We start from the raw sequence: 114,425 nt of genomic DNA on the forward strand, positions 1-114,425 counted from the left end.
GGCTGTCGAACAAAGGGGAAGGGTCCATGTCACCACGTACTTACCTGCTCGCCCTCGGCGCCTTCGCCGTCGGCACCAGCGGGTACATCGTCTCCGGCGTGTTGCCGCAGGTCAGCAGCCAGTTACATGTGTCAACCGCGACCGCGGGCCAGCTCACCACCGCGTTCGCCATCGCCTACGCCATCGCGTCGCCGCTGCTCGCGGGCGCCACCGGCCGGTGGGAACGCCGCCGTCTGCTCGTGGCCGCGCTCCTGGTCAGCACTGTGGGCAACGCCTTGGCCGCGATCGCGCCGAACTACGAACTGCTGCTGGTGTCGCGTGTGGTCAGCGCTCTGGGCGCGGCCGTGTTCACCCCAGCCGCGACCGTCGTCGCCACCGTCCTCAACCCACCCGAGCGCCGCGGCCGCGCCGTGGCCATGGTCTTCGGCGGGCTCACGTTCGCGCTGATCCTGGGCGTGCCCGCGGGCAACCTGCTCGGCGGCCGGATCGGCTACGAAGGCGTGTTCGGCCTGGTCGCGCTCGTGTCCCTGCTCGCCGCCATCAGCGTCTTCATCGGTGTGCCGAGGGTTTCCGCGCCGCCCGCGGTGACACTGCGGGAACGGTTCGCGGCCGCCGCCGACCGTCGCGTCCAGATGGTGCTGGGCATGACCGTGCTCGGCTGCTTGGCTGCGTTCAGTGTGTTCACCTACATCTCGCCGTTGCTGTCGCGGACTGCTGACGTGCACGGCACGACCATCAGCCTGCTGTTGCTCTGCTACGGCGTTGGCGGTGCTGTAGGCAACTCCGTGAGTGGCCGGATCACCGACAGGTACGGCAGCCGAGGCCCGTTGACCGTCGTCTTCATTGTGTTCACCGCCATCCTGGCGACACTGCCGTTGACTGCGACCACTGCTGTGAGTGCGGCTGTCGTGATGTTCGTGTGGGGCCTGTTCACCTGGTCGGTCAACCCGCCGATCCAGAACTGGCTGATCGAGCTGTCGCCGACGAACTCCGGGCTGCTGCTGTCGCTGAACGCGTCCGCGATCTACCTCGGCGCGGGTCTGTCGGGTGTGTTCGGCGGTCTGGTGATCAGTACCGTCGGCGTGCTCGCGCTGGCTCCGGTGGCCGCAATCATCGCTGCGGGCGCGGTGGTCCTGCTGTTGCTCGCCTCCCGTTCGCCCAAGCCGCAGGAGGAGGAACTCGCGCTAGTGTCGGCCGAGTGACGCACACGCCGGAGATGTTCGAGGCCGCCCTCACCACCTGGCGGGAATGGCAGGACAGCCCGTGGGGACGGCTTCGGTTCACGCTGGCGGAAGCCAACCTCGCCAAGCACATCCCGCCGCGCAGCCGGATCCTGGATCTGGCCGGCGCGGACGGCGGCGACGCGATCAGGCTTGCGGCACAAGGCCATGACGTCACCATCGTGGACTTCGCCCCGGCCATGCTCGCCGCCGCGAAGCAGCGAGCCGACGAAGCAGGCGTGCAGATCACGTGCGTGGAGGCAGATGCGACAGACATGCCGGACGCCGACTACGACGTCGTCCTGTGCCACAACCTGTTGCAGTATCAGGCAGATCCATCAGCCGCGTTGAAGTCCGCGGTGAGGTCGTTGCGGCCCAATGGGATTCTCTCGGCCATGGCGATCAACCGGCACGCCTCGCCGTTGACGACCGCCGTCCGCGAGCTGGACCTCGTCGGAGCGCTCGACGCCGTGACCGCGACTGAAGCGGATACACAAACGTTCAGCGCGAAGATCACGCTGTACACGGCCGAGGAGATCGCGGAGGTGCTGGAGGCGCTTGGCTGCGAGGTGCGGGCGCACTACGGAATCCGTTGCGTGAGCGACTACATCACGGATGACGACCGGAAACGCGAGCCCCAGTTCTACGCCGAGCTGGAACGGCTGGAGCTGGCGTTGACCGGCCGGCACCCGTACATGCACACCGCGCGGATCTTTCAGCTGGTCGCCAGCTCCAGGTAGGCGGCGAACGTCCCCAGCCAGTGCTCGATCGCGTAGTCGTAGCCGAACACGAACTCCCAGCCCATGGTCGCGTGCGCCTCGGCGGCGTCCGCGGCCGGTTTCGTGTACGGGTGGTCCCCCAGAGCGGTTGCGATGTTGCGCCAGGCCCACGCGCGGGACAGAGCGAGTCCGGCGAGGTGGGCGCCGTAGAGGTCGTTGGGGTGCCGGACCTGGGTGGGTTCCCGCAGGCCGTGCCAGCGGTCGGTGTCCAGGTCGGGCAGGAACGCGGCGAACCAGTGGCCGAACTCGGCGCTGTCCAGGACGCGGCGCATCAGGTCGGCCTCGGTGAGCGCGGGGGAGAGGAAGTCGGCGGCGTCCGGTTCGAACCCGCCGTACCCGGTGTCGGCGAAGTACCAGCGCACCGCTGCCGACTCGCACTCGTGCGCCAGTTCGGTGTCGCCCTTCGCGCGGGCGGCGTCCAGCACGAGCCCGGTGGCGAACGCTGTGTTGCCGTGCGTCCCGACGCGGACGGGCAGGTGTGCGACGGTGATCCACTCGAGCCAGCGGTCCCGGATCGCGTCGGCGATCGGGGCGACGGACCACTGGGTCCCCTCGAGCGCCGCATCCAACGCCAGCAGCCACGCCCACCCGTACGGCCGTTCCCAGTACTTGCCTTCGGCACCGCGGAAGAACGCCGCCTCGGTGGCGCAGCCCTCCGGCGTGATCAATGAGGTGAGAACTTCACCCGCTCCGGGCGCACCGGGTAACTCAGGGAAAGCGGAAAGCAGGCGAACAGTAAGCCAGGTTTGGTGAACACACGAGTGCCAGTCATACGATCCGGCGAACACCGGGTGCAGCGTGCGATGCGGGACGAGGTCGGCGGGCCCGGTGAGATGCCTGGTCCAGTGCACCGGGTACTCCCGCTGCAGGTTGGCCACGGCGGTCTCGAGCAACCGGTTCGCGGTTTCGCTGTCCAACTGGGTACTGCCGCGAAGTGGGGACATAGCCGCCAATCCTGCCTGACGGCGAATACGGTGCGAGCACCTCTTATCCTGGGCGTCGTGAACTGGACCGTGGACGTGCCCATCGACACGCTTCCCGAACTGCCCCCACTGCCGCCGGACATGCGCAAGGCCCTCGACGAAGCGCTGGCGCGGCCCGCGGCGCAGCAGCCGGAGTGGCCCGACCCGGAAGCCGTGCGCAAGGTGCGCACGGTCCTGGAGAGTGTCCCGCCGGTCACCGTGCCCGCCGAGATCGACCGGCTGCACGACCGGCTCGCCGAGGTCGCCAACGGCCAGGCGTTCCTGCTGCAGGGCGGCGACTGCGCCGAGACGTTCGCCGACAACACCGAGCCGCACATCCGCGGCAACATCCGCACGCTGCTGCAGATGGCCGTGGTGCTCACCTACGGCGCCAGCATGCCGGTGGTCAAGGTCGGCCGGATCGCCGGCCAGTACGCCAAGCCGCGGTCCAACGCCACCGACTCACTGGGCCTGCCGGTCTACCGCGGTGACATCATCAACTCCCTCGTGGCCACCCCTGAGGCCCGCGTCCCGGACCCCTCCCGGATGATCCGCGCGTACGCGAACGCCGGTGCCGCGATGAACCTGCTGCGTGCCCTCACGGGTGCGGGCATGGCGGGTCTGGCGAAGGTGCACGACTGGAACAAGGACTTCGTCCGCACCTCCCCGGCCGGTGAGCGCTACGAGGCGCTGGCCGCCGAGATCGATCGCGGCCTCCGGTTCATGGCCGCCTGTGGTGTGCACGACTACACCCTGGAGCACACCGAGATCTTCGCCAGCCACGAGGCGCTGCTGCTCGACTACGAACGCGCGCTGCTCCGGCTGGACACCAGCCGCGACGAGCCCCGGCTGTACGACCTCTCGTCGCACTTCCTGTGGGTCGGCGAGCGCACCCGCCAGCAGGACGGCGCCCACCTCGCGTTCGCCGAGCTGCTGGCCAACCCCATCGGCCTGAAGATCGGCCCCACCACCTCCCCGGAGCTCGCGGTCGAGTACGTCGAACGCCTCGACCCGCACAACAAACCGGGCCGCCTGACCCTCATCAGCCGGATGGGCAACCACAAGGTCCGCGACGTGCTGCCCGGCATCGTCGAGAAGGTCGAGGCCTCCGGCCACAAGGTCATCTGGCAGTGCGACCCCATGCACGGCAACACCCACGAGTCCTCGACCGGCTACAAGACCCGCCACTTCGACCGCATCATCGACGAGGTCCAGGGCTTCTTCGAGGTCCATCGCCGCCTCGGTACCCACCCGGGCGGCATCCACGTCGAGCTCACCGGCGAGGACGTCACCGAGTGCCTCGGCGGCGCCCAGGACATCTCCGACGCCGACCTCCAAGACCGCTACGAAACCGCCTGCGACCCCCGCCTGAACACCCAGCAGTCCCTAGAGCTGGCCTTCCTGGTCGCGGAAATGCTCCGCAGCTAACCCCACCAAGCCCGCCACCCGGGACGAACGCAGAACACACCCTGCACGAACGGGGGACACACCCGGGACGAACGGGGGACACGCCGACGAATGTCAGAAGCCCTCGGCGTGTCCCACATTCGCCGGGGGTGTGTCCCCCGTTCGTGCAGGGTGTGTCCCCCGTTGCTCCCGGGTGTGTCCCCCGTTCGTCCGGGCCGTGTTCACCTAGGGCGGCGCTTGGTGAGCCCATCGCGGCGCCAAGTAGGCACGCTCGCGGTTCGATTTTGTGCGGGGTGGCGGCGCACACAAGCTTGTCGGCGGGGCAGGTCGCAGACCTGCCCCCTTGTTTCCTGCCCGTGCGCCGCAGGGGTCCCCGCACAAAATCGAACCGCCCCAGCCCACATCCAGGCGCCGCCCCAGCCACGAAACTGGCGCCGCCCCAGCCACAGAAGACCAGAAGCGGCGCCCCACAAGACGCGAGCTAGAAGAAGCCGACTGCGACCTGAACCGTCGACCCCTTCTGCACCTTGGTCCCAGCGGGCGGTCCCTGGAACGCGATCCGCTTGTCGTCGTCATCCCGGTTGCCGCGCCCACCGAACACACCCACGACGTCCAGCTGCAGCCCCAGACCCTTGATCTGGTCGCGGGCCTCGTTCACCCGCTTCCCCCGCAGCTCGGGCACCGTCACCGCGTTCGAGATCAGCAGCGTCACCCGCTTGTCCTGCGGCGTCGACCCCGCGGACGGATCCGTCGAGATGACCTTCCCGCCGTCGATGCTCCGGTCGAAGGTGGTCTGCGTCTGGATGTCCGAGTAGCCGGCGGCCCGGAGGGCGTTGCGGGCGTCGTTCTCGGTCTTGCCGCGGACGTCGGGGATCGGCTGCAGCGGGGCGGGGCCCTTGCTCAGGAAGATCCCGACGCTGTCGCCGGACTTCAGCTGGGTGCCGGGGCTGGGGGAGACGCCGAGGACCGTGCCCTTGGCGACGTTGTCGTCGAAGTTGTCCGAGGACTGGTCGCGGACGGCCTTGAGGCCCTGTTCCTCGATGGCCTTGCGGACGGTGTCCTCGGTGGCGCCCGGTTCGAACTGCGGCACGACCGGCGGCCCGACCGACACGATCAGCACGACGGTCGAACCCTTGGCCACTTCACCGCCGGCCGCGGGGGTCGAGCTGATCACCTTGTCCTTGGGCACGTTGTCGTTGCGCTGTTTCTGGATCTGGGCGGCCAGGCCCGCGTCCTTCAACGCCTCGGTGGCGTTGGCCGAGCTCGTCCCGGCCACGACCGGGATCTTGACCTTCTCGGTGCCACTGAGCATCCAGAACCCGAGCCCGGCCAGCACCACCAGGACCGCCGCGACGATGGCCCACATCGGGATCCGCTTCGCGGGCTTCTTCTTCGGCGGTGGCGAGGAGGCCTTGGGTCGTCGCGGCGGCTGGGCTGGGGGCGGCGGCGGGATCGGCACGCCCGTCGGCGGCGAGGTGACGTCGGGCTGACGCAGCATGGCCTTGGTCCCGTTGTACCCGCCCGGCACGGCGGCGGGGGTGGTCTGCACCGTCGGGAACTCAGTGCCGGGCATGGTCGTCTGCCCGTGCGCCGAATGCGGGATCGGAACCTTGGGGGCGCCGATGATGCCGCGGACCCGCTGCAGCTCGTTCAGGAACGCCGCGGCGTCCGGCGGACGCACCGAGGGGTCACGCCGGGTAGCGCGCAGGACCAGCTCATCGAGGGCGGGCGGGATCCCGGGAACCGACCGCGACGGGGCAGGCACATCGTCGTTCACGTGCTGCCATGCCACCGAGATCGGCGTGTCACCCGCATAGGGCGGGTTGCCGGTCAGCATCTCGTACAGCAGCACGCCCGCGGAGTAGACGTCCCCGCTCGCCGTAGTAGCGCCGGTGGTCACCTGCTCGGGTGAAAGATAGGCAACAGTGCCGAGGATGACGCTGTTGCTCGTCGTCCCGGCGCTCGCCATGGCCTTGACCAGGCCGAAGTCGCCGACCTTGACCGTGCCCTGGCGGCCGATCAGCACGTTCTCCGGCTTGACGTCCCGGTGCACCAGACCCGCCTGGTGCGCGGCGGCCAGCGCGGACAGCACCGGCTCCAGCACGCTCAACGCCAGCGGCACGGGCAGCCGCCCGCGCTCGGTCAGCAGGTCCCGCAGGGTGCCGCCGTCGACCAGCTCCATCACCAGGAACACGTGGTCCCCGTCGAAGCCCTGGTCGTGGACCGCGATCACGTTCGGGTGATGCAAGCTGGCCGCGGCCCTGGCCTCCCGCTCGAACCGGTCCACGAAGGAGCGGTCCTCGGCGAACCGCTCGTCCATCACCTTGATCGCGACCGGACGTTCGAGCCTCATGTCCATGCCGCGGTACACAGCCGACATGCCACCACGGGCAAGCGGCGCGTCGACCCGGTAACGCTGCTCAAGCAACGTTGCCATCTGAAGCCCGCCCTTCTGCGCCACGGGTGCGATCGTAGGAGATCCCGCAGTGTCCTCGTGGCCACACTGCCTCATTTGTCATACGTGTGACGTGTGGCATCGTGTTCAGTTGTGAGTGCGATTCCCATTGCTGAAGATGTGCTCGATCCGGCAGTGGAGGTTTATACCCTGCGGGAAGTGGCCGACCGCATCGGCCGCTCGGTCAGCCGGGTGCAGCAGGCCCTCCGGGACCACCAGCTGCTCGCGGTGCGCAGGAAGGGCGAAGTGCTGGTCCCCGCGGTCTTCCTGACCGACGAGAACGAGGTGGTCAAGGGCCTGCCCGGGACCATCACGGTGCTCGTCGACTCGGGCTACTCGCCGAGCGAGATCCTGCGCTGGCTGTTCACGGCGGACGAGTCCCTGCCCGGCACACCCATCGAGGCCCTGCGCGGCAACCGCGGCCGTGAGGTCAAGCGCCGGGCCCAGGCCCTCGCGTTCTGACCCGCCGCGCGGGTGACGCCGGGCAGCGCGACCAGGAGACGCTGCCCGGTGGGTACCACCGCGCGCCGGTGCAGTACCGCGTAGTCCGCGGCCACGATCCGGTCCAGGATCCGCCGGTAGAGGGTGGCCGCGGTGCTGACGCACGGCCTCGACTCGGGCCGTAGCAGCGTGATCCCGGGTTCCGCGCGCCGGTAGACGGCGTACGTGCGGGCGACCAGGTGGGCCAGCGCCTGCCGGACGTTGGGGTCGGGCTTGCCGGTCCGGTGCACCCAGCGCAGCCGCGCGCGGTCCACGCCGAACGCCGCCAGCTCGTCCATCGGCAGGTAGATCCGGCCGCGGTCGAGGTCCTCGCCGACGTCCCGGAGGAAGTTGGTCAGCTGGAACGCCTCACCCAAGGCGGCGGCGTACGGCTCGGCCTCCTCGCGCGGCCCGGTCGTGCCCAGCACCGGCAGCATCTGCAGGCCGATCACGCCCGCTGAGCCGTGCATGTACCTGGCGAGGTCGTCGAACGTGGCGTACTCGGTGACGTCCAGGTCCATCCGCATGGACGCGAGGAAGTCGGTGAACAGGTCCCGGTCGATCCGGTAGCGCTGCACGGTGTCCTTCAGCGCCCGCAGCACCGGGTGCGTGCCGGTCCACATGGTTCGTTCCAGCGAGAACAGCTCCGCCGCCTGCTGGGACTTGGGCAGATCGCCGTCGACGATGTCGTCCGCGATCCGGGCGAACCCGTAGAGCGCGTGCACGGCTGGCCGGTCGGCGATCGGCAGCAGCCGGGTGGCCAGGAAGTACGTGCGGCCGTGGCTGGCGTTGATCGCGCGGCTCGCCGTGTAGGCGGCTCTGAGCTGCGGATCGGTGATCCCGGCCGCGTCGAGCTCACGCGTACTCACGGCGCACCCGGTATCCGAAGCCGATCGCGACCGCCGCGGTCAGCAACACCCACCACCAGTTGTAAAGACCGGTGTCCCCGTTCGGGTAGTTGATGATCACCAGCCAGGCCGAGGCACCGGCGACGATCGCCGGGCGGAACCGGAACCCGGCCGCGAGCACCAGCGGCCAGGTGAAGTACCAGGGCATCGTCACGGCGGACAACAGCACGGTCGCCAGCAAGGCCCACGCGGCATTGGCTATCGCCTGGGGGCCGCCCGCCCGGGAACGCCACCACAACACCACGATGATGCCCGCCAGCAGTGCCCAGCCGACCACACGTGCGGCGGGAATCACGCCGAACAACTCACCCACACCGGTGGGAAGTGACAGCCAGTGGATCAACAGGGAGTTACCGCCGAGGGCCTTGACCCAGCCGAAGTTCACCCCAGCGGCTAGTGTGCACAACCCGAAGACGGCCGCCACCACGACGGCTCCGATACCCGCGGCGGTGATGAACCCACGTCGGCGCGGCTGCGCGGCCCAGACCCAGACCAGGAACGGCAGCGCCACCGCGGCCGTGATCTTGATCGCCACCGCGAACCCGATCACGGCGAACCCGGCCACAGGCTTGCCGTCCAGTACGAGCAACGTCCCCGCGGCCATGAGCGCGATCATCAGCAGGTCGTTGTGCGGGCCGCCGACCAGGTGCACCAGGACCAGCGGGTTCGCCGCGCCCAGCCACAAGGCGTTGGACCCGCCGAGGTGCCGCTCCAGCCCGGGCAGAGTCGCGCAGAGCAGCACCATCCCGCTCGCGATCAGCAGCTTCGTCAGCAAGGCGGCCACGTACAGGTGCGGCCCGGTGACCGCGACCACGCTCTTCATCAGCAGGATGAACAGCGGTCCGTACGGCGACGGCGTGTTCTCCCAGACCCAGCTGACCTTGTCGGTGAGCACGCCGTCCAGTCCCGAGGGGCCGACCGTGTACGGGTCCAGCCCGGCGTGCGCGATCGCGCCCTGGGCGATGTAGATGTACAGGTCCTGGCTGAGGATCGGTGGGCACACCAGCAGCGGGACCGCGCCGACGCCGATCGCGATCAGCAGCTGCCGCCGCTCCGCGGTCCGCAGCCGGAGCCAGCCCCAGAACACCAGCGCCGCGCCCGCGTAGAACAGCACCCGGTTGCCGTTGAGGAACGCGCCCACGCTGATCGCCGTCGTCCCGGCGAGCACGAGCCCGAGGGTGAGGCCGTACCGGGTGGTGGACGGTGCTGCGATCGCTGACATCGGGCGCAATCCTCGCACCCGGCGACCGGGGTGCTGCCGGATGGGTCTGGCGCGAGGGGAGTTCCGCCGGTTACAGTCCTCGCGGCAATCACTTTCCCTGGGGGGTTCTTTGATGCGTCGAAGGTTCTTTGGCGTGCTCGCATTGACGGCCGCGATTGGTGCTCTCGCGGCCACTCCTGGTGCGGCAATAGGCGGCGGAGCCGAGGTACCGGACGGTACTTACCGGTTCACCGCGAAGATCGATGTGACCGGAATTCGGGCGTGTTCCGGTGTTCTGGTGGCGCCGCAATGGGTTGCCACCGCGAAAAGCTGTTTCCCGGAGGGCAATTCCGGGGTGCCGGTGAAAGCGGCCACCGCGACCGTCGGCCGCACCGACCTGACGAGCACCGCGGGCCATGTCCTGCCGATCGTCGAGCTGGTCCCGCGCGCCGACCGCAACCTGGTGTTGGCCAAGCTGTCCGCGCCGATCGGGGACATCCTGCCCGCGCCGGTCGCCACCACCGCGCCGGCCGCCGGTGACGTGCTCAAGCTGGCCGGTTACGGCCGCACGACGACCGAGTGGGCGCCCAACCGGCTGCACGCGGCCGACTTCACGGTCCAGTCGGTGAACGGCCCGAACGTCGCTGTCGCCGCTGCCGCCGGTAGTGCCGACCCGTGCCGCGGCGACGCGGGCGGCCCGGCGTTGCGCGAGGTCAACGGCCAGGTCCAGCTCGTGGCGATCAACAGCGCCTCGTGGCAGCACGGCTGCTTCGGCGAGACCGAGACCCGCAACGGCGCCACCGAGACCCGCCTCGACGACATCGCCGCGTGGATCAAGGACTCCACCAGGACGCAAGCGTTCACGGGTGGCCAGGAGGCCTGGCGCGACTCGATGTGGTTCGACAAGACCAAGCTGGTCTCCGGTGACTTCGACGGCGACGGCAAGGAGGATGTGGCCGAGCTGTACGCGTGGAACGCGGGCCAGAGCGTCATCCACACCTGGACCAACACCGGCAGCGGGTACACCTTCAACTACGCCGTCTGGAATTCCGGCCCGAACGGTTTCGTGTGGGATAACGCACAGTTCGTCGCCGGCGACTGGAATGGCGACGGTAAGGACGACCTGGCCGTGCTGTACGCGTGGAACACGACGCAGAGCGTGATTCACACCTGGACCAGCACCGGTACCGGGTTCACGTTCAACTACGCGCCGTGGAATTCCGGGCCGAATGGTTTCACCTACGCCAACGCCAAATTCACGGCGGGTGACTGGAATGGTGATGGCAAGGGCGACCTGGCTGTTCTCTACAAGTGGAGCGACACCGAGAGCGTCATTCACACGTGGACCAGCACCGGTACCGGGTTCACCTTTAACTACGTCCTCTGGCACGACGCGAGCTTCGCGTGGCAGAACGCCAAGCTGCTGGCCGGCGACTGGACCGGGGACGGCAAGGACGACCTGGCCGTGCTCTACAAGTGGACCGACGACCGCAGTGTCATCCACACCTGGACCAGCGCGGGAACCGGCCTGACGTTCAACTTCGCGAAGTGGGACTCGGGCAGCGACGGCTTCAAGTGGGCCTCGGCCAAGCCGTTCGCGGGTGACTTCAACGGCGACGGCAAGTCCGACATCGGCGTCATCTACGACGACACCAAGGCCACCGTGCAGACCTGGACCAGCGATGGTGCCGGGTTCGCCCGCAACAAGCAGGTGCTGTGGCAGCTGGGCCCGGTCCAGCCGGTTCAATGGGCTTGGAACGCCGTGGTCCCGCTGCCGTCGGACATCAACGGCGACCACCGGACCGATCTGGTGACGTTGTTCGACAACGGCAACGACAACGCCAGCCTCTACCGGTTCACCAGCACGGACTGACGCTCACTTCCGGGCACAGCCGACCCATTGGCCGGACGGGCACGCGCCCGTCCGGCCTTTGTACGCGTCCACCAGCTGACGGGCCAGGGCATGCGCGGAGGCGGGGTCGCCGGTGGTGGCGACCTGGTCGACCGCGCACTTGACGCCCTTGCTGGCCTGGCAGTACTTCAGCTGGTCGTCGGCGGCCTTGCGCCAGTCGTTGCCGCTGGCCACGCCGTACTTCCAGATCTGCTTGTCCGACGAACCCGCGTCGTCGCGCAGCACGAACACGTGCTCGTCGCCCTGCGGGTTGGCCACCGGCGTCTCGGCGGAGGACGCCAACGTCCGCAGGCCGGCCGGGTCGGGCGGCGTGACCAGGGCCATCGCCGTCCACTCGGCCCCGTACGGGTGCTGCCCGGGGACGGACTGGGCCCGGCGGAAGAACTTGTTCCACTCCGGCGACGCGAGCGTGCAGGTCGCGTTGCCGGACTGGCCGGGCTGCAACACATCGGTGCGCGCCTCACACGAGCCGATCTGCGCGCCTTCGCCCTTCCAGGTCGCCTTGATCGCCACCCGTGCCGCGGACCGGCCGATGTTGGTCAGGTCCACGACGATCGCGCAGCTGGCCGCCGAGCAGTTCTCGAACTTGTACTCGCCCTGCTTGACCCCGATGAACGGGTCGTAGGCGCCGTCCAGTTCGGCCGCCTTCGTGGCGAGATCCCGGTAGACCGCGGCCATGTCGCTGGTCGCGTCGGAGACGTTGAACGCCAGGTCGTGCACTTTGGTCGGATCGGTCTTGCCGGTCTTGTTCAGGTCGAACCGGACGATCCCGTAGGGCGCCTGCGCGCTGAGGAAGACCGACCCCGCGTCGGTCTCCACCTCGTACACCTCGGTGCCCGCGATCGTCGTCTTCTTGCCGTCACCGACGGGCTTTCCGAACAGGGCGGCCAAAGCGTCGGTGTCGAAGATCCGTTCCACGTCGACGCCCAGCAGCACACCCGGGGTCTTCGTCCAGCGGTCGGCGATGATCGGCGCGGTCGAGTCGGGCACCCCGGACAGCTTGAGCCAGAAGTCCACGCCGCCCTTGAGGTACAGCGTGTGGTCGAGCACCAGGATGTTCGCGGGCAGGCCGTTGACGGTCAGCTGCCCGCTGGACTCGCCCGCCTTGGTCACCGTGACGTCCAAGGTGACCTTGTCGCCCGCGGGAGCGGTCAGCGAACCGTTGTACCGCAACGCCCCGGCGCCCTTGAGGTCCACTGTGGACTCATTCAGCGCGTCCGGCGCGGAGAACTTGGCGACCTGCGGCGGAGGGGTGTCGTCGGACGAGCCGGTGCAGGCCGCGCACAGCAGGACCACACTCAGCAAGACGCCCAGTCTCCGCATCAACCGTCCCGTTGTCCGTGGCGTACGCACCAGTCTGCCAACGGACCGCCGGACGTCAAGAACCCCCGGTGATCCGTTGAGCTGCCAGTTTGCCTGAGATCAGCACCGGCGGTACGCCCACCCCTGGCGTTGTGCCGCAGCCGGCCAGCACGGCGTTGTCCACATGCGGGACGAGGTTGCGCGGACGGAACGGGCCGGTCTGCCGGAACGTGTGGGCCAGCGAGAACGGCGTTCCGGCGCCGAGTCCCTGCGCCTCCCAGTCCGCCGGAGTCACCAGTTCGGCGATCCGGATCGAGCCGCCGAACCCGGTGAGACCTCGTTTTTCCAGTACGCCAACAAGTTCATCACGATACGCGGAACCGACCCGCGGCCAGTCGATCCGGCCGGTCCTCAGGTTCGGGCAGGGCGCGAGGACCTGCACGACCTCGTGCCCGGGCGGCGCGAGCGACGGATCGGTCGCGGTTGGGCGGGTGACCAGCAGGGACGGGTCGGTCATCAGCCGCCCGGACCGGGTGATCTCGGTGAACGTCCGGTCCCACGCGCCGCCGAAGAAGATCGTGTGGTGGTCCAGCATCGGCCACGTCCGGTCCACGCCCGCGTGCAGCACGACCGCGGACGGTGACCACTGCAGCGGGACGAGCCGCTTCGGGTGAAAACCCAGCAGTCTTCGGCTGACCGGCAGGTCGGGAGTCAGCACCACAGCGTCACACGCGATTCGCTCACCCGTGTTCGTGCGAACGGCCGTGAACCGCGAACCGATCCGCTCCAGCCACGCCGCCCGGCAGGAGAACCGCAGGCTGGCACCGGCGTTCTCGGCCGCGTCCGCCATCGCCTGCGCGACCGCGTTCACCCCACCGCGCGGAAACCACACGCCCGCGATGGTGTCCATGTAGGCGATCACGCCGTACGCGGCCAAAGCCTTGCGCGGCGGCACACCCGCGTACAGCGACTGGAACGAGAACAGCCGCCGCAGCCGCGGATCGCTGAGGTAGCGCCCGATCGCGGGCCCCAGCTTGCCGAACCCGCCGAGCGCGACCAGGCTCGCCAACCGCGAACCGACCAGGTCCAACGGCGAGTCGAAGTTGGCGCCGATGAAGGAGTCCCGTTCGACCCGGTACAGCTCGGTCAGCCAGCGCCGCAGCTTGCGGTACCCGTCGGCCTCCCGCGCACCGGCGACCCGCCGGACCTCGTCGGCCATCGCGTCCTCACCGGAGAACACCGAGATCTCGCTGCCGTCCGGGAAGTGCGCGCGGTAGGCCGGATCCAGCTTGACCAGCTCCGGCATGGGCGCGCCGACCGCGGCCAGCGCGTCGGCGACCAGCTCGGGCATGGTCAGCACGCTCGCACCGGAGTCCACGGTGAACTCGCCCATCCGCATGCGCCCGGCCCGTCCACCAGGCGTGGGTGAGGACTCCAGGACGGTCACCTGACGGCCGGAGCCCAGCAGGTGCAGCGCGCACGACAACCCGGCCAGCCCGGCGCCGACCACCACGACGTGATCGGTGGCGCCCTTGACGGTCCTGGTCAGTGGTTCCTCCGCGTCGCGGCGACGGCCAGGGCGGCGAGCCGCTCACCCGCGGGCGCCGCGAGGTCGGCCGACTCCAGCGCCCGCATCGCGCTCGCGGTCAGCGCCTCGATCCGGTCCTCGACGGCGGCGACCGCACCGGACTCGGTCAGCACGCTGCGCGCCCGCGTCACGTCCGCATCGGTCAGGTCCCGGCCCAGCACGTCCCGCAACACAGCGGCCCCCGCCGGAGTGGCCCTTTGCAGGCCGAGCGCGACCAGCAGGGTCCGCTTGCCCTCACGCAGGTCGTCCCCGGCGGGCTTGCCGGTCACGTCGGTGTCGCCGAAGACGCCCAGCAGGTCGTCGCGCAGCTGGAAGGCCACGCCGATGTCGGCGCCGAACTCCCGCAGCCGCTCGACCAGCTCGGTGTCCGCCCCGGCCAGCGCGGCGCCCATCTGCAGCGGGCGTTCGACGGTGTACGCGGCGGTCTTCATCCGGGCCACCCGCAGCGCGGCCTCCGGCGACTCGTCGCCCTCGACCTGCGTGAGGATGTCCAGGTACTGCCCGGCGAGCATCTCCGAGCGCATCGCCTGCCACGGTTCGCTGGCCGCGGCGAGCCGGTGCGAGGCCAGCCCGGAGCTGTAGAACATGTCGTCCGCCCAGGCCAGCGCGATGTCGCCGAGCAGGATCGCGGCGGCCATGCCGAACCGGTCCGGCGAGCCCAGCCAGCCCCGCTGGCGGTGCAGATCGGTGAACGTGACGTGCACGGTAGGCGAGCCACGGCGGACCGCGGAGGCGTCCATCAGGTCGTCGTGCACCAGGGCACACGCCTGGATCAGCTCGAGACCGCTGACCGCGTGCAGCACGGCCTGCGCGTCCGGTTCGCCGCCCGCGCCGCGCCAGCCCCACCACGCGAAGGTCGGCCGGATCCGCTTGCCGCCCCGCAGGATGAACTCCACCAGCGAGTCGAGCGCGTCCGCGAGCTCCTGGGTCAGGCTGGCCATCGTGGACTGCTTGGCCGCCAGGTACTCGGTCAGGGTCCGCTCGACGTGCTCGCGGATGGCGTCGTCGATGAGTTCGGTTCGTGGCGCTGGGTGCACACGACCATGGTGCGCCCTTCACTGCTTGGCCGATTCTGCGGGGTCAGGTGTGCCGATAGGCTTTCGGTCATGACGTCCGTGCTGGAGCGCATCTCCGTCGACCGTGTGGTGTTCTCGGTGGAGTTCATGCCACCCCGCGACGACGCTGACGAGCAGATCCTCTGGCGGGCGATCCGGGAGCTCGAGGGGCTCGACCCCGCCTTCGTCTCGGTCACCTACGGTGCCGGGGGCTCCCGCCGGGACCGGACAATCCGGACGACCGGCCGCGTCGCTCGCGAAACCACGCTCGTTCCCATGGCGCATCTCACAGCCGTCGACCACTCGGTGGCCGAGCTGCGCAACGTCATCGGCTGGTACGCGGCCGTCGGCGTGCACAACGTGCTCGCGCTGCGCGGCGACCCCCCGGGCGACCCGATGGGGGAGTGGGTCAAGCACCCGCAGGGCCTGACCTACGCGTCCGAGCTGGTCCAGCTGGTCCGTGAGCTGGGGGACTTCTGCGTTGGCGTGGCGGCGTTCCCGTACGGGCACCCGCGTGCGCACGACCTGGACGTCGACGCTGATCACCTGGTGCGCAAGATCCAGGCCGGCGCGGACTTCGCCATCGGTCAGCTCTGCTACGACGCCGACGACTTCCTCCGGCTGCGCGACCGGGTCGCGTCCCGGGGCTGCGACGCCCCGATCCTGCCCGGTGTGATGCCGCTCACCACGCCCAAGATGCTGGGCAAGACGGTGGAACTGTCCGGCGCACCGGTGCCCGCGAACATCGCCGCCCGGCTGGAGCCGCTGGTGGACGACCCGAAGGCGTTCCGCGCGGAGGGCATCGACGTGGTGACCGAGATGTGCGAGCGGTTCATCGCCGAGGGCGTCAACGTGCTGCACTTCTACACGTTCAACCGGTCCAAGGCGACCAAGGAGGTGCTCGGCAGGCTGGGTCTGGTTCCCAGCAGGACGGCCTAGACGAGCTGGGACTGGTTGTACTCGGACTGACGGATCTGGCGCACGTTCCGGCGGTGCGCCACCAGGGCTAAGACCAGCACGAGTAAGGCGGTCCCGACCGCGCCCGCGCCGACGATGAGCACCCAGCGGGTCCAGGACATCCCGGACTGGTCGCTGTACTGCACGGTCGCGCTGAACTCGGTGACCTGGCCCGCCTTGGCGTCCCAGGCGACGCTGTTGTCCTGCTCGACCCGGCCGTTGGTCTTGCCGACCTGGGCCGGGAAGGCGATCTTCAGCTGCACGTCGACGCCCTCGGGCCGCAGCTGGGTCAGGTTGATCGATCCGGCCAGCGAGACGATGTCGCCCGAGCGGCGGAAGTTGAGCTGGTACTTGGCCGACTGGCTGCTGAGGTTCTGGCTGAGCGTGCGGACCTGGTCGAAGCTCAGGTTCTCGAAGTGCACGGTCTGGCCGACGTACCCGTCCGCCGCGTACGGCGTGAGCGTGACCTTGTCGGTCAGCTCGGCGGAGACGGTCAGCGGCGGGCCGGTGTCCTCGGGTTTGGTCTGGACCGTCGCGATCTCGATGGTGCCGGAGACCAGGTCGTCCGAACCGAGGGCCATGGCCGCGTGCACACGCACGCAACCGGCCAGCGCGAAGGCCAGCATGAGCACGAGGGGGAGGACAGCCCACCGGCGGGCTGGGCGGTGGGAAGCCGGATGCACCGGATCATCGTGCCAGCTCTGTCCAGTAGTTTGCGAAAGAAGTCGGGCCCGCCGCCGCATTTCACGCGGTAACGTCCGGGCATGTCGTCCGAGTCCGCGAACGTTCACGAGGCCTGCAACCGCTACGTGGACGAGTTCGCCACCCTGGATCCCCTGGCCGCCACATATGCCGGAATCGCATCACATGAGTCCGGTATCACCGACTTCTCGCCCGACGGGGTGCGAGAACGGGTCGACCTGGCCGCGCGCTACCTGCGTGAGGTCGAGGCGATCGAACCGGCCGACGAGGCCCAGCACGCGGCCCGGGCGCACTTCCTGGAACGCCTGGGTCTCGAGGTCGAGCTGAACGAGGCCGGCCTGGACATCGGGCGGGTGAACGTGATCTCCAGCCCGGTCCAGGAGCTGCGGATGGTCTTCGACCTGATGCCTGCCGACACCGCGGACGACTGGGCGGTGATCACCGAGCGCCTCGCCAAGGTGCCCGAGGCGATCACCGGCATGCGTGCCGCCCTGCAGGACGCGGCCCGCCGGGACCGGCTGGCGCCGGTCCGCCAGATCACCAAGGTCGCCGAGCAGTGCGAGACCTGGGCCGGGCCGGACGGCTTCTTCGGGGCGCTGGTGGACAGTGGCCGCGCCGTCGAAGGTGTCCCGGCGGACCGGCTCTCGGCCGCGGCGGGTGCCGCGGCCGAGTCGTATGGAGAGCTGGCGCGGTTCCTGCGGACCGAGATCGCCCCGCAGGCCCCCGCCAGGGACGCCGCCGGGCGGGAAGCGTACGAGCTGTGGTCGCGCTTGTTCATCGGCGCCAAGCTCGACCTGCAGGAGGCCTACGAGTGGGGCTGGGCCGAGTTCTTCCGGGTGGAGAAGGAGATGGTCGCGGTCGCCGAGCGGATCAAGCCCGGCTCGACCCTGGCCGAGGCCGCCGCGACCCTCGACGCCGACCCGCGTTACCTGGTGCGCGGCCGCCGTGCGTTCGAGGAGTGGATGCAGCGCCTGTCCGACAACGCTTTGGCTGAGCTGCGCGGGGTGCACTTCGAGATCCCCGACGAGCTGATGCGGCTGGACTGCAGGATCGCCCCGGCCGGTGGTCCCGTCGGGGCCTACTACACCGGGCCGAGCGACGACTTCAGCCGGGCGGGGGCGATGTGGTGGTCGCTGCCCGCGGACCGCGAGGAGTTCACCACCTGGCGCGAAGTGTCCACTGTGTACCACGAGGGCGTGCCGGGACATCACCTGCAGATCGCCACCGGCGTCTACCAGGCCGAGTCGCTCAACCGGTTCCAGCGGCTGCTCGGCTGGGTGTCCGGGCACGGCGAGGGCTGGGCGCTGTACGCCGAGCGGCTGATGCAGGACCTGGGGTACCTGACCGACGACGGCGACCTGATGGGCATGCTCGACGCGCACCTGTTCCGCGCCGCCCGCGTGATCATCGACATCGGCATGCACCTGGAGCTGGAAATTCCGGCGGGCAGCGGGTTCCACGACGGCGAGCGGTGGACTCCCGAACTGGGCCTGGAGTTCATGCTCACCCGCACGATCACCGACCCGGCCCATGTGCACGACGAGATCGACCGGTACCTGGGCTGGCCCGGTCAGGCGCCCGCGTACAAGCTGGGCGAGCGCCTTTGGCTGCAGCTGCGCGACGAGGCCCGTCGCCGCGCCGGGGATTCCTTCGACCTCAAGGACTTCCACATGCGTGCGCTGCGGCTGGGCTCGATGGGCCTGGACAACCTGGGCGCCAGCCTGCGCAGGCCGTGACTTCGGCGGCCTCGCACCCTGTTCAGCGGGGTGCGAGGCCGTTGAGCACCAGGTCGGCCACGGCGTTGAAGGCGTCCTCGATCCCTTCGGACGACCAGTGGGCGGCGTACGCGGGATCGTGAAACCGTGCTGTGGCGTCGAAGACGGCCTGTGCGGTCAGCGGGAGGTCGACCGGCCGGAACTCCCCGGCGGCCACGCCCTCGCGCAGGATCACCTCGATCTCGGCCACCATCTTCGCGATGTGCTCGGCGACCACCCCGCTGGTCTCGCGCACCAGCACCTCGAACGTGGCGAACAGTTCCGGATCGTCCAAAGCCTTGTGCCGCTTGGCTTCGAACAAGCACCACAGCCATTGCCGCAGCCGCACCGGCGCGGGCGCCCGCAGTTGCAGGGCAAGCGTGACCGAGGCATGCGCGCGGTCCAGCCAGCGCCGCGTCACCGCCTCCCGTAGGGCCGCCTTGCTCGGGAAATGCCGGTAGACACTGCCATGGCTCACGCCCAGCGCGCGAGCGACGTCCACGACGGTCGCCTTGGCCGGGCCGAAGCGGCGCAGGACATCCTGCGCCGCTTCGAGAATCTGCTCGCCGGTGAGCGCTTCGGCCATCAGCGCTCGCTGTCCAGCATGGCCATCTGGGCGGCCGCGTAACGGTCGCCCGCGGCCGCGCCGTCCGGGACGGCGCTCTCGATCTGGTCGAGATCCGCCTGTGACAGGTCCACTTCGAGCGCTCCGATCGCTTCACTGAGCCGCTCCCGCCGGCGGGCGCCGACGAGGGGCACGATGTCCTTACCGCGCGACAGTACCCAGGCGATGGCGATCTGAGCGACGGAAACCCCCTTGTTGTCCCCAACCTCGCGCAAAGCATCCACAAGCCCGAGGTTGTGGCTGAGGTTCTCGCCCTGGAACCGCGGGCTGTTGCCGCGGAAGTCCCCGGCGACGTCGCGGTCCTTGGTCCAGTGGCCGGACAGCAGACCGCGTGACAGAACGCCATAAGCCGTCAGCCCGATACCCAACTCCCTCAGCGCGGGGATGATTTCGCGTTCCGGTCCGCGCGAGATCAGCGAGTACTCGATCTGCAGATCCGTGATCGGGTGCACGGCGTGCGCACGGCGCACGGTCTCCGCGCTGACCTCGGACAGCCCGATGTGCCGCACGTACCCGGCCCGTACCAGTTCGGCGATCGCGCCGACGGTCTCCTCGATCGGGACGTTCGGGTCCAGCCGGGCCGGCCGGTAGATGTCGATGTGGTCGGTGCCCAGCCGGCGCAGGGTGTAGGACAGCGCGGTCTTCACCGCGGCGGGACTGGTGTTGTAGCCGAGCCACTGACCGTCGGGCCCGCGCTGCGCGCCGAACTTGACGCTGATCGCGATCTGGTCGCGGTCCCGGTCCTTGAGGGCACGGCCGATGAGCATCTCGTTGTGGCCCATGCCGTAGAAGTCGCCGGTGTCGATCAGGGTGACGCCCGCGTCCAGCGCGGCGTGGATGGTGGCGATGCTCTCGGTCTCGTCGGCCGGGCCGTACATGTCCGACATGCCCATCGCGCCGAGGCCGATCGCCGAGACCTCCGGGCCGCCGGTACCGAGTTGACGCTCTCGCACTTGAGGTTCCTCCTCGTTCGAACGTGGTCCCTCAAGTATGTGCGTCGCGATGACAGATTTCAATACTTGTCAGTCCAACAGTTGCGAAGCGTATCTAACCACTTCCGCTCCGTTTCGCCAGCCGACGTCGCCCGTTGTGGTGAAATAGCGCGTTTGCGCAGATCAGAGGGGGTGTGACGGTGCTTACCATCGGCCTCGCCCGGATCTTCCGGGGTGGGGAACCGCAAGGAGAGAGACCGATGTCCAAACGATTGCCCGTCGTGCTGTCACTGGCAGCGCTGGGCCTGGCCGCGGTCGCGCTGCCCAGCGCCGCGGCCGGTCAAGACCCGGCCAGGGCCGCCTGCACCGCCGACACCCCGGCGGTCAAGACCCTGGTCGCCGCGGTCGACAGCCTGAAAGGTGCGCTGCCAGACCCGGCCAAGTCCCAGGTCGCCCTGGGTGACGTCTACAACGCCGTCCTCGGCGCGCAGAAGGCCGAGTGCCTGCCCGCGCTGCCGTCGACCCCCGCGACTCCGCCTTCGACGCCACCGCCGCCGGCGCCGAACGCGGCTGACGCATGTCTCGCACCGACGGTGAACTTGCTGAGTGCAGTGCTGGGCGGGGTCAGCGCCACACTCGCGACGCCGCCGGACGCGACGGCCATGACCAGCTCGGTGACCAAGCTCGCCGACGCGGTGAAGGCCGTCAACGACGCGAAGTGCCTGCCGGTCCCGTTGACCGTGCCGTCACTGCCCGCGCCGGCACCTCCCGCGCCCCCGGCGCCGCCCGCACCACCAGCGCCCCCGGCTCCTCCGGCGCCACCAGCACCTCCGGCTCCGCCCGCACCGCCGGCTCCACCAGCTCCGGAGCCCGCGCCGCCGGCACCGCCTGCACCTCCGGCTCCGCCCGTGCCGCCTGCTCCACCGGCTCCCTGATCTTGGGCGCCAAGCAGCCCCCGTGATGCGTCACGGGGGCTGTGTCATGACATGGGCAGCGTGCGCCCCAGCACGGCGAACGGCCGTGGGTCCCCGGCGAACCGGTAGTTGCGTAGGACGTCGACGAACCCGACGCGGCGGTACAAGCTCCACGCGCGCGTACGGCCCTCTGGTGTTGACAGCAGTACCCGTGTGTTCGACACGCCGTCCAGCAGCATCCGCAGCAGGTGCTCGCCGGTGCCCTGACCCTGTCGGTCCGGCCGGACGTGCAGCTCGGTCAGCTCGAAGTAGTCGGCCATCCATTCCTCGGCCATGGCCGGGCCGCCGAACTCGACCACCCCGCGCCGCACCTGCTCGTGCCACCACTGCCCAGGCGCACCCCGGTAGCCGTAGCAGATCCCGGTGAGCTGGTCGTTCGCGTCGATCGCGGCCACGCAACGCCAGCCGTCGCGCAGCATGTGCGCCAGCCACATCGGGGCCCTTTGCTCGGCCGTGCCCTTGGGGTAGCCCATGGCCGTGACGTACAGGCCGAGTGCCTCGTACAGCCGGGACCGTAAGGCGTCGGCCGACAGCTCGACGAGCTGGGTTCTGTGCGATGGCACCGCGGTCACGTCAGGAATCATCCTCCTTGCGGCGAACGTCCGCAGCCGTGCCCCCGGTCAGCGCCCGCAGATGGGCGAAAGTCGTGGGGTAAACCGACTTCGGATGGCCGGCCGCCGCCCACACCACCTCGTACGCGGCGAGGTGGTTGTCGACGATCGTGTCGATCCGGTCCGGGTGCCCGGTCGGCGCGACGCCGCCGATCGGCTGGCCGGTGTGGTCGCGGACGAACTGCGCGTCCGCCTTGTCGATCTTGTCCGCGCCGGTCAGGGTCTTGAGGATGCCAAGATCCGCGCGGTGCGCGCCCGAGGTCAGCACGAGCAGCGGTTTGACCTGGTCACCGTGGTGGGCGCGGAAGACCAGGCTGTTGGCGATCGCGCCCACCGGGATCCCGAGGGCGGCCGCGGCCAGCGCCGCGGTGCGGACCTCGTCGGCCAGGATGCGGATGCCCTCGGCCTCCGCGGTCAGGCCCGCTTCGAGAAGGGCCGCGGTGAACTTCACGACTGCCGGGTGGTCCTGCACACGTCCAATCACACCATGACCTGGGTCAAGCCGGTTGAGAGGCTGCCCGAGCAGAGGTAGACTCGAACGTGTGTTCGAACTGATTTCGAACACTGCTGCCCGGTGGCGGGGCGGGGGAAGCGCCTTGCCACCGGGCCCACCGGCTTCCCCACGGTGGGTGTCGAGGCGGTCGCCGTGGCCGCTTCGAGGGCGTGAGGAGGCCACATGTCAACAACTGTCGACTTCCCTGGAGCCCACCGGGGCAACTCCCGCCGGCGCACGTACTCGCTGCCCTCGGGCTCGCCGGAGGCCTTGCTGCGGCAGGCCGAGTGCGGGGTCCGCGCGGCCGCGGCCGAGGAGGAACCCGCCGAGCGCTACGCCCAGGCCTACATGTCCGCGCTGCGGGCAGCGGCCGCGATGCTCGCCCACCGCGGGCGCCCGCACCGCGGCCACGCCCGGCCCACCAGCGTGTGGACCCTGCTGCCCGCGGTCGCACCGGAACTGCGGGAGTGGGCGGCGTACTTCGCCGCGTGCTCGTCCACCCGCGCGGCCGTCCAGGCGGGCCGGGTCCGGCTGGTCAGCGCGCGGTCGGCCGACGAACTGGTTCGTCAGTGCGAGCAGTTCATCGGCCTGATCGCCCGGGTCGTCCCGGGGTGAAGGCGCTCGCCGACTACGACCGGTTGCTGGACGCCCTCGAGATCGAAGCCACCGTACTGGCGGAGACGGTCGACGGGGCACGGGAGGAGTTGAGGGTTCCGCAGGCTCCAGGCCTGACCGTCGGGGAAACGGCCAGGCACGTGGGCAGCGTGTACCGGATGGTGCTGGAGTGGATGCGCACCGGCGACTCGCCACGGACCTGGCAGCGGGAGCCGGGACCGTTCCAGTCGTTGCGGGACTTCGTGGTCAGCGGGGCACGTGCGCTGGTCGACGAGCTCGCCCGGCACGACCCCCAGGATCCGTGCGCGACCTGGTGGGCCGCGGACTCCACCTATGGGTTCTGGCGCAGGCGAATGGCACACGAGACGGTGATCCACCGCGGTGACGTCCAGGCGGCGGTGGGTGACCCGGTCGGCGTCATCGACGACGACATCGCGATAGACGGCGTGGACGAGATCCTGACCCTCTGGCTGGCCCACCGGCTGACCGTGCAAGGGGTCTTCGGGACAAGGGATTTCTCCGTGGCCGTGACGACATCCACCAAGTCATGGCTGGTCCGCGTGACCACGGGCGGCATCGCCGCCTGGCGGACCACCTTGGGAGAGACGGAAAGAGCGAACGGGGTGGTGACCGGCAGCCCGGCCAGGGTCTACCGATGGCTGTGGGGCCGGCTGCCGGACACGGCGGTCAACCGTGACAAGGACCTCGACGCGATCAACCAGATGTGGGCGCTGCTGCGCATGGCGACCCGCTGAAATCGAAGGGCCACGGCTTGTGGCCCTTCGATTTTCCCCCGACTGTGCGAAAAGCTCCAGGTCAAGCCGTTGCGGCACGGCACATTCCGGTTTTTTCGCTCGGAAACTGTCGGTGCCCGGCGCTAGCGTGCGTTCATGGCCACAAGACTGGAGAACATCGTCATCGCCACCTCGGACCAGGCCGAGCTCGCGCGGTTCTACTCGGAGCTGCTGGGGTGGCAGCTCATCGAGTCGCCCGAGGAGATCGACGTGCGGGCGCCCGAGTCGCAGGGCTGGTTGCTGGACCTGGTGTTCGAGCCGGTCACCGAGCCGAAGACCGGCAAGAACCGGCTGCATCTCGACCTGGCCAGCTCGTCCGCCGAGGACCAGGCGGCGATCATCCAGCGCGCCAAGGACCTCGGCGCCTGGTCTGTGGACATCGGACAGGGCGACGTGCCCTGGGAGGTGATGGCCGACCCCCACGGCAATGAGTTCTGCGTCCTCGAACCCCGCGACATCTACCGGGACACGGGCGCCCTGGCCGCGATCGTCGTCGACGCCGCAGACCCTCACACCCTCGCGGGATTCTGGACCGAGGCCGCCGGCTGGCCGGTGGGCAAGGACTACGGCGACGCCGTCGGCCTGGCCCCACCCAACGGCAAAGGCCCCTGGCTCGAGTTCGTCCCGAACACCACCCCGAAAACCGGCCAGAACCGCCTCCACCTCGACATCCGCCCGATCCCAGGAGAAACCAAAGCGGCCAACGTAACCAGACTGACAGCCCTGGGTGCCCACCCCATCGACATCGGCCAAGGCGACGTGCCCTGGGAGGTGATGGCCGACCCAGAGAACAACGAGTTCTGCGTCCTCAACCGCGCCTAACAAAACCCACCGCCACACCCACGCCACCGCGCCCGGTACCCATCCCTCCGCTTGCTGACGCATCCCATGCACAGCAAGCAACAGAGGCGGCGCCTGCCTGCTCCGCCTCTGTTGCTTCGACCGTGTTTGATGGGTCTCAGGTCCGCGACGGCCAAGCCACGACGGGTCCTTGGCCGCCCGCTTTCAGGTGTCTGACGGATCCCGGCTGCAACAACCGGCAGAGGCGATGCCTGTCCCACCGCGTCTGCTGGCTGGGCGTCCCCGCGGATTCCGGTTGTGATGGCTGGGCCGGGGCACAAAGCTCTTGGCTTGCGCTGCTTCGGGGGTGCTGAGGCGAGCCTGCTGGATTCGGGTCGCGATGGCCAGCCCGAGGCAGGCCCCGCTTCCTCGGGTACTGAGGCGTGCGTGATGGATCGCGGTAGCCAGGACGAGGCGGCCTTTGCCCGCATCGTTTTCGGGCGTCCAGGGCCCGCCTGCTGGATTCCCGTCGCGGCAGGAGCGGGCCGGGGCAAAGCTCTTGGCTTGCCCCGCTTCGGGATACTGAGGCGTGCGTGATGGATCGCGGTTGCGGTCGCCAGGCCGAGGTGCCCCTTTGCCCGCATCGTTTTTCGGGGGCCGAGGGCCCGTCTGCTGGATTCCCATCGCGACAGGGAGGCCCGGGGCAAAGCTCTTGGCCTGTCGCACTTCGGGGTGCTCGGGCGTGCGTGATGGATCGCGGTAGCCAGGCCGAGACGGCCTTGGCCGCATCGTTTCCGGGCGCCGAGGCCCGTCCTGCCGGACTCCCGTCGCGACAGGGCGGCTCTTGACCTGCCTCGCGTCGGGGTGCCGACGTGCCGGACGGCTCCCGGTCGTGACAGCCGGGCTGAGGCAGCTCTTGGCTCCTGCCGTTCGGGGCGATGGGACGTGCCTGGTGGATCACTGGTTGCGATGGCCGGGCCGAGACCAAGCCCTTGGCCTGCTCCGCTTCGGGCGCTGAAGCGCGCCTGGCGGATCCCGGCTGCAAGAGGCCGCCCTGCCCGGCCATTCCCGTGTACACAGGCGTCCCCAATGGCGACAGCCAGGCCGAAACGGTCCCTGTGGCATAGCTCGGGCGGATGGCGGTCGCAACAACCCGCCAGGGCGTCGGCATGAAGGCGCACTGAAGCGACACCAGGAGGCGCCTCACTGAAGCACGCCCACAGGCGCGCAGTAAGCCGGTCGGTTCCGACCGCCCAACGATCCCAGCATCGCAGAGACCCGGCGAACGCGGCCGTGTCCCGCGATGACCACAGGTGGCGGAAAGTCTGATCGGCCAACAGGACGAGCGTCCCCTAGGTAGTCGCCTGCAGCTCGCAACTGATCCGCTACGCACTGTTGATACGGACAGTTGCCGATGCTACGCATGTGGGTGGCCAAAAAGGCCGACGCATACGTAGGATGATCCGTCGGATCACGTTGTAAGCGGGTTGGGACGCGAGTATGGGCGCAGTGATGGTGTCCGGCAGCGGTGTGCGGACCGCGCGACGAGTGCTGGTCATCGCCGGGATCCTGTTGGTGGCGGCCAACTTACGGGGCCCGATCACCTCGGTCGGCCCGCTGCTGGAGACGATCCGGCGTGACGAGGGGCTTTCCGCGGGGCAGGCCGGCCTGCTCAGCGCGCTGCCGTTGCTGACGTTCGCGGTGTTCTCGCCGCAGGTGCCGAGGCTCGCGCGCCGCGTTGGCATGGAACGGCTGCTCTGGTTCGCGCTGGTCATGTTGACCGTCGGGATCCTGTTGCGGTCGGTGCCGTTGCCGGGGTTGCTCTGGCTGGGCACGGTCCTGCTCGGCATGGCGATCGCCGTCGGCAACGTGTTGCTGCCCGCGTTGCTCAAGCGCGACTTCCCGGACCGGGTCGCGCAGATGACGAGCCTGTACTCCGTGACGATGGGCGTCGTCGGCGCGGTGGTCAGCGGGCTCGCGGTGCCGCTGGCGGGCACGCTCCCGGGCGGGTGGCGCACGGCGCTCGGGTGCACGGCGGGGCTGGCGCTGATCGCGCTCGCGGTGTGGCTGCCGCAAGGGTTCCGGCGGGACCAGGCCGTCGCGATGCCCGCGCGGACCGGGCGGATGCCGTTCCGCTCGCCGCTGGCGTGGCAGGTCACGGCGTTCATGGGCTTGCAGTCGTTCGGGTTCTACATCGTGCTCGCGTGGTTCCCGGCGATCCTGCACAGCCTGGGCCGCAGCGAGGAGACCGGCGGCTGGCTGCTGCTCGTCCTGCAGGTGCTGGGCGTGCTGATGAGCGCGGTCACCCCGTTGGTGGCCAACAAGCTGCCCGACCAGCGTCTGCTGGCGGCCGGCGGCTCGATGCTGAGTTTCGCCGGGTACCTGGGTCTGATCCTCGCGCCCGGCCTCGCGGTGCTCTGGGTGATCATCGTCGGCCTGGCCAGCGGGCTCTGCTTCGTACTGGCACTGTTCTTCTTCACGCTGCGCTCGGCCGACTCGTTCGCCGCCGCGGCCCTGTCCGGCATGGCGCAGTCCGTCGGCTACTTGTTCGCCACCTTGGGACCGGTCGTGTTCGGCGCCCTGCATGACGCGACCAACACCTGGACCGCGCCGATGACCATGCTGCTCGTGGCCGCGTTTGTGCAAGCGTGCTGCGGCCTCGGCGCCGGTCGCAACCTCACGGTCTAAGCCTGCGAATGCCTCTCGGCAGTCGTTGTCGCTGTTATCTACAACCATATGGTTGTGAAACTGTTTGGTTGTGGGTACGGTCTGGGCATGCCAGCAGTTGTGGAAGACGAGCTGAGCCTGGTGTTCTCGGCACTCGCCGATCCGACGAGGCGCGCGATCCTGGAGCGCCTGGCCCGTGGCGACGCGACGGTGAACGAGCTCGCCGAACCGTTCGAGATGACCCAGCAGGCGATCTCGAAACACCTCAAGGTGCTCGAACGCGCCAACCTGATCTCCCGCACGAGGACCGCGCAGACGCGGCCGTGCGTGCTGGAGACGGTTCGTCTCGACGCGGCCGCCGGCTGGATCGAACGTCACCGCCAGGTCTGGGCCGACCGGCACGACCGGTTGAGCGCGCACCTGGCCGCCTTGCAAGCCCGCGACGAAGGACCATCCACATGACCGAGACCGGTGAACTCACCTACAAGCGCGTCCACCGGGCGTCCCCGGAGTTGCTGTTCGACTGCATGACACAGCCCGAGCACCTCATCCATTTCTGGGGTCCGACCGGAACGACGACACCGCTCGACGGCATCGTCGTCGACCTGCGCCCGGGTGGCGCCTTCGAGACCACGATGGTCAACGACGCCGATGGTTCGGCGTACACAATGCGGGCCATCTATGCGGAAATCGAGCGTCCTCACCGTCTCGTGTGGATCGAGGGTGAGGTCGAGGGCGGCATGCGCACCGAGATCACGTTCACCCAACTGTCCAATGGGGACACCGAGGTCGTGACCCACCAGACCAATGTCCCGGCCGCGTACATGAGCGCCGAGGCCAGGGCCGGGTTCGCGACCAGCCTGGACCGCTTCGAGAAGTACCTCGCCGAAATCACGGCCTGACCACTGGAGGACCAATGCCTTCCGTCACCTCACCCGACGGCACCAGAATCGCTTACACCCGAACGGGTTCCGGCCCTACGCTGATCCTCGTCGACGGCGCCATGTGCTACCGCGCCGCAGGCCCGCTGCAACCACTCGCCGCCGCCCTCGAGGACAGCTTCACCGTCTACACCTACGACCGCCGTGGCCGCGGGGAGAGCACGGACACCCAACCGTATGCAGTTGCCCGTGAAATCGAGGATCTCCAAGCCCTCGTCGCCGAAACCGGGGGAGAGGCGTACGTCTACGGCATTTCCTCCGGCGCGGCGCTTGCCCTCGCGACAGCCGAAGTCACCCCAGCGATCACCAAACTGGCCCTCTACGAGCCACCGTTCATCGCCGCATCCGAAAACCCGGCGGCAACAACGGAATACGCCACCCACCTGAACGAACTCCTTGCCGCGGGCCGAAAAGGCGCCGCCATCGCCCATTTCATGACCAACGTGGGCGTTCCCCAGCAAATGATCGCCACCCTCCGTACCCAACCCGCCTGGCCGGTCCTCGAAGCAATCGCCCACACCCTCGCCTACGACGCGGAGATCCTCGGCGACGGCAGGATCCCGACCCTCAACATCACGATCCCCACCCTCGTCATGTCCGGCAGCGCCAGCCCCCACACCCTCCAGCAGGCCGCCAAAGCCCTCGCCGCAACCCTCCCCACAGCCACCCACCAATCCCTCCCCAACCAAACCCACGACGTCAACCCGCAAGTACTGACCACTCCGCTCAAAACCTTCCTCGCCCAGTAACCGAAGCACCCGTCATCACCAACACCCCAGGCCCACGACGTAAGCCCCATCGCCTCGACCATGCCCCTCAAGACCTTTCTCACGCCCTAACCGAAGCACCCGTCATCACCCACCACGCCAAGTCCACGACGTAAGCCCCATCGCCTCGACCATGCCTCCCGAGACGTTCCTCACGCCCTAACCGAAGCACCTGCCACACCGCACTCCAAACCCACGACATATCCCCATAAGCATCGATCGCCTCAGCAAAAGCGAGCGAGATCCGGCCAGGCAAGCAAAAGGCCGGCGCCGAGAGCACATCCTCGTCACCGGCCCGCACATCAACCCGGGGCTATCCCGCTTCGCCCCGCCAGAACCACTCGGAGTTCCGCGCCTGGCGCATCGCGTCCTTGCGCACTTCAGGCTCCAGCCGGTCCAGGTACAACTTCCCGTCCAAGTGATCGGTCTCGTGCTGCAGGCACCGCGCCAGCTCCTTCGTGCCGGTGACCGAGATCGGCTTGTTGTTCGCGTCGACGCCTTTGACCGTGGCCTCGGCCGCGCGTTTGGTGGGGAACCAGAGGTCGGGGACGGACAGGCAGCCCTCGGGGCCTTCCTGGATCTCGTCGGAGAGGTCGACGAGTTCGGGGTTGACCACATAACCGTGCAAACCACCGATGTTGTAGCTGAACACGCGCAGCCCCACGCCGATCTGGGGCGCCGCGAGCCCGGCTCGGCCGGGGAGCAGCACGGTGTCCATCAGATCGTCCACGAGGGACTGGAGTCTGCGGTCGAACCGGGTGACCGGGTCGGCGGGGGTGCTGAGCACCGGGTCGCCGAGGTACCTCAGCTCTCGGACGGCCATGACGTCTTCTCCTCCACTGGCAGTAATGGGAACAACCGCGTCACGGCGGCGACGGGCCGCGCGGTGGGGGTGGGTTCGCGGGTGGCGTACCGGGCGACCAGCGCGCGGATCTGGGCGGCCACCTCGCCCAGTTCCTCCGGTTCCAGGAACAGCACGGAGCTGAACGCCTCGTCGGTCATCCACTCCTCGGGCGCCGTGTGCTTCTGCTGCAGCCAGCGCTGGTAGCCCTCGTCCTCGAGTTCACGAGCCAGCAGGCCGAGGTCCGGTCCGTCGGCGGGCACGGCGAGACGCCAGGGCCGGACGCGTCCGTCGGTCGTCCCGACCTCCTCGACGTACCCGTACCTGGCGAGCTGACGGAGATGGAAGGAGCACAGCCCAGAGCTGTACCCCAGCTGCTTGGCGGCTTCGGTCGCGGTCACGGTCTTCCGTTCGCGCAACAGGCCGAGCAGTTCGGTGCGGATCGGATGAACTGGGGGAGGCACTTTGCAAAGTCTACTCTTTGCAAACTCGACATCGCCAGAAAACACCGGTCAACCTGCACCGATAGGCCTAAGATATGCAATATATCTGAGGCTGGTCGGGTGATCCCGTTGAACGATCATGGCTTGTGCGCGGCCCGGATGGTGACCGCGCACAGGCCATGGGTGTCAGAGAGGTGTGTTCGTGTCGGCGAGGCGGTCGGGGTCGACCGGGTCGCCGGAGCTGAGCAGGGCCTTGATCTGGTCGTTGGCGTCCCAGATGTTCACGTTCATCGCCGCGATGACCTTGTTGTCCTTGAGCCAGAACGCGATGAACTCCCGCTTCGGCACGTCGCCGCGGAACACGACCCGGTCGTACCCGCTGATGTCGCCGCGGTGCTCCATGCCCAGGTCGTACTGGTCGGTGTAGAAGTACGGCTGGTCGGTGAACTGCGCCTCGCCGCCGAGCATCCCGGTCGCGGCGACCTTGGGGTGGTTGAGCGCGCTCGCCCAGTGCTCGACGCGGATCCGGTGGCCCAGGACGGGGTGCATCAGGTTCGCGATGTCGCCGGCCGCGAAGATGTCCGGGTCGGAGGTGCGCAGCGAGCCGTCGACCAGCACACCGTTGTCGACGTCGAGTCCGGCCTCCTGGGCCAGCGCGACGTTCGGGGTGGCGCCGATGCCGACCAGGACCGCGTCGGCTTCGAAGGTGGTGCCGTCCTCGAGACGGACGCTGGTGGCGGTGACCTGGTCGATGCGGACACCGAAGTGCAGGTCGACGCCGTGCGCCGCGTGCAGGTCGGCGTACACCTGCGCGACCTCGGGACCGATCGCGGCCAGCAGCGGGAGCGAAGCCACTTCCAGCACGGTGACCTCGACGTCGGCTTCCCGGGCGGCCGCGGTCACCTCCAGGCCGATCCACCCGGCGCCGACCACGATCAGCCGGGACGCGGACGCGATGGTGGACTTGATCCGCTCGGAGTCCTCGACCCGCCGCAGGTACAGCGCGCCTTCCGCGCCGGGCAGCTGACGGGGGCTGGATCCGGTGGCCAGCAGCAGTTTGTCGTAGGTGACGGTGGACCCGTCGGAGAGCCGGACCTCGTGCGCGGCGCGGTCGATGGCCGTCGCGGCGACGCCCATCCGCAGGTCGACGTTGTTCTCGTCGTACCAGTTCTCCCCGTGCACGAAGATGCTCTCGCGCTCGGCCTTGCCCATCAGATAGCCCTTGGACAGCGGCGGCCGTTCGTAGGGACGCACCCGTTCTTCGGTGATCAACACGATGTCGCCGTCGAACCCCTGGTCCCGCAAGGCTTCCGCGCCCTTGGCGCCGGCGAGCCCACCGCCGACGATGACGAAGGTGGTCACTGGAAATCCTCCATTCAGGCGTGTACACCGGTAAGCGCGAAGAACTCCTGCCGCGAGCGACCATCCTCCCGCAAGATGCCCTGCAGCGCAGAGGTGACCGTGCGCGAGCCGGCCGCGCGGACGCCGCGCAACGTCATGCACGAGTGCTCGGCCTCGATCACCACACCGACACCCTTCGGGTGCAGTTGCCCGCCCAGCCAGTCGGCCACCTGCTTGGTCAGGCGTTCCTGGACCTGGGGGCGGCTGGCGAAGTGCTCGACGACCCGCGCGAGCTTGGACAGCCCCACGATGCGTTCCCCGGGGAGGTAACCCACATGGGCGACTCCGGAGAACGGCAGGAGGTGGTGCTCGCACACCGATCGCACCGGGATGTCGCGGGCCAGCACGAGCTCGTCGTAACCCTCGTCGTTGGGGAACGTGGTCAGGTTGAACTCGCGTGGCGTGAACAGCTCGGCATAGGCTCGGGCCATCCGGCCGGGTGTGCCCTGCAGGCCCTCGTCGTCGATCGCCAGGCCCAGGGCCTTGAGGAACTCGCTAGCGGCGCGTTCGGCGGCGTCGAGGTCGACCTCGGCGGCCGCCTCGGGTACGGCCCGCAGGGTGGTTCGGGCGGGCATGGCGGCTCCTCGGTGCGTCGTGTGTGCGGCGACTTACACCAAGAAATCTTGGTCTTATTACCCTCTCTGGTCAATAGTCAGGGTTACGCCAACCTCATTTCGCGTTAGTGTTAGTGTGCAAGGGTGAAGGATCCGGACATCAGGGCGGTAGCGGCGCTGGACGACGAGTTGCGGCGGGGCATGTACCGCTTCATCCGTGCGGCGCGCCGTCCGGTGACCCGCGACGAGGCGGCGGCCTCGGTGGGCATCTCCCGCAAACTGGCGGCCTTCCACCTGGACAAACTGGTGGCCGCGGGCCTGCTGCAGGCCAACTACCGCCCAGAAGGCAGAGTCGGCCGAGCCCCGAAGGTGTACGAACCGGCAACGGTGGAGATCAGCGTCGCCATTCCCGAACGCCAGCACGACGCCCTCGCGGCCATCCTCCTGGACGCCGTCGTAACCACCGAGGCAGGCGACGCCGCCATCCAATCGGCCCGCCGCCGCGGCGAAGACCTCGGAACCCAAGTCCGCACCGGCGCAGACCCACACGAGGAGCCGGAAAGAGCCCGCAAACTAGGACGCCTCGGCCCAGAGCGCACACTGACGGTCGCCCAGGAAGTACTCGCGCGCCACGGGTTCGAACCCAGCCGCGAAAGCCCAACCTGCGTCCGGCTCCGAAACTGCCCGTTCCACCCACTGGCGGCCCAAGCCCCAGACCTCGTGTGCGGAATCAACCAGGCATTTCTGACCGGATTCCTGTGCGGCCTGGGTGCCTCCACCGCCATCGAAGCCGCCCTGGCCCCAACCCAAGACGAATGCTGCGTAGTCCTCCGCACTGCAAACCCCACCAAAACCTGAACCACATCACCGCAAGCCCAGCCTCCTTCCGTTTGCCCATAAGCCTGGTCGACCCGAACCACAGTCGATCGCACCGGCCTGCGGTCACGGTTCGGGTCGGCGCTGGTCGGCCAGGGCGCTGCATAGGCACTCGTTGGCCTCAGATGGGCACTGATTCCTTGGCTCCATTGGTTTCGCCTCCGGCCGCTTTCCGGCCTCGACGTGCTCCGCGGATTGAACGAGGCGATCTGCGGGCCGCAGAGGTTATGTGAGCAGCTCGTCGGCGGTCTCCGGCTTGCCACCCCCACGCCGACTGCCCCCACGCCGACTGCCCCTGCGTCCCGATTCGTCGCATCGCTTCAGATGGGTCTTGGGTCTGTGGGTTGCCGCGCCGGGGTGGATGGTCTTGGGCCTGCGGGTTGCCGCGCCGCGGTGGATGGTCTTGGGCCTGCGGGTTGCCGCGCCGCGGTGGATGGTCTTGGGCCTGTGGATTGCCGCGCCGCGGTGGATGGGTCTTGGGCCTGTGGGCTGCCGCGCCGCGGTGGATGGGTCTTGGGTTGTGGATTGCCGCATCGCCGCTGATTAGCTCTGCGGTCTCCATTGCCGCGCAGAGGAGCCTTGCGCGTTATGGACGCCGTGCCGCTGTAGATGAATCTTGGAGCCTGCGGATCGCTGCGCCGCCCACGAGTCTTGGAGTCTCCGAATTGCCGCGCCCCGCCGACAAGTCTTGTGGTCTGCGGGGGCCGCGCCTCTGTCGATTGGCGCGTAGTTCCCGGCTTGTCGTGCCGCCACTGATTCGCTGGGGTCTGTGGTTACCGCCTCCTTCGGTGAGCCCTGTGGCCGCCGAATCGCCGATGACTGACGCTGCGGTTCCCGGATTGGTGTGCCGCCGTTGATTGGCCTGAGGTTCCTCGAGTTGCCGCGCTGTGGCCGATTGGCCTTGCTCGGCGGATTGCCGCACCGTCGCGGATGTCTTGCGGTCTGCGGGTTGCCGTGCCAGGTGGGACCAGCCGATTCACCCCGTTGCGGCAGCTCACCGGCAGACGGCAGGGACTCTCGCCGGTTGGCTGTGCCCCTGGCTCGGTCGCGGACTGCGGTTGATCGCCCTAGCAGCAAGTTGGCCTCCGGCCCTCAATTTCCAGCGTACCGACCGGATCACCCCGACGGAAGCCGGAGACCCAGTGCCTGTGGACAAGTGTCCGCTGTGGACAACTCGTCGCATCGGCGCCGTGGCCAACGGTTTCTGTCGGTGCTCGGCGGTAGGCTGGATTTCGGGGGGCCGGAGGCCACCGTTGTGTTTTGTTACTGGTCGGCGAGGGTCTTGGCGGTGGTGACGTTCAGGCCGCTGGCCTCAACGACGGGTCGGCCGCATTCGCCGTGGTTTGCTTGCACGGTAACGGATTCGCCGGGCAGCAAGGACACGTAGTTGTCGCTCCAGGTCACCGGGGTCACCTGGCTGCCGTCCTGCTTGCGCAGGGTGAGCGCGACGGATGGGGCGATGGTGGACGACGTGTTCTTGATGGTCACGGTAGTCGTTCCGTTGTGTGTGCGGGCGCGGACGTCGATGCCCGCCTTGGGCAGCGTGGCCAGGCCGCTGAGGTCGGCGTAGCTGCTGACCGGCGTGAAGTACCAGTCGCTGTTGGCCCAGTCGACCACATCGGGCTTCGACGACAGCCAGTACGTGTTCTTGCTGACCTCACGGCCACTGCGGTCGGTCAGCTTCAGCCGCACGAAGTACGTCGACGAAAGGTTTTGCAGCTCGGGCAGCTGGAAAGCTTCAGTGACGCCCAGGGATGCGACGGACAGATCGCGCTTTTCCTGACTGTGCACCAGTTTGCCGTCGAGGTTGTACACGTCGGCGCGCACGGTCAGGCCTTGCCCACCCTTCGGGCCCTGGCCGACCACGACAACCGAGCGGTCGTCGTACGAGTACTGCACGTGCAGCGGCTCGTTCGCCTTCTTGACGCCGAAGTACGCACCGGCCGGTGCGAGGTCGTTGCCGAACAGGTGCCAGTTCAGCGACGGCCACGCGTTGTTGAGCATCCAGTAGATCAGCCCGGTGGCGGGACGCTCGGCGGTCATTCGCCGCGCGTACGCCTCGAACTGCGCACGAGTCTGCTCGTAGTTGGCGAGCTGAGCCTTGTCGACGTAGTCGGTCAGGCTCGTTGGGGTGCCGTACCGCTTGGCCAGCGCGGTGCTGAACAAGGTGAGGTTGTTGAACGGCTCGTTGCCGCGACCGGTGTGGAACTGCGGAGTCGTGGGCTCCTTCCACAGCTGTTCCTGCTCGGTCGGCGACAGCATGGCGCGGACGCTGTCCAGGTTCGGGATGGAGTGCCCGGCGCTGAGTTCGCCGCCGAACCCATACGCCGCACCCAGTTGGTCGCCGTACCAGTAGTTCGGCGGAACCCAGTCGTACGGGCCTTCCATCTTGCTGCCCGAGGACCCCAACGGCGGCTGCGCGCCACCGTTCAGCGAAGCCGCGGACACCACCGGGTTCGCCCAGCCGGCCTTCTCGAACTCGGCCAGGTACATCTGCTGGACATCGGTCGGTGACGTGATGTCACTGCCGATCAGGAACGCGATCACACTCGGGTGACTGCGGACGAAACGGGCCTGCGCGGCCATCGAACCGCGCGCGATCTCGTAGTCCGAGGCGGTCCAGTCCGAGCCGCCCCAACCGCTCCAGGGTTCCCACTTGTCGCAGCATTCCCAGCCGGGCAGCAGCATGATGCCGTACCGGTCGGCCAGGTCGTAGAACTCCGGCGTCTCCAGCTTGCCTTCCATCCGGATGGCGTTCAGGCCGAGGTCCCGCGCATAACGCATCTGCGACTCGAGCCGCTCGGGCTGCGTGCGCAGCAACAAGTCGGGTGCCCACCCGCCGCCGCGGATCTGCAGCGGCTTGCCGTTGATGACGAACTGCCTGTCGCCCTTGGCGTTCAGGCTGGACTGCACGTCGCGGATGCCGAAGTTCGAGCCCGCCTGGTCCGAGGTCCAGCCGCCCACCCGGGCGGTGACGTCGAGCCGGTACAGCGGTTGGTCACCGAACTGGGCAGGCCACCACACCTTGGGGTTGCGGAAGGTCTCGACCGGGAACGCGACGGCCTTGGTCTCGCCCGCGTTCAGCTGGACGTTCTGGCTCAGCCTGCGGTCGCCGATCCGGCCCTGCAGCGAGACGGACTGCGGCGCGTTGGTGTTGTTGTGCAGTTCGGCGAACGCGGTCACGTCAGCCGAGGACAGAGTAGGCAGCGCCAGCTTGGAGTGCGCGTAGGTACCGGTGATGGAGACCGGACCGGTGCGGGCGATCTCGACGTCCCGCCAGATCCCCATGTTGTTGTCCGGGGCGGGCTGGGCCCAGTCGATCCAGCTGATGCCGAAGTCCTCCTGCGGGTCAGCGGGCTGGACCTTGATCGCCAGCGCGTTGCGGCCCGGGCGGACGAGCGAGCTGATGTCGAACTCGCGGGCGTTGTAGGTGCCCACGACGTCGCCGACCTTGGTGCCGTTCACCCACACCTCACCGCGCGAGATCACGCCGGGCACCCGCAGCAGCGTCGTCGGGGCCCAGCCGCGCACGGTGAACTCGCTGCGGTACCACCACGGCACCTTGAAGTCCGCCAGGTTGACCTTGTCGCGCAGGTTGGTGGAGTAGAAGAGATCGGGGTACTTGCCGTTCTGCACCAGCCCGGCCAAAACGGTCGAACGAGGACCAACCGGATACCAGGAGCGGGCGTTGAACTGGGTGCGGGAGACCGCCGCGCCATCGACGCTGACCTGCGCGGACGACTGGATCTGCCAGCCGGCGACCGGGGTGCTGGCACCGGTCGACTCGGCAAGAGTGGTGGTTGTCGAGGTATCGGGTGACGCCGACGCGACAGCGCCGGGCGCCAGTGAGAATGTCAGCAAAAGTGCCAGGACAAGGGCGACTCTCGCCCGTAACGAGGGCATGCAGGCCTCCTCGGCGGCTGGGATCGCCTATTAATAGGGAACTTTCTTAACAAAGTCAATGGTCAGCGACCGTCTTGCCCCGCTGTGGTCTGAACCTTTATTGTCAACGAACTAGTTGATAAAGAGGTGTGTTGATCAGCATGCTGGTTGACGAGGTGACGGATCGGCTGGATCGGGCGTTCGCCGCGCTGGGTGATCCGGTGCGCCGTGCGCTGGTCGCTCGTTTGTCCCGTGGTGACGCGACCGTGAACGAGCTCGCCGAGCCGTTCCCGATCACCAAACAGGCGGTCTCCCGGCACATCCAGGTGCTGGAGGCGGCCGGGTTGATCACTCGTAGCCGGGAAGCGCAGAGGCGTCCGTGTCACCTGAACGCGGCGGCGCTGGAGGAGTTGACCAGCTGGATCGACACCCACCGACTGGCCGTCGAGAGCCGGTACCGCCGCCTCGACACCGTTCTCGAAACGACAAAGCAGCAAGAGCAATGAACGCGACCATCGTCACCGTGCAGCCAGCACGCCGTTCGTCGACGTGACTCGTGAGTTCAATGCCACCCCCGGAGCAGGTCTTCTGTGTCTGGGCGGACGCGGAGTTGGATCCGCAGTGGCTTGGTCCGCGCAGTATCGACATGGAAGTACTCGAGTACGAGCGCGCGCTGGATTTGGTCAGCCTGGAGACGATGATGTCCGAGGACCTCGGGGGAGTGGGGGTCTGGAGCCATGCGGTGTTCCCTCGGTGGAGGCGCGATACCCATGGTGTCCAGCGGCATGGAGCACGATCAGGCCCACTTGTCATCGGGGTGGCGCGGACTGCGGCGGTCACATGGAGCGGCGGCCGTTTGATGTCATCGACGGCACCGATGCTGGAACGACACGGTGGGCAACGGCACGGGCAGCAACGTCATGCTGCCAGTCTTCGTGGTTACTCACCCTGCGCCGGAACGGTGGCGCCTCGGCGACCGTTCCGCTTTGCGAGATACACCGTTTGGAAGACGCTGTAGCTCAAACGCGTGTCCCGCGCGGACAAGGATGTGGTGGTCGTGGGCGGCGGTGCCGTGGTCAATGCCTTCAGCCGCGGGAATGGTCGATGAGCCAAAACTGTTGGGTCGCGCCGGTCGTGTCCTTGGCGGCGGATCGCCGTTGTTCGCCAAAGCGCCTGAGAAGCTGGCGGAACTCGAGCCGAGTCTCTCTCGACCGCCGCGGCCCAGCACCTCACCTGTCGCGTGCCGCGCGAGTTGGCTGTTGTCCTTAGTGGACATTTATGGGCAATGTGCGGCAGCTGACCGATGTGTGTGCTGGCTAGTTCAGTGCCGCTTTGAGCAGAGCGTGCAGCGCCGGGTTGGCGAGCTCATCACCGGAGCGGATCTTGATGTGCCGGTGAACCTTTCCCGTGCCCTGCAGCAACCCGGTGGGGTCCTCCAATGACGCCCCGCCGGCGATTCCCAGCCGGACATAGTCGTCGAACGGCGCCACCGTGAACCGCAGTCCCCGGTACCCCGTGCTGGCCCCGTAGCCGATGTTCTCGCTGTCAGCGGTGAGAACCGCCGTCGGATACACATCCAGGAGAAGCTCGTGGATCAGGATCGTCAGCGGACCGCCCAGATCCAGAATGCGTTGAACTGCCGGATCCATCTGCGCCTCGAAGGTATGAGTGATGCCTGATGGGAGGCCCGAGTGTAGGACCTCCACCCCACCAGAGCGAGCAATTCCACCCACCCCCATGAGCCCGAACAACCAGACACCCGTAAGAGGCACCGACCACTTGGCACTGCAGAACTGATCGGGTCGACCGACTCAGGGGGTGAGTGTCAGGCCGACGAAGTCTAGGCCTGAGCGGGGGTTGGTGGAGGACGGGAGGTGAGGGGGCGGGTTGGTGGAGTCAGGGCGTAAATGGTCGGCCAGCGGGGGACGGGGGTAAGTGGTGAGGTTGGTGGAGGACAGGAGGGTGAGGGGCGGGCTAGTGGAGTCAGGGTGTAGGTGGTCGGCCAGCGATGAATAGGAGGCGAGTGGTGGTCGGGAGGTGAGTGGTGGTCGGGAGGTGAGTGGTGGAGTTGGGGGTTAGCGGTCGGGGATTGGTGGAGGGACGCGTTGGGTGGGCGGTGTGCGGGAGTTGACGTCGTGGTGGGTGGTGATGTGAGGACGTCTTGGGCGGGCGTGGAGTACGCGTTGCGGAGGTGGATGGTCGGAGGTGGTGGTGAGGTGGGTGTGGTGTGTGCTGTGGGAGTGAGGTGGGGAGGGGTGTGGGTGGGTGGGGTTAGGCGCGGAGGCGGAGGCCTTTGGGGGTTGCGCGGAAGCCGGCGTCGCGGAGGATGTCGGCGAGGTGGGAGGTGAGGGAGTGCTCGCCGTCGGTTCGCTGGACGGCGAGTTGGCCGAGCCAGCCTTCGCGCACGGCGGAGGACAGGGCGGTGGCGGCGGAACGGAGGGCCTCCTCGTCCTCGGTGAAGGACAGGAGGGAGCGGCCGCCGCGTTCGACGTAGAGGGCGGGAGTGCCATCGACGAGGACCGCCAGGGCACCGGCTTTGCGGGCAGGGCGGTGTTTGCCGTCGCCAACGGTATCGGGCCAGGGAAGGGCGGCGCCGTAGGGTTGGGCAGGGTCGGCGGCCGCTAGGACAACCGTGGCAACGGGATCGGGGTCGCGGCCGGCGGCGCGGGACAGTGCGCGGAGGCGGTCGACGGCTCCCCGGGCGGCGAACTGTGCCGCACCCAGGCCCTCGACGACATAGCCCCGCACGACCTGACCGGACTCCTCCATGGCGCGCAATACCTTGTAGACACCGCTGAACCCGCCGGTGACCCGTTCGGTGTCCAGCGCGCCTCGGGTCAGTACCCCGTGCCGTTCAAGGAAAGCCTCGGCGCGAGCGTGGGCACGGCGGGTCGGGTCGGTCTCGCGCGGAACGGCAAGGGACCAGCGCCCGCCGACTGTGGGCGGGCCCGTGCGGCTGGGCATCACCGGACGCTGAGCCCGCAGCCGGGCATAGCGGCCGCGGGGGGTGGCACGGCGCGGTTTGTGCGCCGCGCCACCACCGGAGACCAAGGCGCGCAACGGGTTGAGCGTGTCGTTGGTGACCAGGCCGGCCCAGACCAAGTCCCACACGGCCGCCACCACGTCCTGGTCGTCGGTCGCCCCCACCCGGTCGGTCAGCTGGCGGAAGAACAACGCGCCACCGTCCAAAGCGGACAGAATCGCCGAGTGCAGCGGCGACTCCGGCACGTTCTCCTCCAGGTCCGGCAGCAACAGATCGGCGACATCTGTTGGTGCCAAGGCGATCCAGCCGTCGCCACCGGCCAGCGAGCCGCTGCCGCACCACGTGACCTCCCCGGCCGTGGTGAGCTCATCCAGCAGTGCCGGGAAGTATCCCGGCAGGCGCGCGGGCAGGATCAGCGACTCGAGGGCGCTCGCCGGCAGGGGCGCCCCGGCGAGCTGCTCGACGACCGACAGCACGTCGTCCGCGGTCGGCGCGGTGCGCAGCCGCCGTCCCACCCCGTGCCAGCTCGGCAGGAACCGGCCCAGCGCGGCCGGCTCCACCGGCTCGACCTCGGCACGCAAGCGGGCCAGCGAGGCTCGCCGCAGCCTGCGCAGAACCTCTGCGTCGCAGTACTCGGTGTGCATGCCGCCCGGCCGCAGCTCGCCTCGCACGAGCCGGCCTGCCCCGGTCAGGCGGTCCAGGACGCCGGTCACGACCGCGACACCCAGCCCGAACCGGGTGGCGGCCTCGGCCGCCGGGAACGGGCCGTGCGTCCGGGCGTACCGGGAGAGCAGGTCGCCCAGGGGATCGGCGACCGGCTCGGTGAACGCCTCGGGCACGCCCACGGGCAGCGCCACGCCGAGCGCGTCCCGCATCCGCCCGGCGTCCTCGATGCCGACGTTGCGGTCCTCGCCCGCGATGCGGACCCTGATCACCCGGCGCTGGGCGATCAGCTCGGTGAGCCACTCCGGCCTGATCCCACGGGCCGCCGCCTCGGCATCCGTGAGATCACCCAGGAACCGCAGAAGGTCAGCGGCGTCCTCCTCGTGCCTGGCGTGCCGGTCGGGATCCAGCCGCTGCAGCGATCGCTCGATCTCGGCGACCACGTCCGCGTCCAGCAGCTCCCGGATCGCCTCGGAGCCAAGGAGTTCCGCGAGCAGGGACGAGTCGAGCGACAGGGCCGCGGCCCGGCGCTCGGCGAGCGGGGTGTCGGTCTCGTAGAGGAACATCCCCACGTACCCGAACAGCAGGCTGCGGGCGAACGGCGACGGCGAGGGCGTCTCCACTTCGACCACGCGAACCCGGCGGGCGCGCACGTCCGACATCAGCTCGCGTAACCCGGAGAGGTCGTAGACGTCCTGCAGGCACTCGCGCATGGCCTCCAGGACGACCGGGAACCGCTCGTACTTGGCCGCCACCGACAGCAGCTGCGCCGCGCGCTGGCGCTGCTGCCACAGTGGACTGCGTCGGCGGGGATCCCGCCGGGGCAGGAGCAGCGACCGCGCGGCGCACTCCCGGAACCTGGCCGCGAACAGCGCCGAGCCGCCCACCTCGGCCACGACGATCTGCTCGATCTCGTCCGGGTCCAGGAGCACGTCCTCGGCTCCCGCGGTCACCTCCGCGCCGGACTCGTCCACGGCGTCCGGCAGCCGCATGACGATCCCGTCGTCGGAGTGGGCCATCTGCGCCTCGATGCCCCGCCGCTCCCGCAGCCTGGCCGCGATCGCGAGCGCCCATGGCGCGTTCACCTGCGCACCGAAGGGTGAGTGCACCACGAGCCGCCAGTCGCCCAGCTCGTCGCGGAACCGCTCGACCAGCACGGTCCGGTCGTCGGGCACATGCCGGGTCGCCTGCTTCTGCTCGGCCAGGTACGTCAGCAGGTTGTCCTGTGCCCACTCGTCCAGCCCGGCGTCCGCCGCCCGGGCACGGGCCGCCGAATCCTCCAATGTGGACACCTCACGGAGGAACTTCCCCATGGCACGGCCGAGTTCCAGGGGACGCCCCGGCGCGTCCCCCTTCCAAAACGGCATCCGCGCGGGCTGCCCGGGCGCGGGCAGCACGATCACCCGGTCGTGGGTGATGTCCTCGACCTTCCACGCGGACGTGCCGAGCAGGAACGTGTCGCCGACTCTCGACTCGTACACCATCTCCTCGTCCAGTTCACCGACCCTGGAGCCGGACGCCCCCTCGCTGGGCGGGGTCATCACGGTGAACAGGCCGCGGTCGGGGATGGTGCCGCCGGACGTGACCGCGAGCCGTTGCGCCCCGGGGCGGCCGCGCAGCTCGCCGGTGATGCGGTCCCAGGTGATCCTCGGCCGGAGCTCGCCGAACTCCTCACTCGGGTACCGCCCGGACAGCATGTCCAACACCGAGTGCAGCGCGGACTCGGGCAGCGCCGCGAAGGGCGCCGCGCGCCGGACCAGAGTGGACAGTTCGGTGACCGTCCACGGCTCCAGCGCGACCATCGCGACGATGTGCTGGGCCAGCACGTCCAGCGGGTTGCGCGGGTACCGGGTCGCCTCGATGGCACCGTCGCGCATGCGTTCCGCGACCACCGCGCAGGACACCAGGTCGCCGCGGAACTTCGGGAACATGACCCCGCGGGACACCGCACCGACATGGTGCCCCGCGCGCCCGACCCGCTGCAGGCCGGACGCCACGGTCGGTGGCGCCTCGACCTGGACCACGAGATCGACCGCGCCCATGTCGATCCCGAGCTCCAGCGAGGACGTCGCGACCACGCAGGGGAGCCGGCCGGACTTCAGCTCCTCCTCCACCACGGTGCGCTGCTCGCGCGCCATCGAGCCGTGGTGGGCCCGTGCGATGACCGTGGTGCTCCCGGTGGTGACGCCGGACTGGCCCACCGCCTCCGCCGGGAACCGGGCCGCCACAGAGCCCAGGTCGATGGGCTGGTCCCGCTCCGCCGCGTGCTCCTCGGCGAGCTCGTTCAGCCGGGCCGTGAGCCGTTCGGCCAGGCGTCGCGAGTTGGCGAACACGATGGTGGAGCGATGCGCCTGGACCAGCCCGAGGATGCGCTCCTCGACCGCCGGCCAGATCGACGGCCGCCGGGGGGCGCCGATCTCGCCGGTGATCTCCTCCAGGCTGCCGATGCCGCCCTGGACCGGGAGCTCACCGGTGCGGTCGGGTGCCGTCGGGGTGTCGAGGTTGGCCATGTCCTCGACCGGTACCTGAACGGTGATCTCCACGGTCTTGCTGGTCTTCGGGGCGACCACGGTGACCGGCCGCCCGCCGGAGAGGAACGCGCTGACCTCCTCGATCGGCCGGACGGTGGCGGAAAGCCCAATTCGTTGCGCGGGCTTGCTTAGCAACGCGTCCAGCCGCTCCAGGGACAACGCGAGGTGCGCGCCGCGCTTGGTGCCGGTCACCGCGTGCACCTCGTCGACGATCACCGTCTCCACGCCCCGCAGCGAGTCCTGTGCCGCCGAGGTGAGCAACAGGAACAACGACTCGGGCGTGGTCACCAGGATGTCCGGCGGTCTCCTGGCGAAGGTCCGTCGCTCGTCCGCCGGGGTGTCGCCGGTGCGCATGCCCACCGAGATCGACGGCGGTGTCTGGCCGAGCCGGTGGGCGGCCTGCCGGATGCCGGCCAGCGGGGCGCGCAGGTTGCGCTCGACGTCCACCGCGAGCGCCTTGAGCGGCGAGATGTACAGCACCCGGCACCGGTGCTTCGGCTCGGCCGGGGGCGGCTGGGTGGCCAGCCGGTCGAGTCCCCACAGGAAGGCGGCGAGTGTCTTGCCCGAGCCGGTGGGCGCCACGACCAGGGCGTGCTCACCCGCCGACGCCGCACGCCAGGCCCCTGCCTGGGCCTGGGTCGGCGCCGCGAAGGCCCCCGCGAACCAGCTGCGGGTCGCGGGTGAGAAGAGGTCGAGTTCGTCCACGCCATCCATCATGCAACGCCACACCGACACTTCCACTCCGTTGCCGGGGCCTGTGGATAACTGCTACTTGACAGCAGCATGTCAAGTACTTGACACTCGCCGTCAAGACAAGTGAAGGAGATGCAGGTGAACGGGGATTTCCTGAGGGGCGCCAGGCTTGGATTCGGGGCGATGCAGCTGGCGGGGCCGGGAGCCTGGGGACCACCGCGAGACCGCGACACGGCCCTCGCCGTGCTCCGCCGGGCCGTCGAGCTGGGCGTCGAGCACATCGACACGAGCGACCTCTACGGCCCAGCGGTGGCGAACGAACTGATCCGTGAGGCGCTGTGGCCGTACCCGGAGACGCTCACGATCGCGACCAAGATCGGCGCGGTCCGTGGCGGGAACGGCAGCTTCGACCCCGCCGCGAAGCCCGCGCAGCTCGGCGAACAGGTCGCGGTCAACCGGGCGCGGCTCGGCGTGGACCAGCTCGACCTGGTCTACCTCCGAACGAGCGGCGACGGCCTGCTGGCGGCCGACGAGACCCCGTTCGAGGAGTCGTTCGAGGCGCTAGCCGAGCTGCGCAGAGACGGTGTCATCCGGAACCTCGGGCTCAGCGGCGTGACCGTGCGGCAACTCGAACTGGCACAACGAATGACGCCGATCGCGGCGGTGCAGAACCGGTTCAACCTGTTCGATCGGGCCGCTGCGGACGTGCTCGCCGAGTGCGAACGTCAGGGCATCGCGTTCGTGCCGTACTTTCCTTTGGCCGCAGGGATGTTCAAGGCGGATCGACCGCCACTGCCGTTCAGCGGCACCGATCAGCAGGACAAGGTGATCGCGACAATCGCCGATCGGCATGGCGCTTCACCGGCACAGATCGCGTTGGCGTGGCTGCTGGCCAGGTCACCGGTGATGCTGCCGATTCCGGGTACCTCCTCACTCACGCATCTGGAGGAGAACATGGCCGCGAAGGACATCGAGCTGGCCGCGGACGAGATCGCCGAGCTCGACGCCCTTGCGGGCTGACCGGTTCATCCGACCGGGGCGCCGATCGGGTGATTGTGTTGTCCGACGGGCAAGTCGTCGAGCAAGGCAGCCGCGACGAACTCATGGCTGCCGACGGTCAGTACGCGCAGTTGTTCCCGGTGCAAGCCGCTGGTTGTCAACTAGCCCATTGAGATGCGCGTACGCCACGGCGTGCACTCGATCGCGTAGCCCCAGCTTCGCGAGCACGCGCGACACGTGCGTCTTCACGGTCTCGTCGCCCACGTGCAGCTTCGCGGCGATCTCGGCGTTGCTGTGCGCGCCAGCGATCAGCAGCAACACTTCCCGTTCCCGCGCGGTGAGCTGCTCCAGTTCGGGCGGCGGCTGTGGAGGGGCGATGCTGGTCGCGAACCGGGCGATCAGCCGTTGTGTCACTGAGGGATCGATCAGTGCGTCGCCGCGGGCGGCCACCCGGATCGCCGAGATCAGCTCCTCCGGCGGCAGGCTCTTGAGCAGGAACCCGCTCGCACCGGCCCGCAGCGCCCGGTAGACGTACTCGTCGCTGTCGTACGTTGTGAGCACGACGACCTTGGTGCGGTTGGCCGGGTCGGCGAGGATCTGTTCGGTCGCCGCGAGCCCGTCCAGTTTGGGCATCCGGATGTCCAGCACGGCCACGTCCGGCCGCAGGCGGGCGACCTCGGTGACGGCGGCCCGGCCGTCGGCGACCTCGGCGACGCAATCCAAGTCCGGCTGCGTGTCGAAGATCGCGCGCATCCCGGACCGCAGCATCGCATGGTCGTCGGCGAGCAGCAGGCTCACGGGCATTGCGCCTCCAGGGGAAACGTCACGGTGGTCCGCCAGGTACGGCCGTCCGGTTCGACCCCCGAGTCGGACCTGCCCTGGAACATGCTGGCACGGTTGCGGATCCCGGCGAGACCGCGGCGGGGTGCCGTGCCCGGTTCGGAATTCTGCCCGATCGGGTTGTCGCTGCTCACCGTGATGGAGTCCGGCCCGTACGCGAGATGGATGTCAACGCCGGTCCGGTCGCCGTGCCGCAGCGCGTTCGTGAGCATTTCCTGCACGATCCGGTACAACGTGATGTCCAGCGACTCCGGGATGTCACACGGAGTACCCGACACCCGCAGCCGGGCAGGCAGGCCGGTCGACCGCACTCCGTCGAACAGTTCCTCCAGGTTGTCCAGGCCGGGCTGGCGGGCACCGTCGGAGTTGTCGCCGTGCAGGACGTCCAGGAGATGGCGCATGTCGACCATGGCCGAGCGGCTCGCGGTCTCGACCGAACGCAGGGACGCCTCCAGCTTTCCGTTGCCGTTGTTCAGCCCCAGCCGCGCGGCGCCGGCGTGCAGGTTGATCGCGCTCACGTGGTGCATGATCACGTCGTGCAGGTCGCGGGCGATCGTGCTGCGTTCCTCCGCGATCGCTTTGGTGACCGCCGCCTGCGCATCCCGGCGCTCCAATTCGGAGCGCTGCTCCATTTCCGCGAGATAGGCCCGCCGGGCGGTTGTGTAGCGACCGACCAGCCAGGGCAGTAAGGCCAGTTTGCCCGCCGTGATGATGATCAGATCGGGCCGGCCGCCCAGGAGTACCTGGCAGGCTCCGCCGGCTGCGGCCATCACGGCCAAGGCGCCCCACGCCGCGAACCCGGTCAGCCACGCACCCGCGCGGTAGGCCGCGATCAGCATCCCGGCCTCGTTGGCGGCCGACGTGGACACCAAAGCGATGGACACCCGGACGACCGAGTGCGCCAGGGCAACCCAGCCCGAATGCCGGGCGGCACCGCCCAACGCGGCGTCGACACAGACGGTGGCGACCAGAATCCCCCAACAGGTGAGCGAGGTCAGCCCATGGAGCACGATGTTGAGGCCGTCGACGAGTACACAGCACACCGCGACCAGCAGTGACTGCCACTTCAGGGACTCTTTGGTGGTGAGCATCGCCTTGGATCCTCCCTGACGGCGGGCTCAGGGTCATCCCGCCGGGCCGGGGTCGTTCCTCCCCCGTACAGGGGACCCGATTTCCACCTCTGACGTGACGATTTCGGTCAACTCGCGTCGATACCTTGACCGCGATGCGTACCTTGCGGATTTCCGTTCTGATGGCACTGTGCGTGCTGGGGGCCGTGCTCGGTGGAGCCACCCCAGCACTGGCCGACGGCGCCCAAGCCGGCGCGGACATCCAGATCGCGCAGACGCTCGGCGACCGCGAGCTCACCATCATCATCCGCCGGGTCGACGAGATCCCCGGACCGGTGCACGTCGACATCGTCACCCACAAGGGCACACCTGCCGGAAAGCTGGAACTCAAGCTGGGCGCGAGCTCCGCCGAGGTCGCGCTCCCGGACAAGCCGGCCTTCACCCCGGCAACGCTCCAGGTGGACCGGGACGGACCGTGGGAACTCGCTGTCGACGACGGACGTCAGGTTGCGACCATTCCGTTCGTCGTCCCGGCGAATGTCACCCCACCGTGGGAAAAAGCCGCTTACGGAGGGTTCGTAGTCGCCGGGCTGTTGCTGGTGGTGTCGTTGCTGCTGGCGGTGTTCGGCCGATCCGGGCTGGCCTTGGTTCCCGCCGGTGGGATGGTCGCGGCACTGGCGGTCGCGGTCACCGCGGCGGTGCTGTCCTCGGTGATCCCGCAGCCCGCGCCTCTCGGAACGCAGCTGGACCCGACGACCGGGGCCGACCCGTACCAGAAAACGTCCATTGTGGACTTCTCGCGCCCGCCGGTGAACATGGTGGCGCGGATGGAGTCCAGCGAACTGGTGCTCCAGCTGACCGACGGCGCCACCGGACGTCCGGTCGACGACCTGCTGGTGCACGACAACGCCCTGATGCACCTGATCGACGTGTCACCGCAGGGCAAGATGCAGCACCTGCACCCGATCCGGGTGGCATCCGGCGAGTACCGCGCCCGGGTCGCCGCATCGGATGCCGGAACTCACGCGATCGCGGCGGAAATCGCCCGGCGCGGTGGCGGAGCGCAACTGCTGCGCACCTCGGTCGCGAACCAGAACGCCGGATCGGGTGTATCTGAAGGTGTGGCCGATGTCGTGAAGTCCGTTCAAGCTGCGGGCCTGCCGAGCACGCTCACCGCACGGTTCGCCACGGCGGACCTGCAACCGTGGCTCGGCATGGCCGGGCACATGATCGTCGCCGGCCCGGTCACGGATTCCCCGGCGACGGCGCCGATCTGGGCACACGTACACGCGATGATCCCAGTCACGCCTGGGATGCCGGGCAAGCCGGACGAGAGCGTCGCGGCTTACGGGCCGGACGTCACGTTTACCTACACATTCCCGTTGCCCGGCCGCTATTTGACGTGGAGCCAGGTGGAACGGGACTACGGCGTCGTGACCGTGCCGTCGGTCATCGACGTACCCGCGACGAGGGGGCAGGGATGAAACTCGCTTTCGGGGCGGCGGCCGCGGTGGTCCTCGGCCTGCTCGCGTGGCTGTTGTGGCCGAGTGGCGACCAGGAGACCGTGCTGACCGCCGACACCGCCAAGCACAACATCCGGTTGTCGGTCGACGATCCCAAGCAGGGCAACAACTCGCTCGACCTGAGGATCACGGACAAGTCCGGGCAGCCGGCCACAGTGGACAGTGTCACGGTGGAACCCGTGATGCCGCAGATGGGTCACGCACTGAGCCCGGTGGTGGCCGGCGCGGGGGAACCGGGCAGCTACCGCGCGGCGAACACCGAGCTGCCGATGCCGGGGCAGTGGGAGATCACCGTCTCGCTGCACGCCGCGGGCGGCACCGAACAAGTCGTTTTTCCGTTACTGGTCAAGTGAAAGGGGAGGATCATGGCTAGCATCGCGTCCACTGCCGGCGCACAGGCGCGCAGTGTGCCACGCGGCCTGGTCCCGGCGAGTGTCGTGCTGGGCGGGGTGCTGCTCTCGCTCACCGGGCTCACCTGGGACATCCAGTGGCACACCGACGTCGGGCCGGACACGTTCTTCACGGTGCCGCACCTGCTGCTGTACTCCGGCAGCGCGGTGTCCGGGCTCGCGAGCCTGATGGTCGTGCTGATGACCACCGCCGCCGAGCGCCGGGGCAAGGAAATCGACCCGATCGTGGGAGGCCGTGCCGTCGGAGTGTTCGGCCGGACCTTCGCCGCGCCGGTCGGTTACCTGATCTCCGGCGCGGGGGCGGCGTCGTTCCTGCTGTACGGCCTGTGGGACATGTGGTGGCACAGCCTGTACGGGTTCGACGCGGTGATCGCGTCGCCGCCGCACATCGGCCTGCTGCTGTCGATCTCGATCACCATGGTCGGGTCCACGATGGTGTTCGCCACCGCGCGCGAACACCGTTGGGGCATCATCGGTGCGGTCGTCACCGCGGCGAGCCTGCTGGTGTTCAGCATGGTCACCGCGATCGGCCTGCAGGCGCTGCCCGGCGGGATCATCGACTCGGTCGACGTGGGGGCCGCGTTCCTGTCCGTCATGATCGTGTTCATGGCCGCACGGTTGCTCGACCGCCGTTGGGGCGGGTTGTGGGTCGCGCTGATCGTGTTGGTGTTGCAGGGCGTGTACTGGGTTTTCTCGCCCTGGGCCGCCAAGACCTACGCCAGTGCCATCGACCTGCCGTTGCGCGACTATGCCCAAGGCGTGCCCGCGTTGCCCGCGATGGTCCCGCTCGTGCTGGTCGTCGTCGCGGCGATCACCGGTCTGCTGAACAAACTGCCCGTGTGGGTGACCGGCGCACTCGCTGGGCTGATCATCGCCGCGTGCGCCCCGCTGCAGAACGCCCTGATCTACGGGTATCCCGTGTCGGGCTACGACTCCATCATCGTCACCGCGATCGTCGGCACGGTTTTCGGTGCTCTCGCTGGACTTCTGGGGCGCCGCTTCGGCGAGATGCTCCGTGCGCTCAAACCGGAGGCCGTCAATGCGTAGAAGTTTCAGGGGTATCACCGCGCTGTTGAGCGTGATCGGGCTGATGCTCGGGGCGTCCGCACCGGCGCTGGCGTACGAGCCGGTCAACATCGTGCACACCGAACGGGTCCAGGTCGGCCCCTATGGGATGACGGTCGGCTTCAGTACGTGGCCGTTGAAGGCCATGCAGTCGCTGGACTTCACCTTCGCGCCGGACGGCGGCATCGCGGACAAGTCCGGCCGGCTGGCCATGCTGTATGGCCAGGACAACCGGCAGCGGCGCTCGCAGCCGCTGGCCCGCCACCCGCGCAAGCGCGAGGTGTGGGGCCTGGACGTGCTCAGCATGCCGCAGCAGGGGGACTGGACCTTCCGGTTCACCATCGACGGCCCGGCCGGCCCGGCCGTCGGTGAGCTGAAGGGCCTCAAGGTGCTGGAGCAGCCCGGGCCGCCGCTCGGGCTGAGCTGGGCGATCAGCACGCTGCCGCTGTTCGGCCTCGTCGCCCTGATCGTGGTTGCCTGGCGCCGGACGCGTAAACCCGTGCCCGCGCCGGCGTGATGACCCGCGGGGCCGCGACCGCAGCCGTGCCCCGCGGGTCATCCTGCTACGACTGCTAAGACACTGCTACGACACGCTGTGAACCAGGGCGGGGCCGTCCCATCTCGCCCTGGTGAAGTCCCGGATCCCGTCGATCAGCCGGACCACGTCCTGCTCCGGCCGCACCACGAGGCGGATGAAGTCACTGCTCATCCCCAGTTTGTTGCCGCACTCGCGGATGAAGACCTGATGGCGGCTGAGCAGATGGTCGCGCAACGCGATGCCGTCGAGCCCCGGCGCGAGCTTGACCATCAGGAAGTTCCCCTGTGACGAGTAGACGGTCAGCTCCGGCAGCCGGGCCAGCTCCATGCCCATCCGGTAGCGGTCGCGCGCGAGCAGCTGCAGGCTCTCCCCGTATTCCTGGGCGTGCTCCTCGAGCATGAACACCACGGTCTCGGCCAGCGAGTTGAGGTTCCACTTCGGCAGGGTCTTGGCCATCTTGCCGGCCAGCGCGGGGTTGGCGACGAGGTAGCCGAACCGGATGCCGTGCAGGCCGAAGTTCTTGCCCAGGCTCTTGAGCACCACCACGTTCGGCCGGATCGTCGCCTCCAGCGCCACCGACGGGTGCCGCTCCACCTCCACGAAGTCGATGAACGACTCGTCGATGACCACGAGGTCGAGGTCGGCGAGCTCGTCCATGAACCGGATGATCTCCCGTTTCGGCAGGTAGCCGCCGTCGGGGTTGTTCGGGTTGCAGATCACCGCCACGCGCGAGCGGCGGGCCCGGATGAAGTTGATGTACGAGTCGATGTCCAGCTCGAAGTCGTTGTTCTCCTGCAACGGGTACATGTCCACCCGCTTGCCGGTCTCCATCGGCTGGTCGGTCCACCGGCCGAAGGTGGGGATTGGCACGGCCACACTCTCGGTGAACCACAGGTGGTCCATCCAGGTGATCAGTTCCGTCGATCCGTTGGACATCGCGATGGTGGCCGGGTTGAGCCGGAGGATGCGGGCCAGCCTGCCCGCGATGGTGGCCGAGTCGCTCGGATAGAACTTGAGAACCATTTCCAGGTTCTTCGCGAGCTCGTTGAACATCTCGGGAGTGGGGAAATACGGGTTGCACGGGATGCAGAAATCCGCGATCTGCCGGCCACCGTCGCCCATTCCGCGGGTGAGCTCGAAATATGACGGGCTGTGCGCGGCTCTCTGGAACAGACCGGTGTCCACACTATGTCGCACTCGATCACTCCCGTCTGACTGACGCTGTACCGGGAGATACGGATCGAACCGGTCATCGGTTCACGTTTATCTCGGTAGGATTACGACAGGTTTGTCATGACAGTGTGCGACCGATCCAGCGGCGTCCAGTAATGGAACGGTTCGTGTCCGAGTTTCGATCGGTCAGCCAGCACGTATGCATTCCGTGCGCAATGCAGCATCGCGTACTTCAGGTGCGACTGCTCCAGGCTCGGCGAACACAGTCCGCGTTGTTCGCTCAGCCCATCGGCGCCGAGGAACACACGATCGGCTCCGATGTGCCGCAACTGCTCCAGCACGGTCGGGCCGACGATGGCCTCGTTCGGCTGCCGCAGCCGGCCGCCGAGCACGATCAGCTCCACGGCCGGGCTCTCGGCCAGCGCGAGGATCGCGGTGAGCCCGTTGGTGACCACGGTCAGCTCACGATGCGCCAGGTGAGCGGCCAGCCGCCCGGTGGTCGTGCCGGCGTCCAGGACGACGACCTCACCGTCCTGGATCACCTCCGCGGCCGCCCGTGCGATCTCCTCCTTCTCGGCCGCGTGCAGGTTGTTCTTGTCCCGCACACTTCGTTCGACCGCGCCGCCGTACGTGCGGACCACGTGCCCGTCCTGGGCGAGCATGCTGAGGTCGCGGCGGATCGTGGAGGGCGACACCCGGAACCGGTCGGCCAGGTCCTGGATGTGCCCCGCGCCGCCGCGAACCTCGACGAGCAGCTTGGCCCTGCGTTCCCGCGCGTTCATTTCCCGGGGTAGGCCTCACGCAGCCGGGGCGCGTACGGCGCGAGTTCAACCGCGGCACGGAAAGCGGCCACCATGGTCTCGTGCGACGCCTGCCCGGTGCCGGCGATGTCGAACGCCGTGCCGTGGTCGACCGAGGTCCGCAGGATCGGCAGGCCGACCGTGACCGAGACGGTGCCATGGAAGTCCACCGTCTTCGACGCGATGTGGCCTTGGTCGTGGTACAGCGACAGAACGCCGTCGTAGCGGCCCTCGAGTCCCTGGTGGAACACGGAATCCGCCGGAATCGGGCCGAACACGTCGAGCCCGTCGGCCTTGGTGGCCTCGACGGCGGGGGCGATCGCGACGATCTCCTCGTCGCCGAACTTGCCGCCCTCGCCGCCGTGCGGGTTGAGCGCGGCCACCGCCAGTCGCGGCTCGTCCTGACCGAAGATCCGCAGCGCGGTGTACGCCTCCCGGATGGCGTGCTCGATGTTCGGCCTCGTGATCTGCTCGACCGCCTGCTTGACCGAGAGGTGCCGGGTGGCGAAGAAGATCTTCAGGCCGCGCACCCAGAACATGGTGTTGAACCGGTCCGACCCGGTCAGCTCGCCGAGCATCTCGGTGTGCCCCAGGTGTTTCGAGCCGGCCGCCCAGATCGACTCCTTGTTGATCGGCGAGGTCACCACCGCGTCCACCTCGCCGCGCAACGCGGCCTTGGTGGCCTCCTCGATCGCGGCGACCGCCGCCTTGCCCGCGGTCGCGTTGACCTCGCCCCATGGCAGGTCGCCCGGGGCGACGCCCAGGTCCAGCACGTCGATCGTGCCCGGTTCGAACTTCGCCTCGGCCACCGAGGAGACCGGCCGGACCGCCACATCCAGGCCGCAGACCTCGACGGCCCGGCGCAGCACCGGTGCGTCGCCGACAGCGAGCGGGCGCGCGGTTTCGGTCGCTTCCGGCGCGGCCAGGGCCCGCGCGGTGATCTCCGGGCCGATCCCGGCCGGGTCGCCGAGGGTCACCGCGAGCACAGGCTTGGTCATGAGATTCCCTTCAATCGCTCGATACACGCCACCGCGGCGGTCGGGTCGCCGATCAGGCCGCCCTTGGTGGCGAACGGAAGACCGTTGAACGGGCCGCCCGCCAGGCGCCCGACGACGGCAAGCGGGACGACCTCGTCGTCGATGACGAACCCGTCGGTGTCCAGGGCGGCCGTGACCGCTGTCGCGATGTCACCGCCGGTCGCGTAAAGCCCACCGATGCGGTGACGGGACAACACGATCCGGGCTGCTTCGGCGAGCAGGCCCGGCAGGTGCGCGGCCTGCTCCGGACTCAGCGTCGCCGAGCGGGTCCGGACACCCACCACCTGGTGATTCTGGCCGAGCAGGTCCCCTATCCGGCCTGCGATCGCCTCGGCATCCTCGCTGCCGTCCACCTCGACGTAGCGGGCGCCCAGGGTCTGCTCGGTCTCGACGATCTGGTCCCTGGTGATCGCCGTGGTGCTGCCGACCACCGCGAGGATCGGTGGCGACGGGTGGTCGCCGGGCGCGATGCCCAGGGCTGCTGCGAGCCTTACCCCGAAGGGGCCGGAGTCCACCGACAGCCAGTGATCCGAGACCCGCGCCGCCGCGGTCGCGATCACCCGAAGGTGTGCGTTCCGGGTCGCATCGCACACGATGATGTCGGCTTCGGTGCGCAGTGCGTGAGCGATGGCGTCCACACCACGTTCGACCACGTCCAGCGGGATCTCGGCGATCTCGCGGTTCGTGCCCTGGCGCAGGATCGTCGCCACCCGCGACGAGGTGACCGGGTTCAACGCGTCCTTCGCCGCCGCAGTCTCCGCCAGCGGCACGCCGCCGACCAGGTGCAGCCCGCCGACGGTGACCCGGCCCGCGTCCGGGAACGCAGGCACGACAAGGGCTTTGACGTTCAACACGGCGATGAGCGCGTCGGTCTCGGCGCCGACGTTGCCGCGCAATGTGGTGTCGACGCGTTTGACCACGAGCCGCACATCGCCGACGGCCGCGATCGTCGCCTGGACCGCGGCACGAGCCTCGTCCGGCGGCGCATGCCGGTTGCCGAGGTTGACCACGAGCGCGTCGATGTCCGGGACCGGTGCTCCGCCGCGCACGGTCATGGTGTGCATGCCGAACTTGGCGAACAACGCGCCGGTCGCGTTGCTGCCAGTCAGGTCGTCGCCGATCACCAGAACCCGTGGCCTGCTCATTCTGAGCATGAATCCTGCTCGCAACGAGCAGAAAGTCAACCCGGGACCACGCGAGTAGTCCGGCATGGCAGCATCAGCGCAGCAACGACCGGGACCACCGCCAACCGGTCGCTACCACTGGGATGAACGGCGGGCAAAGGGGAGAGCTGTGCGCGTCCTGTCGGTTGACCTCGGCACGTCCAACACAGTGGCGGTGCTGTCCGCCCATGGGCGGCCGCCGCGGGTGATCGAGGTCGACGGTTCGGCGACGATGCCCTCGGCGGTGTTCGCCGGCGAGGACGGCAACCTGGTCGTGGGCCGGGACGCCGAGCGGCGGGCGCGGCTGGACCCGTCCCGGTTCGAACCCAACCCGAAGCGCCGGGTCGACGAAGGCACGTTGCTGCTGGGCGACACCGTCGTGCCGGTGACCGACGCCCTCGCGGCCGTGCTGCGGCGGGTCAGCGACGAGACGTCTCGCCAGCTCGGCGGGGCGAAACCCGACGAGGTGCGGCTGACCCACCCCGCCCAGTGGGGTCCGGTCCGGCGCAATGTGCTGCTCGCGTCCGCTCGCCTGGCGGGTATGGGCTCCAACCTGGTGCTCGTGCCCGAGCCGGTCGCCGCCGCGGCGCATTTCGCGTCGTTCCCTGGTCAGTCCCTGGCGCCTGGCAAGGCTTTGGCCGTGTACGACCTCGGCGCGGGCACGTTCGACATCGCGGTCGTCGGCGCCACTCAGCACGGGTTCTCGGTACTGGCCGAGGACGGCCTGCCCGACCTCGGTGGTCTTGACGTGGACCAGGCGTTGCTGGAGCACGTCGGCCGGCAGGTCTCGCACCGCGATCCGGCCCGCTGGCAGCGATTGCTGCGCCCGGAGACGACAGGGGACCGGCGAGCACAGCGTGCGCTGCGGGAGGACGTGAAGGCGGCAAAGGAAGCGCTGTCCCGGCACCCGCAGACCGAAGTGCCCATGCCCGAGCCGTTCGACGATGTCCTGGTCACCCGCGCCGAACTGGAGGCACTGATCCGGCCGAGCCTGCTGCGCAGTGTGGAGCTGCTCGCGGCGACGGTCCGGACCACGGGCATGACGCCCGATCGGTTGATCGGGATCTACCTGGTCGGGGGATCGAGCCGGATCCCGCTGGTGGCCACCCTGATCGCCGAGCAGCTGCGGGTCGTGCCGACCAGCCTGGACCAGCCCGAGACCGCGGTCGCCCTCGGTGCGCACCATGTCCCGCGCGAGGGCATCAGCATGCGCACCCAGGAGGTCAACAGCGCCCTCGCCGAGGACCAGCCGACCGCGACCATGACCCCGGTTCGCGCGGGTGCCTACCGCGGGGCCCCGCAGAGTGGCGGTTTCCCCGCGCAGCAAGCGTTTCCGCCAAGCGGCCCGCAGCCCATCCGGCAGCCGTTGCCGGCGAACTTCCCCCAGGCCAAGCCGGCGCCCGCTCCGGCGCCGGAGAAGAAGGGCAACCGCAAGCTGCTGCTCACCGTCGGGGCATTCGTGGTCGTCGCCGCGGTCGCGGTGGGGGCGTTTTTCCTGTTGCGTCCCGGAAGTGACGTTCCGACCGCGGCGGACTGCCAGTCGGTCGCGGACAAAGACGACAAAGGGTTCACGAAATGCCTGCGTCAACTGGCCGGCGGCGTACCCGACACCGCCACGTGCAAGGACGGTCCCGAGAGCAGCGGCATCGATGCGAACGTCGGCCTGATCACCACCTGCACGTTGCCCGATCAATACGAGGTGACCTATCTGCAGGCGAACTCGCAGGCGGTGGCCACCCAGGAGGCCGACAAGGTGGCCGGTTCCCTCGGTGGTGACCGAGTCCAGGCCGACTGGAAGGGCAACGGCCTGACCGGCCAATACAAGGCGGCGGTCAGCGGTGGGACCGGCAAACTCGTGTTCACCGTGCAGGATCGCCCGATCGTGGGAGTGCTCAGCAAGGTCGAACTGCGCGGTGCCTATACTCCGGACGACCTCGCGAACTTTTTCGAGAAAAGCGTTCAACCCGGAATCTGAAATCCGGATTCTCGATTTCCATCAGACAGTCGAGCGACTTGTGCGCGGCAATTGTGTGCATGCACAGTGAACGGCATGGACTACCCAGAGTTGACCGTTCGCGTGCTCGGCGATTTCAACAGCACAGAATACGCGCGGCTCGTACATGAGATCGGCCTTCGGCTGCGCGCCGCCGGTTTCGGCGGCCGGACCGTGATCATGACCGACGGCAGGGTCGTCAGCCTGGAGAACGACCCCGAATGAAACGGTGTCCCGCGCCGGGCCCCGGCGCGGGACACGAACATCACCGGTTGCCGGCCGACTTCGCCCGGATCCGCGCCTCGGTCTCGCGCAGTTCCGTGGTGAACCCCTCGCCGAAGTCCTCGTCCTCGGTCACCTGACGCACCTCGAGGTTGGTCTCCCAGCCCGGCGCGCTGGGCACCCGGGTGGCCCACTCGACGGCCTCGTCCAGAGAGTCCACCTGGATCAGCCAGAACCCGGCGACGAGCTCCTTGGCCTCGGTGAACGGCCCGTCGATGATGGTCGTCTTGCCGTCGGCGATCTTGACCCGTTTACCCTTGGCGCTCTCCCGCAGGCCCTCGCCGGCGAGCATGACCCCGGCGTCGGCCATCTCCTCGTTGAACTTCGACATCGCGCCGATCATCGCCGTGACGGCGGCCGGATCGGCCGGCATCCCTTGCTCGGCCTGCTCGTTCGACTTGATGATGATCATGAACCGCATGGGCGTGCACCCTCCCTCAGTAGCGAACGCGGCGACTCTACCGGCGCCGGCGGTAGGCGCGGATCAGCAGCAGCAAGGAAGTGAGCACCGCGGCGATGGCGACGACCTGCAGTGCGATCGACTCGAACTCGGTGGGTGCGGGCACATCACCAGTGTGCCCAATCGCAGGCGGCGTTGGCAGTGTCCGGTGCCGCTCCGATCCGGCGCACTAGGGTAGAGACGATGCGTACCACCGTCTTCCGAAACCTGATGGCCGCCGAGTTCGGCGCCGTCCGGGCCGAGATGCTCGCCCGGGACCACGTACTGGCCGCGATCGGCGGCCGGACCGTCGACCAGGCGCTCGAGGCCGGGGTGTCGCCCAAGGAGATCTGGCGAGCCGTGTGCGATGACTTCGACGTGCCGGTGGAACGCCGTTAGACGGTCGCCCGCACAGCCAGCACGGTCGGGGTCGGCGCGCCGCCCTCGGTGAACCGGTCGAGGGTCAGGCCGGCGTCCAGGAACATGTGCAACAGGTCCGGCAGCGGCCAGTGGGTGGCGCCGACCTTGTCCCGGATCCCCTGGTCGGTCCACGACTCCATGGTCCAGCGGCCGTCCAGGTACCCGGGCCGGATCACGGTGGCCGCCGGGTCGCCGCGGTCGGCGAACCCGCCGCAAAAACACGGATGCACCCCCACGTGCACGAAGACCCCGCCGGGCTGAAGCACTCTGGCCACTTCGCGGAGCACCGTGGGATAGGCGGGCATGTCGGTGTGGACCATCATCGCGATCGCCGCAGGGACACTGCCGTCGCGGATCGGCAGGCGCTGGGCATCGGCGCGCGCGATGGGCAGCCGGGTTTTGGCGTGCCGGAGCATCCCCCGCGACAAATCCACCCCAACAGGCGACCAGCCCAGGTCACGCACTGTCTGAGCGTGCACACCCGTGCCGCACCCGATCTCCAGGCAGACACCCGTGCCCTCGCCGAGCAGCCCGCGCAACGCCTGGCCGACGCCGATGGGATCGTCCTTCAGCGCGCCGAGGAACTCCGCCTCGTACCAGTCCGCGATCTCGTCATATGCCGCTCTCACCACGGTTTCATTCGACAGCTGCCGGGACTGTCGGTGCCATGTGTTTCGCTCGTGGCGGATGGACTTCACGTGACCAGGCGGAACGAACTGCCCGGCGTGTCGGACGAACGGGTCGAACACGTGTTCGCTACGATGTGCTCCGACCGGCGACCCCGAAAATGTCGGTCCCTACCCGTAGCGTCTGTCCCGACCTGAAAACCGCTCGACCAACGAGGTGGACTTACAGATGGCACCAGCAGCACCCGACCGGGGCAAGGCGCTCGAGCTTGCCCTCGCGCAGATCGACAAGCAGTACGGCAAGGGCTCCGTGATGCGGCTCGGCGAGGAAGCCCGTGCGCCGATCAAGGTGATCCCGACCGGCTCCATCGTCCTGGACGTGGCGCTCGGCATCGGCGGCCTGCCGCGCGGCCGGATCATCGAGATCTACGGCCCGGAATCCTCCGGTAAGACGACCGTCGCCCTGCACGCGGTGGCCAACGCGCAGCGCGCGGGCGGTATCGCGGCGTTCATCGACGCCGAGCACGCGCTGGACCCCGAGTACGCCAAGGCGCTCGGCGTGGACACCGACGCGCTGCTCGTGTCCCAGCCGGACACCGGTGAGCAGGCGCTGGAGATCGCGGACATGCTGATCCGCTCCGGCGCGCTGGACATCCTGGTGATCGACTCGGTGGCCGCGCTCGTGCCCCGCGCCGAGATCGAGGGCGAGATGGGCGACAGCCACGTCGGCCTGCAGGCCCGGCTGATGAGCCAGGCGCTGCGCAAGATCACCGGTGCGCTCAGCAACTCCGGCACCACCGCGATCTTCATCAACCAGCTGCGCGAGAAGGTCGGCGTCATGTTCGGCTCGCCCGAGACGACGACCGGTGGCAAGGCGCTGAAGTTCTACGCGTCGGTGCGGCTGGACGTGCGCCGCATCGAGACGCTCAAGGACGGCGGCGAGCCGGTGGGTAACCGCACCCGCGTCAAGGTGGTCAAGAACAAGGTGGCGCCGCCGTTCAAGCAGGCGGAGTTCGACATCCTCTACGGGTTCGGCATCAGCCGCGAGGGCTCGCTCATCGACATGGGCGTGGAGCAGGGCATCCTGCGCAAGTCCGGCGCCTGGTACACCTACGAGGGCGACCAGCTCGGCCAGGGCAAGGAGAACGCCCGCAAGTTCCTGCGTGACAACCCCGATGTCGCCAACGACATCGAGAAGCGCATCCAGGACAAGATGGGCATCGGTCCCAAGCTCGACGCGGAGGAGGCCGCCCCCGCACCCGTTGACTTCTGATGCCCGACCGATCGGACCACCTGGACTGGCTGACCGACTGGGTAGCGGAACAACGCGCCGCCGGGCCTGCTCAGCCACACCCGGACTTCGACCCCTGGGGCACCACTCCATCATCCCCACCCCACCGCGGTGACGACATTGGGACGGCCGATGCTGGGGGAGCAGAGCAACTGCCTGGCCCTGTTCCCCAGCCGGCTTCCCGTCGGGACCCGCGATCCGCTGAGCCCCCAGCAGAGATTCACGACCACTCGACACCTGGGCCTCAAGATCCCAGCGCCGGCGACCCGGTCACGCCCGATACGGCGACCCAGAACTCGACCCCTGCTCGTCCAGGTTTCGAGACCCTGAGCCACCCCATCGGGGACGCTCTTGCCCCTGGGGCAACGGCGGCCGACTCAAGCGCCGCCCAGCAGAGCCGTCCGGCCGTGGAGACCCGTCCGGATACCCGGGGTGGAGTCGGCTCCACGCCCGCCGGACACGGCGTCGGTGACCCGAGCCTGCCTGGCGCGGCGACCTCGGGCTCTGTGCCAGGGTCTGCCGGGGTAGGCATCGGCGGGCCGCGTCTGTCGGACGAGGCGGTCTCGGGCTCTGTGTCGGGGTCTGCGGGGGCGGGGGGCGGTGAGCCGCGTCTGCCTGGCGAGGCGGCCTCGGGCTCTGTGTCGGGGTCTGTCGGGGCGGCGACCGGCGGGCCGCGTCTGCCTGGCGAGGCGGTCTCGGGCTCTGTGTCGGGGTCTGCGGGGGCGGGGGCCGGTGAGTCGCGCCGGTCGGACAAGACACTCTCGGACTCCGCGCGGGGATCTGCGGAGGCGTGGACTGGCGGGCCGCGTCTGTTGGACGAGGCGATCTCGGACTCCGTATCGGAGTCTGCGGGGGCGGGGACCGGTGGGTCGCGTCTGCCTGGCAAGGCGGTCTCGGGCTCTGTGCCGGGGTCTGCTGGGCCGCCGGCTGGTGAGCCGAGTTTGTCGGACGGGTCGGCGCGGACATCCGTGCCGAGGTCTGCCAAGGCGGGGACCGGTGAGCCGGGTCGTCGGGATGCGGCTCAGGTGGATGACGATCGTTCGGCACCCACAGCGGCCGGTCCGGACGACGAGGACCTGAGCACCTCCGCCGGGGCGGTCCAGCCGGTGGCTCGGCCAGTGTCTGCGCATTCGGGAGCCGGGGATCGAGGTCGACCGGGCGCGGCCGCCCGACATCCCAAGCCAAGCCAGGCGCTTGCGCTACCAGACCAGACACAAGCGCCCGAGACACCAGCGCCCGAGACGCTGGTGCCCGAGACGCTGGTGTCAACGACATCAGCGCCGGAGAAGTCCGCGCTCGGGATGCTGGCGGGCGGGATGTCTGCGGGCCAAGCGTCGCCTGACGAGGCGTCGGTGGGCGAGGCGTCGGCGGCTGTGACGTCGCTGGCCCAGACCTCGGCGGGTGACGGTTTGTCTGCGGCTCAGCAGCGGGGCACTGCCGCCCGGCTCTCCGAACTACGCGATCTAATCGCGCAGGCGGAGCGGCCGTCCGACAGCCGCTCGGCGTCCCAACGTCGGCGACGGTCTTCCGAGGAGAGATCGTCGGCAAGACGGTCCGCCGACGAATCCTCGGCAGAACGGTCGCCCCGAGACGAGCTGTCAGTGGGACGGTCCCGTCGGGCTGAATCGGTGGCAGGTCAGTCTTCGGACGAGAAGCCGTCGGCAGCACTGCCCGCCGGGAGCGAGCTATCAGCCAGACGGTTCGCCGAGGATGAGCTGGCAGCGGAGCGGTCTGCCGGGGATGAGCTGGCAGCGGAGCGGTCTTCCGGGGATGAATCGTCGGCAGGGCGGTTCGCCAGGGACACGTCGTCAGCGGGACGGTTGCCCCAGGATGGATCGTTGGCAGGGCGGTTCGTCGGAGGCGACCCGTCCTCAGGACTGTCTCCCGGTGACGAGTCTTCGGCACGAAGGTCGCTCCGGGAGGAGTCGGCGGTGACCTGGTTGCCAGGGGAAGAACCTGAAGCAGGTGGGCGGCGGCTGCAGGGCCAGCACATCGGTGGGGACACCGAGTCCACGCCGCGGCTGAGGGCGTCCACAGAGGACTCTTCGGGTGGGCGTAGACCACGTCGGCCACCTGGCTTTGCCGAGCCGGACCCGGCGGCGGCTGCGGACGGCTTCCCGCTCGAGAGCGGGAACTCGTCCCGGGTGTCGGAGTTGCGGGGTTTGCTTGCACAGGCTGAGCAGTCGGCCCAGGCGAAGGGGCGTGGGCGTTCGGCGGCGGGGCGTTCGGCGGCCGGGGATTCGGACCGCGATGAGAGGTCTGGGCGTCGGCGGCCGGGGTCTGGGCGGGGATCGGCGGTGGATCCGGACACGGGTCTGTCTGCGGAGTCCGCTGGTGCGGCGCCGGTTGCCGGGCTGAGTGAGCTATTCGGGGAGTCGGGGGCTCGGCGGCGGCGTTCGGGGGACTCGCGCGATGACGAGGGGACCGGGCGGCGTGCGGGGGAGTCGCGCGATGACGAGGAGACCGGGCGGCGTTCGGGGGCTCGGCGGCGGCGTGCGGGGGAGTCGCACGACGACGAGCAGTCTGGGCGGCGTGCGGGGGCGAAGCGGGAGCAGTCCGAACGGGATCCCGCGGCGCGGGCGAAGGATATCTGCCTGCAGTTGTTGACGGCTCGGCCGCGGACGCGGCTGGAGTTGCGGAAGGCGTTGGTGCGCAAGGGGATTGAGGCCGATGTCGCTGAGCAGGTGCTGGGGCGGCTGGATGATGTGGGGCTGATCGACGACAAGGCGTTCGCTGAGATGTGGGTGCGGTCGCGGCACACGTATCAGGGGATCGGGCGCCGGGCGTTGTCGATGGAGTTGCGGCGGCGTGGTGTGGACAGTGAGACGACGGCGGAAGCGGTCGCCGCGGTCGACTCCGACGCAGAAGAGGAACGGGCGCGGCAACTCGTCCGCAAACGCCTGCCGTCGATGGGCGCCGCCGACCAGCAGACCAAGATCCGGCGCCTGGTCGGGATGCTCGCGCGCAAAGGCTACGCACAAGGACTCGCCTACCGGGTCGTGAAAGACGAACTACAGAACGTCGGTGAGGAGACGAACCTGCTCGACACCCTTGAATAACTTCATACCGCGACGGATCCAGGGACCCACATACGCAAAGCGCGGTCCGGCAATGCCCCGAGGCTAATCGGTGGTCTCGGCGCGGAGGGTGCGCGCGATCCCGGCTGGTAGTGGGTAAGGCCGTTCCGGGGGCAGCAGAGCCTCCGCTTTGGTGAGGTCGCCCGCCTGAACCAGGCCGTGGATCCGGTGCGCCAGACCGGTTACGTCGGTAATGCCCACGATCCACGAATCCGCATACCGGTTCACCGCCTCACCGGACAGCCCGACCTGCAGCGACCGGTACTCCAACGGCCGCATGGTCAGCGACCGCTCCGGATCCCACTGGACGCGCACCGGCTTTCGCAGCGTGGCGGCCCAATCTCCACGCGACGCGTGGACATCCGGCTGGTAGTGGCTCAAAGCGGCGTTGACCAGCGCCCACTCCAGGCCGGACCGGGTGATCTCGATCGCCAGGACGCGTTCCTGCCGTTGCTTCGTCGCCCAGCCGGACCGGTACATCATCCACAGGAAAGAGGGCTTGATCCACGTCATCCGGTCACGGTTGTAGGTGTCCGGGAAGCGCCCGTGAGCAGCGGCATACACGCCCAGCGTTGGGTTGTACGCCTGGTACACAGTGACGGTGTCCTCTGTGTACACCGCGCGGATCTGTCTGACTGGAACCACGCGGCACAGTGTGATCGCCAGATCCCAGGCGCGACAACCCAATAACTAGGCCGTCAGCGCGGACGCCTCCTTGGCGAGCGCCTCGATGCGGCCAAAGTCCTTGGCTGCCAACGCATCCTTCGGTGTCAGCCACGACCCGCCCACGCACTTGACGTTCGGCAGGCCGAGGTACTGCGGCGCGTTCGCCAGGTTGATGCCGCCAGTCGGGCAGAATCGCAGCTCGGGCAACGGACCGGAAACGGACTTGAGGAAGTCCGCGCCACCAGCGGCCTCGGCGGGGAAGAACTTCAACGCGGTCAACCCGCGCTCGGCGAGCCGCATCATCTCCGACACCGTGCTCGCCCCGGGCAGGAATGGCAGACCGGTGACCTGGCAGGCATCCAGCACAGCGTCGGTGGTGCCGGGCGTGACGAGGAACGACGCTCCGGCTTCCGCGGCCTGAGCCGCCTGGGCGGGCGAAGTGACCGTCCCTGCGCCGAGGACGATGTCCGGCACCGACTTGTGCACGTTCGCGATCGCCTCAAGCGCCGCCGGGGTCCGCAGGGTCAGCTCGATCACCTTGATGCCGCCCGCCAGCAACGCTTCCGCGAGCGGTGCCGCGTCGCCCGGGTCGTCGACGACGACAACCGGGATCACCGGCGACAAGGTGAGCAGTTCGGAACCGGTGGTCACGCCATCTCCCAACTGAGTGCCGCTGCCCGCGGTCACACCATTTCCCAGCTCTTGTCGCCGAACACGGTAGCGCCCCGGTCGGCCGGCCCGACAGCGTTGCGCAACGCGGCGAACAGCTCGCGCCCGGTCCCCTCCCACGGCGTCGACGGCGGATCCACAATGGACCTACCGGCGAGCTCTTCGGGCGAGACGAGGACATCCAGCGTGCCCTGCTCGGCGTCGAGACGGATGATGTCGCCGTCCTGCAGCCGGGCGAGCGGACCGCCGGCCACTGCCTCCGGTGTCACCTGGATCGCGGCGGGGACCTTGCCGGACGCGCCGGACATCCGGCCGTCGGTGATCAGCGCGACCTTGTGCCCGTGGTCCATCAACGCGCCCAGAGCCGGAGTCAGGCCGTGCAGTTCGGGCATTCCGTTGGCGCGCGGCCCTTGGTTGCGTACGACCACGACGACATCGCGGTTCAGCTCGCCGTTGCGGAACGCGGCGGAAAGCTCTTCTTGGCTGCCGAAAACTCGCGCGGGCGCCTCGACGACCCAGTCCGAATGCTGCACCGCGCACACCTTGATCACCGAACGGCCGAGGTTGCCGGACAGCATCCGCAGGCCGCCTTCGGGCTCGAACGCATCCTCCACACCGCGCAGCACGTCGGTGTCCAGGCTGCTCGTCGGCCCGTCGCGCCAGACGATCTTTCCGTCCTCCAGCACGGGTTCCTGCCGGTACAGGTCGAGGCCGCCGCCGGCGACCGTGCGCACATCGCGGTGCAGCAGACCGGCGTCGAGCAGTTCCGACACCAGGAACTGCACCCCGCCCGCCGCGTGGAAGTGGTTGATGTCAGCGGAACCGTTGGGGTACACGCGGGCCATCAGCGGCACTACCGCGGACAGATCTGAGAAGTCGTCCCACGTCAGCTGAATTCCCGCCGCTGCGGCGATCGCGGGCAGATGCAGCGTGTGGTTCGTCGATCCACCGGTCGCCAGCAACGCCACCACGCCATTGACGATGGACCGTTCGTCGATCACTTCCGAGATCGGCGTGTAGTGCCCTTGTTGTTGTGTCAGCCGGACAACCTGGCGGCCCGCCTCTTCGGTCAGCGCGCGACGCAACGGGGTGTGCGGGTGCACGAAGCTGGCGCCGGGCAGGTGCAGGCCCATGACCTCGACGACGAGCTGGTTGGAGTTGGCAGTGCCGTAGAACGTGCAGGTCCCCGGGCCGTGGTACGACGCCGACTCCGCGGCCAGCAGCTCCTCGCGGGTGGCGCGGCCCTCGGCGAACAGCTGACGGATGCGGGCCTTCTCCTTGTTCGGCAGGCCGGACGTCATCGGCCCGGCCGGAACCAGGATCGCGGGCAGGTGCCCGAACGCCAGCGCGCCGATCAGCAGCCCCGGCACGATCTTGTCGCACACCCCGAGCAGCAGGGTGGCGTCGAACATCTCATGGGACAACGCGATCCCGGTCGCCATCGCGATGACTTCGCGGCTGAACAGCGACAGCTCCATCCCCGCGCGGCCCTGGGTGATCCCGTCGCACATCGCGGGTACCCCACCGGCGAACTGCGCGACACCCCCAGCCTCGCGCACGGACTCCTTGAGCCACTCCGGGTACTCGTCCAGCGGCTGATGTGCGGACAGCAGGTCGTTGTACGACGAAACGATCGCCACGCCCGGCTTCACCAGACCGCGCACGGCGAGGCGGTCCGATCCCTCGCAGGCCGCGAAGCCGTGCGCGAGGTTGCTGCAGGCCATCCCGGCCCGCGCAGGCCCCGACGTCGCCATCCCACGGACCCGGTTGAGGTACGCCTGTCGACCGACCGCGCTGCGCTCGACAATACGCTGAGTGACGTCGGCGATGACGCGGTGGAGCTTCGTGTGCACTGCGGCCTCCCGATGTGGTGATGACGGCAACGCTGACGTCGCACACGGTGGTGACGAGCATCAACCTACCGATCACGGCCCCCACATCAAAATCGATACAGAAAAACTGGGGGTGAATCAGGGGTGTTTCCAAGACATCTGGCACCCCGCGAACGGACGAATTCAGTATCGATCCAGTTACCTACAGCACTCATCCGCAGGTCGCGCCCACCACATCCCGCGCGAGCCCGGCTCGCCGTCGCACGCGCATGGCCGCCGCATCGGCGAGGTAAGCGCTGGGTGGGGCGGGGATTGGTGGGGCGGGGATCGGCTGGATGAGGTGGGAAGGGCGAACAGGGATCGGTGGGTGGAGATCGGTGGGGTGGAGAGGGATGGGCTTGGGGTGAGGTGGGAAGGGTGGAGGAGCGGGGGATTGGTGGAGCGGGGGATCGGTGGGTGGAGATCGGTGGGGTGGAGAGGGATGGGCTTGGGGTGAGGTGGGAAGGGGTGGAGCGGGGATTGGTGGGGATGGGATTGGTGGGGATGGGTGTGGTCAGGCGGGGAGGGGGTGGCTGGTTGGGTGGGTCAGACGGGGAGGGGAGTGGCTAGCTGGGTTTGGTTGCGGCCGTTGCTTTTGGCTCGGTACAGGGCTTTGTCGGCGGCTTCCATCAGCTGGTCCAGGTCCTGGCCGTGCACTGGGAATGCCGCCGCACCGATCGACACCGACAGCCCGGCGATCCGTTGGGCTGTCGACTCCGATCCCGCTATCACCGTCAGGGTCTCCACCTTCTGCCTGATCCGGTCGGCGATCGTCGTCATCTGCGCCACCGTTGTGTCCGGCAGCAGTACCACGAACTCCTCGCCGCCGAACCTCCCCACCGCGTCGGATGTCCTTACCTCCGCGCGGAATGTCGTTGCGAGGTGGCGCAGGACGTCGTCGCCGGCCAGGTGGCCGTAGGTGTCGTTGATCTTCTTGAACAGGTCGAGGTCCATCAGCAGCACGCCCACCGCTATGCCGCGTCTTGGTGCTCTGCCTATCTCGTCCCTGGCCAGGTCCGTCCACGCGGTTGCGTTCAACAGCCCCGTTTTGGTGTCCGTGCGGGCCACTTCCTGGAGTTGGTGGACCAGTTCGTTCCTGTGCAGGAGCAGGACGAGGGGGAGGCCGACGAACACCAGTGCCGGGTTCGCCTGGGCCGCAAGGGCTATGAACACCGCCAGGCAGATCGTCGCGATCTCCACCGCGTTGTCCGCCGGGCGGCCCAAGGTCGCGCGCAACGGGTTGTCGGTCAGGCGGGCCACTCCCAGCCAGGTCGTGAGCATCAGGATGTTCACCGTTACGTGACATGCCGCGGCCGCCAGGACCGACAACACGCCTGCCACGGTCGCCAGTCTGTCCGTCACCGGACCCGTGCCACTGAGGTAGAACACCGTGCGCGCCGCCGTCGCCGCCACGACGTACATCGCGATGTTGAAGATCCGCTGGAACGGCGGCGTTCTGTGCACCCGGAGCCACACGTGCGTGTAGATCAGCACGATCAACGCGGTGGTCAACGGCAGCGGCAACACCAGGGCCGCCGCGAAGGTCCACGTGGAGTTCAGGTCGACATGCGCCACCGCGTCCTTGCTCCAGCGCTGGCGTTCCACGTTCCTGGCCGCTTCGGCGTGCGTCATCGCGGCCGCGGCCAGCACCGCCGCGCGTCCCCAGTCAGCCCAGCCCACCGGCTGGCGGCAGGCCGCCGCGACCACCGCACCGGCCGCTCCCGCCAGCACCAACCAGAAGAACGCGACCCCGGCCGGGCGGACGTCCGCTAGGCGGCGTACCCGTCTCCGTCTGTTGTCCGGCATCCCCCATGCCCCTCTGCAGGGCCGTACCCAACCTCCGAAGCTCCCCACACGTGCATCCGCACGTGCAGCGCCACGCTACGCGTCACCGGCACCCGGCTCGGGCCCAGCGCGCTTCCTTCACTCGAACAGAGCATCCCGTGAGATCTGCCACAGAAATCGATTCACCGCGAGGCGCTGGGGTGTTGGGCCGCTCACAGGCCGGATCATGGCTTGTGGTACTTGTCACAAGGTCACCGGCGCGGCACAGTCGGCGGCGAGACGCACGTCACCAGGGGTGGAGACGGCGTCACCACCACACGCTGGCGTAGGTGAAGGAGCCGGTTATGTCGATGACTGAGGTCGCGGCGCTACAGCGCGCAATCGGGCAGGTCAAGCAGTGTGTAGGGGAGCTGCGCGCCCAGTACGGCGACATCCCCGCGGTGCGCAGGCTGGTCAACGACGTGGAGCGGCTGGACATCGACACCGCCGACTTCCGCACCGAGCCGGAGGCCCCCTCACCGCGCAAACCGGCCGTGTCGGAGCATGAGGTGGTCGTGGTGCCTGACACCCCTTACGACCGCGAGATGTGGCGCGGCGCGGATGACGAGTACGTCCGGCACGATGATTAGCCCGACAAAGAAGTCAAACCCGAACTGAGGACAGATGACCGCAGGTATCAGCGCGCCGGGCCGGGCGCGGATCGCCGAGCGCACGCTGCGCTCCGACCGGTGGTGGCTCTCACCGCTGCTCACCACGCTCGGCCTGGCGACGTTCGTCGTTTACGCGACCATCCGGGCGTTCTCCGGGGTGTCGTACTGGGTGAACGACTACCACTACCTCTCGCCGTTCTTCTCCCCGTGCGTGAGCGAGTCGTGCGCGCCGGGCTCCACGCACTTCGGCGCGTGGTTCGGTGAGCTGCCCGGCTGGATCCCGATGGGCTTCCTGGCCCTGCCGTTCCTGCTGGGCTTCCGGCTCACCTGCTACTACTACCGCAAGGCGTACTACCGCTCGATCTGGCAGTCGCCGACCGCCTGCGCGGTGGCCGAGCCGCACGGGAAGTACTCCGGTGAGACGAAGTTCCCGCTGATCCTGCAGAACGTCCACAGGTACTTCTTCTACGTCGCGGCGCTCGTGTCGGTGATCAACACCTACGACGCGATCGTGGCGTTCCACTCGCCCGAGGGCGGGTTCGGCTTCGGCCTGGGCAACGTGATCCTCGCCGGGAACGTGATCCTGCTCTGGGCGTACACGCTGTCCTGCCACTCCTGCCGGCACATCGCCGGCGGCAGGCTGAAGCACTTCTCCGCCCACCCTGTCCGGTACAAGTTCTGGACCTGGGTGTCCAAGTTGAACACCCGGCACATGCAGCTTGCCTGGACCACCCTGGCCACCCTCGTGGTGACCGATCTGTACGTGATGCTCGTTGCCAGCGGGGCCATCTCCGACCTGCGCTTCGTGTGAGAAAGAGGAATTCATGACCCAGGTCGAGCGGCACACGTACGACGTCGTCGTGATCGGGGCCGGCGGCGCCGGCCTGCGAGCCGCCATCGAGGCCCGGCAGCGCGGTCTGCGCACCGCCGTGGTCTGCAAGTCCCTGTTCGGCAAGGCCCACACCGTGATGGCCGAGGGCGGCGTCGCGGCCGCGATGGGCAACGTCAACAGCAACGACAACTGGCAGGTGCACTTCCGCGACACCATGCGCGGCGGGAAGTTCCTGAACAACTGGCGGATGGCCGAGCTGCACGCCAAGGAGGCCCCGGACCGCGTCTGGGAGCTGGAGACCTACGGCGCGCTGTTCGACCGCACCAAGGACGGCCGGATCTCGCAGCGCAACTTCGGCGGCCACGAGTACCCGCGGCTGGCGCACGTCGGCGACCGGACCGGCCTCGAGCTGATCCGCACGCTGCAGCAGAAGATCGTGTCGCTGCAGCAGGAGGACCTCAAGGAGCACGGCGACTACGAGGCGCGGATCAAGGTCTTCGCCGAGTGCACCGTCACCGAGCTGCTCAAGGAGGACGGCAGGATCTCCGGCGCGTTCGGCTACTGGCGCGAGTCCGGCCGGTTCATCCTGTTCGAGACGCCCGCCGTGGTGCTGGCCACCGGCGGCATCGGCAAGTCCTTCAAGGTCACGTCGAACTCCTGGGAGTACACCGGGGACGGCCACGCGCTGGCCCTGCGCGCGGGGGCGACCCTGATCAACATGGAGTTCATCCAGTTCCACCCGACCGGCATGGTGTGGCCGCCGAGTGTGAAGGGGATCCTGGTCACCGAGGGCGTCCGTGGTGACGGCGGCGTGCTGCGCAACTCCGAGGGCAAGCGCTTCATGTTCGACTACATCCCCGAGGTGTTCAAGGACAAGTACGCCGACAACGAGGAAGAGGCCGACCGCTGGTACACCGACCCGGACGGCAACCGGCGCACCCCTGACCTGCTGCCCCGCGACGAGGTCGCGCGCGCGATCAACTCCGAGGTCAAGGCGGGCCGCGGATCACCGCACGGCGGCGTGTTCCTGGACATCTCCAGCCGGATGCCGGCCGAGGAGATCCGCAGGCGGCTGCCGTCCATGCACCACCAGTTCAAGGAACTGGCCGATGTGGACATCACCGCCGAGCCGATGGAGGTCGGGCCGACCTGCCACTACGTGATGGGCGGCGTCGAGGTCGACCCGGACACCGGGGCGGCCAAGGTGCCCGGCCTGTTCGCGGCCGGTGAGGTGGCCGGCGGCATGCACGGCTCCAACCGGCTGGGCGGCAACTCCCTGTCCGACCTGCTGGTGTTCGGCCGGCGCGCGGGCATGGGCGCCGCGGACTACGTCGAGGGCCTCGGCGAGGGCCGCCCGGCGGTCGCGCAGTCCGATGTGGACAACGCGGCCAAGATGGCGGTGGCGCCGTTCGACCCGACCGGCAACGGCGTCGAGGAGAACCCGTACACGCTGCACAGCGAGATGCAGCAGTCGATGAACGACCTGGTCGGCATCATCCGCAAGGCCGGTGAGATCCAGCAGGCGCTGGAGAAGCTGGCCGAGCTCAAGCAGCGGATCCGCAACGTGGTCGTCGAGGGGCACCGGCAGTTCAACCCGGGCTGGCACCTGGCCATCGACCTGCGCAACATGCTGCTGGTCAGCGAGTGCGTCGCCAAGGCCGCGCTGCTGCGCGAGGAGAGCCGCGGCGGGCACACCCGCGACGACCACCCGGCGATGAACTCCAACTGGCGCAACAAGCTGCTCGTCTGCTCGGTGGCCGACGGCGACGACGTCGTGCCGGGCATCGACGTGGTCGAGCAGCCGCAACTGGCGATGCGCGAGGAGCTGTTCGAGCTCTTCGAGATCGGCGAGCTGGAGAAGTACTACACCGACGAGGAACTCGCCGCGCACCCGGGAAGGAAAGCCTGACATGGCATACAAAGCCCAATTCCGGGTGTGGCGGGGTGACGACGAGTCCGGCGAGCTGCGCGACTACACCATCGAGGTGAACGAGGGTGAGGTCGTCCTCGACATCATCCACCGCCTGCAGGCCACCCAGGCGCCGGACCTGGCCGTCCGCTGGAACTGCAAGGCGGGCAAGTGCGGCTCCTGCTCGGCCGAGATCAACGGCATGCCGAGACTGCTGTGCATGACCCGGATGTCCACGTTCACCGAGGACGAGGTCATCACGGTCACGCCGATGCGGACGTTCCCGGTGATCCGCGACCTGGTGACCGACGTGTCGTTCAACTACACCAAGGCCCGCGAGGTCCAGTCGTTCACGCCGCCCGCGGACCTCAAGCCGGGCGAGTACCGGATGCAGCAGGTGGACGTCGAGCGCTCGCAGGAGTTCCGCAAGTGCATCGAGTGCTTCCTGTGCCAGAACACCTGCCACGTCATCCGTGACCACGAGGAGAACAAGGAGGCCTTCTCCGGCCCCCGGTTCCTCATGCGGGTGGCGGAGCTGGAGATGCACCCGCTCGACACCGCAGACCGCCGCGACGTCGCGCAGGAGGAGCACGGCCTCGGCTACTGCAACATCACCAAGTGCTGCACCGAGGTCTGCCCCGAGCACATCAAGATCACCGACAACGCGCTGATCCCGATGAAGGAACGGGTCGCCGACCGCAAGTACGACCCGGTCGTCTGGCTCGGCAACAAACTGTTCAGGCGCAACAAGGCCTGACGCACGCTGGTAGGAGAGGCCCGTTGTCCCACGTGGACAGCGGGCCTTCTCCGTGCCGTCAGGTTCGCCCGATCGAGCGAACCGCCAGATGACGTCTTGATCTCGGTGTAACGCCGCGTCCGCGCCCCCGACCTGGCAGGCACGACTTTCGTGGAGCGAGAAGGGTTCGCGGCTGTGACAGGGTTGGGATATGCGGTCGTCGACACCGAGACGACCGGGCTGCTCACTGGGTTCCACCACCGGATCGCGGAGATCGCGATCATCCACCTCGACCCGGTCGGGCGAGTAACGGGGGAGTGGTCGACGCTGGTGAACCCGGACCGTGACCTCGGGCCGCAGGCGATTCACCGGATCAGGGCGGCCGAGGTGCGCCGTGCCCCCCGGTTCGGCGACATCGCCGGTGACGTGGTGGAACGGTTGCGCGGCCGGGTGGTCGTCGCGCACAACTGGTCGTTCGACGCCATGCACCTGCGGGCCGAGTTCGCCCGGTTGGGTATTGAGACGCCGTTCGAGGCGAATGCCGGTCTGTGCACGATGCGCGCCGCGGGCGCGGCGATTCCCGGGGCCGGACGGTCGCTCGTGGACTGTTGCGCCGCGGTCGGGCTTCGCGGCCTGCGCTGGCACACCGCACGAGACGACGCCATGGCCGCCGCCGCACTGCTCGGGCACATCCTGCGGCACCGTCCCGGTGCTGTCGCCCTGACCGGCGAGCACCTCGAAGCCGCGCGATGGCAGTGGCCGGCCCTTCCGTGTGGCGTGGTCGCGCCGGTTCAGCGGTCGGCCGCCGACCACGTCGAACCGCACTTCCTGGCCAGGATGGTCGAACGGCTGCCGCGGGACGAGGAGCCGCTCGTCGACGCCTACTTCTCCTTGCTGGACAAGGCATTGCTCGACCGGGACATCTCGGTCACCGAGGCGGACGGCCTGATCGACGTGGCCGGGCAACTGGGTCTGTGCCGGGCCGACGCGATCAACGTGCACCACACCTATCTGCGTGAACTCGCCCGTGCGGCATGGGCCGACGGCGTGGTGACCGACGATGAACGCGCCGATGTCGGCGCCGTCGCCGCTCTGCTCGGCCTCGACGCGGACATCGCCGCTCGCATCCTCGACGAGGAGGGGATCGCCAGCCGGACCGCCACCACAGTGGCCGTTGGCGGCCTGATCCTCCGTCCGGGCGACAAGATCGTGCTCACCGGCACCATGCGGCGCGACCGCGCGGAGATCCAGCAGCAGGCCGTCTCGGTCGGCCTGCGCGTGATGTCGTCGGTCAGCGCGAAGACCAGCGTCCTGGTCGCCGCGGACCCGGACTCGCTGTCCGGCAAGGCGAAGAACGCTCGTGCCCTGGGTGTCCCCGTGGTGGGTGAGGAGGCGTTTCTGCGGGTGCTCGGCGGGATGTGACACAAGGAAACCCCGGCCAGATGAGCCTGGCCGGGGTTTCCTTGTGGACTGCTCAGGCGTCGGCGCGGCCGGTGTCGGCGTCCGTTCCGATGTGGACGGCGACCTTCTGGACCTTGTCGGCCTTGACGCCCTTGGCGGGGCGGTTGCGGCGGGAGAGGCGCTGTTCCAGCTTGTTGGCCAGCAGGCTCAGCAGCAGGTTCAGCACGATGTAGATCGTCGCCGTGACGATCAGGGTCGGGATGGTGTTCGCGAAGTTGCCGGTGATGCCGCCGGAGGTGCGGATCAGCTCGTCGTAGTGGACGGTGAGCTGGCCGGCCAGGGCGGTGTCCTTCAGGACCACCACGAGCTGGCTGACGATCGCGGGCAGCATCAGCGTGACCGCCTGCGGCAGCAGCACGTTCGCCATCACCTGGGTCTTGCGCATGCCCAGGGCCTTCGCGGCCTCGTTCTGGCCCCGCGGCAACGCGTTGATGCCCGCGCGGAACACCTCGGCCAGGACGGAACCGTTGTACAGCACGAGACCTGTGACCGCCGCGAACAACGGCCGGATCGTCGCGTCGATGTCCGTGTAGCCGGCGTACAGCTCGGCCGCGAACACCATGAGCAGCAGCACCGGGATGGCTCGGAAGAACTCCACGATCACACCGGCCGGCACCCTGATCCACGCGTGCTCCGAAAGCCGCCCGATGCCCAGCAGGGCCCCGATCGGCAGGGCGATCACGATCGCGAGGGCGGCCGCCTTCAGGGTGTTGGCCAGGCCGGGGAGGACGAACTCGCTCCAGGTCGACCACCGCAGGAACGGCTCCCACAGCGCGCCGGCCCACTGGCCCTTCTCGTCGAATCCACTGTAGACAAGGTAGGCGATCCACAGCAGCACGATGATGAAGATCGCGCCGATGATGGCGTTGCGGGTCCGGCCGCGCGGCCCGGGGGCGTCGTAGAGGACGGACGGGGCGGCGCTCATCGCTTGACCTCAGCCTTCTTGGCGACCCAGCCGAGGAACAGGCCCAGCGGCAGGGTCAGGATCACGAAGCCGATCGCGAACACGAGGAAGACCAGCAGCAGCGAGTCGGACTCGTTCTCCACCATCTCCGACATCAGCAGCGCCGCCTCGCCGACCCCGATGACCGCCGCCACCGTGGTGTTCTTGATCAGCGCGATCAGCACGCTGGTCAGCGGCGAGATCACCGACCGGAACGCCTGCGGCAGCACGATGATCCGCAGCACCTGGATGAACGTCAGGCCCAGCGCACGCGCCGCCTCGGCCTGGCCGACCGGCACGGTGTTGATGCCCGAGCGTATCGACTCGCAGACGAACGTCGAGGTGTACACGATCAGCCCGAGCAGGGCGAACCGGAATCCGTTGTCCTCCACCGAGGAGGTCGAGCTGGACGAGGCCAGCTGGACCTGCAGGGTGTAGTTCAGGCCGATCGAGCAGAAGATCAGCAGCACGGTCAGCGGCGTGTTGCGGAAGACGTTCACGTACACCGTGCCGAACCCGCGCATGATCGGCACCGGGCTGACCCGCATGGCCGCCAGGACCGTGCCCCACACCAGCGAGCCGATGGCCGCGTAGAACGACAGCTTTATGGTCGTCCAGAAGGCGCCGAGCAGGTCGTACCTGCTCAGGAAGTCAAACATGGCACTCCTTGCCGGCAAAGACATCGGGGGCACCCGCACGGGGCGCCCCCGAGTCGTAAGGAGGGTTTACTGCTCGGTGATCGCCGGCGGGTCCGGGATCTTGTAGCCAGACGGGCCCACGGTGGACTCCAGCGCCTTCTTCCACTCGCCGCTGGACTGCATCTGCTGGATGGCCTTGTTGATCGCGGCCTGGCCCTCCTTGTCGTCCTTCTTCAGGCCGATGCCGTACTTCTCGTCGGAGAAGCCCTTGCCGACCAGCTTGAGCTTGCCGGCCTGCTGCGAGGCATAGCCGGCCAGGATGATGTCGTCGGTGGTCATCGCGTCCAGGGCGCCGTTGACCAGCGGCGTGATGCAGTCGGAGTACTTGCCGAACTCCTGCAGCTGCACTTCCTTGGCGTAGGTGTCCTTGACCTTCTGCGCCGGCGTCGAGCCCTTGACCGAGCAGAGCTTCTTGTTGCCGTTGAGCGACTCCGGCCCGGTGATGTCGGTGTTGCCCGCCTTCACCAGCAGGTCCTGGTGGGCCACGAAGTACGGGCCGGCGAAGCTCACGTCGTTCTTGCGCTTGTCGGTGATCGAGTAGGTGGCGACGATGAAGTCGACCTCACCCTTCTTGATCAGGTTCTCCCGCTCGGCGGACTGGGCTTCCTTCCAGGTGATCCCGGACTCGTCCACACCCAGCTGCTTGGCCACGTACTTGGCGACCTCGACGTCGAAGCCGGTGTACTTGCCGTCCGGGGTCTTCAGGCCCAGGCCCGGCTGGTCGAACTTGATGCCGATGGTGAGCTTGCCGCTCTTGGCCTTGGCCACCAGGCCGGTGCCCGCACTGGCGCTGCCGCTGCTACTGCTGCCACTCGCGCCCGAGCCGTTCTTGCTACCGCCACAAGCCGTGACAGCCAGCGCCAGTGCCGTGACGACGACACCCGCTCGCATGGTCCGACTGAACCGCATCAGATGTTCCCTCCGATATTCTCCGCGGCGCTCCTGCCAAGCGCCGGGATCAGTGAGTCAGGATCTTGCCAAGGAAGTCCTTCGCCCGGTTGGACTTCGGCTCGGTGAAGAACGCGTCCGGCGTGGAGTCCTCGACGACCTCGCCATCGGACATGAAAATCACCCGATCGGCTGCCCTGCGGGCGAATCCCATCTCGTGCGTGACGACGAGCATCGTCATGCCCTCCTTCGCGAGGCTCGTCATCACATCGAGTACTTCCTGGACCATCTCCGGGTCCAAAGCGGACGTCGGCTCGTCGAACAGCATCACCTTGGGCCGCATCGCCAGCGCCCGCGCGATCGCCGCGCGCTGCTGCTGCCCGCCGGACAGCTGCGCCGGGTACTTCTCCGCCTGGTTGGCGATGCCGACCCGCTCGAGCAGCTCCATCGCGGTGCGGCGGGCCTCGTCCTTGCCGGTCTTGCGCACCTTCACCGGAGCCAGCGACACGTTCTCCACGATGGACTTGTGCGCGAACAGGTTGAACGACTGGAACACCATGCCCACGTCGGCGCGCAACCTGGCCAGGTCGCGGCCCTCGGCGGGCAGCGGCCTGCCGTCCACCTCGATCACGCCCGAGTTGATCGGCTCCAGCCGGTTGATCGAGCGGCACAGTGTCGACTTGCCCGACCCGGACGGGCCGAGCACCACCACGACCTGTCCCTTGGGAACCTCCAGGGTGATGTCCTTGAGGACATGCAACGGCCCGAAGAACTTGTCGACCGCCTTCATCAGGATCATCGGCGGCGCGTCGACGGCCTCGGTCATCAAATCCTCCCCAATGGGACATTGGTGTTGGCGGAAACCTAGGGGCCTCGGCTCAACCAGTCCAGCGACCTTGAGCAACACTTAGGGTCTCAACTCTGTCACATGGTCATGACACATGCTGGAGGGGACACGCGTGCGGGTGCTCCTAGTCGAGGACGACGACCGGGTCGCCCACGCGCTGGTCCCGGCCCTGGTCAAGCGCGGCCTGGCGGTCCGCAGGCTGGCGGCCGGGCGGGAGGTGCTGGACCTGGTCGGCGAGGTCGACGTGATCCTGCTGGACCTGGGCCTGCCGGACATCGACGGGATGACGCTCTGCCGTCAGATCCGGGCGGTCAGCGACGTCGCGGTGATCGTGGTGTCCGCCCGCGGCGAGGTGGACGACCGGATCCAGGCGTTGCAGGCGGGCGCCGACGACTACCTGGTGAAGCCGTACGACGTCGGTGAGCTGGTGGCGCGGGTGCACGCGGTGCGGCGGCGCAGCGCGGACAAGGGCGCGGTGGGCGAGCCGGTCGAGTTCGCCGGGGTGCGGGTGGACGTGGGCCGCCACGAGGTCACCGTGGACGGCAAGCCGGTCGGGTTGTCGCGCAAGGAGTTCCAGGTGCTGGCGATGGTGATGGCGGCGCGCGGCGAGGTGGTCCGGCGCGAACAGGTGCTCTCCGAGGTCTGGGGGCGCAACGGGGCCGCGGAGAACCGGTCGCTGGACGTGCACGTGGCCACCCTGCGCACCAAGCTGGGCCGGCCGGACCTGGTCGAGACCGTCCGCGGGGTGGGCTACCGGCTCGCCGGCCGCCCGGAGTGAGCCGTGCGGGTCCGGCTGCTCGGCATCGTGCTCGCCCTGGTCGCCCTGCTGGTCGTCGGCCTGGGCGTGCCGCTGGCGCTGAGCGTGTCCTCGCGGGAGGCGCAGCGGCTGTTCCTCGACCGGCTGACCGACACGAGCCGGTACGCCTCGCTCGCGCAGCGCCCGTTGCTGGAGAACCAGCCGACGGCGTTGTCCGAGCAGCTGGCCAGCTACCGGGCGGTGTACGGGATCGACACGGTCGTGTTCGACACCGACCGGAACGTGATCGCCACCTCCAGCCTGGACAACCGGAAGCCACCGTTCGACGGGCACTCGGCGCCGGTGGAGCCGGAGCTGACCGAGGCGCTGGCCGGCAAGCACTCGTCGCCGAAGAGCTTCCTGCTGCCCTGGGACACCAGCAAGCTCGTCATCGCCGAGCCGGTTCTGGCCGATGGCACGGTGCGTGGCGCTGTCGTAACGGTGTCACCCACGGACAACGCCATGGCCGAGGTGGTGCTGTGGTGGGTGGTGATCCTGGTCGGCGGGATGGCGGCGCTGAGCCTGGCCGTGCTGGTCGCGTTGCCGATCGTGAGCTGGACGCTGCGGCCGGTCCGCCGGTTGGACGAGGCGACCGGGGGACTGGTCGCGAGCGTGATGATGGGCCGCCCGGTGCCGCCGGTCGACGACGGGCACGGGCCGTCCGAGCTGCGGCACCTGAGCCGGTCGTTCGACCAGATGGCGGCGAGCGTGAGCGACACGCTGGCCGCGCAGCGCGCGTTCGTCGCGGACGCCTCGCACCAGCTGCGGAACCCGCTCACCGCGTTGCGGTTGCGGCTGGGCAACCTGGAGGGGCACGTCGACGCGGAGGAGGCGGAGCACCACGCCGCCGCGATGGCCGAGGCCGACCGGCTCGGCCAGATCGTCGACGACCTGCTGTCCATGGCGCGGGCCGAGGGCATGGGCGGCGAGCTCGTGCCGGTCGACGTGGTGGCCGCGGTGTCGACGCGGGTGACCGACTGGGAGGCGGTGGCGGATTTCGGCCAGGTCCGGCTGGTGCTGACTACGCCATCCGAGCCGGTGACCGCGCTGGCACCACCCGGAGGTGTGGAGCTCATGTTGGACGCGTTGCTGGACAACGCGTTGAAGTTCACCGCATCGGGCACGGACATCACGATCGAAGTGTCCATTGTAGACAAACGAGTCCGGGTGGCGGTGCGCGACCACGGACCGGGCCTGCAGCCCGAGGAACTGGACCGGGCCACGGACCGGTTCTGGCGCAGCACCGCGCACCAGAACATCACCGGCTCCGGGCTCGGACTGTCCATTGTGCGCAGGCTCGCCGAACGCTCCGGCGGCGGCGTCGGCCTCGACCTCCCGGAGGGCGGCGGCCTCCGGGTGACGATCGATCTGCCGCAGAGCTAGGCCTTTTCGTCGCGGTAGTACTCCAAGGCGCCCTCGTGCAACGGGACGGGCTGGGTCTCCACGGCGGAACGGATGTCGATGGAGTTCGCGGCGGTGTTGACCGAGGCAAGGTCCTTCTGCGACTCGAAGATGCCCTGCGTCAGGACTTTGGCCGCGGCGGCGGGCATCTCGTCGGTGACCAGCAGCAGGTTGGCCACCACCAGTGTGGTCACCGGTGAGCTGTTGCGCAGGCGGTAGGTGGTCACCGGGATCGTGGCCGCGCTGTAGTACCGGTACTCGGCGCGGATCTCGGTCATCACTTCGGACATGTCCACCAGCCGCAACGGGATCGCCTGCGCCAGCTGGGCGATGTCGCGGGTGGGCAGCCCGCCGGACCAGAAGAACGCGTCGATCTGGCCGCTGAGCAGCGCCTCGCGGGACTGCACGAGGTTCATGTTGACCGTGCGCGGAGGGTCGGCCTCGAACCCCTGACCGGGTAGTTTCAGCAGGTGCCCGGCGATGAACTCGACCCCCGAGTTCTTCGCGCCGATCGCCACCCGCTTGCCGGCCAGGTCGTGCAGGTGCTGGATCGGTGCCTCGTCGCGCACCACGATGTGGAAGTAGTCGTCGTAGATCCGGGCGAGCGCGCGCGGCGAGTGCAGGCCCTGGTTGCTGATCTCCTCGGTGGCCAGGTCGGCCGCGCAGATCGTCACGTTCGCCTGACCGGTGCGCAGCTTGATCAGGTTCTCGCCGGAGCCGTTGGTCTCCAGCACGGTCGGCTGCGCGATGCCGGTCTGCGCCGCCCACTCCTTGGCCAGGGCCGTGCCCAGGCTGTTGTAGACGCCGCCCGGCAGGCCGGTCGCGATGGTCAGCCGCAGGCCCGCGGTCGGGTTGGTGCACGCCGCGAGTACCAGCACCAGCGCCACCAGCGCGGCGATTTTCCGTGACACGTGACGATGGTGCCAGACGGTGGGCCTACCCTGGGTACGCGAAGCCAGCGTTTCGAGGAGCGAGTGTGACCCGCAGCTACCAGATCCGCACGTTCGGTTGCCAGATGAACGTGCACGACTCCGAGCGGTTGGCCGGCATGCTCGAAGACGCCGGGTACACCGCCGCGGCAGGTGACGACACGCCTGATCTGATGGTGCTGAACACCTGCGCGGTGCGGGAGAACGCCGACAACAAGCTGTACGGCAACCTGGGGCACCTGCTGCCGGTCAAGAAGTCGCACCCGGGCATGCAGATCGCGGTGGGTGGCTGCCTCGCGCAGAAGGACAAGGGCGAGATCGTCCGGCGCGCGCCGTGGGTCGATGTGGTGTTCGGGACGCACAACATCGGGTCGTTGCCGACGTTGCTGGACCGGGCGCGGCACAACGAGGCCGCGCAGGTGGAGATCCTGGAGTCGCTCGAGGTGTTCCCCTCGTCGCTGCCCGCGCGGCGCGACTCGGCCTACTCCGGGTGGGTATCGATCTCGGTGGGCTGCAACAACACCTGCACGTTCTGCATCGTGCCCTCGTTGCGCGGCAAGGAGAAGGACCGCCGCCCCGGCGAGGTGCTCGCCGAGGTGCAGGCCCTGGTGGACGAGGGCGTGCTCGAGGTGACGCTGCTCGGGCAGAACGTGAACTCCTACGGCGTGGAGTTCGGCGACCGGCTCGCGTTCGGCAAGCTGCTGCGCTCCTGCGGGCAGATCGACGGCCTGGAGCGCGTGCGGTTCACCTCGCCGCACCCCAAGGACTTCACCGACGACGTGATCGCCGCGATGGCCGAGACCCCGAACGTGTGCCACCAGCTGCACATGCCGCTGCAGTCCGGCTCCGACAAGGTGCTCAAGGCGATGCGCCGGTCCTACCGGTCCGAGCGCTACCTCGGCATCATCGAGAAGGTCCGGGCCGCGATGCCGGACGCCGCGCTGACCACCGACATCATCGTCGGCTTCCCCGGCGAGACCGAGGAGGACTTCCAGGCCACGCTGGACGTCGTGCGCCAGGCCCGGTTCTCCCAGGCGTTCACGTTCCAGTACTCCAAGCGCCCGGGCACGCCCGCGGCCGACATGGACCTCCAGGTGCCCAAGCAGGTCGTGCAGGAGCGCTACGACCGGCTCGTGGCGCTGCAGGAGGACATCTCCTGGGAGCTGAACAAGGAGCTGCTCGGCCGGACCATCGAGGTGCTGGTGTCCACCGGAGAGGGCCGTAAGGACGCCGACACGCGCCGGATGAGCGGCCGGGCACGTGACGGCCGCCTGGTGCATTTCACGCCCGGAGCGGCCGCGGTGGGGGTGGGAGACCCCGCAGGGGGCCGGAATGTCACCGTGCGGCCCGGAGACGTGGTGCACACCGTCGTCACCTACGCCGCGCCCCACCACCTCGTCGCCGACGGCGAGCTGGTCTCGCACCGCCGCACCCGCGCGGGCGACAACTCCGAGGCGGGCCTGCGGCCGAAGACCAACGGCATCAGCCTCGGCCTGCCGGGCTTCGGCAAACCCGAACCCCTGCCACAAGACGAAGGATGTGCGGTCCGATGACGGACGTCGACCACCTGCGCGACCAGATCGACGCGGTGGAGCGCAAGGCCATCCGGACGGTCGACCTCGGCGGCCGGGCCGTGGTGATCGCGGTGGCCGTGCTGGTGCTGCTGATCGGCCTGCTGCTGCCGTGGGTGCACGGCGCGGGCGGGTGGGAAGTGCTGCTCGGCCGGGTCGAGGGCAAGGCGGGCATGGTGCCCCGGCTGTTCGCCGCGACAGCGTCCGGGTTCGGTGTGCTGGCGTCGATGATCGCGCTGGCCACCCGGCGGTGGGGGATGACCTGGATCTGCGCGCTGGGCGGCTGGTTCGCCTGCGTGGACGGGGTGCTCGCGATCTGGTCGCGGCAGTCCTCCGACGGCTCGCCCGGCATCGGCCTGGTGCTCGCGGAGGTGGCCATGGTCGTGATCGCCACGTGCTGGTTCCGCACCGCGTGGTCGCGTCCCGACCCCAAGGTCGACCGGAACGCCCGGCCCGCCGCCGAGTGAACCCGGTCCACTAGGACCGTGACTGCCGGGAACGCCCGACTTTCGGCCGATTGATCCTTCTCACGGCGCCCTCATACGCTCGCTGGACAAGGCGGTTCTTTCCCTGCTCCCGGAAGGAATGTCATGTCCCCTTCGCACCGCCGTTTGCTTTCGTTAACGATCTCCGTGGCTGTCGGGGTGGCGCTCGCGGCGGCGCCCGCGGCGGCCGCGGACAGACCGTGGCCGAGCCTGCAGCAGCTGATGGCCCCGGTCGACCCGCAGAACTGGGAGAACCCGGACGCGATGACCTGGGACGACCTCAAGCGGGTCCCGGACATCGACTGGTCCGACCCCGCCCGCAAGGGCTCGACGCGCACCATCAAGGCCGCGCTCGTCCTCGGCGACTACCCGAACGAGCAGTTCGCCATCACCCGCCCGCGCAACAGCGACATCTACGCCAACCCGCGCTCGGACCTCCAGCTGGACCGCAGCCAGGTCGCCGCCTACTACCGCGACTTCCTCAACAAACCCCAGCCGGCCAACCACAACCTGACGATGCACGGCTACTGGATGGAGACCACCGGCGGCCGGATCGGCGTCACCCTCGACTCGTTCGGTGTGTACCGGTTACCTGGCAAGAAGCACGAGTACGGGTTCAACGAGTGGGACCAGGCCGCGGGCAGCTGCCCGACCGGCGACCAGTGCAACCGCAGCCTGCGCACGGATCTCGGTGGGTTGTGGCGCGCCGAGCAGGGCCAGGATGTGGCCTCGAAGTACGACGTGATCTTCTACCAGACCGCGGGCAACGACGAGTCGTCCACGTGGCAGGAGTTCGGCGAGATGAAGTTCGCCAACTGCGACTCGATCCCGCCCGAGTTCGGCGGCCCCGACCCGGCCAAGCCGCGCTGCGCCAAAACCCGTTACGTGCCATGGACAACGTGGCAGGCCGCGGCCAACCACTGGCCGAACGCGAGCGGGAACTCCACCACACAGGCGGAAAGCTCGGGCTTGGGCACGTTCTCCCATGAGCTGAGCCATGTTTTCGGCATCGCGGACAACTACAACAACCCTTACAGCGTCCCGGCTCGGCGCGCGGGTGCCGGTCCGTGGTCCATGTTGGACCGTGGCACGTTCAACGGTCCGGGTGGCCCGCACACGCGCTACGAGATCCCCGCGACCCAGGGTGGATCCGTTGGCGTGCAACACACTCTGCGGGACAAGGTGAAGCTCGGCGTGGTGGACGAGGCGAATGTGCTGCGTCTGTCGCGGGAAGCCCTTGCCACGTCCGGACTTGTCGTGCTTCAAGTGACGGCCCGCGAGATCCCGATGGCCCCGGCCGGGCGGACCGGTCTGGTGGGCGCGAACATCGCGATGAACCGCGACCGCTCACCCGCGTGCAACACCCAGACGGACCCGTTGTGCGACGGCGGTGGCTACAACAACTACACCGTCGAGGTCGTCGACCGGATCGGCGCGGACTCGTTCACCCCCGACTCGGGTGTGTTGCTGTCCAAGACGAAGAACGCCGACGCGACCCCGTTCGTGTGGGTCACCGACGCGCACCCGGAGAACATCAACACGGTCGACTTCGTCCGCCCCGACGGCACCAAGCAGTACATGACCGTCGGCGACTACCGTCAACTGGCCGACGCCCTGTTCCACGCGGGCACCGGCTCGGGCAGCAAGTACGAGTTCGAGGACACGGCCAACCGGCTGCACTTCTACGTCATCGACATGATCCGGGACGCCAAGGGCGTGTTGTCGTACAAGCTCGCCGTGCGGTCGCTGGACGGCTCCGGCCCGCACACCCGCGGCGTTGCCCTCGGCCAGGGCAACCCGGTGGGCCGGATCCCGGCCGAGGCGGCGACGTGTCAGTTCCCGCTGACCAACACCGGTCAGGTCAAGCCGTTCACCAACGGTCACCCGGAGAGCGTGCAGGACTACGTCAACTCCGACGTGTACCGGCTGAGCGCGACGGTGGCGGGCACCGGCTGGACCGTCCAGCTGCCCTCGGAGATCGTGACCGCGAAGAACGGCACCACGGTCACCGTCCCGGTCAACGCGGTCCGCGGCACGAACGGCGCCCGTCAGGCGACGGTCACCCTGACCGCCAAGTCGGAAAGCAACTCAACCGCCACGAGCACGGCCACATGCGCGCTCTCAGTGCTCAACACCGTCCCGTGATTTGAGGTGACCGCAGGCCCCTGCGGGCACATCGCCAGACAGCAGAAGGGGCCTCCCCGATCCGAGTGGGAGGCCCCTTCTCTGGAAGACACCTACCTGGTGGCGACGGCCTGTTCGGCGGCGGCCAGCCACTCGCGCCACTGCGCGGCCTGGGCCTCGGCCTGCTCCGCGCGCCGGTTGTCGCCGGCGGCGCGGGCCTTGGCGGCCTTGGACTCGAACTCCTCGACCCGCTCGCGGAACTGCGCGGCGCGGGCCTGGGCCTCCGGGTCGGTGCGGCGCCACTGCTGGTCGGCGGCGTTGCGGACCTTCTCCTCGACCGCCCGCAGCTTGCCCTCGAGCTCGCGCACCCGCTCGCGCGGGACCTTGCCGATCGACTCCCAGCGCTCCTGGATCTTGTGCAGGTGCGACCGGGCCGAGTCGAGGTCGGAGACGTTGATCTTCTCCGCCTCGGCCAGCAGCTCCTCCTTGGCCTTGGCGTTGTCGTGGAACTCGGCGTCGCGCTCGTTGAACGCCGCCGAGCGCCGCGAGAAGAACTTGTCCTGGGCCGCGCGGAACCGCTGCCACAGCGCGTCGTCGGAGTCCTTGGGCGCGCGGCCCGCGGCCTTCCACTCGATCATCAGCTGCTTGTACCGGCCGGCGGTGGTACCCCAGTCGTCGGACTCGGACAGCTGCTCGGCCTCGTCGACCAGCTCCTGCTTGCGGGCCTTGGCCGTGGAGCGCTGCCGGTCGAGGTCGGCGAAGTGCGAGCCGCGCCGGCGGTTGAACGTGTCGCGCGCCTTGGAGAACCGGCGCCACAGCTGCTCGTCGGTCTTGCGGTCCACCCCGCGGATGGTCTTCCACTCGTCCAGGATCGCCCGCAGCCGGTCGCCCGCGGCCTTCCACTGGGTGGACTCGGCGGCGATCTTCTCGGCCTCCTCGGCCAGCTCCTGCTTGCGGGCCACCGACCCGGCCCGGGCCGCCTCGCGCGCCACCTTGGCGGCCTCGATGGCCTGCTTGGCGTGTGCCAGGACGTAGTCGACCCGCGCGTGCAACGCGGCGAGGTCGCCGACGACGGCCGCCTCGACCAGCGACTCCTTGATGTGCTTGGCGCTGGTCAGCGACTGCTTGGGGTCGCCTGCGCCGGAGATGATCCGGGCCTCGAGCAGCTCCACCTCGGTGCGGATGTCGTCGAACCGGCGCGCGTAGTGGGCGAGCCCCTCCTCGGGTTCACCCGCCTGCCACGAGCCGACCGAGCGCTCGCCCTCCTCGGTCTTGACGAAGACCGTGCCCTCCGCGTCCACCCGGCCCCACCGGCCCGGGTCGCCCGACGCGACCGGAACGGGTGCCGGTGCCATCAGCTGCTGCTGCTTCTCCGGTTCGGGAGCGGACTCGGCGGCAGTGGCATTCTGACCCTCTGCGGGGTCTTCCACCCCCACCGCGCCGTCCGTCGCAACCACCGATTCGGCCTCCGCGCCCGCGGTTGTTACCTCGTCCGTCATCACCGGCTCCTCCTCGACCTGCGTGCCCGCGCCTCCCACGGGCGCCCCGTTGACCGGGGCCTGGCAACGTGGAATCCGGCCGCCGTGCTCGACTGGTTCCGCGCGCATTCAAACAGGTCAAGGCCCGCGTCGGAACCACCAGGCTCACGCAGGATCATCCTAGGGACGCTCCACAGCGTGATCGTCCCGGCCCGCACCGGGGACAGTACGATCGTCCGGTATCGCCCACATGGGTCGTTTCCTGCGGGAACCCCGCCATCGTCGCTGGTGAGGGCGCTGAACCGAACCCGATCGGGCACCACAGAGGGTGACGTGAAGGCGGCCAAGCTTCGCCCCGGCTCGGTCGCCGGGTGGTTGCGACTGCAAGCACGCCGCCCTCCGGCCGGTCCAGGCGGTCGAACATGCCAGTTGGACCGTTCCACGGTCTGAGATCATCAGGTGTGCCCACCGCCCTGGCCGTCGTCGGCCCCACTGCGACCGGGAAGTCCGAGCTGGGCATCGCGCTGGCCGAGCGGCTCGGCGGCGAGGTGGTGAACGCGGACGCCTCGCAGCTCTACCGCGGCATGGACATCGGCACCGCCAAGGTCACCGCCGGGGAACGCGCGAGGGTCCCGCACCACCTCCTGGACGTCCTGGACGTGACCGAGACCGCTTCCGTCGCCGCCTACCAGAAGCACGCCCGCGCGGCCGTCGAGGAGCTGCTCAGGGCCGGGAAAACACCGATCCTGGTCGGCGGGTCGGGTCTGTACGTGCAGGCTGTGCTGGACGATCTCGAGTTCCCCGGCACCGACCGGGACATCCGCGCCCGGCTGGAGGGCGAACTGGCCGCCATGGGCCCGGCGCTGCTGCACGAACGGCTGGCCGCGCGCGACCCGATCGCGGCCGGGGCGATCCTGCCCGGCAACGGCCGGCGGATCGTGCGCGCGCTGGAGGTCATCGAGCTGACCGGCCGCCCGTTCTCGGCGACCATGCCCAAACCCGGGCCGGCCCGCTACGGCACCGTGCTGATCGGCCTGGACCGCGAGCCGTCCGAACTGGACGCCCGGATCGACGCGCGGGTCGACCGGATGTTCGCGGCCGGGTTCGTCGACGAGGTCCGTGAGCTGGAGAAGCAGGGCCTGCGCGAGGGGCTCACCGCGTCGCGCGCGCTCGGGTACCAGCAGGTGCTGGCCGCGTTCGACGGCGAGTACGACATGACCGAGGCGATCGCGTTGACCGCCCAGGGTCACCGCAGGTTCGTGCGCAGGCAGCGGTCCTGGTTCCGCCGGGACAAACGGGTCGTCTGGCTGGACGCGGCCCGGGACGACCTCCTCGGTCACGTGCTGCGCATCCTCGCCACGTAGCCTTGGGGGCGTGCAGGGCATCGACTTCGTCAAGGGACACGGCACGGAGAACGACTTCGTGGTGCTGCCCGACCCGGACGGCAAGCTGGAGCTGACCCCGGAGCGGGTGCGCGCGCTGTGCGACCGGCGCCGCGGCCTGGGCGCCGACGGCGTGCTTCGGGTCGTGCGCGCGGCCGAGGTCGAGGACGCACCGTCCGATGTGGACTCCGATGCCTGGTTCATGGACTACCGCAACGCCGACGGCTCGATCGCCGAGATGTGCGGCAACGGGGTCCGCGTGTTCGTCGCCTACCTGCGTGAAGCGGGCATGGCCGGTACCGAGTTCGTGGTCGGCACCCGGGCGGGTAACCGCCCGGTGGTCGCGCACGAGGACGGCATGGTCACCGTCCACATGGGACCGGCCCGTATCTTCGGGCGTTCGACGGCGACCATCGGCGGCGAGGCTTTCACCGGTATCGCGGTGGATGTGGGCAACCCGCACCTCGCGTGCCTGGTCGACGACCCGGCCGCGCTCGACCTGGCGGTCCCGCCCGGCTACGACCCGGCGCTGTTCCCGCACGGCGTGAACGTCGAGTTTTCCCACAGGTTCGCGCCGGACGCGATCCGGATGCGCGTGCACGAGCGGGGCGTGGGGGAGACGCGGTCCTGTGGCACCGGAACGGTCGCGGCCGTTGCGGCGATGCTGCACGAGACCGGCGACGGCATCGGCCGGTCCACTGTGGATATTCCGGGTGGTCAGGTCACCGTCGAGATCACCGAGGACGGCAGCACCCTCACCGGGCCCGCGGTTCTGGTGGCGCGGGGTCGGCTTGACCCGGTGTGGTGGTCGGCGTATTGATCATCGTCCGCAGCGGGGAGAACACCACCCACAGCGCGGCCAGTGACATTCCCGCGGCGGCGACCCAGAGCGTCCCGCGCACCCCGATCAGCTCACCGAGCGCGCCGCCGGTGAGCGAGCCGAGCGGGAACGCGCCCCACATCAGGAACCGCATGCTGGCGTTCATCCGGCCCAGCAACCGGTCCGGGCAGATCGACTGCCGGAAGCTGACCTGGGCCACGTTGTACACGATCACGGCGTAACCCGTGCCGAGCAGCCCGAGCACGCCGAGCACGACCAGCCAACCGGGCTGCGCCAACGGGATCAGCGCCTCGAACGGCCCGACGAACAGCATCGCCACCCAGATCGCCCGTGCGGTGCCGATCCTGCGGTACAACCGGTTCGCCGTGGCCGCGCCGAGCGCACCGCCCACCCCGCTGGCCGCGATCACCAGGCCGATCTGCGCGTTCGTCAGCCCCAGATCCCGGGCCAGGAACAACACCGACGACGCGGTCTCCATCATCAGGAAGAAACCGGCGGTGGTCCCGCACAGCGCGATCGCGCGAATGCTCTTGTTGCCGACCACGAACCGCAGGCCCTCGGCGATCTCGGTGCGCAGCCGCCGGTCCGCCACGCGTTCCGGCCGCGGCTCGATCTTCTTGATACGGAGCAGGAACAGCGCCGACACGACGAACCCCAGCCCGATCGACGAGGTCGCGTTGGCCACCCCGGTCAGCTGTGCCAGCCCACCGCCCAAAGCCGGGCCGCTCACCTGCGCGACCGACTGGGACGCCTGTAGTTTCGCGTTGCCCTCCAGCAGTTGGTCGCGGCTGACCAGGGTGGGCAGGTAGGACTGGTAGGACACGTCGAAGAAAACGGTGCACACGCCCACGAAGAGCGCCACGATCACCATCTGGGTCAGCGAAAGCACGCCCAGCCACCAGGAGACCGGGATGCTGAGCATCAGCACCGCCCGCACGACGTCCGCGCGCAGCATCAGCTGCCGTCTTCGCATCCGGTCCACCCACGCACCCGCGGGCAGGCCGATCAGCAGGAACGCGGCCGTTTCCGCGGCCGTGAGCACGCCCATCTGGAACGGCGTCGCCGCCAGCACCGTGACCGCAAGCAAGGGCAACACCGTCTGCCCGACGAACGACCCGAACTGGCTGATCGTGTCGCTGGCCCACAGCAGGCGGAAGTCACGGTGACGGAGAAGGGACACCAAGGCAACATACTGCGATCGCCCGCTCTGCCAGGCGGGAACGAGCGAGGTCGGCCGAGCGTTGTAGCAGGTGGACGGTAAACCAGTCGGCCCGGTATGGGCCGGCGTGCGACCATAGGACGGCATTGACCGATACCACGGCAAAGGACAGGGCCTACTCGATGACGGAAGACTACGCGGAAGAACTGGTCTCGACTGGGGAGCTCGAACTCGAGGACCGTTCCGCGCTACGTCGAGTGGCCGGACTGTCCACCGAGCTCGCCGACATCACCGAGGTCGAATACCGGCAGCTGCGACTGGAACGGGTGGTTCTGGTCGGGGTCTGGACCGACGGGACCGCGGCGCACGCCGAAGCCTCGCTCACCGAGCTGGCCCGGCTGGCCGAGACCGCGGGCTCGGAGGTGCTGGAGGGACTCATCCAGCGGCGTGACCGCCCGGACCCGGCGACCTACGTCGGCTCCGGCAAGGTCGAGGAGGTCCGCGAGGCGGTGATCGCGACCGGCGCGGACACCGTGATCTGCGACGGTGAGCTCTCGCCCGGCCAGCTGCGCCAGCTGGAGACCCGGCTCAAGGTGAAGGTGATCGACCGGACCGCGCTCATCCTGGACATCTTCGCGCAGCACGCGCGGTCCAAGGAGGGCAAGGCGCAGGTCGAGCTCGCCCAGCTGCAGTACCTCATCCCGCGGCTGCGGGGCTGGGGTGAGTCGCTGTCCCGGCAGGCCGGTGGCCGTGCCGGTGGCGGCAACGGCGGTGTGGGTCTGCGCGGACCCGGTGAGACCAAGCTGGAGACCGACCGGCGGCGCATCCGGGCCCGGGTGGCCAAGCTGCGCCGGGAGATCGCGGCGATGGCCGCGGTCCGGGAGACCAAGCGCGGGCGGCGCGTGGCCAACGAGGTGCCCAGCGTGGCGATCGCCGGCTACACCAACGCCGGCAAGTCCAGCCTGCTCAACGCCATCACCGGCGCGGGCGTGCTGGTCGAGGACGCGCTGTTCGCCACGTTGGACGCGACCACGCGGCGGTCGCAGACGCCCGACGGGCGGACGTACACGCTGACCGACACGGTCGGGTTCGTCCGGCACCTGCCGCACCAGCTGATCGAGGCGTTCCGGTCCACCCTGGACGAGGTGGCCGACGCCGACCTGCTGGTGCACGTGGTGGACGGTTCCGACCCGAACCCGGAGTGGCAGGTCAACGCGGTGCGCGAGGTGCTCGGCGAGATCTCCGAGCGCAACGGGGCCGCGATGCCACCGGAGATCCTGGTGGTGAACAAGACCGACGCGGCGGACGAGCTGCAGCTGGCGCGGCTGCGTCACCTGCTGCCGGGCGCGGTGTTCGTGTCCGCGCACAGCGGCGAGGGCCTCGAGGACCTGCGGGAGCGGCTGGCGGCCGAGCTGCCGCGGCCGACCATGGAGGTCGAGGTGCTGGTGCCGTACGGCCGGGGCGAGCTGGTGGCCCGGGTCCACCGGGAGGGTGAGGTGCTCGCGGAGCGTCACACCGCGGACGGCACCCAGCTGCACGCCCGGGTGAACGGTGACCTGGCCGGGGCATTGGGCCAGTTCGCAAGCAACGGCGCCCCTGCCTGACGCGTCTACCCGATGTGACCGGGGAGAAGTGGAAGAGCGCGGCCATGCTGGTTCTCGGCATGGCCGCGCTGCTCGTCGGCACGCCCGCGGCCGCCGAGCCGTCGACCCAGTGCACGGTGTCCGAGCGGTCGATCGGTGAGCTGTCCGGGCTCGTGGCCGACAAGGACCACCTCTACGCGATCAACGACGGCGGCACGAAGCTGAACGTGTTCGTGCTGAACCGGTCCACCTGCAAGCTCGAGAAGTCGATCACCAACAAGGCCGACCCGTACGACGTCGAGGACCTCGCGCGCACCCCGGACGGCGCCTTCTGGCTCGCGGACATCGGTGACAACAACAAGAACCGCGAGACGGTCGCGCTGACCAAGCTGTCCCCGGACGGCAAGACCGCCACGCTGTACCGGCTGACCTATCCGGACGGTGCACACGACGCCGAGGCGTTGCTGATCGACCGCAAGGGCGTGCCCTACATCGTCACCAAGGTGCCGTTGGGAGCCGCCGGCGTGTACCGGCCGGACGGCCCGTTGCAGAGCTCCGGCCCGACGAAGCTGACCCAGGTCGGCTCGGTCGACCTCCAGACCACGGAGACTCCGGGCGGGCCGACCCGCATCCCCCATTCGATCGCTTCGGTGCTGGTCACCGGCGGTGCGGTGGCCGCCGACGGAACCGTCATCGCGTTGCGCACCTACACCGACGCCTACCTCTACAGCGCCCCCGACGGTGACGTCCTCGCGGCCCTGGGCCGCACCCCCGTCCAGGTCCCGCTGCCGAACGAACCCCAGGGCGAGGCCATCGCGTTCGACCCCGACGGCAACCTGCTGTCCGGCTCGGAAGGCGCGGGCCAGCCGATCCACCTCGTCACGGGCGCCACCAGCATGGTGAACCCCAAACCCCAGGGCAGCGGTGGCACGGGGACCTCCGGCACCGGCGGCGCCAAGGGCACCGGCGCGCTCGGCGTCTCGCAGCCCGGCGCCTTCCCGCTCTGGCCGGTCCTGGGCGCGATCGTGGTGATCATCATCCTGGCCTGCGTGCTGTACGTGTTCCTCAGCCGACGCCAGCGCCGCCGTTAGCCGGATCGTCGACCTCGATCCGATGGTGCTCGGGCAGGCCCCCGGGCGTCGGCGACCGGGCGGCCCTGCTCCGCTCCTGCTCTCGTGCTCGATGTGCGGTGTCAGAGGCGGCGCAGGACGGCGACGACCTTGCCGAGGATCGTGGCCTCGTCACCGGGGATCGGGTCATAGGCCTCGTTCTGCGGGAGCAGCCAGACGTGGCCGTCGCGCAGTTTGTAGGTCTTCACGGTGGCCTCGCCGTCGATCATCGCGGCGACGATCTCGCCGTTGTCCGCGACGGACTGCTGGCGCACCACGACCCAGTCGTCGTCGGCGATGGCGGCGTTGATCATCGAGTCGCCGGCGACCTTCAGCAGGAACAGCGAGCCCTCGCCGACGATCTCCTTCGGCAGCGGGAACACGTCCTCCACGGCCTGCTCGGCCAGGATCGGCCCACCGGCGGCGATCCGGCCCAGCACCGGCACGTACGCGGGCGCGGGTGTCGCGAGCGAGGTGTCCTCACCGGCCAGCTGGGCGGCGTCGGCGTCCGGCGGGAGCACGCCGATGGCGCGCGGCCGGTTGTGGTCGCGGCGCAGGTATCCCTTCCGTTCCAGGGCCTTGAGCTGATAGGCCACAGAGGACGTCGAGGTCAGGCCGACGGCCTCGCCGATCTCGCGCACGCTCGGCGGGTAGCCCACCCGCTCGACCCACGCCCTGATCACCTCGAGAACGGCGCGCTGCCGCGGCGGCAGGGTGCCCGAGTCCAAGTCGTCCGCCTGCTCGGGGAAGGGGCGGACGTTGTCGCCCGGTTCTCCTGCCTTGCCGTTACTGTGCTGCGGCACCGCTTCCGCCTCCCAAATGCGTCGCCCACCTGTGGACGAGCTCGATCATCTTCACCGACCGTAGCCCGCCGGGGCCACGAGATCAAACACCTGTTCGAGGGACACGCCGGGAAAGTCTAGGAATTTGTCGGTGCCAGGTGGTAGACAATCGCACGGACGTTCGATCGAACCGTTGTTCGATCGGTTCTGGCGAGAGGATACGACATGGCGGCCCAGGTACGCAGCAAGATTGATCTTCCGCAACCGGCGTCACAACCGGGGACGGCCCAGCCGGCTCCGCAGCGGCCGGTGCTCCGGCTGGTCCCGCCGCTGGAGACGATGCCGAGGCCGCCGCACGCCGAGCCGAGGCGCGCCCCGGCCGCGCGCAGGCGGCCGCGGATCCGGTTCCGCCTGCCGGTGTCGTTCCTGATCGGACTGTCCGTGTTCGCCGCCGTGGTCGGCGTCGGCTTCCTGGCCGGGTCGATGGCCGGCGGCGCGGTGCCCGAGCGGACCGCGATCGTCTGGGTGCAGCCCGGCGAGACCGTCTGGGACGTGGCCAAGCGCTCGGCCCCCGGCTACGACACCGAGGCCGTCGTCGCCAAGATCCGTGCGATGAACGAGATCCCCGCCGACGGCGTGCTGGCCGGCCAGGCCCTGGAAGTCCCGTCCGCCCCTTGATCGGCACTGCCCCTTGGTGAGCACTGCCCCTTGATCCTCAGGGTGTCCCCTCGGCGGGAACCTGGAGGTGGTCGCCGCCCGCCCGCGGGCACGATCCTCCGTGTCCCGTCACCGCGGACGCCGTGTCCCTCCTCGCCGAAACCCGCGACGGTGCCGCCAGCTGGCGCGGGCAGCCGACAAGGCACAACTCCAACAGCTTCGTCCGGCGCCGGTGACGGCCGCTACCGCGCCGCGAGTATCACGAAAACCCTTGTGGCCACAGTGGTCCTGCAGCTCGCCGAAGAGTCCCGGCTGGAGCTATCGGACACTGTGGACAGCTGACTGTGTGGGTCAGCGTTGTTCGAACACGGACTGCATTCCGCTCGAGATGTTCATCCAAAAGGTCACCGGGCGGTCGTTTCAGGCCGAGATGATCCGCCGAATCCTTGTCCCCCTGGGAATGCGACTCGGAAATGCCCGGACCCTCCCGTTCATTCCCCGGTCCGCACGGGCACGTGTATGCCCACAGTGCACACAACAGGCATGTCACATCACCGCGGATGGCGCCCGTCAGTTCACGCCAACCAACGGCGCTGCGGGAGAGTGACCCGGACCCGGGCGCTGACCCGCTCGATGGTCGCCACCCTCTGCCGCTGACCGCCCACCTGGCGTTCCCTCGATCGGCTGATTGCGTCCGGGGCGGAAGTCTGAACGGTCACGGCGTGTGGCGCTGGACACACCATAGTCACGACCGGGCGTTAGTGGCCGTGTCGACTTGCATCGGTAGGGCCTCAGGCATACTGTCACCCCAACATCTAGTAGTTACACCGCTGTATTTAGTCCACAGGTTGGGGCTGGAGCCGGACGAGTTGTCCACTCCCTATCCACATGTCGATCAACAGTGGGGCTGTTGCGGTGACGCACGGGTGTTGACAGGTGACGATGAGTGAGTTGGGGAGGTCGAGATCATGCGGTGCCCGTTCTGCCGGCACTCCGACTCACGCGTGGTCGACTCACGCGAGGTCGACGAGGGCCAGGTCATCCGCCGCCGCCGGTCCTGCTCGAACTGCGGGCGCCGGTTCACCACCGTCGAGGAGGCGGTGCTGGCCGTGGTGAAGCGCTCCGGCGTGACCGAGCCGTTCAGCCGGGACAAGGTCGTGCGCGGAGTGCAACGCGCCTGCCAGGGCCGTCCGGTGGACGAGGACCAGCTGCAGCAGCTGGCGCACCGGGTCGAGGAGTCGATCCGGTCCGGCGGGGTCGCCGAGATCCCGAGCCACGAGGTGGGGCTGGCCATCCTCGGGCCGTTGCGGGAGCTCGACGAGGTGGCGTACCTGCGGTTCGCGAGCGTCTACCGGTCCTTCACCTCGGTGGAGGACTTCGAGAAGGAGATCGTCGAGCTGCGCAGGGCCATCGCGGACAAGGAGAACGAGGCGTGAGTCGCCGCAGGACAGCAAAGCTCGGACCGGATCGGACGGTTTCCCCGGACGTGGCCGTGCCAGGACTAGCAGGAACAGAGGGAGAGGGACTGGTCATGACGGAAACGCCCACGGCCCCGGGGAACAGCAAGGTCAAGGGGCTGACCATGCAGCGCGTGTACACAACGGACGGTGTGCACCCGTACGACGCGGTCACCTGGGAGAAGCGCGATGTGGTGATGACCAACTGGCGCGACGGCTCGGTGAACTTCGAACAGCGCGGCGTGGAGTTCCCCGACTTCTGGTCGGTCAACGCGGTCAACATCGTGACCAGCAAGTACTTCCGCGGCGCGGTGGGCTCCGCGGCCCGCGAGAGCAGCCTGAAGCAGCTGATCGACCGCGTGGTGAAGTCCTATGTGGCCGCGGGCGTCGAGCACGGGTACTTCGCAAGCGCCAAGGACGCCGAGATCTTCGAGCACGAGCTGACCTACATGCTCATGCACCAGGTGTTCAGCTTCAACTCCCCGGTCTGGTTCAACGTCGGCACCGCCTCTCCCCAGCAGGTGTCCGCCTGCTTCATCCTGGCCGTCGACGACACCATGGAGTCGATCCTCAACTGGTACAAGGAAGAGGGGCTGATCTTCAAGGGCGGCTCCGGCGCGGGTCTCAACCTCTCCCGGATCCGCTCGTCCAAGGAGCTGCTGTCCTCCGGCGGCACCGCGTCCGGCCCGGTGTCGTTCATGCGCGGCGCCGACGCGTCCGCGGGCACCATCAAGTCCGGCGGTGCGACCCGCCGCGCGGCCAAGATGGTCGTGCTGGACGTGGACCACCCGGACGTGGAGGAGTTCATCGAGACCAAGGCCAAGGAGGAGCAGAAGATCCGCGTGCTGCGCGACGCGGGCTTCGACATGGACCTCGGCGGCCGGGACATCACCTCGGTGCAGTACCAGAACGCGAACAACTCCATCCGCGTGTCCGACGAGTTCATGCACGCCGTGGAGAACAACAGCCCGTTCGGCCTGCGCGCCCGGATCACCAACGAGGTGATCGAGGAGGTCAACGCCAAGGACCTGTTCCGCAAGCTGGCCAACGCCGCGTGGGAGTGCGCCGACCCCGGCATCCAGTACGACGGCACCATCAACGACTGGCACACCTGCCCGGAGTCGGGCCGGATCACCGCGTCCAACCCGTGCAGCGAGTACATGCACCTGGACAACTCCAGCTGCAACCTGGCGTCGCTGAACCTGATGAAGTTCCTGCGCGAGGACGGCACCTTCGACGCGCCGACCTTCGTCAAGGCGGTCGAGTTCGTCATCACCGCGATGGACATCTCGATCTGCTTCGCCGACTTCCCGACCGAGCCGATCGCCGACACCACCCGCAAGTTCCGTCAGCTGGGCATCGGCTACGCGAACCTGGGCGCGCTGCTGATGGCGACCGCGCACGCGTACGACTCCGAGGGCGGCCGCGCGCTGGCCGCGTCGATCACCTCGCTGATGAACGCGGTGGCCTACCGCCGGTCCGCCGAGCTGGCCGGGGTCGTCGGCCCGTACGAGGGCTACGCCCGCAACGCCGAGCCGCACACCCGCGTGATCCGCAAGCACGCCGCCGCCAACGACCTGATCCGCACGCTGGCCAAGGACGACACCGCGATCCAGAAGCTGGCCGGTGAGGAGTGGCGGTCCGGCCTGGAGATCGGTGGCCGCAACGGCTGGCGCAACGCGCAGGCCTCGGTGCTCGCCCCGACCGGCACCATCGGCCTGATGATGGACTGCGACACCACCGGTGTGGAGCCGGACCTGGCGCTGGTCAAGTTCAAGAAGCTGGTCGGCGGCGGCTCGATGCAGATCGTCAACCAGACCGTGCCGCGCGCGCTGAAGGCCCTGGGCTACCAGGACGAGCAGATCGAGGCGATCGTCGAGTACGTGTCCGAGCACGGCCACGTCGTGGACGCGCCCGGCCTGCGCCGTGAGCACTACGAGGTGTTCGACTGCGCCATGGGCGAGCGGTCCATCGCGCCGATGGGCCACGTCCGGATGATGGCCGCGATCCAGCCGTTCATCTCCGGCGCGATCTCCAAGACGGTGAACATGCCGGAGGCGGCCACCGTCGAGGACGTCGAGGAGATCTACTTCCAGGGCTGGAAGCTGGGCCTCAAGGCGCTGGCCATCTACCGCGACAACTGCAAGGTCGGCCAGCCGCTGTCGGCGGGCCGCTCCGCCCGCGCGGAGAAGACCGCGGAGAAGGAGACGGTCGTCGAGTACCGGCCGGTGCGCAAGCGCCTGCCGAAGAAGCGCCCGTCGCAGACCGTGTCGTTCACCGTCGGCGGTGCCGAGGGCTACCTGCACGCCGGGTCCTACCCGGACGACGGCCTCGGCGAGATCTTCGTCAAGCTCGGCAAGCAGGGCTCGACCCTCGCGGGCGTGATGGACGCGTTCTCGATGTCGATCTCCGTGGGCCTGCAGTACGGGATCCCGCTCGAGTTCTACGTGTCGAAGTTCCAGAACCTGCGCTTCGAGCCGGCCGGCATGACCGACGACCCCGACGTGCGGATCGCCACCAGCGTGCTGGACTACCTGTTCCGCCGCCTGGCCCTGGACTACCTCCCGTTCGAGAAGCGGGCCCAGCTGGGCATCTTCACCGCCGACGAGCGCTCCGCCCAGGTCAACAACGACTACGGCAGCGGCGACGTCGACCTCGAAGCGCTCCGCACCACAGTGGAGTCGGCCCCCGCGGCCTCTGCCCCCGAGCGGAAGGCCTTGCCGGACACCGCTTCCGCGCACAGCAGCACCGAACTGCTTGAGCTGCACCTCGGCACCGTCGCCGACGCCCCGCTCTGCATGACCTGCGGCACCAAGATGCGTCCCGCCGGCTCCTGCTACGTCTGCGAAGGCTGCGGCTCCACCTCCGGCTGCAGCTGAGCCTGATGCCCGGACGAACCGGGCCGGGGCGCTTCGGCACCCCGGCCCGGTTTTTCTTGTTCCGTGACCGCGATCGCGTGCCGCAGCGCCTGGCGAGCATCCGCCAGTTCGGCCGCGCGCCGGTCGAGCCGGGCCAACTGGGCCCGTAGCCGGTTCACGACTCCTGGACAGGGACGAAGCGATCCGTCTTCCCGCGCGCACGGCAGGACCTGCTTGATCAGGGTCGTCGGCAGGCCGGCGGCCAGCAGGGCGCGGATCTGCCGGACCGTCCGCTCGGCTTCGTCGTCGTAGTCGCGGTAGCCGTTCGCGCGGCGGCTCGAGGTGAGCAGGCCGGCCTTCTCGTAGTACCGCAGCAGACGTTCAGCGGTGCCGGTGCGTTTCGCGAGCTGCCCGATCAACATGGTTCCCCCAACCGACTTGACCTTGTCACGGTGTCAACGTCCGACACTGGCGCCACCATTCCTCGTGACCAGGAGAGTTCGTTGATCATCGACGCGCACAGCCATGTCCACGATCCCGTGCACAGCCATGTCGCCCTGCTGGACGAGGCGGGAGTCGACCGCGTCGTACTGTTCGGCACTCGTCCACATCCTGAGCGCGCTATGGATCTGGAGTCGTTGCGGCGTGAGCTGGATGTGCTGCGTTCGACCGTGAGCGGGCAGTCCACCGATGGCTATCAGGCGGCGTGGGACGAGCTTTCGGCGGCGTGCGCGGCCCATCCCGGCCGTTTCATCGGTTTCGGCAAGGTCCGCGTGGACATGGCCGCCGAAGACGTCGAGCGTGAGGTCATCGGCCGTGGTTTGCGGGGGATCGGCGAGCTGACGCCACCGGCCGGGGGAGCCGCCCAGATCGAGCCGGTACTCAAGGCCGCTGCCGACCACGGTGGGCTTCCTGTTGTCGTACACGGGTTTGCTCCCACCACTGCGGCTGATCTCGGATCACTGGCCGGTCTTGCGCGGCGGCATCCACGGGTTCCCCTGGTGATCAGCCAGCTCGGCGGCCTCAACTGGCTGACCGCCATCGAACTGGCCCGCGAGACCCCGAACCTCTACCTCGACCTGTCCACCGCGAACATCATCCTCGCCATCCGCCTCGCCATCGCCGAAGTCCCCGACCGCACCCTGTTCGGTTCCGATGCTCCTTACGGCGACCCGGTTCTCGCTCGTATCGCCGTCGAACGCGTTACCCAGCCAGGAGAACTGCGTGACCGCGTCCTCGGTGGCACGCTCGCGGAGCTACTCGGCCTGTGACAGCCCCGGTGTGTGTCTGGTTAGGACGGTAAGGAACGCTTGGGCGGCTTGGGTTTGGTGGGCGGTGGGGCGGCGGATGGCGACGACGGGGATGCGGGCGTTCATGGTGGGGATGTCGATGACGCGGAGGCTGCCGATGCGGACTTCCTCCCGGATGTTGTTCAACGGCATGAGGGCGATGCCGAGGCCCGCTTCGATCAGGCGTTTCTGGGCGGTGAGGCTGTCGATGGTGGTGATCGTGGGGGCGGTGACGCCCGCGGCGGCCAGGTGGTGTTCGAGCAGGCCGCGGAACGAACCCGAACGCCCGCGTTCCGGCGGGAAACCCAGCCAGGTGTCGTCGCGCAACGCGCTGAGATCCGGGAGGGTGGCGGCGGCGACGGGGTGGTTGGCGGGCACGACGACGTAGAGTTTCTCGTCCCCCAACGGGATCGACTCGAGTTTGGGATCGGGATCCGGGTGGTAGCGCAGGCCCAGGTCGGCCTCGCCGTTGCGCACCAACGCACTCACCTCGCGGCTGGTCGCGGTCCTCAGGTCGACCGACACCGAGGACTCCGCGGTGAACGACCGCAAAGCGTCCACGATGTGCGAGTCGGCCAGGGTTCCGACGATGGCCAGCCGCAAAGTCTGTGCTGCCACCGAACGATCGCGCACCGCCCGTTCCCCGTCGCGCAGAGCGGCCAAAGCGGCCTCGGCGTACGGCAGCAGTGCCCGCCCGGCATCGGTGAGTTCGACTCGCCGACCCACTCGCATGAACAGCTCAGCGCCCAGACCGCGCTCCAGTTCGTGGATCCGGCGGCTGATCGCGGGCTGCGAGCGGTGCAGCCGCCGCGACGCCTCGGTGAACCCGCCCACCTCGGCGATGCACACGAACGTCTCGATCTCATCCACCGTCATTCCATCAGTATTCCTGATGGGCTAGGGCAAGAACTATGCATTTGTGTAATGACAGGTCCAGGGGCACAGTAACCACATGAGCAAAGCCGCGCAGTTCCGTGCCCTGCACGACCGACCGGAGCCCCTCCTGCTGCCGAACCCGTGGGACGCGGGCACCGCTCGCATCCTGGCCGGGATGGGCTTCGAGGCCCTGGCCACCACGAGCCTGGGCGTGGCCCTCGCGAAGGGCCGCACCGGCGCGACCCGCCAGGAGATCCTGGACAACTGCCGCGAGATCGACGCGGCGACCCCGTTGCCCGTCAACGCCGACCTGGAGAACGGCTTCGCGCACGACCCCGAGGAAGCGGCCAAGACCATTGCCCTGGCAGTCGAAGCGGGTGCCGCAGGAGCGTCCATTGAGGACTTCACTGGGGACGGCAGCAACCCCATCTACGACTTCGAACTGGCCGTCGACCGGGTCAGAGCGGCGGTGGAGGTCGCGGGCGATGTGGTCCTCACCGCACGTGCCGAGGGCATCCTGCACCGCGCCAAAGATCTCAACGACACGATCAAACGCTTGCAGGCCTTCGAACAAGCCGGTGCCGACGTGCTCTACGCGCCCGGACTCCGCACCCTGCAAGAGATGCGGGCCGTTGTCTCGGAGGTCGGCAAGCCGGTCAACGTGGTGATGGGGTTCGCCGACCCGTCGATCACGATTGAGCAGCTGGCCGAGATCGGCGTCCGCCGGATCAGCATCGGCGGCGCCTTCGCCCGGCTGGCGCTGAAGTCCTTCATGGACGCGGCCGGCCAGATGCGGGCCGGGCGGTTCGGGTTCGTGGCCGATCTGCCGCCGCTGGCCGAGCTGGTGAAGTCGCTCGGCTGACCCACTTGTTGGGAAATCGTCTGCGGTGCTACGGTCCGAGAGGTTCACAACGGTGACTGCCGTTCATGAACGTGAATAAGTTCCTCGCCGCCTGCTTCAACCGGAACTCCAGTCCGATCTTGAGGTGGAAAGGAACGCGCATGCCTCAACCCTGGCGCTCCGCATGTCTTGCCGTCGCGGGTGCGCTCGCCCTGACTGTGGCGTCCGCGCAAGCCGCACACGCGGCGACGACGATCAATGTGGCCAATGCGGCGCAACTGCAGGCCGCGCTGGCCGCGGCCGAACCCGGCGACACCATCAAACTGGCCGACGGCGACTACGCCGACCAGTTCATCGCCACCACCGCCGGTACCGCCTCAGCGCCGATCACGCTGACCGGCGGGGCCGGTGCGGTGCTGAGCGACCCGAAGTTCAAGGAGAGCGACACCGACTGCCCGTCCGGGCTCACCGGCTACGGCCTGTGGCTCAAGGGCGCGAACTACTGGAACCTCAAGGGGTTCACCGTCACCAGGTCGCGCAAGGGCATCGTCATGGACGCCGCGCAGCACGTGACCATCGACGGCGTCACCGTCAACGACATCGGTTACGAGGCCGTGCACTTCCGCAAGGGCAGCTCGTACGGGGTGATCAAGAACTCCACGATCACCAGGACGGGCACCAAGGAACCCGGCTACGGCGAAGGTGTCTACATTGGATCCGCGAGCAGCAACTGGGGCTGCTACGGGACGAACAACGGCCGCGGCCCGGACGAGAGCAACTTCGTGCAGGTGCTGAACAACAAGATCGGCCCGAACGTCGCGGCCGAGGGCATCGACATCAAGGAAGGCACGCACGACGGCCTGGTGTCCGGCAACACCCTGGACGGCACTGGGGAGAAGAACGCCAACTCGGCCGACTCCACCATCGACGTCAAGGGCAACAACTACACGATCACGGGCAACACGGCGTTCAACGCCTACCTGGACACGTTCCAGACCCATGACGTGTACACGAAGAACGGCTGCGGCAACATCTTCTCGAAGAACAAGCTGACCGTCACCAAGGCGAGCGGCTACGGCATCAACGTGACCTCCCAGGGTTCCTGCAACAGCAACCCGAACAAGGTCGGCGTCTCCAACTCCAGCACCGGAGGCAAGGGCCTGACCAAGATCCCGCTCACCCCCGGCCTATAACCCCAGGTCGGCCCTCGTGAGTGGTTGACACCGGAACAACCGCTCACGAGGGGCTAGGGTGGCAGGGTGCCAGAGGTCTTCGAGCAGCATCGGGCGCGGTTGTTCGGGGTCGCGTACCGGTTGCTCGGCTCCGCCGCGGAGGCCGAAGACGCCGTGCAGGACGCCTTTCTGCGTTGGCACGACGCCGATCCCGACGATATCGAGGTTCCTGCCGCGTGGCTGACCAAAGTGGTAGCGAACCTGTGTCTGACCCGGTTGACATCGGCCCGGGCGCGGCGGGAACGGTATGTGGGAACGTGGTTACCGGAGCCGGTGCTGACCGGCGACGGCGCGCTGGGTCCACTTGAGACGGTCGAGCAACGCGACTCGGTGTCGCTGGGCATGCTCGTGCTGCTGGAACGGCTGACTCCGGTGGAGCGAGCGGTTTTCGTGCTGCGCGAGGCGTTCGGGCACCACCACCGCGAGATCGCCGGCATGCTGGACATCGACGAGGCGCACTCCCGGCAGCTGCACAGCCGGGCGCGCAAGCACGTCACCGATGTGCGCAAACGGTTCAAGGCCGACAAGGCGCACCACCGCCGGATCGTGGAACGGTTTCTGGCGGCGACGCTGACCGGAGACCTTGCCGGGCTGGAAGAACTGCTCGCCGAAGACGTCGTTTCGTGGGCCGACGGCGGTGGCACGGTGACCGCGGCGCGGCGGCCGATCCAGGGCAGGGCCAAGGTGGCGCGGTACCTGCATGGGGTCCACAGCCGGCCCGAGGTCGCGTTCGTCCGGGCCGAGATCGCGGAGGTCAACGGTGCACCCGCGGCGTTGTTGCGGCTCAGTGGGACTCTGGCCGCGATCTTCGCCCTGGAGGTCGACGGTGACCTCATTACCGACATCTGCCTGCTGGTCAACCCGTCGAAACTCGCCTTCGCCACCGCGCAGCTGAGGTGACCGGCGTCACGTCACGGAACGGCTGGCTGTCCAGTCAGGTCGGCGTGAAGCACCGCGTTGTCATTCTCGGCGCTGGATATGCCGGGTTCGGCGCCGCCCGCCGGGCCGCCCGTGTCCTGCGCGACGCCGACATCCAGCTGGTCAGCCGGGCCGGGTTCATCGAACGCGTCCGCATGCACCAGCTCGCCGCCGGCCAGGAGGTTGGGTACCGGCCGCTACCTGGGCGGATGGCCACTGTCACCGGGATCGACCTGGCTAGCCGGATCGTGCACCTCGACGACGGCGAACTCCCGTACGACACGCTGGTCTACGCCCTGGGCAGCAGCGCGGACCTGGAGTCCGTGCCGGGTGTCCGCGAGCACGCGTTCGCCGTCGCCACGCCCGATCAGGCGCTTCGATTGCGGGACAACCTGCCCGGAGCCGACACGGTCGCGGTCGTGGGCGGCGGACTGACCGGGATCGAGACCGCGACTGAGCTCGCCGAGGCTCATCCCGGCCTGCGGGTCTCGTTGGTCAGCGACTCGCCGGTGGGTGGCTGGTTGTCGGTCCGCGCCCAGAAACACGTCAGGAAAGCGTTTGCGCGCCTCGGTGTCTCGCTGTGGGAGTGGCAGCGCATCACGAAGGTCGGGTCCGCGGGGGTGCTTCTCGCCGATGGCCGCGAGCTGTCCGCGGACATGGTCGTGTGGGCGGCCGGGTTCCGCGTGCCACCTCTCGCCGCCTCGTCGGGTCTGGCCGTGGATTCGCGGGGGCGCATCGTGGTGGACTCTCACCTGCGGTCGGTGTCGCATCCCGAGGTCCGGGCGATCGGCGACGCCGCGGCCGCGCCTACTCCTGGCGGCACCGAGACCCGCATGTCGTGTCAGACCGCGTTGCCGATGGGCCGGTATGTCGCCGCGGACCTCGCCCGCACGTTGGCGGGACGTCCGTCCAAGCCCATCAGGATCCGGTACGTCTGGCAGAACATCAGCCTGGGCAGGCACGATGGCGTCACCCAGTTCACCCGCGCCGATGACACCCCCGTCAACGCCGTGCTCACCGGCCGCCTTTCCGCCTGGTTCAAGGAGTTCATCACCCGCAGCGCCGCCTGGCAGACCTCCAGATAGTTTTCACACAACCTCCACGGAATCTTGGCCAACCGACCGTGCGGCTGAATCATCCTTCTGGGTATGACCTTCACCGAATGGGTCGAGAACTTCGAGTCGGCCAGAGCAAGCCGGACGGATGATCCAGAGTGGACACTCGGTGCGCAGCTGCACCCGGCGATCATCCGCAGTGTGCAACGGTTCCAGGTGGGCGAAGCCGGCGACGGCGCCAACCTCATCGCCAAAGCCGCGCACGGTGACCCCGCCTACGCCACCGCGGTCAAGTTGTTCGTGGCGGAGGAACAGAACCACGCGCGGTTACTGGAGCTGTTGCTCACTGCCGCCGGCGCGCCGACCATCTCGGGGCACTGGAGCGACTGGGTGTTCGTCCGGCTGCGACGGGCTTTGGGCCTCCGCCTGGAACTGCTGGTGTTGCTGGTGGCCGAGATCATCGCGTTGCGCTACTACCGCGCCTTGCGCGACGGCACCTCCGATCCGCTGACTGTTGAGGTGGCCAGTCGCATCCTCGCCGACGAAGAACGTCACGTCCCCTTCCACCTCGCCCGCCTGGGCCCACAACGGGGACTCGTGCGGACCGCGTGGAAGGCCCTGTTGATGGGCACGGCCATCGTGGTCGCCCTGGACCACGGTCCGGCCCTGAACCACCTCGGCGTCGGCCGCTGGGAGTTCGTTCTCGACGTCTACCACCACACAGCCATGTAGGTGATGTCACCAGGGTGCAGTTCGATCATTTCGCCGCCACGATGTGCAGGAACAGCGGCATGCGGTGCCACTCGTGGTCCGGGTTGGCATGGTTCACCTCGCGCATCCGGGTGATGACGAACCCGGCGTCGGCGAGGGCTTCGGTGTAGGCCTGCAGCGGCCGGTGGATGCCGTGGAACGTCATCGACAGGCCATCGCGGGTGACCGGGTCGGCGTAGTGTTTGGGTTCGAAGTAGTCGCCGCGGGCCGTGTAGGCGTCGTTTTCGAAACGACCCAACGAGTTGATGGGGTGCACGATCGCGATCACCAGGTGACCGCCGGGCGACAGCACGCGTGCGATCTCGCGGACAGTCTCCGGCATGGGGTCGATGTCGTGCAGGGACATGAACGCGATCACGCAGTCGGCCACCTCGTCCGCCAACGGCAACCTGCTGGAGTCGGCCAGCAGTGCGGTCACCGGTTCCTCGTGGGTCACCACGGCGCGGATCATGTTCGGGGCGCCGTCGATCGCGATCATCCGGTGCCCCACGGCCTGCAGGCTACGGCTGAGCCTGCCTTCCCCGCAGCCGATGTCGAGGGTGAGTCGTCCGGGTTCGGGAAGGAGCTTGACGAACGCGGGCCAGTGGAAGTCGCGGAAGTAGTGGTCGTGCGCCGGTGTCCTGGCCCACGCGACCCACTCGTCGGCGTGCGAATTCCAGCTGTCCAACAGAGCCATACCACCTACTATCCCAACAATGCGCGTGTTCCTGCAGACCCCACGGCTGATCCTGCGCGATTTCGAACCCGCGGACGTGGACCACCTGGTGTCGTTGGACAGCGACCCTGCGGTGATGCGCTACCTCACCGGCGGTAAGCCAACTCCCCGGGAGACCATCGAACAGAACCTGCACACCCCAGGTCGTTGGGCAGCTGTGACTCACGAAGGCTTGTTTCTTGGCTGGTTCTCGCTGCGACCCACTGGTCGTGATGAGGCCGAGTTGGGCTACCGGCTGGTGTCTCGTTGCTGGGGCCAGGGTTACGCCACCGAAGGCGCCCGCACCTTGGTCCACAAAGGACTTGCGGACGGCCTGCGGCGGATCTTCGCGCAAACGATGGCCGTCAACCTCGCGTCGCGCCGGGTGATGGAGAAGGCCGGGTTGAGCTACGTCCGGACGTTCCACCTGGACTGGGACGACCCGATCGACGGCTTCGAGCTCGGCGAGGTGGAGTACGAGGTGCTCAGCCGTTCTTAGCGCGGAAGACGCGGACCTTGTTGCGGTTGCCGCAGCGTTCCATCGAGCACCAGCGGCGGTTGTTCGACCTCGAGGTGTCCAGGAACAGGAGCTTGCAGTCCGCCGCGGAACATTCGTGCACGCGTTTGCTGTCGACGGCCACGAGGTGGATGGCCTCGTCGGCGAGCAGGCCGAGAACCTGCCGGCCGGTGATCGGCGTGGCCCACGTGAGCTGACCGTCACCGCCGATCTGGGGGATCGGCGTGGCTCCGGCGGCCGCGTTGAGGACATCAATGTCCTTGACCGGCTCCCCGTGGGCGAGGGCCGGCGCGACCTCGTGCATGGCGTCGCGGAAGTCCTTGACGGCGGCCAGTTCCTTGGGCGTGATCCGGAAGTCCACTTCGGACACCGGCACGGTGATGGCCATCCGTGACTCGGTCAGCCACCCGGCGAGGTCCTTGGGTGTGTTCAGGTCCTCCCAGAGCCGGCCGTAGGGTGTGGGGCCGCCCGTGAGCAGCAGTTCCAGCACCAGGCTGCCGGGGTCGAACCGGTAGCGCTGGCCGTCCTTGCCAGTGAGCGTCCTTGTGCCCTTCGCCATGTAACCAGTATAGTCGGTGTCTCAACCGGCATAGGGGGTTACATGGTCACCGGTCAGACGAAGGACGTGGGCTTCAACATCGGCGTGTCCAAGACGATCGACGTGCCGCTGCCCGACGTGTGGGACTTCATGCTCAGCGACGAAGGCCTCCGCCTCTGGCTGGGCGAAGGCGCCGACCTCAAACTCAAGGAGCCCTACGAGACCGTCGACGGCACCGTCGGCGAAGTCCGCAGCCTCCACCCCCACGACCGCGTGCGCCTGACGTGGCGCCCCCACGACTGGGATCACGACACCACCGTGCAGGTCACGGTGTCGACCAGCGGCCAGAAAACCGTCCTGCGCTTCCACCAGGAATGGCTCGCCGACGCCACCGAACGCGAAACCCAACGCACCCACTGGAAAGCCGTCATGGAAAAGGTCCTCGCCCACCTCACCCCATAACGCCGTGCCCCCACAAACATCCCCCGCCCTCCCAGGGGGCGGCCCCAAGGTCAGTCTATCGAGGGTGGGAGGGGCGAGGGAGGGGGTTGCCGGGGGGTGTGGACAGGTCGGGGGTGCGAGTGGCGGATTGAGTGGTTCGCATGGTGCGGGAGAGGTTCGTAGGCGGCTGGTCAGGCGAGGACTGTGGGTGGGTCACTTGGGGACCAGGTGGGTGGCCCGGTGGGGTGGAATCGTGGGGCACCTGGTGAGACGAGGACCGTAGGTGGGGCTTACCGAGGGACTGGGTGGGTGGTTACCAGGTGGGGAGGGGTTCGCGGGCGGTGCGCCAGGGGGTGGGGATGCCGTCGGCGCCGGTGTGGGCGGCGATGATTCCGCCGACGATGGCGCTGGTGGTGTCGATGTCGCCGCCGGCGGCGATGCAGGTGCGGATGGCGGTGGGGTAGTCGGTGAGGTGGGTCGCGGCGACCCAGAGGGTGAAGGGGACGGTGTCCTGCGCCAGCACCTGCGAGCCGTTGCCGAGGGTGTAGGCGGCTTCTTCGGCGGACTTGCCGAGGAGGGTACGGGCCTGGGCGATCAGCGTCCGGGTTTTGCTGGGCGGCAGGTGGTCCAGGACCTCGGTGATGAAGTCGTGCGGGGTGGGGTGGGACTCGGCCGCTATTCCTGCCGCCAGGGCGACGGCCACCGCACCGGCGATGCCTTCGGGGTGCATGTGCGTGACTTCGGCGGAAAGTGTTGCCTGGGCGGCGATTTTGCCCGGGTCGCCGGCGAAGTGGGCGCCGAGTGGGGCGACGCGCATGGCGGCGCCGTTGCCGCACGAGCCGGTGCCGTCGAAGGCGGCGCTCGAAACGTCCCGCCACAGCCTGCCCCGGCGGATCTGGCCCAACGTCACCACCGCGCCCGCGCCGTAGCCCCGGTACGGCTCGAACCGGGTGGCAAAGGTCCTGGCGAGCCGATCCTGGTCTATCTCACCGTGATCGCGCAGCTCCGCGACGAGGTTGCACGCCATTTCGGTGTCATCGGTCCACTCCCACGGACCGGGCGGCAGGGCCGCGAGCGAACGGCCGGGCACGAAGAACTGAGCCCCCAAGGCATCCCCGACAGACAATCCTTCCAACGAGTCGAACATGGTCACAGCGGCCAACGTACCCCAGGGAACGCCTCCAGCGACAGCGACTCGAACGCGGCGGCGATATCCGTGACCTCCCAACGGTCCCGCGTCAGCACCGGCGGCTTGCGGGCCGGTTGCTGCACGATGTGCAGGGTGTCGGCGAAGCGGATGATCTGGCCGGTGACACCCGCGGCGAGGTCGCTCAGCAGGAACGTGACCATCGGGGCCATCTTGTCGGGGGTGTCCGCGGGGTTGGTGCGGGCCAGGGGATCCGCGACGGCCATGCGGGTCCATGCCAAGGGGCACAAGGCGTTCACCCGCACGCCGAACGGTTCCAGGTCCACCGCCCAGGACACCGTCATCGACGCGATCGCGCCCTTGGACGCCGAGTAGGTCCCGGTGGTGCGCTGACCCAGCATGGCCAGCGAGCCGATGTTCACGATCGCGCCGCTGCGCTGGGCGTGCATCGCTTGCGCCGCAACGGTTCCGCAGTACATCGCGCCGATCACGTTGACCTCGATCAGCGCCCGGATCGCCTCGGGGGTCTCCTCCCACGGCGGTGCCATGTGCCGCAGGCCAGCGTTGTTCACCAGGCCGTCGATCGCGCCGAACTCGGTGACACACAAGTCGATGAGCGCACGCACCTGGTCCGGATCGGTCACATCCGCCCGCCCGGCGACCGTTCTGCCGCCGAAGGCCTCGATTTCCGCAACGACCGATTCGACCTCGTCGATGTCGTTGACCACGACCGCCGCGCCGGAATTCGCGGCGTGCAAAGCGAACGCGCGGCCCAGCCCGCGGCCGGCGCCGGTGACGACCACGGCCTTGCCGTCCAACACTCCCATGATCTTGAGTAAACCCCGTCGGCACCGGTTGTGATCCACCGTTCGGCCGATCATCGCCCGGGGTGGTGAAGCCCGGGGGAGTAGCCTTCCCCCGGGCCTCGAGGTGCCGCCCATTGGGCACACCAGCACGTTCAAGGGTGCGGATCAGTCGTCAGTTCCGGCGTGTCATCCCTTTAGACCACGGCCCACCGAAGCTGAGCCGGCTGGAGTCGAACCAGCATCTCGACGGCGTTTCGCCCGCACCCGGTCGATCTGGCGATCGGCGGCGAATACTGAAACTGGAGCGATAGTGTGAACTTCAGTGCGGGACCGGGTGCCTCTTCCGGGTTGGGCTACCCCGCCTCGAATGGCAGGGGGAGGGATCGAACCTCCACTGGGCCGGGCCCTGATTCAGACTCACGTTGTCAGTCTCAGCTTGCGCTCCTGGCGCATCGCCAGCCTATCGCACCGGGATCGGCTCAGGCGAACAGATAGCCGAAGATCTTCTCGCCCGTCCTGCGCTGGGTGATCTCCGTGTGGTTGGCCTCCTCGCGGGCGAACTTCACCGCCTGCTGCAGCTTCTCCACCCGCTCGACCAGCTCGTTGATCCGCTTGGCTGGCAACGCACCGGAGAACTTCACCGTCTTCCAGTACCCGACGACGACGTCCTCGTAGTACACCTCGACCTGAGCCGGGTGCTTCTCGGTCGCCTCCGCCTTCACGTGGTTGCGCGGGATCTTCTTGGTACGCACGGTCTGCACCGGGTCGGTGGCCCAGCAGTCGGCCGATGCGTCGTACTCCCACGACTCCGCGGCGTCCAGCGTCGGCAGCTTGCGGACGAACGTCAGGATGTCGACGAGCTGCTTCTCCAGGAACAGCAAGTAGGTGATGGGCACGTCGGTCAGCAGCGTCTCGCCGTCGACGACGACGTTCGCGGTGGCCGTGCAGTTCGCCCAGTCCTTTGTGGCCGTCACGTCGAACAGGCGCGACAGGATCTCCGCGGTGCGCGCGATCGTCTCCTCGCCCTTCACCTGGACCTTGGTCGACTCCGGCGGCAGCTGCTCGCCCTCCTCGTCCTTCGGCCGGTAGGTGCGCGAGATCCCGGCCAGCAGCCCGGTCTTCTGCAACGCGTGGTGCGCCTCGGTCAGCTCCTGGAACGAACGGCTCTTGATGCCCTTCTCGACCGCGACGATCTGATTGAGCCGTGTCATGGCTCCCCCTCTTGATTCGTTAAGTTGGCAGGCAGGGTACCAACGCGCGCAAGGAGATCAGATGGGTTTTCCGCCAGCCGCATACCAACCGAGGCCGGGCTCCGTGCTCGACGTGGACCGCGGTTTCTACGACCGGATCGCCGCCGGTGCCCGTGAACTGGTGACGCGGTTCGTGGTGCCCATCCGCTCCGGCCGCGCCTGGGAGGTCCCGGCCGGGCACGTCTGCCGGATCCTGATCACCCCGGACGGCCCGCAGGTCGGCGACCTGAACGTCTGGAACCGGCACAACCCGCGCGAACGCCTTTGGGCCGCACGGACTCGCCAGCTGCAGAGCGCGCATGTGACGCGGTACGACCGGTTGTGGTCGACGCTGCCCTACCTGCGTCCACTTGTGACGATCACCAACGACACCCTGGAGTCCTACGGCGTGGACTCCGAGGGCGGCCGGGTGCACGATCTGCTGGGGTCGCGGTGTGATCCCTACGTGAACCGGATCCTGAGCGACGAGGACTTCGACTTCCACTGCCACTCGAACCTGGTCCGGGCCGTGCTTCCGTTCGGGCTCACCGAGTTCGACGTGCACGACGTGCTGAACGTGTTCCAGTGCACCGGGTTGAACTCGCAAGACAAGTACTTCATGAAGGCGTGCCCGGCGCGGCCCGGCGACTTCTTCGAGTTCTTCGCCGAGCAGGACATCCTTTGCGCCCTGTCCACTTGCCCCGGTGGCGACCTGTCGATCCCGTTGTGGGGGCCGCAAGCGCGCGATCCGCTCGAGGTGTGCCGTCCGCTGGCGGTGGAAGTGTGGCGTGTGGACACCGAGTTGCTGGAGGGCTGGCGGCCGCCGGAGGTGCCCGCATACCGCGGGATGCACGGCCTCAAGCTTTGACCAGCAGCACCGTCCGGGCCGCGCGTTTGGCGCGTTCCGGGGCTTTGCGGTCGCCATGCAGCTGGATGGCCTGGTTGACCGCGGGGCCCAGTGCCATCAGCTCGAACAGGCACTGGTCGACGTCGAGGCCGGTGTGCTTGAGCTCGGCGCGCAACAGCCGGCGCCAGTCGTTCCAGAGTTCCGCGACGGTGTCATGGACCTCGCCGGTGCGGGTGTCGAACTCGACCGCGGCGGCGGTGAGCAGGCAGCCGCCGGGCAGGCCGGTGTCGGCGAGGTAGTCGAACCAGTGATCGCACAGCGCGGTCAGCCGGGGCAGGCCGCGGTCGCGGGTGAGTGCGGGCTCGACGACCTTGGCCCGGAAGTCGGCGATCACGCGGTCGATCGCGGCCAGTTGCAGGCCCTCCTTGGTGCCGAAGTGACCGAGGACGCCGGACTTGCTCATGGCCAGATCCGCGGCGAGCCGGCCGATCGTGACGCCTTCCAGGCCGTCGACCGAGGCGATCGCGGCGGCCTTGGCGATGATCGTGTCCCTCGTGTGCTGGGCATCCACGGCTGAGCGGCGCATGAGAGACATCTTAGCGATCGACAGGTCGCTATATCGTGCTATAGAGTCCGAACGATCGGTCGCTAAACACTGGGAGGAATCGTGAGGGTTCGACGACTCGGCTGGGCCGGTCTGGAAGTCACCGCGGCGGGGGAGTCGCTGGTGATCGACTTCGTGGGCGGGCGGATGGAGTCGATGCTGCCCGCGGGAAGTCTGGTGCGGCCGGACGGGCCGGTGTCGGCCGCGCTGGTCACCCACCTGCACTTCGATCACGCGGATCCTGATGCGGTGCAGTCGGTTCTGGCGCCGGGCGGGGTGGTGTTACGGCCTCGCCCGCTCGATGGGTCGGAGGCGGAGAACTACTGGACTGCCGCGGCCGAAAAGGGCTTCGCGACCATGTCCGATGTGGAGGTTGTGGCCGACTGGGAGAACCGGGCCATCGGGCCGTTCTCGGTCACCGCGGTACCGGCGGTGGACGGGTTCGGCGATCCCCAGGTGAGCTGGGTCGTCGAGGCGGACGGGCAGCGGATCTTCCACGGCGGGGACACGCTTTTCCACGGGTTCTGGTGGTTGATCGCCGGCCGGCACGGGCCTTTCGACGCGGCCTTCCTGCCGGTGAACGGCGCTGTGGTGGACATGCCGCAGTGGCGGCCGGCGAGCCCGTTGCCCGCTGATCTCACGCCGGAGCAGGCCGTTGTCGCTGGGATGATCTTGCGGGCTCGGCGGGTTGTCCCGGTGCATTACGGGCTCGATGTGGCTGGGCACTACGTGGAGGTCGACGCCGCTGTTGAGGAATTCGTCCGGGTGGCTGGCGAACGTGGGGTCGAGGCGTTGGTTCTCGGGGTGGGGGAGGAGGTCCACCTTTCGCCGGATCTCGCTGCTCGCGTTGATTGACCACGTTGACCGGCCGTGACCGCGGGCAGGGCCGGAGCCCTGCCCGCGCGACGGTCATTGCTTGCAGGCGCTGAGAAGCAGCCCCGGAGGGTTCTTCAGCAGACGGTCGAAACGCACGGCATCCTCATCGGAGACACCGGAATACGTCATCTCCTCCCACCCGACCCGGGTGAGCCCGGCGGATTCCAATGACCGCACGACACTCGCCGCCGTCCAGTAGTGGACTCGCACCGATGCCGGCGGATCCGCGTCGATGGTCACGGTGAAGGGTTCTCCCTCACGCAGGTCGGCCGGGCGGTTGACGATGTAGCCGAACTCCCGCGCCGCTCCGCTGTCGACATCCGCGTTCCCGACGTAGGCCAGCAGCCTGCCGCCGGGCACGAGGCTGGCGGCGATCCGCTGGCACATGTCGTCCAGTGCCGTCCGGGAATCCGCGTAGTGCAACACGTTGACGGCGATGACCACGTCGAACTCGCCCAGTTCCGCCATGGTCGCCACGTCCTGGACGTGGTACCGCACCCCCAGCGGCCGCTCCGCCTCGGCGGCCTCGGCCAGCCGGATCATCTCGCTGGAGGAGTCCATGCCCACCACCTCGCCGGCGCCCCGCTGGGCGAGCAGCCGTGCATAGATCCCGTCGCCGCAGCCCACGTCCAGCACACGCTTGCCGGTCACCGGCCCCAGGGCGCGGAAGAACGACGGGAACTCCACCGTCTCGCGGTAGAAGTGGATCGCCTGCTCGATGTCGCCGAGCCGGTCGGCCAGGCTGTTGTACTGCACGGTGTTGTTCTGAGCCATGAGCACCTCGAAGTGATGTCATTGGGGAAACCGGGCGGGGGTTCTCACCGCGCCGGGCGAATGGTGGCGTATGCCTGCCTTGGCGACGCCTGAAGCAGGGTCTCCCCGGTGAAGATGACCTCGGCCAGGGGAAGTTCCCGGTGGTAGAAATTCAGCGACGTCGGCACCTCGAAGATGTCGCTCGACGCCAGGAAGAAAGGCAGCTCGGCGATCAGATAACGCATCGCCTGGTCGATCTGGGCGGCCGTGAGCGGTCCCTCGTGACCCCTTGCCCGGAGGACCTCCTTGGTCATCTCGACACAGGTCTGGCCGAGCGTTTCGTCCTGGGCCACGGCCTGCTCGCATTCGGCCAGTTTCGCGGTATAAACGACATGAGATGATAATTCCGACATTCGATGCAGGCCGTCGGCCGTTCTCGGTCCGCCAATGCTGTTCCAGGCCCGGGTCACCCGGTTGCGCAATACATTGATCTCGCTGTGTGCCTTCTTCCGCGCCCGCTGCTGGTCGTAGCCGAGCGCGAGATAGGTGTGCACCAGGGCGGAATCCGGCATGACGACATCGATCCGCTCGAACTGCCGGCTGAGCCAGCCGAAGAGCTCGGTCATCCGGCCGACCTGGAAATAGCTGTTGCCCGGGCTCACCCCGAAGACCACATGCTCCCGCCGTTCCCAGATCAGGCGTGATTCCTCGGAGAACGGCTGCACGGTGAAGGGCCCTCGCCGGATGACCGGGTTCAGGCTCGTTTCGCCGGACCACGCCATGTCACGTCCACCGCCCGGAACCCGGGTGGCCGGCGCCGTCCAGATATCGCCGGCGCAGCTCCTGCCGGAGGATCTTGCCTGTTCCCGTCCGGGGCATGTCCTTGAAGTCGATCACGATCGGTTCGGCCAGCGGGGGCACTCCGCGCACGGCCCGCTGCCACTGCTTCGGGTCCAGCCGGCCGTCGGGTGCGGCCACCACGGGCACCAGCGGACCGTCCGCCACCGGGAGCAACGCCACGTCGTGCCCTTCCGGCAGGTAGTCGACGATCACGTCCTCGTGTTCCAGGCAGCTGCCACCGGGTGCGTAGTTGACCTCGCGGTCGAACAGCTTGACGGCGCCCGTGCGGGTCATGACGCCGATGTCACCGGTGTTCCACCAGTCGCCCACGGCCTTCTCGTCCCAGCGTTCGGGCTCCTTGTAGTAGCCGACGCACCGCGCCTTCGTCTTGGCCAGCACGACGCCCGGACTGCCGGCGGGGACCGGCTCGAACGTCCGCGGATCCACGATCTTGAGCTGGACGAAGCCCGGCATCGGCCGGCCCACCTTGCGCGGTCCCGGCTGCTGGTCCCGCCGCTTGTTCGCCCGGTACCGCGTGATCATGGTCATGCCGAGGCCGCCGGTCTCCGACTGCCCGTACCCCTCCCGCCAGATGGGGAACCGGCGCCTGGAGGCGTTGAGGAACGTGCGGATCACCGACCAGCGCATCGCGTCGAAGTTGCCGATGAACATGCGCACCGAGGCGAAAGCGTCACCTCGGTTGTCCCTGGTGAGGCGCACCATGTTGAGAAAGTCGATCGGCAACGCCTCGATGACCGTCGGGCGGTGCTGCCGGAACATCGGGCCGACCACTTCGGGGTCGTTCTCGCTCATCAGCAGGGTCGTCGCGGGCGACAGCGTCAGCACCGAATAGATCCACGTGAAGGCCCGGGCGTGCACGTAGGGCAGGAACATCGCCACGACGTCGTTGCGATGGAACGTCAGTGGCGGCAGATGGCGGGATTCCAGCCGCGCCATCTGGCCCTGGAGCTTGTCCGGGGTGTACATGATGAGTTTCGGAATGCCCGTCGTGCCGGACGTGTGGGTGAGCATCATCAGTTCGTCGCCGCCCCGCGGGACGGGCGCGGGCACAGGGCCACCGAGCACGTCG

Annotated in this window: 105 protein-coding genes, 1 tRNA gene and 1 pseudogene (1 of these 107 only partly in view); 55 read left to right on the plus strand and 52 right to left on the minus strand. The window is 68.7% G+C overall.

Going from position 1 to position 114,425, the window contains the following annotated elements; translation table 11 throughout:
- Positions 1-26 precede the first annotated feature (26 nt).
- A complete protein-coding gene (locus tag AB0J95_RS19740) occupies positions 27-1,202 on the plus strand; it encodes an MFS transporter (protein ID WP_364759290.1) in 1,176 nt (391 codons plus the stop codon).
- Positions 1,199-1,960: a methyltransferase domain-containing protein gene (locus AB0J95_RS19745; RefSeq protein ID WP_364759293.1), complete on the plus strand. Its 762-nt coding sequence runs from the start codon at positions 1,199-1,201 to the stop codon at positions 1,958-1,960. The genes AB0J95_RS19740 and AB0J95_RS19745 overlap by 4 nt, the downstream gene beginning before the upstream one ends.
- Here the strand turns inward: AB0J95_RS19745 and AB0J95_RS19750 are convergent.
- Positions 1,936-2,943: a DUF2891 family protein gene (locus AB0J95_RS19750; protein WP_364759296.1), complete on the minus strand. Its 1,008-nt coding sequence runs from the start codon at positions 2,941-2,943 to the stop codon at positions 1,936-1,938. The two genes, AB0J95_RS19745 and AB0J95_RS19750, sit on opposite strands and share 25 nt — an antisense overlap.
- 45 nt (positions 2,944-2,988) lie before the next feature.
- Here AB0J95_RS19750 and AB0J95_RS19755 point away from each other — a divergent pair, with 45 nt between their 5' ends.
- Positions 2,989-4,389: a class II 3-deoxy-7-phosphoheptulonate synthase gene (locus AB0J95_RS19755; protein WP_364759968.1), complete on the plus strand. Its 1,401-nt coding sequence runs from the start codon at positions 2,989-2,991 to the stop codon at positions 4,387-4,389.
- 460 nt (positions 4,390-4,849) lie between these two features.
- On the opposite strand, the gene pknB is transcribed toward AB0J95_RS19755, so the two are convergent.
- Entirely contained in the window at positions 4,850-6,805 is a 1,956-nt protein-coding gene (gene pknB, locus AB0J95_RS19760) for a Stk1 family PASTA domain-containing Ser/Thr kinase (RefSeq protein ID WP_364759299.1), read from the minus strand.
- A 111-nt stretch (positions 6,806-6,916) separates the two neighbouring features.
- Here pknB and AB0J95_RS19765 point away from each other — a divergent pair.
- A pseudogene (locus AB0J95_RS19765) lies at positions 6,917-7,219 on the plus strand (Rv2175c family DNA-binding protein); the annotation flags it as partial.
- Here AB0J95_RS19765 and AB0J95_RS19770 read toward each other — a convergent pair.
- Together AB0J95_RS19770 and mptB are read right to left on the minus strand one after the other, a co-directional pair.
- A complete protein-coding gene (locus AB0J95_RS19770) occupies positions 7,156-8,172 on the minus strand; it encodes a phytoene/squalene synthase family protein (RefSeq protein WP_364759301.1) in 1,017 nt (338 codons plus the stop codon). The pseudogene AB0J95_RS19765 and the gene AB0J95_RS19770 overlap by 64 nt on opposite strands.
- A complete protein-coding gene (mptB, locus tag AB0J95_RS19775; RefSeq protein ID WP_364759304.1) occupies positions 8,159-9,433 on the minus strand; it encodes a polyprenol phosphomannose-dependent alpha 1,6 mannosyltransferase MptB in 1,275 nt (424 codons plus the stop codon). The genes AB0J95_RS19770 and mptB overlap by 14 nt, the downstream gene beginning before the upstream one ends.
- 133 nt (positions 9,434-9,566) lie before the next feature.
- Between mptB and AB0J95_RS19780 the strand changes: the two genes are divergently transcribed.
- A complete protein-coding gene (locus AB0J95_RS19780; RefSeq protein WP_364759306.1) occupies positions 9,567-11,285 on the plus strand; it encodes an FG-GAP-like repeat-containing protein in 1,719 nt (572 codons plus the stop codon).
- A 3-nt stretch (positions 11,286-11,288) separates the two neighbouring features.
- Here AB0J95_RS19780 and AB0J95_RS19785 read toward each other — a convergent pair whose 3' ends face one another.
- The 3 genes from AB0J95_RS19785 to AB0J95_RS19795 form a co-directional block, all read right to left on the minus strand.
- Positions 11,289-12,629, minus strand: coding sequence for a hypothetical protein (locus tag AB0J95_RS19785; protein ID WP_364759309.1), 1,341 nt, complete (start codon positions 12,627-12,629; stop codon positions 11,289-11,291).
- Between the two features lie 73 nt (positions 12,630-12,702).
- Positions 12,703-14,139, minus strand: coding sequence for a phytoene desaturase family protein (crtI, locus tag AB0J95_RS19790; protein ID WP_364759312.1), 1,437 nt, complete (start codon positions 14,137-14,139; stop codon positions 12,703-12,705).
- Positions 14,140-14,171: 32 nt separating this feature from the next.
- Positions 14,172-15,176: a polyprenyl synthetase family protein gene (locus tag AB0J95_RS19795; protein WP_364759971.1), complete on the minus strand. Its 1,005-nt coding sequence runs from the start codon at positions 15,174-15,176 to the stop codon at positions 14,172-14,174.
- A 144-nt stretch (positions 15,177-15,320) separates the two neighbouring features.
- On the opposite strand from AB0J95_RS19795, the gene AB0J95_RS19800 reads away from it, so the two are divergent.
- Complete coding sequence (locus tag AB0J95_RS19800; protein ID WP_364759315.1) at positions 15,321-16,208, plus strand: methylenetetrahydrofolate reductase; 888 nt, start codon at positions 15,321-15,323, stop codon at positions 16,206-16,208.
- Here the strand turns inward: AB0J95_RS19800 and AB0J95_RS19805 are convergent.
- Complete coding sequence (locus tag AB0J95_RS19805) at positions 16,205-16,858, minus strand: DUF3153 domain-containing protein (protein ID WP_364759318.1); 654 nt, start codon at positions 16,856-16,858, stop codon at positions 16,205-16,207. The genes AB0J95_RS19800 and AB0J95_RS19805 overlap by 4 nt on opposite strands.
- 132 nt (positions 16,859-16,990) lie before the next feature.
- Between AB0J95_RS19805 and AB0J95_RS19810 the strand changes: the two genes are divergently transcribed.
- Positions 16,991-18,664, plus strand: coding sequence for a DUF885 domain-containing protein (locus tag AB0J95_RS19810; protein ID WP_364759321.1), 1,674 nt, complete (start codon positions 16,991-16,993; stop codon positions 18,662-18,664).
- A gap of 22 nt (positions 18,665-18,686) precedes the next feature.
- Here the strand turns inward: AB0J95_RS19810 and AB0J95_RS19815 are convergent, their stop codons facing one another.
- Both AB0J95_RS19815 and AB0J95_RS19820 read right to left on the minus strand, forming a co-directional pair.
- Entirely contained in the window at positions 18,687-19,268 is a 582-nt protein-coding gene (locus AB0J95_RS19815) for a TetR family transcriptional regulator (RefSeq protein WP_364759323.1), read from the minus strand.
- On the minus strand, positions 19,268-20,260 hold the full coding sequence (locus AB0J95_RS19820) for an aldo/keto reductase (RefSeq protein WP_364759326.1): 993 nt from the start codon (positions 20,258-20,260) through the stop codon (positions 19,268-19,270). Before AB0J95_RS19820 ends, AB0J95_RS19815 begins: the two co-directional genes overlap by 1 nt.
- A 239-nt stretch (positions 20,261-20,499) precedes the next feature.
- On the opposite strand from AB0J95_RS19820, the gene AB0J95_RS19825 reads away from it, so the two are divergent.
- Complete coding sequence (locus AB0J95_RS19825; RefSeq protein WP_364759328.1) at positions 20,500-21,174, plus strand: hypothetical protein; 675 nt, start codon at positions 20,500-20,502, stop codon at positions 21,172-21,174.
- A gap of 44 nt (positions 21,175-21,218) precedes the next feature.
- On the opposite strand, the gene AB0J95_RS19830 is transcribed toward AB0J95_RS19825, so the two are convergent.
- Together AB0J95_RS19830 and AB0J95_RS19835 are read right to left on the minus strand one after the other, a co-directional pair.
- A complete protein-coding gene (locus AB0J95_RS19830) occupies positions 21,219-21,785 on the minus strand; it encodes a GNAT family N-acetyltransferase (protein ID WP_364759331.1) in 567 nt (188 codons plus the stop codon).
- Between the two features lies 1 nt (position 21,786).
- Positions 21,787-22,308 (minus strand): YbaK/EbsC family protein, encoded by a 522-nt coding sequence (locus AB0J95_RS19835; RefSeq protein ID WP_364759334.1) that lies wholly within the window; start codon positions 22,306-22,308, stop codon positions 21,787-21,789.
- A 192-nt stretch (positions 22,309-22,500) separates the two neighbouring features.
- Here AB0J95_RS19835 and AB0J95_RS19840 point away from each other — a divergent pair, with 192 nt between their 5' ends.
- From AB0J95_RS19840 to AB0J95_RS19870, 7 genes are all read left to right on the plus strand, one after another.
- Positions 22,501-22,932, plus strand: a complete 432-nt coding sequence (locus AB0J95_RS19840) for an SAV_6107 family HEPN domain-containing protein (protein ID WP_364759337.1) — start codon at positions 22,501-22,503, stop codon at positions 22,930-22,932.
- Complete coding sequence (locus AB0J95_RS19845) at positions 22,929-23,687, plus strand: maleylpyruvate isomerase family mycothiol-dependent enzyme (protein WP_364759340.1); 759 nt, start codon at positions 22,929-22,931, stop codon at positions 23,685-23,687. Before AB0J95_RS19840 ends, AB0J95_RS19845 begins: the two co-directional genes overlap by 4 nt.
- A 135-nt stretch (positions 23,688-23,822) precedes the next feature.
- Positions 23,823-24,548, plus strand: coding sequence for a VOC family protein (locus tag AB0J95_RS19850; RefSeq protein ID WP_364759343.1), 726 nt, complete (start codon positions 23,823-23,825; stop codon positions 24,546-24,548).
- Between the two features lie 1,458 nt (positions 24,549-26,006).
- Positions 26,007-27,194 carry an MFS transporter gene (locus tag AB0J95_RS19855; protein ID WP_364759346.1) on the plus strand — a complete coding sequence of 396 codons (1,188 nt, stop codon included), beginning with the start codon at positions 26,007-26,009 and terminating at the stop codon, positions 27,192-27,194.
- A gap of 87 nt (positions 27,195-27,281) precedes the next feature.
- Complete coding sequence (locus tag AB0J95_RS19860) at positions 27,282-27,635, plus strand: metalloregulator ArsR/SmtB family transcription factor (protein WP_364759349.1); 354 nt, start codon at positions 27,282-27,284, stop codon at positions 27,633-27,635.
- Complete coding sequence (locus AB0J95_RS19865; protein ID WP_364759352.1) at positions 27,632-28,075, plus strand: SRPBCC domain-containing protein; 444 nt, start codon at positions 27,632-27,634, stop codon at positions 28,073-28,075. The genes AB0J95_RS19860 and AB0J95_RS19865 overlap by 4 nt, the downstream gene beginning before the upstream one ends.
- Positions 28,076-28,089: 14 nt before the next feature.
- Positions 28,090-28,863 (plus strand): alpha/beta hydrolase, encoded by a 774-nt coding sequence (locus AB0J95_RS19870; protein WP_364759355.1) that lies wholly within the window; start codon positions 28,090-28,092, stop codon positions 28,861-28,863.
- Between the two features lie 331 nt (positions 28,864-29,194).
- Here the strand turns inward: AB0J95_RS19870 and def are convergent, their stop codons facing one another.
- The 4 genes from def to folE form a co-directional block, all read right to left on the minus strand.
- The gene (gene def, locus AB0J95_RS19875) at positions 29,195-29,704 is read right to left on the minus strand and encodes a peptide deformylase (RefSeq protein WP_364759358.1); all 510 of its coding nucleotides are present in this window, start codon (positions 29,702-29,704) and stop codon (positions 29,195-29,197) included.
- Entirely contained in the window at positions 29,686-30,186 is a 501-nt protein-coding gene (locus AB0J95_RS19880; protein WP_364759361.1) for a helix-turn-helix domain-containing protein, read from the minus strand. The genes def and AB0J95_RS19880 overlap by 19 nt, the downstream gene beginning before the upstream one ends.
- A 165-nt stretch (positions 30,187-30,351) precedes the next feature.
- A complete protein-coding gene (locus AB0J95_RS19885) occupies positions 30,352-31,527 on the minus strand; it encodes an FAD-dependent oxidoreductase (RefSeq protein ID WP_364759364.1) in 1,176 nt (391 codons plus the stop codon).
- 14 nt (positions 31,528-31,541) lie between these two features.
- Positions 31,542-32,141, minus strand: a complete 600-nt coding sequence (gene folE / locus AB0J95_RS19890) for a GTP cyclohydrolase I FolE (protein WP_364759367.1) — start codon at positions 32,139-32,141, stop codon at positions 31,542-31,544.
- Positions 32,142-32,264: 123 nt separating this feature from the next.
- Here folE and AB0J95_RS19895 point away from each other — a divergent pair, with 123 nt between their 5' ends.
- Positions 32,265-32,978, plus strand: coding sequence for a transcriptional regulator (locus AB0J95_RS19895; protein ID WP_364759370.1), 714 nt, complete (start codon positions 32,265-32,267; stop codon positions 32,976-32,978).
- A 1,281-nt stretch (positions 32,979-34,259) separates the two neighbouring features.
- Here the strand turns inward: AB0J95_RS19895 and AB0J95_RS19900 are convergent.
- Positions 34,260-36,899, minus strand: coding sequence for a sugar-binding domain-containing protein (locus AB0J95_RS19900; protein ID WP_364759373.1), 2,640 nt, complete (start codon positions 36,897-36,899; stop codon positions 34,260-34,262).
- A 140-nt stretch (positions 36,900-37,039) separates the two neighbouring features.
- Here AB0J95_RS19900 and AB0J95_RS19905 point away from each other — a divergent pair, with 140 nt between their 5' ends.
- Entirely contained in the window at positions 37,040-37,384 is a 345-nt protein-coding gene (locus tag AB0J95_RS19905) for a metalloregulator ArsR/SmtB family transcription factor (protein ID WP_364759376.1), read from the plus strand.
- A gap of 810 nt (positions 37,385-38,194) precedes the next feature.
- On the opposite strand, the gene AB0J95_RS19910 is transcribed toward AB0J95_RS19905, so the two are convergent.
- Positions 38,195-38,527: a DUF1801 domain-containing protein gene (locus AB0J95_RS19910; RefSeq protein ID WP_364759379.1), complete on the minus strand. Its 333-nt coding sequence runs from the start codon at positions 38,525-38,527 to the stop codon at positions 38,195-38,197.
- Between the two features lie 622 nt (positions 38,528-39,149).
- The gene (locus AB0J95_RS19915) at positions 39,150-43,769 is read right to left on the minus strand and encodes an ATP-dependent helicase (RefSeq protein WP_364759974.1); all 4,620 of its coding nucleotides are present in this window, start codon (positions 43,767-43,769) and stop codon (positions 39,150-39,152) included.
- Between the two features lie 117 nt (positions 43,770-43,886).
- On the opposite strand from AB0J95_RS19915, the gene AB0J95_RS19920 reads away from it, so the two are divergent.
- Positions 43,887-44,768 carry an aldo/keto reductase gene (locus AB0J95_RS19920; protein ID WP_364759382.1) on the plus strand — a complete coding sequence of 294 codons (882 nt, stop codon included), beginning with the start codon at positions 43,887-43,889 and terminating at the stop codon, positions 44,766-44,768.
- A gap of 81 nt (positions 44,769-44,849) precedes the next feature.
- On the opposite strand, the gene AB0J95_RS19925 is transcribed toward AB0J95_RS19920, so the two are convergent.
- Positions 44,850-45,551 carry a response regulator transcription factor gene (locus AB0J95_RS19925; protein ID WP_364759385.1) on the minus strand — a complete coding sequence of 234 codons (702 nt, stop codon included), beginning with the start codon at positions 45,549-45,551 and terminating at the stop codon, positions 44,850-44,852.
- Complete coding sequence (locus tag AB0J95_RS19930) at positions 45,542-46,678, minus strand: histidine kinase (RefSeq protein WP_364759388.1); 1,137 nt, start codon at positions 46,676-46,678, stop codon at positions 45,542-45,544. The genes AB0J95_RS19925 and AB0J95_RS19930 overlap by 10 nt, the downstream gene beginning before the upstream one ends.
- A gap of 134 nt (positions 46,679-46,812) precedes the next feature.
- Here AB0J95_RS19930 and AB0J95_RS19935 point away from each other — a divergent pair, with 134 nt between their 5' ends.
- The 4 genes from AB0J95_RS19935 to AB0J95_RS19950 are packed head-to-tail and all read left to right on the plus strand — an operon-like array spanning position 46,813 to position 50,172.
- Positions 46,813-48,141 carry a hypothetical protein gene (locus AB0J95_RS19935; RefSeq protein ID WP_364759391.1) on the plus strand — a complete coding sequence of 443 codons (1,329 nt, stop codon included), beginning with the start codon at positions 46,813-46,815 and terminating at the stop codon, positions 48,139-48,141.
- Positions 48,138-48,533, plus strand: a complete 396-nt coding sequence (locus AB0J95_RS19940; RefSeq protein ID WP_364759394.1) for a FixH family protein — start codon at positions 48,138-48,140, stop codon at positions 48,531-48,533. The genes AB0J95_RS19935 and AB0J95_RS19940 overlap by 4 nt, the downstream gene beginning before the upstream one ends.
- Before the next feature lie 12 nt (positions 48,534-48,545).
- Entirely contained in the window at positions 48,546-49,637 is a 1,092-nt protein-coding gene (locus AB0J95_RS19945; protein WP_364759397.1) for a hypothetical protein, read from the plus strand.
- On the plus strand, positions 49,630-50,172 hold the full coding sequence (locus AB0J95_RS19950) for a hypothetical protein (protein WP_364759400.1): 543 nt from the start codon (positions 49,630-49,632) through the stop codon (positions 50,170-50,172). The genes AB0J95_RS19945 and AB0J95_RS19950 overlap by 8 nt, the downstream gene beginning before the upstream one ends.
- 66 nt (positions 50,173-50,238) lie before the next feature.
- On the opposite strand, the gene AB0J95_RS19955 is transcribed toward AB0J95_RS19950, so the two are convergent.
- The 4 genes from AB0J95_RS19955 to AB0J95_RS19970 form a co-directional block, all read right to left on the minus strand.
- Entirely contained in the window at positions 50,239-51,390 is a 1,152-nt protein-coding gene (locus tag AB0J95_RS19955) for a histidinol-phosphate transaminase (protein WP_364759403.1), read from the minus strand.
- Between the two features lie 80 nt (positions 51,391-51,470).
- Positions 51,471-52,148, minus strand: coding sequence for a DeoR/GlpR family DNA-binding transcription regulator (locus tag AB0J95_RS19960; RefSeq protein ID WP_364759406.1), 678 nt, complete (start codon positions 52,146-52,148; stop codon positions 51,471-51,473).
- Positions 52,145-53,164: a 4-hydroxythreonine-4-phosphate dehydrogenase PdxA gene (gene pdxA, locus AB0J95_RS19965; RefSeq protein WP_364759409.1), complete on the minus strand. Its 1,020-nt coding sequence runs from the start codon at positions 53,162-53,164 to the stop codon at positions 52,145-52,147. The genes AB0J95_RS19960 and pdxA overlap by 4 nt, the downstream gene beginning before the upstream one ends.
- On the minus strand, positions 53,161-54,348 hold the full coding sequence (locus AB0J95_RS19970) for a four-carbon acid sugar kinase family protein (protein ID WP_364759412.1): 1,188 nt from the start codon (positions 54,346-54,348) through the stop codon (positions 53,161-53,163). The genes pdxA and AB0J95_RS19970 overlap by 4 nt, the downstream gene beginning before the upstream one ends.
- A gap of 148 nt (positions 54,349-54,496) precedes the next feature.
- On the opposite strand from AB0J95_RS19970, the gene AB0J95_RS19975 reads away from it, so the two are divergent.
- Positions 54,497-56,341: an Hsp70 family protein gene (locus AB0J95_RS19975; RefSeq protein ID WP_364759415.1), complete on the plus strand. Its 1,845-nt coding sequence runs from the start codon at positions 54,497-54,499 to the stop codon at positions 56,339-56,341.
- 75 nt (positions 56,342-56,416) lie between these two features.
- On the plus strand, positions 56,417-56,584 hold the full coding sequence (locus tag AB0J95_RS19980; RefSeq protein WP_364759418.1) for a hypothetical protein: 168 nt from the start codon (positions 56,417-56,419) through the stop codon (positions 56,582-56,584).
- Between the two features lie 40 nt (positions 56,585-56,624).
- Here AB0J95_RS19980 and AB0J95_RS19985 read toward each other — a convergent pair whose 3' ends face one another.
- Positions 56,625-57,062, minus strand: a complete 438-nt coding sequence (locus tag AB0J95_RS19985; protein WP_364759421.1) for a YciI family protein — start codon at positions 57,060-57,062, stop codon at positions 56,625-56,627.
- Between the two features lie 222 nt (positions 57,063-57,284).
- Between AB0J95_RS19985 and AB0J95_RS19990 the strand changes: the two genes are divergently transcribed.
- Entirely contained in the window at positions 57,285-57,479 is a 195-nt protein-coding gene (locus AB0J95_RS19990; protein ID WP_364759424.1) for a DUF3046 domain-containing protein, read from the plus strand.
- On the opposite strand, the gene AB0J95_RS19995 is transcribed toward AB0J95_RS19990, so the two are convergent.
- Positions 57,476-58,129 (minus strand): class I SAM-dependent methyltransferase, encoded by a 654-nt coding sequence (locus AB0J95_RS19995; RefSeq protein ID WP_364759427.1) that lies wholly within the window; start codon positions 58,127-58,129, stop codon positions 57,476-57,478. The two genes, AB0J95_RS19990 and AB0J95_RS19995, sit on opposite strands and share 4 nt — an antisense overlap.
- Before the next feature lie 226 nt (positions 58,130-58,355).
- On the opposite strand from AB0J95_RS19995, the gene recA reads away from it, so the two are divergent.
- Together recA and AB0J95_RS20005 are read left to right on the plus strand one after the other, a co-directional pair.
- The gene (gene recA / locus AB0J95_RS20000; protein WP_364759430.1) at positions 58,356-59,399 is read left to right on the plus strand and encodes a recombinase RecA; all 1,044 of its coding nucleotides are present in this window, start codon (positions 58,356-58,358) and stop codon (positions 59,397-59,399) included.
- A gap of 2,315 nt (positions 59,400-61,714) precedes the next feature.
- Positions 61,715-62,476 carry a regulatory protein RecX gene (locus AB0J95_RS20005; protein ID WP_364759433.1) on the plus strand — a complete coding sequence of 254 codons (762 nt, stop codon included), beginning with the start codon at positions 61,715-61,717 and terminating at the stop codon, positions 62,474-62,476.
- 63 nt (positions 62,477-62,539) lie between these two features.
- Here the strand turns inward: AB0J95_RS20005 and AB0J95_RS20010 are convergent, their stop codons facing one another.
- From AB0J95_RS20010 to AB0J95_RS20025, 4 genes are all read right to left on the minus strand, one after another.
- The gene (locus AB0J95_RS20010; RefSeq protein WP_364759436.1) at positions 62,540-63,139 is read right to left on the minus strand and encodes a DUF4291 domain-containing protein; all 600 of its coding nucleotides are present in this window, start codon (positions 63,137-63,139) and stop codon (positions 62,540-62,542) included.
- A gap of 45 nt (positions 63,140-63,184) precedes the next feature.
- Positions 63,185-63,811, minus strand: a complete 627-nt coding sequence (gene eda / locus AB0J95_RS20015) for a bifunctional 4-hydroxy-2-oxoglutarate aldolase/2-dehydro-3-deoxy-phosphogluconate aldolase (protein ID WP_364759439.1) — start codon at positions 63,809-63,811, stop codon at positions 63,185-63,187.
- Positions 63,812-63,843: 32 nt separating this feature from the next.
- The gene (gene edd / locus AB0J95_RS20020; protein ID WP_364759442.1) at positions 63,844-65,682 is read right to left on the minus strand and encodes a phosphogluconate dehydratase; all 1,839 of its coding nucleotides are present in this window, start codon (positions 65,680-65,682) and stop codon (positions 63,844-63,846) included.
- Positions 65,683-66,246: 564 nt separating this feature from the next.
- Positions 66,247-67,506, minus strand: a complete 1,260-nt coding sequence (locus AB0J95_RS20025; RefSeq protein WP_364759445.1) for a GGDEF domain-containing protein — start codon at positions 67,504-67,506, stop codon at positions 66,247-66,249.
- A 323-nt stretch (positions 67,507-67,829) separates the two neighbouring features.
- Between AB0J95_RS20025 and AB0J95_RS20030 the strand changes: the two genes are divergently transcribed.
- From AB0J95_RS20030 to AB0J95_RS20050, 5 genes are all read left to right on the plus strand, one after another.
- Entirely contained in the window at positions 67,830-68,114 is a 285-nt protein-coding gene (locus AB0J95_RS20030) for a hypothetical protein (protein ID WP_364759448.1), read from the plus strand.
- Positions 68,115-68,148: 34 nt separating this feature from the next.
- Positions 68,149-68,946 (plus strand): hypothetical protein, encoded by a 798-nt coding sequence (locus tag AB0J95_RS20035; RefSeq protein WP_364759451.1) that lies wholly within the window; start codon positions 68,149-68,151, stop codon positions 68,944-68,946.
- A gap of 13 nt (positions 68,947-68,959) precedes the next feature.
- Positions 68,960-70,876: a fumarate reductase/succinate dehydrogenase flavoprotein subunit gene (locus tag AB0J95_RS20040; RefSeq protein WP_364759454.1), complete on the plus strand. Its 1,917-nt coding sequence runs from the start codon at positions 68,960-68,962 to the stop codon at positions 70,874-70,876.
- Between the two features lies 1 nt (position 70,877).
- Entirely contained in the window at positions 70,878-71,633 is a 756-nt protein-coding gene (locus AB0J95_RS20045; RefSeq protein WP_364759457.1) for a succinate dehydrogenase/fumarate reductase iron-sulfur subunit, read from the plus strand.
- A 174-nt stretch (positions 71,634-71,807) separates the two neighbouring features.
- Positions 71,808-73,034: an exonuclease domain-containing protein gene (locus AB0J95_RS20050; RefSeq protein ID WP_364759460.1), complete on the plus strand. Its 1,227-nt coding sequence runs from the start codon at positions 71,808-71,810 to the stop codon at positions 73,032-73,034.
- 52 nt (positions 73,035-73,086) lie between these two features.
- On the opposite strand, the gene AB0J95_RS20055 is transcribed toward AB0J95_RS20050, so the two are convergent.
- The 4 genes from AB0J95_RS20055 to AB0J95_RS20070 form a co-directional block, all read right to left on the minus strand.
- Positions 73,087-73,998, minus strand: a complete 912-nt coding sequence (locus tag AB0J95_RS20055; protein ID WP_364759463.1) for an amino acid ABC transporter permease — start codon at positions 73,996-73,998, stop codon at positions 73,087-73,089.
- The gene (locus AB0J95_RS20060; protein ID WP_364759466.1) at positions 73,995-74,675 is read right to left on the minus strand and encodes an amino acid ABC transporter permease; all 681 of its coding nucleotides are present in this window, start codon (positions 74,673-74,675) and stop codon (positions 73,995-73,997) included. The genes AB0J95_RS20055 and AB0J95_RS20060 overlap by 4 nt, the downstream gene beginning before the upstream one ends.
- Positions 74,676-74,741: 66 nt before the next feature.
- Entirely contained in the window at positions 74,742-75,623 is an 882-nt protein-coding gene (locus AB0J95_RS20065) for a glutamate ABC transporter substrate-binding protein (protein WP_364759469.1), read from the minus strand.
- A 49-nt stretch (positions 75,624-75,672) separates the two neighbouring features.
- Positions 75,673-76,401 carry an amino acid ABC transporter ATP-binding protein gene (locus tag AB0J95_RS20070; protein WP_364759976.1) on the minus strand — a complete coding sequence of 243 codons (729 nt, stop codon included), beginning with the start codon at positions 76,399-76,401 and terminating at the stop codon, positions 75,673-75,675.
- Positions 76,402-76,561: 160 nt separating this feature from the next.
- On the opposite strand from AB0J95_RS20070, the gene AB0J95_RS20075 reads away from it, so the two are divergent.
- Entirely contained in the window at positions 76,562-77,227 is a 666-nt protein-coding gene (locus AB0J95_RS20075) for a response regulator transcription factor (RefSeq protein WP_364759979.1), read from the plus strand.
- 3 nt (positions 77,228-77,230) lie between these two features.
- Entirely contained in the window at positions 77,231-78,628 is a 1,398-nt protein-coding gene (locus tag AB0J95_RS20080) for a HAMP domain-containing sensor histidine kinase (protein WP_364759472.1), read from the plus strand.
- Here the strand turns inward: AB0J95_RS20080 and AB0J95_RS20085 are convergent.
- Positions 78,625-79,557 carry a TAXI family TRAP transporter solute-binding subunit gene (locus tag AB0J95_RS20085; protein ID WP_364759475.1) on the minus strand — a complete coding sequence of 311 codons (933 nt, stop codon included), beginning with the start codon at positions 79,555-79,557 and terminating at the stop codon, positions 78,625-78,627. The two genes, AB0J95_RS20080 and AB0J95_RS20085, sit on opposite strands and share 4 nt — an antisense overlap.
- A 65-nt stretch (positions 79,558-79,622) precedes the next feature.
- Between AB0J95_RS20085 and miaB the strand changes: the two genes are divergently transcribed.
- The 3 genes from miaB (at position 79,623) to AB0J95_RS20100 (ending at position 83,776) form a co-directional block, all read left to right on the plus strand.
- Positions 79,623-81,128: a tRNA (N6-isopentenyl adenosine(37)-C2)-methylthiotransferase MiaB gene (gene miaB / locus AB0J95_RS20090; RefSeq protein WP_364759478.1), complete on the plus strand. Its 1,506-nt coding sequence runs from the start codon at positions 79,623-79,625 to the stop codon at positions 81,126-81,128.
- The gene (locus AB0J95_RS20095; protein ID WP_364759481.1) at positions 81,125-81,613 is read left to right on the plus strand and encodes a hypothetical protein; all 489 of its coding nucleotides are present in this window, start codon (positions 81,125-81,127) and stop codon (positions 81,611-81,613) included. The genes miaB and AB0J95_RS20095 overlap by 4 nt, the downstream gene beginning before the upstream one ends.
- A 165-nt stretch (positions 81,614-81,778) precedes the next feature.
- On the plus strand, positions 81,779-83,776 hold the full coding sequence (locus AB0J95_RS20100; RefSeq protein ID WP_364759484.1) for a peptidase M6: 1,998 nt from the start codon (positions 81,779-81,781) through the stop codon (positions 83,774-83,776).
- A gap of 92 nt (positions 83,777-83,868) precedes the next feature.
- On the opposite strand, the gene AB0J95_RS20105 is transcribed toward AB0J95_RS20100, so the two are convergent.
- A complete protein-coding gene (locus tag AB0J95_RS20105) occupies positions 83,869-85,110 on the minus strand; it encodes a DUF349 domain-containing protein (RefSeq protein ID WP_364759982.1) in 1,242 nt (413 codons plus the stop codon).
- 545 nt (positions 85,111-85,655) lie between these two features.
- On the opposite strand from AB0J95_RS20105, the gene miaA reads away from it, so the two are divergent.
- On the plus strand, positions 85,656-86,597 hold the full coding sequence (gene miaA, locus AB0J95_RS20110; RefSeq protein ID WP_364759487.1) for a tRNA (adenosine(37)-N6)-dimethylallyltransferase MiaA: 942 nt from the start codon (positions 85,656-85,658) through the stop codon (positions 86,595-86,597).
- Between the two features lie 10 nt (positions 86,598-86,607).
- The gene (gene dapF / locus AB0J95_RS20115) at positions 86,608-87,435 is read left to right on the plus strand and encodes a diaminopimelate epimerase (RefSeq protein ID WP_364759490.1); all 828 of its coding nucleotides are present in this window, start codon (positions 86,608-86,610) and stop codon (positions 87,433-87,435) included.
- Here the strand turns inward: dapF and AB0J95_RS20120 are convergent.
- Entirely contained in the window at positions 87,371-88,636 is a 1,266-nt protein-coding gene (locus tag AB0J95_RS20120; protein WP_364759493.1) for an MFS transporter, read from the minus strand. The genes dapF and AB0J95_RS20120 overlap by 65 nt on opposite strands.
- Before the next feature lie 161 nt (positions 88,637-88,797).
- Between AB0J95_RS20120 and hflX the strand changes: the two genes are divergently transcribed.
- Entirely contained in the window at positions 88,798-90,219 is a 1,422-nt protein-coding gene (hflX, locus tag AB0J95_RS20125) for a GTPase HflX (RefSeq protein ID WP_364759496.1), read from the plus strand.
- Positions 90,220-90,233: 14 nt separating this feature from the next.
- Complete coding sequence (locus tag AB0J95_RS20130) at positions 90,234-91,289, plus strand: hypothetical protein (RefSeq protein ID WP_364759499.1); 1,056 nt, start codon at positions 90,234-90,236, stop codon at positions 91,287-91,289.
- Positions 91,290-91,390: 101 nt separating this feature from the next.
- Here AB0J95_RS20130 and lexA read toward each other — a convergent pair whose 3' ends face one another.
- Positions 91,391-92,035, minus strand: coding sequence for a transcriptional repressor LexA (lexA, locus tag AB0J95_RS20135; RefSeq protein ID WP_364759985.1), 645 nt, complete (start codon positions 92,033-92,035; stop codon positions 91,391-91,393).
- Positions 92,036-92,314: 279 nt separating this feature from the next.
- On the opposite strand from lexA, the gene AB0J95_RS20140 reads away from it, so the two are divergent.
- Together AB0J95_RS20140 and AB0J95_RS20145 are read left to right on the plus strand one after the other, a co-directional pair.
- Complete coding sequence (locus tag AB0J95_RS20140) at positions 92,315-92,767, plus strand: LysM peptidoglycan-binding domain-containing protein (RefSeq protein ID WP_364759502.1); 453 nt, start codon at positions 92,315-92,317, stop codon at positions 92,765-92,767.
- Positions 92,768-92,917: 150 nt separating this feature from the next.
- Positions 92,918-93,088, plus strand: a complete 171-nt coding sequence (locus tag AB0J95_RS20145) for a serine hydrolase (RefSeq protein WP_364759505.1) — start codon at positions 92,918-92,920, stop codon at positions 93,086-93,088.
- A gap of 228 nt (positions 93,089-93,316) precedes the next feature.
- Here the strand turns inward: AB0J95_RS20145 and AB0J95_RS20150 are convergent, their stop codons facing one another.
- Entirely contained in the window at positions 93,317-93,553 is a 237-nt protein-coding gene (locus tag AB0J95_RS20150; protein ID WP_364759508.1) for a phage DNA packaging protein J, read from the minus strand.
- A 161-nt stretch (positions 93,554-93,714) separates the two neighbouring features.
- On the opposite strand from AB0J95_RS20150, the gene nrdR reads away from it, so the two are divergent.
- On the plus strand, positions 93,715-94,182 hold the full coding sequence (gene nrdR, locus AB0J95_RS20155; RefSeq protein WP_364759511.1) for a transcriptional regulator NrdR: 468 nt from the start codon (positions 93,715-93,717) through the stop codon (positions 94,180-94,182).
- A gap of 95 nt (positions 94,183-94,277) precedes the next feature.
- Positions 94,278-97,082 (plus strand): vitamin B12-dependent ribonucleotide reductase, encoded by a 2,805-nt coding sequence (locus AB0J95_RS20160; protein ID WP_364759513.1) that lies wholly within the window; start codon positions 94,278-94,280, stop codon positions 97,080-97,082.
- On the opposite strand, the gene AB0J95_RS20165 is transcribed toward AB0J95_RS20160, so the two are convergent.
- Entirely contained in the window at positions 97,040-97,483 is a 444-nt protein-coding gene (locus AB0J95_RS20165) for a MerR family transcriptional regulator (protein WP_364759516.1), read from the minus strand. The two genes, AB0J95_RS20160 and AB0J95_RS20165, sit on opposite strands and share 43 nt — an antisense overlap.
- Positions 97,484-97,513: 30 nt before the next feature.
- Here AB0J95_RS20165 and AB0J95_RS20170 point away from each other — a divergent pair, with 30 nt between their 5' ends.
- On the plus strand, positions 97,514-98,332 hold the full coding sequence (locus AB0J95_RS20170) for an amidohydrolase family protein (protein ID WP_364759519.1): 819 nt from the start codon (positions 97,514-97,516) through the stop codon (positions 98,330-98,332).
- Here the strand turns inward: AB0J95_RS20170 and AB0J95_RS20175 are convergent.
- Complete coding sequence (locus tag AB0J95_RS20175) at positions 98,318-99,226, minus strand: LysR family transcriptional regulator (RefSeq protein ID WP_364759522.1); 909 nt, start codon at positions 99,224-99,226, stop codon at positions 98,318-98,320. The two genes, AB0J95_RS20170 and AB0J95_RS20175, sit on opposite strands and share 15 nt — an antisense overlap.
- Before the next feature lie 76 nt (positions 99,227-99,302).
- Between AB0J95_RS20175 and AB0J95_RS20180 the strand changes: the two genes are divergently transcribed.
- From AB0J95_RS20180 to AB0J95_RS20200, 5 genes are all read left to right on the plus strand, one after another.
- The gene (locus tag AB0J95_RS20180) at positions 99,303-100,088 is read left to right on the plus strand and encodes an isocitrate lyase/phosphoenolpyruvate mutase family protein (RefSeq protein WP_364759525.1); all 786 of its coding nucleotides are present in this window, start codon (positions 99,303-99,305) and stop codon (positions 100,086-100,088) included.
- Between the two features lie 140 nt (positions 100,089-100,228).
- Positions 100,229-101,260 (plus strand): right-handed parallel beta-helix repeat-containing protein, encoded by a 1,032-nt coding sequence (locus tag AB0J95_RS20185; RefSeq protein WP_364759528.1) that lies wholly within the window; start codon positions 100,229-100,231, stop codon positions 101,258-101,260.
- A gap of 66 nt (positions 101,261-101,326) precedes the next feature.
- Positions 101,327-102,199: an RNA polymerase sigma-70 factor gene (locus AB0J95_RS20190; protein WP_364759531.1), complete on the plus strand. Its 873-nt coding sequence runs from the start codon at positions 101,327-101,329 to the stop codon at positions 102,197-102,199.
- Entirely contained in the window at positions 102,196-103,302 is a 1,107-nt protein-coding gene (locus AB0J95_RS20195; RefSeq protein ID WP_364759534.1) for an FAD-dependent oxidoreductase, read from the plus strand. The genes AB0J95_RS20190 and AB0J95_RS20195 overlap by 4 nt, the downstream gene beginning before the upstream one ends.
- A 63-nt stretch (positions 103,303-103,365) precedes the next feature.
- Entirely contained in the window at positions 103,366-104,004 is a 639-nt protein-coding gene (locus AB0J95_RS20200; RefSeq protein WP_364759537.1) for a ferritin-like domain-containing protein, read from the plus strand.
- A gap of 25 nt (positions 104,005-104,029) precedes the next feature.
- On the opposite strand, the gene AB0J95_RS20205 is transcribed toward AB0J95_RS20200, so the two are convergent.
- Positions 104,030-104,719 (minus strand): class I SAM-dependent methyltransferase, encoded by a 690-nt coding sequence (locus AB0J95_RS20205; RefSeq protein WP_364759540.1) that lies wholly within the window; start codon positions 104,717-104,719, stop codon positions 104,030-104,032.
- Between the two features lie 19 nt (positions 104,720-104,738).
- Between AB0J95_RS20205 and AB0J95_RS20210 the strand changes: the two genes are divergently transcribed.
- Positions 104,739-105,236, plus strand: a complete 498-nt coding sequence (locus AB0J95_RS20210; protein WP_364759543.1) for a GNAT family N-acetyltransferase — start codon at positions 104,739-104,741, stop codon at positions 105,234-105,236.
- Here the strand turns inward: AB0J95_RS20210 and AB0J95_RS20215 are convergent.
- Entirely contained in the window at positions 105,223-105,813 is a 591-nt protein-coding gene (locus tag AB0J95_RS20215; RefSeq protein ID WP_364759546.1) for a CGNR zinc finger domain-containing protein, read from the minus strand. The genes AB0J95_RS20210 and AB0J95_RS20215 overlap by 14 nt on opposite strands.
- A gap of 42 nt (positions 105,814-105,855) precedes the next feature.
- Between AB0J95_RS20215 and AB0J95_RS20220 the strand changes: the two genes are divergently transcribed.
- Positions 105,856-106,254, plus strand: a complete 399-nt coding sequence (locus AB0J95_RS20220) for an SRPBCC domain-containing protein (protein ID WP_364759549.1) — start codon at positions 105,856-105,858, stop codon at positions 106,252-106,254.
- A 292-nt stretch (positions 106,255-106,546) separates the two neighbouring features.
- Here the strand turns inward: AB0J95_RS20220 and AB0J95_RS20225 are convergent, their stop codons facing one another.
- The 4 genes from AB0J95_RS20225 to AB0J95_RS20240 form a co-directional block, all read right to left on the minus strand.
- Positions 106,547-107,380, minus strand: a complete 834-nt coding sequence (locus AB0J95_RS20225) for an ADP-ribosylglycohydrolase family protein (RefSeq protein WP_364759988.1) — start codon at positions 107,378-107,380, stop codon at positions 106,547-106,549.
- A gap of 2 nt (positions 107,381-107,382) precedes the next feature.
- Positions 107,383-108,207: an SDR family oxidoreductase gene (locus AB0J95_RS20230; RefSeq protein WP_364759552.1), complete on the minus strand. Its 825-nt coding sequence runs from the start codon at positions 108,205-108,207 to the stop codon at positions 107,383-107,385.
- Between the two features lie 194 nt (positions 108,208-108,401).
- Positions 108,402-108,547 (minus strand) — tRNA-OTHER (locus AB0J95_RS20235).
- 118 nt (positions 108,548-108,665) lie between these two features.
- Positions 108,666-109,397, minus strand: coding sequence for a hypothetical protein (locus AB0J95_RS20240; protein WP_364759555.1), 732 nt, complete (start codon positions 109,395-109,397; stop codon positions 108,666-108,668).
- Between the two features lie 61 nt (positions 109,398-109,458).
- On the opposite strand from AB0J95_RS20240, the gene AB0J95_RS20245 reads away from it, so the two are divergent.
- On the plus strand, positions 109,459-110,283 hold the full coding sequence (locus tag AB0J95_RS20245) for a DUF1989 domain-containing protein (protein ID WP_364759557.1): 825 nt from the start codon (positions 109,459-109,461) through the stop codon (positions 110,281-110,283).
- Here the strand turns inward: AB0J95_RS20245 and AB0J95_RS20250 are convergent.
- The gene (locus AB0J95_RS20250) at positions 110,273-110,848 is read right to left on the minus strand and encodes a TetR/AcrR family transcriptional regulator (protein WP_364759560.1); all 576 of its coding nucleotides are present in this window, start codon (positions 110,846-110,848) and stop codon (positions 110,273-110,275) included. The genes AB0J95_RS20245 and AB0J95_RS20250 overlap by 11 nt on opposite strands.
- Positions 110,849-110,929: 81 nt before the next feature.
- Here AB0J95_RS20250 and AB0J95_RS20255 point away from each other — a divergent pair, with 81 nt between their 5' ends.
- Positions 110,930-111,721, plus strand: a complete 792-nt coding sequence (locus AB0J95_RS20255) for an MBL fold metallo-hydrolase (RefSeq protein ID WP_364759563.1) — start codon at positions 110,930-110,932, stop codon at positions 111,719-111,721.
- 54 nt (positions 111,722-111,775) lie between these two features.
- Here AB0J95_RS20255 and AB0J95_RS20260 read toward each other — a convergent pair whose 3' ends face one another.
- The 3 genes in view from AB0J95_RS20260 to AB0J95_RS20270 are tightly spaced (at most 44 nt apart) and all read right to left on the minus strand, a layout consistent with a single transcriptional unit that may run on beyond the window.
- Positions 111,776-112,516 carry a class I SAM-dependent methyltransferase gene (locus AB0J95_RS20260; RefSeq protein ID WP_364759566.1) on the minus strand — a complete coding sequence of 247 codons (741 nt, stop codon included), beginning with the start codon at positions 112,514-112,516 and terminating at the stop codon, positions 111,776-111,778.
- 44 nt (positions 112,517-112,560) lie between these two features.
- Positions 112,561-113,277: a tRNA-dependent cyclodipeptide synthase gene (locus AB0J95_RS20265; protein ID WP_364759569.1), complete on the minus strand. Its 717-nt coding sequence runs from the start codon at positions 113,275-113,277 to the stop codon at positions 112,561-112,563.
- Between the two features lies 1 nt (position 113,278).
- Positions 113,279-114,425: the 3' portion of a class I adenylate-forming enzyme family protein gene (locus tag AB0J95_RS20270; protein ID WP_364759572.1), read on the minus strand. Its footprint extends 395 nt past the window's final position; 1,147 of the gene's 1,542 nt are visible here — the last part of the coding sequence; its start codon lies off the right edge, out of view — the gene reads right to left on this strand; it ends in the stop codon at positions 113,279-113,281.

Source organism: Actinocrispum sp. NPDC049592, assembly GCF_040675465.1.
Classification (GTDB): domain Bacteria; phylum Actinomycetota; class Actinomycetes; order Mycobacteriales; family Pseudonocardiaceae; genus Kibdelosporangium.

Coding starts and splice junctions, on each gene's coding strand:
- AB0J95_RS20245 (WP_364759557.1), top strand. CDS start 109,459: ATGGGTTTTCCGCCAGCCGCATACCAACCGAGGCCGGGCTCCGTGCTC.
- def (WP_364759358.1), bottom strand. CDS start 29,704: ATGGCCGTCCGAGAGCTGAGGTACCTCGGCGACCCGGTGCTCAGCACC.
- AB0J95_RS20030 (WP_364759448.1), top strand. CDS start 67,830: ATGTCGATGACTGAGGTCGCGGCGCTACAGCGCGCAATCGGGCAGGTC.
- AB0J95_RS20180 (WP_364759525.1), top strand. CDS start 99,303: ATGAGCAAAGCCGCGCAGTTCCGTGCCCTGCACGACCGACCGGAGCCC.
- AB0J95_RS20175 (WP_364759522.1), bottom strand. CDS start 99,226: ATGACGGTGGATGAGATCGAGACGTTCGTGTGCATCGCCGAGGTGGGC.
- AB0J95_RS19740 (WP_364759290.1), top strand. CDS start 27: ATGTCACCACGTACTTACCTGCTCGCCCTCGGCGCCTTCGCCGTCGGC.
- AB0J95_RS19935 (WP_364759391.1), top strand. CDS start 46,813: ATGCGTACCTTGCGGATTTCCGTTCTGATGGCACTGTGCGTGCTGGGG.
- AB0J95_RS19925 (WP_364759385.1), bottom strand. CDS start 45,551: ATGCCCGTGAGCCTGCTGCTCGCCGACGACCATGCGATGCTGCGGTCC.
- AB0J95_RS20040 (WP_364759454.1), top strand. CDS start 68,960: ATGACCCAGGTCGAGCGGCACACGTACGACGTCGTCGTGATCGGGGCC.
- AB0J95_RS20205 (WP_364759540.1), bottom strand. CDS start 104,719: ATGGCTCTGTTGGACAGCTGGAATTCGCACGCCGACGAGTGGGTCGCG.
- AB0J95_RS19870 (WP_364759355.1), top strand. CDS start 28,090: ATGCCTTCCGTCACCTCACCCGACGGCACCAGAATCGCTTACACCCGA.
- nrdR (WP_364759511.1), top strand. CDS start 93,715: ATGCGGTGCCCGTTCTGCCGGCACTCCGACTCACGCGTGGTCGACTCA.
- miaA (WP_364759487.1), top strand. CDS start 85,656: ATGCCAGTTGGACCGTTCCACGGTCTGAGATCATCAGGTGTGCCCACC.
- AB0J95_RS19865 (WP_364759352.1), top strand. CDS start 27,632: ATGACCGAGACCGGTGAACTCACCTACAAGCGCGTCCACCGGGCGTCC.
- AB0J95_RS19815 (WP_364759323.1), bottom strand. CDS start 19,268: ATGGCCGAAGCGCTCACCGGCGAGCAGATTCTCGAAGCGGCGCAGGAT.
- AB0J95_RS19860 (WP_364759349.1), top strand. CDS start 27,282: ATGCCAGCAGTTGTGGAAGACGAGCTGAGCCTGGTGTTCTCGGCACTC.
- AB0J95_RS20025 (WP_364759445.1), bottom strand. CDS start 67,506: ATGCCGGACAACAGACGGAGACGGGTACGCCGCCTAGCGGACGTCCGC.
- mptB (WP_364759304.1), bottom strand. CDS start 9,433: ATGTCAGCGATCGCAGCACCGTCCACCACCCGGTACGGCCTCACCCTC.
- AB0J95_RS19855 (WP_364759346.1), top strand. CDS start 26,007: ATGGGCGCAGTGATGGTGTCCGGCAGCGGTGTGCGGACCGCGCGACGA.
- AB0J95_RS19810 (WP_364759321.1), top strand. CDS start 16,991: ATGTCGTCCGAGTCCGCGAACGTTCACGAGGCCTGCAACCGCTACGTG.
- AB0J95_RS19985 (WP_364759421.1), bottom strand. CDS start 57,062: ATGCGGTTCATGATCATCATCAAGTCGAACGAGCAGGCCGAGCAAGGG.
- AB0J95_RS19960 (WP_364759406.1), bottom strand. CDS start 52,148: ATGAACGCGCGGGAACGCAGGGCCAAGCTGCTCGTCGAGGTTCGCGGC.
- AB0J95_RS20210 (WP_364759543.1), top strand. CDS start 104,739: ATGCGCGTGTTCCTGCAGACCCCACGGCTGATCCTGCGCGATTTCGAA.
- AB0J95_RS19915 (WP_364759974.1), bottom strand. CDS start 43,769: ATGGATGGCGTGGACGAACTCGACCTCTTCTCACCCGCGACCCGCAGC.
- recA (WP_364759430.1), top strand. CDS start 58,356: ATGGCACCAGCAGCACCCGACCGGGGCAAGGCGCTCGAGCTTGCCCTC.
- AB0J95_RS19930 (WP_364759388.1), bottom strand. CDS start 46,678: ATGCTCACCACCAAAGAGTCCCTGAAGTGGCAGTCACTGCTGGTCGCG.
- AB0J95_RS20165 (WP_364759516.1), bottom strand. CDS start 97,483: ATGTTGATCGGGCAGCTCGCGAAACGCACCGGCACCGCTGAACGTCTG.
- AB0J95_RS19970 (WP_364759412.1), bottom strand. CDS start 54,348: ATGAGCAGGCCACGGGTTCTGGTGATCGGCGACGACCTGACTGGCAGC.
- AB0J95_RS19945 (WP_364759397.1), top strand. CDS start 48,546: ATGGCTAGCATCGCGTCCACTGCCGGCGCACAGGCGCGCAGTGTGCCA.
- AB0J95_RS19990 (WP_364759424.1), top strand. CDS start 57,285: ATGCGTACCACCGTCTTCCGAAACCTGATGGCCGCCGAGTTCGGCGCC.
- AB0J95_RS20140 (WP_364759502.1), top strand. CDS start 92,315: ATGGCGGCCCAGGTACGCAGCAAGATTGATCTTCCGCAACCGGCGTCA.
- AB0J95_RS19750 (WP_364759296.1), bottom strand. CDS start 2,943: ATGTCCCCACTTCGCGGCAGTACCCAGTTGGACAGCGAAACCGCGAAC.
- AB0J95_RS20035 (WP_364759451.1), top strand. CDS start 68,149: ATGACCGCAGGTATCAGCGCGCCGGGCCGGGCGCGGATCGCCGAGCGC.
- AB0J95_RS20215 (WP_364759546.1), bottom strand. CDS start 105,813: ATGGCGAAGGGCACAAGGACGCTCACTGGCAAGGACGGCCAGCGCTAC.
- AB0J95_RS20160 (WP_364759513.1), top strand. CDS start 94,278: ATGACGGAAACGCCCACGGCCCCGGGGAACAGCAAGGTCAAGGGGCTG.
- AB0J95_RS20200 (WP_364759537.1), top strand. CDS start 103,366: ATGACCTTCACCGAATGGGTCGAGAACTTCGAGTCGGCCAGAGCAAGC.
- pknB (WP_364759299.1), bottom strand. CDS start 6,805: ATGGCAACGTTGCTTGAGCAGCGTTACCGGGTCGACGCGCCGCTTGCC.
- AB0J95_RS20185 (WP_364759528.1), top strand. CDS start 100,229: ATGCCTCAACCCTGGCGCTCCGCATGTCTTGCCGTCGCGGGTGCGCTC.
- AB0J95_RS20240 (WP_364759555.1), bottom strand. CDS start 109,397: ATGACACGGCTCAATCAGATCGTCGCGGTCGAGAAGGGCATCAAGAGC.
- AB0J95_RS20060 (WP_364759466.1), bottom strand. CDS start 74,675: ATGTTTGACTTCCTGAGCAGGTACGACCTGCTCGGCGCCTTCTGGACG.
- AB0J95_RS19800 (WP_364759315.1), top strand. CDS start 15,321: ATGACGTCCGTGCTGGAGCGCATCTCCGTCGACCGTGTGGTGTTCTCG.
- pdxA (WP_364759409.1), bottom strand. CDS start 53,164: ATGACCAAGCCTGTGCTCGCGGTGACCCTCGGCGACCCGGCCGGGATC.
- AB0J95_RS20250 (WP_364759560.1), bottom strand. CDS start 110,848: ATGCGCCGCTCAGCCGTGGATGCCCAGCACACGAGGGACACGATCATC.
- AB0J95_RS20070 (WP_364759976.1), bottom strand. CDS start 76,401: ATGATCCTGATGAAGGCGGTCGACAAGTTCTTCGGGCCGTTGCATGTC.
- AB0J95_RS20095 (WP_364759481.1), top strand. CDS start 81,125: ATGACGGACGTCGACCACCTGCGCGACCAGATCGACGCGGTGGAGCGC.
- AB0J95_RS19980 (WP_364759418.1), top strand. CDS start 56,417: ATGGACTACCCAGAGTTGACCGTTCGCGTGCTCGGCGATTTCAACAGC.
- AB0J95_RS20220 (WP_364759549.1), top strand. CDS start 105,856: ATGGTCACCGGTCAGACGAAGGACGTGGGCTTCAACATCGGCGTGTCC.
- AB0J95_RS19840 (WP_364759337.1), top strand. CDS start 22,501: ATGTCAACAACTGTCGACTTCCCTGGAGCCCACCGGGGCAACTCCCGC.
- AB0J95_RS20065 (WP_364759469.1), bottom strand. CDS start 75,623: ATGCGGTTCAGTCGGACCATGCGAGCGGGTGTCGTCGTCACGGCACTG.
- AB0J95_RS20230 (WP_364759552.1), bottom strand. CDS start 108,207: ATGGGAGTGTTGGACGGCAAGGCCGTGGTCGTCACCGGCGCCGGCCGC.
- AB0J95_RS19900 (WP_364759373.1), bottom strand. CDS start 36,899: ATGCCCTCGTTACGGGCGAGAGTCGCCCTTGTCCTGGCACTTTTGCTG.
- AB0J95_RS19850 (WP_364759343.1), top strand. CDS start 23,823: ATGGCCACAAGACTGGAGAACATCGTCATCGCCACCTCGGACCAGGCC.
- AB0J95_RS20265 (WP_364759569.1), bottom strand. CDS start 113,277: ATGGCGTGGTCCGGCGAAACGAGCCTGAACCCGGTCATCCGGCGAGGG.
- AB0J95_RS19825 (WP_364759328.1), top strand. CDS start 20,500: ATGTCCAAACGATTGCCCGTCGTGCTGTCACTGGCAGCGCTGGGCCTG.
- AB0J95_RS20260 (WP_364759566.1), bottom strand. CDS start 112,516: ATGGCTCAGAACAACACCGTGCAGTACAACAGCCTGGCCGACCGGCTC.
- AB0J95_RS20045 (WP_364759457.1), top strand. CDS start 70,878: ATGGCATACAAAGCCCAATTCCGGGTGTGGCGGGGTGACGACGAGTCC.
- AB0J95_RS19910 (WP_364759379.1), bottom strand. CDS start 38,527: ATGGATCCGGCAGTTCAACGCATTCTGGATCTGGGCGGTCCGCTGACG.
- AB0J95_RS20055 (WP_364759463.1), bottom strand. CDS start 73,998: ATGAGCGCCGCCCCGTCCGTCCTCTACGACGCCCCCGGGCCGCGCGGC.
- AB0J95_RS19940 (WP_364759394.1), top strand. CDS start 48,138: ATGAAACTCGCTTTCGGGGCGGCGGCCGCGGTGGTCCTCGGCCTGCTC.
- AB0J95_RS20225 (WP_364759988.1), bottom strand. CDS start 107,380: ATGTTCGACTCGTTGGAAGGATTGTCTGTCGGGGATGCCTTGGGGGCT.
- AB0J95_RS20105 (WP_364759982.1), bottom strand. CDS start 85,110: ATGGCACCGGCACCCGTTCCGGTCGCGTCGGGCGACCCGGGCCGGTGG.
- AB0J95_RS19905 (WP_364759376.1), top strand. CDS start 37,040: ATGCTGGTTGACGAGGTGACGGATCGGCTGGATCGGGCGTTCGCCGCG.
- AB0J95_RS19950 (WP_364759400.1), top strand. CDS start 49,630: ATGCGTAGAAGTTTCAGGGGTATCACCGCGCTGTTGAGCGTGATCGGG.
- hflX (WP_364759496.1), top strand. CDS start 88,798: ATGACGGAAGACTACGCGGAAGAACTGGTCTCGACTGGGGAGCTCGAA.
- folE (WP_364759367.1), bottom strand. CDS start 32,141: ATGCCCGCCCGAACCACCCTGCGGGCCGTACCCGAGGCGGCCGCCGAG.